Annotated in this window: 99 protein-coding genes and 3 tRNA genes (1 of these 102 running past the window's edge); 70 read left to right on the forward strand and 32 right to left on the reverse strand. The window is 73.1% G+C overall.

What is annotated here, in order from left to right; translation table 11 throughout:
- Positions 1–827, reverse strand: partial view of a hypothetical protein gene (locus tag ACGFZP_RS00255; protein WP_392926960.1) — the 5' portion only. The gene continues 58 nt to the left of window position 1, outside the view; the window shows 827 of its 885 coding nt (coding positions 1–827); the start codon lies at positions 825–827; its stop codon lies off the left edge, out of view.
- Between the two features lie 190 nt (positions 828–1,017).
- Between ACGFZP_RS00255 and ACGFZP_RS00260 the strand changes: the two genes are divergently transcribed.
- A complete protein-coding gene (locus ACGFZP_RS00260) occupies positions 1,018–3,657 on the forward strand; it encodes a valine--tRNA ligase (protein WP_392926961.1) in 2,640 nt (879 codons plus the stop codon).
- A gap of 273 nt (positions 3,658–3,930) precedes the next feature.
- The gene (locus ACGFZP_RS00265) at positions 3,931–4,458 is read left to right on the forward strand and encodes a hypothetical protein (RefSeq protein ID WP_392926962.1); all 528 of its coding nucleotides are present in this window, start codon (positions 3,931–3,933) and stop codon (positions 4,456–4,458) included.
- A 26-nt stretch (positions 4,459–4,484) separates the two neighbouring features.
- Here the strand turns inward: ACGFZP_RS00265 and ACGFZP_RS00270 are convergent, their stop codons facing one another.
- On the reverse strand, positions 4,485–6,023 hold the full coding sequence (locus ACGFZP_RS00270) for a chitinase (RefSeq protein WP_392926963.1): 1,539 nt from the start codon (positions 6,021–6,023) through the stop codon (positions 4,485–4,487).
- 382 nt (positions 6,024–6,405) lie between these two features.
- Between ACGFZP_RS00270 and ACGFZP_RS00275 the strand changes: the two genes are divergently transcribed.
- The 8 genes from ACGFZP_RS00275 (at position 6,406) to rodA (ending at position 15,217) form a co-directional block, all read left to right on the forward strand.
- Entirely contained in the window at positions 6,406–7,797 is a 1,392-nt protein-coding gene (locus ACGFZP_RS00275; protein WP_392926964.1) for a bifunctional folylpolyglutamate synthase/dihydrofolate synthase, read from the forward strand.
- A gap of 1 nt (position 7,798) precedes the next feature.
- On the forward strand, positions 7,799–8,134 hold the full coding sequence (locus ACGFZP_RS00280) for a DUF4233 domain-containing protein (protein ID WP_387939687.1): 336 nt from the start codon (positions 7,799–7,801) through the stop codon (positions 8,132–8,134).
- Positions 8,135–8,268: 134 nt separating this feature from the next.
- A complete protein-coding gene (ndk, locus tag ACGFZP_RS00285) occupies positions 8,269–8,682 on the forward strand; it encodes a nucleoside-diphosphate kinase (protein WP_387939689.1) in 414 nt (137 codons plus the stop codon).
- Positions 8,683–8,994: 312 nt separating this feature from the next.
- A complete protein-coding gene (locus ACGFZP_RS00290) occupies positions 8,995–10,020 on the forward strand; it encodes a rod shape-determining protein (protein ID WP_392928275.1) in 1,026 nt (341 codons plus the stop codon).
- A gap of 93 nt (positions 10,021–10,113) precedes the next feature.
- Entirely contained in the window at positions 10,114–11,064 is a 951-nt protein-coding gene (mreC, locus tag ACGFZP_RS00295) for a rod shape-determining protein MreC (protein WP_392926965.1), read from the forward strand.
- Between the two features lie 3 nt (positions 11,065–11,067).
- Positions 11,068–11,709, forward strand: a complete 642-nt coding sequence (mreD, locus tag ACGFZP_RS00300) for a rod shape-determining protein MreD (RefSeq protein WP_392926966.1) — start codon at positions 11,068–11,070, stop codon at positions 11,707–11,709.
- A 56-nt stretch (positions 11,710–11,765) separates the two neighbouring features.
- Positions 11,766–14,021 (forward strand): penicillin-binding protein 2, encoded by a 2,256-nt coding sequence (mrdA, locus tag ACGFZP_RS00305; protein WP_392926968.1) that lies wholly within the window; start codon positions 11,766–11,768, stop codon positions 14,019–14,021.
- Positions 14,018–15,217 (forward strand): rod shape-determining protein RodA, encoded by a 1,200-nt coding sequence (rodA, locus tag ACGFZP_RS00310; protein WP_392926969.1) that lies wholly within the window; start codon positions 14,018–14,020, stop codon positions 15,215–15,217. The genes mrdA and rodA overlap by 4 nt, the downstream gene beginning before the upstream one ends.
- A gap of 128 nt (positions 15,218–15,345) precedes the next feature.
- Here rodA and ACGFZP_RS00315 read toward each other — a convergent pair whose 3' ends face one another.
- Entirely contained in the window at positions 15,346–16,653 is a 1,308-nt protein-coding gene (locus tag ACGFZP_RS00315; protein ID WP_392926971.1) for a M14 family zinc carboxypeptidase, read from the reverse strand.
- Between the two features lie 483 nt (positions 16,654–17,136).
- Here ACGFZP_RS00315 and ACGFZP_RS00320 point away from each other — a divergent pair, with 483 nt between their 5' ends.
- The 6 genes from ACGFZP_RS00320 (at position 17,137) to obgE (ending at position 26,623) form a co-directional block, all read left to right on the forward strand.
- A complete protein-coding gene (locus tag ACGFZP_RS00320; RefSeq protein ID WP_392926972.1) occupies positions 17,137–19,098 on the forward strand; it encodes a TIGR03960 family B12-binding radical SAM protein in 1,962 nt (653 codons plus the stop codon).
- A 282-nt stretch (positions 19,099–19,380) separates the two neighbouring features.
- Positions 19,381–20,181, forward strand: coding sequence for a TIGR03936 family radical SAM-associated protein (locus tag ACGFZP_RS00325; RefSeq protein WP_392926974.1), 801 nt, complete (start codon positions 19,381–19,383; stop codon positions 20,179–20,181).
- A gap of 398 nt (positions 20,182–20,579) precedes the next feature.
- The gene (locus ACGFZP_RS00330; RefSeq protein WP_392926975.1) at positions 20,580–24,230 is read left to right on the forward strand and encodes a ribonuclease E/G; all 3,651 of its coding nucleotides are present in this window, start codon (positions 20,580–20,582) and stop codon (positions 24,228–24,230) included.
- Positions 24,231–24,460: 230 nt separating this feature from the next.
- The gene (gene rplU, locus ACGFZP_RS00335) at positions 24,461–24,778 is read left to right on the forward strand and encodes a 50S ribosomal protein L21 (protein WP_392926978.1); all 318 of its coding nucleotides are present in this window, start codon (positions 24,461–24,463) and stop codon (positions 24,776–24,778) included.
- Between the two features lie 12 nt (positions 24,779–24,790).
- Positions 24,791–25,048 (forward strand): 50S ribosomal protein L27, encoded by a 258-nt coding sequence (gene rpmA / locus ACGFZP_RS00340; RefSeq protein ID WP_327676860.1) that lies wholly within the window; start codon positions 24,791–24,793, stop codon positions 25,046–25,048.
- A 99-nt stretch (positions 25,049–25,147) separates the two neighbouring features.
- Positions 25,148–26,623, forward strand: a complete 1,476-nt coding sequence (obgE, locus tag ACGFZP_RS00345; protein WP_392926980.1) for a GTPase ObgE — start codon at positions 25,148–25,150, stop codon at positions 26,621–26,623.
- Positions 26,624–26,690: 67 nt separating this feature from the next.
- Here the strand turns inward: obgE and ACGFZP_RS00350 are convergent, their stop codons facing one another.
- Positions 26,691–27,509 (reverse strand): hypothetical protein, encoded by an 819-nt coding sequence (locus ACGFZP_RS00350; protein ID WP_392926983.1) that lies wholly within the window; start codon positions 27,507–27,509, stop codon positions 26,691–26,693.
- A 316-nt stretch (positions 27,510–27,825) separates the two neighbouring features.
- On the opposite strand from ACGFZP_RS00350, the gene proB reads away from it, so the two are divergent.
- The 5 genes from proB to ACGFZP_RS00375 all read left to right on the forward strand — a co-directional run bounded on the left by proB (position 27,826) and on the right by ACGFZP_RS00375 (position 32,949).
- Positions 27,826–28,962, forward strand: a complete 1,137-nt coding sequence (gene proB, locus ACGFZP_RS00355) for a glutamate 5-kinase (RefSeq protein ID WP_387939719.1) — start codon at positions 27,826–27,828, stop codon at positions 28,960–28,962.
- A gap of 174 nt (positions 28,963–29,136) precedes the next feature.
- Positions 29,137–29,661, forward strand: coding sequence for a hypothetical protein (locus ACGFZP_RS00360; RefSeq protein WP_392926985.1), 525 nt, complete (start codon positions 29,137–29,139; stop codon positions 29,659–29,661).
- Between the two features lie 89 nt (positions 29,662–29,750).
- Positions 29,751–31,073, forward strand: a complete 1,323-nt coding sequence (locus tag ACGFZP_RS00365; protein ID WP_392926986.1) for a glutamate-5-semialdehyde dehydrogenase — start codon at positions 29,751–29,753, stop codon at positions 31,071–31,073.
- Positions 31,074–31,162: 89 nt separating this feature from the next.
- A complete protein-coding gene (locus ACGFZP_RS00370; RefSeq protein WP_392926988.1) occupies positions 31,163–31,753 on the forward strand; it encodes a hypothetical protein in 591 nt (196 codons plus the stop codon).
- Between the two features lie 134 nt (positions 31,754–31,887).
- On the forward strand, positions 31,888–32,949 hold the full coding sequence (locus ACGFZP_RS00375) for a hypothetical protein (RefSeq protein ID WP_392926990.1): 1,062 nt from the start codon (positions 31,888–31,890) through the stop codon (positions 32,947–32,949).
- Here ACGFZP_RS00375 and ACGFZP_RS00380 read toward each other — a convergent pair.
- From ACGFZP_RS00380 to ACGFZP_RS00390, 3 genes are all read right to left on the reverse strand, one after another.
- Complete coding sequence (locus tag ACGFZP_RS00380) at positions 32,946–34,655, reverse strand: sensor histidine kinase (protein WP_392926992.1); 1,710 nt, start codon at positions 34,653–34,655, stop codon at positions 32,946–32,948. The genes ACGFZP_RS00375 and ACGFZP_RS00380 overlap by 4 nt on opposite strands.
- A complete protein-coding gene (locus tag ACGFZP_RS00385) occupies positions 34,645–35,322 on the reverse strand; it encodes a response regulator transcription factor (RefSeq protein ID WP_392926994.1) in 678 nt (225 codons plus the stop codon). The genes ACGFZP_RS00380 and ACGFZP_RS00385 overlap by 11 nt, the downstream gene beginning before the upstream one ends.
- Before the next feature lie 233 nt (positions 35,323–35,555).
- Positions 35,556–36,620, reverse strand: coding sequence for a M48 family metallopeptidase (locus tag ACGFZP_RS00390; protein WP_392926996.1), 1,065 nt, complete (start codon positions 36,618–36,620; stop codon positions 35,556–35,558).
- 412 nt (positions 36,621–37,032) lie between these two features.
- On the opposite strand from ACGFZP_RS00390, the gene ACGFZP_RS00395 reads away from it, so the two are divergent.
- The 8 genes from ACGFZP_RS00395 (at position 37,033) to ACGFZP_RS00430 (ending at position 41,591) form a co-directional block, all read left to right on the forward strand.
- Entirely contained in the window at positions 37,033–37,179 is a 147-nt protein-coding gene (locus ACGFZP_RS00395; RefSeq protein ID WP_392926998.1) for a hypothetical protein, read from the forward strand.
- Between the two features lie 143 nt (positions 37,180–37,322).
- Positions 37,323–37,481 carry a hypothetical protein gene (locus ACGFZP_RS00400; protein WP_392927000.1) on the forward strand — a complete coding sequence of 53 codons (159 nt, stop codon included), beginning with the start codon at positions 37,323–37,325 and terminating at the stop codon, positions 37,479–37,481.
- Positions 37,482–37,604: 123 nt separating this feature from the next.
- Entirely contained in the window at positions 37,605–38,237 is a 633-nt protein-coding gene (nadD, locus tag ACGFZP_RS00405) for a nicotinate-nucleotide adenylyltransferase (protein WP_392927002.1), read from the forward strand.
- A gap of 19 nt (positions 38,238–38,256) precedes the next feature.
- Positions 38,257–40,020 (forward strand): LytR C-terminal domain-containing protein, encoded by a 1,764-nt coding sequence (locus ACGFZP_RS00410; RefSeq protein WP_392927004.1) that lies wholly within the window; start codon positions 38,257–38,259, stop codon positions 40,018–40,020.
- Between the two features lie 153 nt (positions 40,021–40,173).
- Positions 40,174–40,647 (forward strand): ribosome silencing factor, encoded by a 474-nt coding sequence (rsfS, locus tag ACGFZP_RS00415; protein ID WP_392927006.1) that lies wholly within the window; start codon positions 40,174–40,176, stop codon positions 40,645–40,647.
- Entirely contained in the window at positions 40,644–41,291 is a 648-nt protein-coding gene (locus ACGFZP_RS00420) for a histidine phosphatase family protein (RefSeq protein WP_392928277.1), read from the forward strand. The genes rsfS and ACGFZP_RS00420 overlap by 4 nt, the downstream gene beginning before the upstream one ends.
- Positions 41,292–41,408: 117 nt before the next feature.
- Positions 41,409–41,481 (forward strand) — tRNA-Ala (locus ACGFZP_RS00425).
- A 37-nt stretch (positions 41,482–41,518) separates the two neighbouring features.
- Positions 41,519–41,591: transfer RNA gene (locus ACGFZP_RS00430), tRNA-Ala, on the forward strand.
- A gap of 73 nt (positions 41,592–41,664) precedes the next feature.
- Here the strand turns inward: ACGFZP_RS00430 and ACGFZP_RS00435 are convergent.
- Positions 41,665–42,582, reverse strand: a complete 918-nt coding sequence (locus tag ACGFZP_RS00435; RefSeq protein ID WP_392927008.1) for a helix-turn-helix transcriptional regulator — start codon at positions 42,580–42,582, stop codon at positions 41,665–41,667.
- A 102-nt stretch (positions 42,583–42,684) separates the two neighbouring features.
- Between ACGFZP_RS00435 and ACGFZP_RS00440 the strand changes: the two genes are divergently transcribed.
- From ACGFZP_RS00440 to ACGFZP_RS00480, 9 genes are all read left to right on the forward strand, one after another.
- Positions 42,685–44,124 carry an MFS transporter gene (locus tag ACGFZP_RS00440; protein WP_392927010.1) on the forward strand — a complete coding sequence of 480 codons (1,440 nt, stop codon included), beginning with the start codon at positions 42,685–42,687 and terminating at the stop codon, positions 44,122–44,124.
- Between the two features lie 175 nt (positions 44,125–44,299).
- A tRNA-Ala gene (locus ACGFZP_RS00445) sits at positions 44,300–44,372 on the forward strand.
- 161 nt (positions 44,373–44,533) lie between these two features.
- On the forward strand, positions 44,534–45,850 hold the full coding sequence (locus ACGFZP_RS00450; RefSeq protein WP_392927013.1) for a hypothetical protein: 1,317 nt from the start codon (positions 44,534–44,536) through the stop codon (positions 45,848–45,850).
- Between the two features lie 223 nt (positions 45,851–46,073).
- On the forward strand, positions 46,074–48,971 hold the full coding sequence (leuS, locus tag ACGFZP_RS00455) for a leucine--tRNA ligase (protein ID WP_392927016.1): 2,898 nt from the start codon (positions 46,074–46,076) through the stop codon (positions 48,969–48,971).
- 325 nt (positions 48,972–49,296) lie between these two features.
- Entirely contained in the window at positions 49,297–50,100 is an 804-nt protein-coding gene (locus ACGFZP_RS00460) for a hypothetical protein (protein WP_392927019.1), read from the forward strand.
- A 150-nt stretch (positions 50,101–50,250) separates the two neighbouring features.
- Positions 50,251–51,096 (forward strand): DegV family protein, encoded by an 846-nt coding sequence (locus ACGFZP_RS00465; protein WP_392927022.1) that lies wholly within the window; start codon positions 50,251–50,253, stop codon positions 51,094–51,096.
- 230 nt (positions 51,097–51,326) lie between these two features.
- Entirely contained in the window at positions 51,327–52,166 is an 840-nt protein-coding gene (locus tag ACGFZP_RS00470; RefSeq protein WP_392927025.1) for a helix-hairpin-helix domain-containing protein, read from the forward strand.
- A 221-nt stretch (positions 52,167–52,387) separates the two neighbouring features.
- Entirely contained in the window at positions 52,388–54,961 is a 2,574-nt protein-coding gene (locus ACGFZP_RS00475; RefSeq protein ID WP_392927028.1) for a ComEC/Rec2 family competence protein, read from the forward strand.
- Between the two features lie 142 nt (positions 54,962–55,103).
- Complete coding sequence (locus ACGFZP_RS00480) at positions 55,104–55,685, forward strand: hypothetical protein (RefSeq protein ID WP_392927031.1); 582 nt, start codon at positions 55,104–55,106, stop codon at positions 55,683–55,685.
- Positions 55,686–55,842: 157 nt separating this feature from the next.
- On the opposite strand, the gene ACGFZP_RS00485 is transcribed toward ACGFZP_RS00480, so the two are convergent.
- Positions 55,843–56,136, reverse strand: coding sequence for a hypothetical protein (locus ACGFZP_RS00485; RefSeq protein ID WP_392927033.1), 294 nt, complete (start codon positions 56,134–56,136; stop codon positions 55,843–55,845).
- A gap of 178 nt (positions 56,137–56,314) precedes the next feature.
- Here ACGFZP_RS00485 and holA point away from each other — a divergent pair, with 178 nt between their 5' ends.
- Positions 56,315–57,310 carry a DNA polymerase III subunit delta gene (gene holA / locus ACGFZP_RS00490; protein WP_392927036.1) on the forward strand — a complete coding sequence of 332 codons (996 nt, stop codon included), beginning with the start codon at positions 56,315–56,317 and terminating at the stop codon, positions 57,308–57,310.
- A gap of 79 nt (positions 57,311–57,389) precedes the next feature.
- On the opposite strand, the gene ACGFZP_RS00495 is transcribed toward holA, so the two are convergent.
- From ACGFZP_RS00495 to ACGFZP_RS00505, 3 genes are all read right to left on the reverse strand, one after another.
- On the reverse strand, positions 57,390–58,067 hold the full coding sequence (locus ACGFZP_RS00495) for a hypothetical protein (RefSeq protein WP_392927039.1): 678 nt from the start codon (positions 58,065–58,067) through the stop codon (positions 57,390–57,392).
- Positions 58,068–58,526: 459 nt separating this feature from the next.
- A complete protein-coding gene (rpsT, locus tag ACGFZP_RS00500; RefSeq protein WP_387939763.1) occupies positions 58,527–58,796 on the reverse strand; it encodes a 30S ribosomal protein S20 in 270 nt (89 codons plus the stop codon).
- Between the two features lie 146 nt (positions 58,797–58,942).
- Positions 58,943–59,248, reverse strand: a complete 306-nt coding sequence (locus tag ACGFZP_RS00505; RefSeq protein WP_392927042.1) for an antibiotic biosynthesis monooxygenase family protein — start codon at positions 59,246–59,248, stop codon at positions 58,943–58,945.
- A 257-nt stretch (positions 59,249–59,505) separates the two neighbouring features.
- On the opposite strand from ACGFZP_RS00505, the gene lepA reads away from it, so the two are divergent.
- Complete coding sequence (gene lepA, locus ACGFZP_RS00510) at positions 59,506–61,374, forward strand: translation elongation factor 4 (RefSeq protein ID WP_392927045.1); 1,869 nt, start codon at positions 59,506–59,508, stop codon at positions 61,372–61,374.
- 92 nt (positions 61,375–61,466) lie between these two features.
- On the opposite strand, the gene ACGFZP_RS00515 is transcribed toward lepA, so the two are convergent.
- The 4 genes from ACGFZP_RS00515 to ACGFZP_RS00530 all read right to left on the reverse strand — a co-directional run bounded on the left by ACGFZP_RS00515 (position 61,467) and on the right by ACGFZP_RS00530 (position 67,373).
- Positions 61,467–62,531 (reverse strand): NAD(P)/FAD-dependent oxidoreductase, encoded by a 1,065-nt coding sequence (locus ACGFZP_RS00515; protein WP_392927048.1) that lies wholly within the window; start codon positions 62,529–62,531, stop codon positions 61,467–61,469.
- A 60-nt stretch (positions 62,532–62,591) separates the two neighbouring features.
- Positions 62,592–63,539, reverse strand: coding sequence for an RNA polymerase sigma factor SigJ (sigJ, locus tag ACGFZP_RS00520; RefSeq protein ID WP_392927051.1), 948 nt, complete (start codon positions 63,537–63,539; stop codon positions 62,592–62,594).
- A gap of 100 nt (positions 63,540–63,639) precedes the next feature.
- A complete protein-coding gene (locus ACGFZP_RS00525; RefSeq protein ID WP_392928279.1) occupies positions 63,640–65,538 on the reverse strand; it encodes an ABC transporter ATP-binding protein in 1,899 nt (632 codons plus the stop codon).
- A 101-nt stretch (positions 65,539–65,639) separates the two neighbouring features.
- On the reverse strand, positions 65,640–67,373 hold the full coding sequence (locus tag ACGFZP_RS00530) for an ABC transporter ATP-binding protein (protein ID WP_392927054.1): 1,734 nt from the start codon (positions 67,371–67,373) through the stop codon (positions 65,640–65,642).
- Between the two features lie 348 nt (positions 67,374–67,721).
- Between ACGFZP_RS00530 and ACGFZP_RS00535 the strand changes: the two genes are divergently transcribed.
- Positions 67,722–69,641: an AMP-dependent synthetase/ligase gene (locus ACGFZP_RS00535; RefSeq protein ID WP_392927057.1), complete on the forward strand. Its 1,920-nt coding sequence runs from the start codon at positions 67,722–67,724 to the stop codon at positions 69,639–69,641.
- A gap of 59 nt (positions 69,642–69,700) precedes the next feature.
- Positions 69,701–70,930 (forward strand): radical SAM family heme chaperone HemW, encoded by a 1,230-nt coding sequence (hemW, locus tag ACGFZP_RS00540; RefSeq protein ID WP_392927060.1) that lies wholly within the window; start codon positions 69,701–69,703, stop codon positions 70,928–70,930.
- Positions 70,931–71,254: 324 nt separating this feature from the next.
- Here the strand turns inward: hemW and ACGFZP_RS00545 are convergent, their stop codons facing one another.
- The 3 genes from ACGFZP_RS00545 to htpX all read right to left on the reverse strand — a co-directional run bounded on the left by ACGFZP_RS00545 (position 71,255) and on the right by htpX (position 73,748).
- The gene (locus ACGFZP_RS00545) at positions 71,255–72,088 is read right to left on the reverse strand and encodes a DUF3097 domain-containing protein (protein ID WP_392927063.1); all 834 of its coding nucleotides are present in this window, start codon (positions 72,086–72,088) and stop codon (positions 71,255–71,257) included.
- A gap of 87 nt (positions 72,089–72,175) precedes the next feature.
- A complete protein-coding gene (locus ACGFZP_RS00550; protein WP_392927066.1) occupies positions 72,176–72,760 on the reverse strand; it encodes a hypothetical protein in 585 nt (194 codons plus the stop codon).
- 67 nt (positions 72,761–72,827) lie between these two features.
- A complete protein-coding gene (gene htpX, locus ACGFZP_RS00555; RefSeq protein WP_392927069.1) occupies positions 72,828–73,748 on the reverse strand; it encodes a zinc metalloprotease HtpX in 921 nt (306 codons plus the stop codon).
- 262 nt (positions 73,749–74,010) lie between these two features.
- On the opposite strand from htpX, the gene hrcA reads away from it, so the two are divergent.
- The 16 genes from hrcA to ACGFZP_RS00635 all read left to right on the forward strand — a co-directional run bounded on the left by hrcA (position 74,011) and on the right by ACGFZP_RS00635 (position 89,322).
- Positions 74,011–75,045: a heat-inducible transcriptional repressor HrcA gene (hrcA, locus tag ACGFZP_RS00560; protein WP_392927072.1), complete on the forward strand. Its 1,035-nt coding sequence runs from the start codon at positions 74,011–74,013 to the stop codon at positions 75,043–75,045.
- Positions 75,046–75,120: 75 nt separating this feature from the next.
- On the forward strand, positions 75,121–76,260 hold the full coding sequence (gene dnaJ / locus ACGFZP_RS00565; protein WP_392927075.1) for a molecular chaperone DnaJ: 1,140 nt from the start codon (positions 75,121–75,123) through the stop codon (positions 76,258–76,260).
- Between the two features lie 94 nt (positions 76,261–76,354).
- Positions 76,355–77,104, forward strand: a complete 750-nt coding sequence (locus ACGFZP_RS00570; RefSeq protein WP_392927078.1) for a 16S rRNA (uracil(1498)-N(3))-methyltransferase — start codon at positions 76,355–76,357, stop codon at positions 77,102–77,104.
- A gap of 98 nt (positions 77,105–77,202) precedes the next feature.
- Positions 77,203–80,451 (forward strand): PDZ domain-containing protein, encoded by a 3,249-nt coding sequence (locus ACGFZP_RS00575; RefSeq protein WP_392927081.1) that lies wholly within the window; start codon positions 77,203–77,205, stop codon positions 80,449–80,451.
- Between the two features lie 112 nt (positions 80,452–80,563).
- The gene (locus ACGFZP_RS00580) at positions 80,564–81,223 is read left to right on the forward strand and encodes an RDD family protein (RefSeq protein ID WP_392927083.1); all 660 of its coding nucleotides are present in this window, start codon (positions 80,564–80,566) and stop codon (positions 81,221–81,223) included.
- A 52-nt stretch (positions 81,224–81,275) separates the two neighbouring features.
- Positions 81,276–81,629 carry a histidine triad nucleotide-binding protein gene (locus ACGFZP_RS00585; RefSeq protein ID WP_392927086.1) on the forward strand — a complete coding sequence of 118 codons (354 nt, stop codon included), beginning with the start codon at positions 81,276–81,278 and terminating at the stop codon, positions 81,627–81,629.
- A gap of 5 nt (positions 81,630–81,634) precedes the next feature.
- Positions 81,635–82,552 carry a ribonuclease Z gene (locus ACGFZP_RS00590; RefSeq protein WP_392927089.1) on the forward strand — a complete coding sequence of 306 codons (918 nt, stop codon included), beginning with the start codon at positions 81,635–81,637 and terminating at the stop codon, positions 82,550–82,552.
- 196 nt (positions 82,553–82,748) lie between these two features.
- On the forward strand, positions 82,749–83,870 hold the full coding sequence (locus tag ACGFZP_RS00595) for a PhoH family protein (protein ID WP_392927092.1): 1,122 nt from the start codon (positions 82,749–82,751) through the stop codon (positions 83,868–83,870).
- A gap of 14 nt (positions 83,871–83,884) precedes the next feature.
- On the forward strand, positions 83,885–84,379 hold the full coding sequence (ybeY, locus tag ACGFZP_RS00600) for an rRNA maturation RNase YbeY (protein WP_387939802.1): 495 nt from the start codon (positions 83,885–83,887) through the stop codon (positions 84,377–84,379).
- A 19-nt stretch (positions 84,380–84,398) separates the two neighbouring features.
- Positions 84,399–85,724: a hemolysin family protein gene (locus ACGFZP_RS00605; protein WP_392927095.1), complete on the forward strand. Its 1,326-nt coding sequence runs from the start codon at positions 84,399–84,401 to the stop codon at positions 85,722–85,724.
- 32 nt (positions 85,725–85,756) lie between these two features.
- Positions 85,757–85,993, forward strand: a complete 237-nt coding sequence (locus tag ACGFZP_RS00610; RefSeq protein WP_392927098.1) for a hypothetical protein — start codon at positions 85,757–85,759, stop codon at positions 85,991–85,993.
- 75 nt (positions 85,994–86,068) lie between these two features.
- Complete coding sequence (locus ACGFZP_RS00615) at positions 86,069–86,608, forward strand: DUF4383 domain-containing protein (protein WP_387939808.1); 540 nt, start codon at positions 86,069–86,071, stop codon at positions 86,606–86,608.
- Positions 86,609–86,679: 71 nt separating this feature from the next.
- Positions 86,680–87,033 carry a cytidine deaminase gene (locus tag ACGFZP_RS00620; RefSeq protein WP_392927100.1) on the forward strand — a complete coding sequence of 118 codons (354 nt, stop codon included), beginning with the start codon at positions 86,680–86,682 and terminating at the stop codon, positions 87,031–87,033.
- 136 nt (positions 87,034–87,169) lie between these two features.
- Positions 87,170–87,331: a hypothetical protein gene (locus ACGFZP_RS00625; protein ID WP_392927102.1), complete on the forward strand. Its 162-nt coding sequence runs from the start codon at positions 87,170–87,172 to the stop codon at positions 87,329–87,331.
- 61 nt (positions 87,332–87,392) lie between these two features.
- The gene (gene era / locus ACGFZP_RS00630; protein WP_387939814.1) at positions 87,393–88,322 is read left to right on the forward strand and encodes a GTPase Era; all 930 of its coding nucleotides are present in this window, start codon (positions 87,393–87,395) and stop codon (positions 88,320–88,322) included.
- A gap of 286 nt (positions 88,323–88,608) precedes the next feature.
- Positions 88,609–89,322, forward strand: coding sequence for an alpha/beta fold hydrolase (locus ACGFZP_RS00635; RefSeq protein ID WP_392927105.1), 714 nt, complete (start codon positions 88,609–88,611; stop codon positions 89,320–89,322).
- A gap of 43 nt (positions 89,323–89,365) precedes the next feature.
- Here ACGFZP_RS00635 and ACGFZP_RS00640 read toward each other — a convergent pair whose 3' ends face one another.
- Positions 89,366–89,632, reverse strand: coding sequence for a protealysin inhibitor emfourin (locus ACGFZP_RS00640; protein ID WP_392927107.1), 267 nt, complete (start codon positions 89,630–89,632; stop codon positions 89,366–89,368).
- Between the two features lie 79 nt (positions 89,633–89,711).
- Complete coding sequence (locus ACGFZP_RS00645; protein ID WP_392927110.1) at positions 89,712–90,731, reverse strand: M4 family metallopeptidase; 1,020 nt, start codon at positions 90,729–90,731, stop codon at positions 89,712–89,714.
- A 332-nt stretch (positions 90,732–91,063) separates the two neighbouring features.
- Here ACGFZP_RS00645 and leuA point away from each other — a divergent pair, with 332 nt between their 5' ends.
- The 4 genes from leuA (at position 91,064) to ACGFZP_RS00665 (ending at position 95,656) form a co-directional block, all read left to right on the forward strand.
- On the forward strand, positions 91,064–92,860 hold the full coding sequence (gene leuA, locus ACGFZP_RS00650) for a 2-isopropylmalate synthase (RefSeq protein WP_392927113.1): 1,797 nt from the start codon (positions 91,064–91,066) through the stop codon (positions 92,858–92,860).
- Between the two features lie 415 nt (positions 92,861–93,275).
- Positions 93,276–93,773 carry a TerB family tellurite resistance protein gene (locus tag ACGFZP_RS00655; RefSeq protein WP_392927115.1) on the forward strand — a complete coding sequence of 166 codons (498 nt, stop codon included), beginning with the start codon at positions 93,276–93,278 and terminating at the stop codon, positions 93,771–93,773.
- Positions 93,774–94,065: 292 nt separating this feature from the next.
- Positions 94,066–94,812 (forward strand): DNA repair protein RecO, encoded by a 747-nt coding sequence (gene recO / locus ACGFZP_RS00660; protein ID WP_392927118.1) that lies wholly within the window; start codon positions 94,066–94,068, stop codon positions 94,810–94,812.
- 4 nt (positions 94,813–94,816) lie between these two features.
- The gene (locus ACGFZP_RS00665) at positions 94,817–95,656 is read left to right on the forward strand and encodes an isoprenyl transferase (RefSeq protein WP_392927121.1); all 840 of its coding nucleotides are present in this window, start codon (positions 94,817–94,819) and stop codon (positions 95,654–95,656) included.
- 72 nt (positions 95,657–95,728) lie between these two features.
- Here the strand turns inward: ACGFZP_RS00665 and ACGFZP_RS00670 are convergent, their stop codons facing one another.
- The 4 genes from ACGFZP_RS00670 to ACGFZP_RS00685 are packed head-to-tail and all read right to left on the reverse strand — an operon-like array spanning position 95,729 to position 98,820.
- Positions 95,729–96,139, reverse strand: coding sequence for a Fur family transcriptional regulator (locus ACGFZP_RS00670; protein WP_392927124.1), 411 nt, complete (start codon positions 96,137–96,139; stop codon positions 95,729–95,731).
- Between the two features lie 35 nt (positions 96,140–96,174).
- Positions 96,175–97,095, reverse strand: coding sequence for a metal ABC transporter permease (locus ACGFZP_RS00675; RefSeq protein ID WP_392927127.1), 921 nt, complete (start codon positions 97,093–97,095; stop codon positions 96,175–96,177).
- Complete coding sequence (locus ACGFZP_RS00680; protein WP_392927130.1) at positions 97,092–97,856, reverse strand: metal ABC transporter ATP-binding protein; 765 nt, start codon at positions 97,854–97,856, stop codon at positions 97,092–97,094. The genes ACGFZP_RS00675 and ACGFZP_RS00680 overlap by 4 nt, the downstream gene beginning before the upstream one ends.
- Before the next feature lie 16 nt (positions 97,857–97,872).
- A complete protein-coding gene (locus ACGFZP_RS00685; RefSeq protein ID WP_392927133.1) occupies positions 97,873–98,820 on the reverse strand; it encodes a metal ABC transporter substrate-binding protein in 948 nt (315 codons plus the stop codon).
- A 183-nt stretch (positions 98,821–99,003) separates the two neighbouring features.
- Here ACGFZP_RS00685 and ACGFZP_RS00690 point away from each other — a divergent pair, with 183 nt between their 5' ends.
- The gene (locus ACGFZP_RS00690; RefSeq protein ID WP_392927136.1) at positions 99,004–100,386 is read left to right on the forward strand and encodes a glycine--tRNA ligase; all 1,383 of its coding nucleotides are present in this window, start codon (positions 99,004–99,006) and stop codon (positions 100,384–100,386) included.
- 58 nt (positions 100,387–100,444) lie between these two features.
- Here ACGFZP_RS00690 and ACGFZP_RS00695 read toward each other — a convergent pair whose 3' ends face one another.
- The 4 genes from ACGFZP_RS00695 to ACGFZP_RS00710 all read right to left on the reverse strand — a co-directional run bounded on the left by ACGFZP_RS00695 (position 100,445) and on the right by ACGFZP_RS00710 (position 104,278).
- Complete coding sequence (locus tag ACGFZP_RS00695) at positions 100,445–101,782, reverse strand: hypothetical protein (protein WP_392927139.1); 1,338 nt, start codon at positions 101,780–101,782, stop codon at positions 100,445–100,447.
- A 261-nt stretch (positions 101,783–102,043) separates the two neighbouring features.
- On the reverse strand, positions 102,044–102,622 hold the full coding sequence (locus ACGFZP_RS00700) for an NADAR family protein (protein ID WP_392927142.1): 579 nt from the start codon (positions 102,620–102,622) through the stop codon (positions 102,044–102,046).
- A gap of 104 nt (positions 102,623–102,726) precedes the next feature.
- Positions 102,727–103,221 carry a hypothetical protein gene (locus ACGFZP_RS00705; RefSeq protein WP_392927144.1) on the reverse strand — a complete coding sequence of 165 codons (495 nt, stop codon included), beginning with the start codon at positions 103,219–103,221 and terminating at the stop codon, positions 102,727–102,729.
- A gap of 256 nt (positions 103,222–103,477) precedes the next feature.
- Positions 103,478–104,278: an SDR family oxidoreductase gene (locus ACGFZP_RS00710; protein ID WP_392927147.1), complete on the reverse strand. Its 801-nt coding sequence runs from the start codon at positions 104,276–104,278 to the stop codon at positions 103,478–103,480.
- Between the two features lie 93 nt (positions 104,279–104,371).
- Between ACGFZP_RS00710 and sigJ (ACGFZP_RS00715) the strand changes: the two genes are divergently transcribed.
- Positions 104,372–105,256 carry an RNA polymerase sigma factor SigJ gene (gene sigJ, locus ACGFZP_RS00715; protein WP_392927150.1) on the forward strand — a complete coding sequence of 295 codons (885 nt, stop codon included), beginning with the start codon at positions 104,372–104,374 and terminating at the stop codon, positions 105,254–105,256.
- Between the two features lie 93 nt (positions 105,257–105,349).
- Complete coding sequence (locus tag ACGFZP_RS00720) at positions 105,350–105,757, forward strand: RidA family protein (protein ID WP_392927153.1); 408 nt, start codon at positions 105,350–105,352, stop codon at positions 105,755–105,757.
- Positions 105,758–105,926: 169 nt separating this feature from the next.
- On the opposite strand, the gene ACGFZP_RS00725 is transcribed toward ACGFZP_RS00720, so the two are convergent.
- A complete protein-coding gene (locus ACGFZP_RS00725; RefSeq protein WP_392927156.1) occupies positions 105,927–107,492 on the reverse strand; it encodes an MFS transporter in 1,566 nt (521 codons plus the stop codon).
- A gap of 100 nt (positions 107,493–107,592) precedes the next feature.
- On the opposite strand from ACGFZP_RS00725, the gene ACGFZP_RS00730 reads away from it, so the two are divergent.
- Positions 107,593–108,510: a helix-turn-helix transcriptional regulator gene (locus ACGFZP_RS00730; protein WP_392927159.1), complete on the forward strand. Its 918-nt coding sequence runs from the start codon at positions 107,593–107,595 to the stop codon at positions 108,508–108,510.
- On the opposite strand, the gene ACGFZP_RS00735 is transcribed toward ACGFZP_RS00730, so the two are convergent.
- Together ACGFZP_RS00735 and ACGFZP_RS00740 are read right to left on the reverse strand one after the other, a co-directional pair.
- Positions 108,501–108,944, reverse strand: a complete 444-nt coding sequence (locus tag ACGFZP_RS00735) for a hypothetical protein (RefSeq protein ID WP_392927162.1) — start codon at positions 108,942–108,944, stop codon at positions 108,501–108,503. The two genes, ACGFZP_RS00730 and ACGFZP_RS00735, sit on opposite strands and share 10 nt — an antisense overlap.
- A complete protein-coding gene (locus ACGFZP_RS00740) occupies positions 108,941–109,489 on the reverse strand; it encodes a hypothetical protein (RefSeq protein WP_392927165.1) in 549 nt (182 codons plus the stop codon). The genes ACGFZP_RS00735 and ACGFZP_RS00740 overlap by 4 nt, the downstream gene beginning before the upstream one ends.
- 134 nt (positions 109,490–109,623) lie before the next feature.
- Here ACGFZP_RS00740 and ACGFZP_RS00745 point away from each other — a divergent pair, with 134 nt between their 5' ends.
- From ACGFZP_RS00745 to dusB, 4 genes are all read left to right on the forward strand, one after another.
- On the forward strand, positions 109,624–110,853 hold the full coding sequence (locus tag ACGFZP_RS00745; protein ID WP_392927167.1) for a sensor histidine kinase: 1,230 nt from the start codon (positions 109,624–109,626) through the stop codon (positions 110,851–110,853).
- Positions 110,841–111,485 (forward strand): response regulator, encoded by a 645-nt coding sequence (locus ACGFZP_RS00750; RefSeq protein ID WP_392927170.1) that lies wholly within the window; start codon positions 110,841–110,843, stop codon positions 111,483–111,485. The genes ACGFZP_RS00745 and ACGFZP_RS00750 overlap by 13 nt, the downstream gene beginning before the upstream one ends.
- Before the next feature lie 2 nt (positions 111,486–111,487).
- Entirely contained in the window at positions 111,488–112,285 is a 798-nt protein-coding gene (locus tag ACGFZP_RS00755; RefSeq protein WP_392927173.1) for a DUF4097 family beta strand repeat-containing protein, read from the forward strand.
- 244 nt (positions 112,286–112,529) lie between these two features.
- Entirely contained in the window at positions 112,530–113,636 is a 1,107-nt protein-coding gene (dusB, locus tag ACGFZP_RS00760; protein ID WP_392928282.1) for a tRNA dihydrouridine synthase DusB, read from the forward strand.
- The last annotated feature ends 520 nt before the right edge of the window (positions 113,637–114,156 follow it).

Genomic DNA, 114,156 nt, shown 5'->3' on the forward strand with positions numbered 1-114,156 from the left:
GGCGTGAGCGGCGCCGGTGAGGCGCCGGTGAGGCTGGACTTCTGGAACGAGACCCGGGCGGTGGTCGACTTGTCCGCCCAGACACAGACGGCGGACTGACTCTTCCCAGCGACGACGCTGAACACACCGCAGGAGAGCTTTCCCGAGGAGTTGCGGCTGTCCTGGGCGGGGAAGTCGGTCATCGGGGTGGTCCAGGTGGCGGCGCCGTCGGACTTCTTGGAGTCCTCGATGATCTTGTCCGGGTCGTTGAGCGTGCCATAGACGGCGATCACGCTGATGCTGTCCAGCACGTCCGCGCCCTTGGCGTAGCTGGCGACCAGCACGTGCAGGTCCTTGCCGAGCTTGGAGGTCTCGCTCTTGGAGGGGTCGGCCGCCTGCTCCTTGGCCGACTTCTGCGTGTAGCCGTCCGGCAGCGACTGCGGGGCGGTGACCTTGTACGTCCCGCCCTGGTCGCCGCCGAGCAGCTTGTACAGCCCGAACCCGCCGCCGCCCAGCACCAGGGCGCCGATCACCAGGCCGATCACCAGCCCGGCCTTGCCCTTCTTCGGCGGCGGCGCCATCGGGTAGCCGGGGGCGCCGTAGGGGGCCTGCGGGGGCACGCCGTACGGCTGCTGCGGGGCTCCGTACTGCGGTTGGGGGGCGCCGTACTGCGGGGCCGGCGCGCCCTGCTGCGGGTAGCCGTACTGGGGCTGCGGCGCACCGTACTGCGGAGGCTGGCCCCCGTACGGCGGCTGCGGCTGCGGGGCGCCGTACGGCGGCTGCGGCTGCGGCTGTCCCCCGTATGGCTGCGGCTGACCCTGCGGATACTGCTGACCCTGGCCGTACATCTGCCTCTGTGCTCCCCCGCCGCACCCGCGGCCTGTCGTCGTGTGGAGTTGTCCGTGCCCGAACCGGAAACCGGACGAGTGTCCGGGCACGGTACCGCACAGGGCTGACGGCCGACCCGGGCGGGCGCAAGGAGCCCCCGGACCGAAAGCGGTTCGTAACCAGCCCCCCCGGTTACGTAAACTGTGCGTCGTGACCGACACCACGAACCAGCGCCCCGCGAGCACGCCTGCCGGGGACGACGCAGCCACCCTCCCGACGACCTACGCTCCGGCGGACGTAGAGGGCGAGCTGTACGAGCGCTGGGTGGAGCGCGGTTACTTCACCGCCGACGCCAAGAGCGACAAGCCCCCGTACACCATCGTCATCCCGCCGCCGAACGTCACGGGCAGCCTCCACCTGGGCCACGCCTTCGAGCACACGCTGATCGACGCCCTCGTCCGCCGCAAGCGGATGCAGGGCTACGAGGCGCTCTGGCAGCCCGGCATGGACCACGCCGGCATCGCCACCCAGAACGTCGTCGAGCGCGAGCTCGCCAAGGAGGGCAAGTCCCGCCACGACCTGGGCCGCGAGGCGTTCGTCGACCGGGTCTGGCAGTGGAAGGCCGAGTCCGGCGGCCAGATCTCCGGCCAGATGCGCCGCCTCGGCGACGGCGTGGACTGGTCGCGCGAGCGCTTCACCATGGACGAGGGCCTCTCCCAGGCCGTCCAGACCATCTTCAAGAAGCTCTTCGACGACGAGCTGATCTACCGCGCCGAGCGCATCATCAACTGGTGCCCGCGCTGCCTCACCGCGATCTCGGACATCGAGGTGGAGTACCAGGACGACGACGGCGAGCTGGTCTCCATCCGCTACGGCGAGGGCGACGCCTCGATCGTCGTCGCCACCACCCGGGCCGAGACGATGCTCGGTGACACCGCCGTCGCCGTCCACCCGGAGGACGAGCGCTACCGCCACCTCGTCGGCACCGAGATCGAGCTGCCGCTGACCGGCCGTCGGATCCCGGTCGTCGCCGACGAGCACGTCGACCCCGAGTTCGGCACCGGCGCCGTCAAGGTGACGCCGGCCCACGACCCGAACGACTTCGAGATCGGCCAGCGCCACGGCCTGCCCTCCATCGCGGTCATGGACGAGCACGCGGTCATCACCGTGCACGGCCCCTTCCAGGGCCTGGACCGGCTGGAGGCCCGTTCCGCGATCGTCGGCGCGCTGCGCGCCGAGGGCCGGATCGTCGCGGAGAAGCGGCCCTACGTCCACTCGGTCGGCCACTGCTCGCGCTGCAAGACCACGATCGAGCCGCGGCTGTCCATGCAGTGGTGGGTCAAGGTCGGCCCGCTCGCGCAGGCCGCCGGCGACGCGGTCCGCGACGGCCGGGTCAAGATCCACCCGCAGGAGATGGAGAAGCGCTACTTCGACTGGGTCGACAACCTGCACGACTGGTGCATCTCCCGCCAGCTCTGGTGGGGCCACCGGATCCCGGTCTGGTACGGCCCGAACGGCGAGGTCGTCTGCGTCGGACCGGACGAGCAGCCGCCCACCGGCGAGGGCTGGAGCCAGGACACCGACGTCCTGGACACCTGGTTCTCCTCCGGCCTGTGGCCGTTCTCCACGCTGGGCTGGCCCGAGCAGACCGACAGCCTGGCGAAGTTCTACCCGAACTCCGTCCTGGTGACCGGCTACGACATCCTCTTCTTCTGGGTCGCCCGGATGATGATGTTCGGCCTGTACGCGATGGACGGCACCCCGCCGTTCCACACCATCGCCCTGCACGGCATGGTCCGTGACCAGAACGGCAAGAAGATGTCGAAGTCCTTCGGCAACGTCGTCAACCCGCTGGACTGGATGGACAAGTACGGCTCCGACGCGCTCCGGTTCACGCTGGCGCGCGGTGCCAACCCGGGCGTCGACGTCCCGATCGGCGAGGACTGGGTCCAGGCGGCCCGCAACTTCGCCAACAAGATCTGGAACGCCACCCGCTTCGCGCTGATGAACGGCGCCACCGTCGAGGGCCCGCTGCCCGCGCCGCAGGAGCTGACCGCGACCGACCGCTGGATCCTTTCGCGGCTCAACTCCACGGTCGCCGAGGTGGACGCCTTCTACGAGGACTACCAGTTCTCGAAGCTGTCCGAGGCCCTCTACCACTTCGCCTGGGACGAGGTCTTCGACTGGTACGTCGAGCTCTCCAAGACCACCCTGGCCGCGGGCGGCCCGCAGGCCGACGCCGTCCGCCGGGTGCTCGGCGAGGTCCTGGACGTCACCCTGCGGCTGCTCCACCCGGTCGTGCCGTTCGTCACCGAGACCCTGTGGACGACGCTCACCGGCGCCGAGTCGGTGGTCATCGCCGACTGGCCGAAGGACAGCGGCTACCGCGACGCCGAGGCCGAGGCCGAGATCGCCACGCTGCAGCAGGTCGTCACCGAGGTCCGGCGCTTCCGCTCGGACCAGGGCCTGAAGCCGGGCCAGCGCGTCCCGGCCCGACTGGACCTGGCCGGTACCGTGCTGGCCGACCACGAGGAGGCGATCCGCGCGCTGCTGCGCCTGACCCGGCCCGACGACGGCTTCGCCGCCACCGCCTCGCTCCCGGTCGCCGGTGCCACCGTGGCACTGGACCTCTCCGGCACCATCGACGTCGCGGCGGAGCGCAAGCGCCTCGCCAAGGACCTCGCGGCCGCCGAGAAGGAGAAGGCCCAGACCGCCGGGAAGCTCGGCAACGAGGCGTTCCTCGCCAAGGCGCCGGACGACGTGGTCGCCAAGATCCGCGCCCGCCAGGAGGCCGCGGAGGCCGACATCGCCCGGATCACCGCCCAGCTGGCGTCGCTGCCGCAGGCCTGACGAAGCCCGCAGCTCCCCAGGGGCCGCATCCCGCACACGCGGGGTGCGGCCCCGCCGCATTTCCCGAGGGCGTTCGACCCCGGAGGTTTTCCACCCCCGAATAGCGCAGAGGCATTGCTCTGTTCCGGCGAATATTCATCCTGGACCGGGTGAGGTCCTATTCCGCCCGAATTCATTCCGGTCTTGCCCGCGCGGGTTCGCGTACGTTCGCAGGTCGGATGTGTACGGTGTGCAGGAGTTTCGCTGAGCCGGCGACCGACGGGAGGGCATGGCGTGGTGGTGACCAAGGAGTTGGCCGACGAACTGCCTGCTGAGGCGGTCGAGGAGGCCAAAGCCAGGGCGGCGACCCTGCTGCTCGCGTTCCGGCACGGAAACCAGCTGGCGTTCGACGACACGCTGGACCGCCTTTTCGAGGAGCAGGCGGAACGCGAGGTGGCCACCCTGCTCACCTGGATCGCGGCCGAGGCGGTGCGCAAGGCGTACGCGCCCGAGGTCGGCGACCGGGTGCTGCGGTCGATGGCCCGGCGCGCGCCGGCCGACACCGGCGCGGTCGACGTGGACGAGGAGACCGCGGACGCGGCCCGGCTGATCGAGGCCGTCGCGGCCGGCCGGGTCGGCGAGGTGCGCGGCCTGGTCGCGGCCACCGCCGACACCACCTTCCTGCTCGGCGGCCTGCTGCAGGGCGTCGCCATGATGCTGCCGCTGCTGCCGGAGGGCGAGGTGGCCGAGATCGTCGCCGAGCTGCGCCGCCGGCACTGCGGCCCGTGCCCGGAGATCCCGGAGGCCCGGGCCGGGGTCTGAGCCCCGGCCCGGGCCGCCGCGGTCGCCTACGGCATCGCGTGCAGGTGCGAGCCGACGGTGCCGGCGATCCCGCCGCCGGCCTTGGCGTCCCAGTTGGTCGACCAGGTCATCGCCCCGCCGATGCCGGGCCACTTGGTGTCGGGCTTGTAGCTCCCGCAGTTGGTCCCGGCGGCCAGGCAGTCCAGCGCGTTGTTGACCACGCTCGGGCTGACGTACCCGCCGCCCGCTGCGCTGGTGGACGCGGGCACCCCGAGCCCGACCTGGTCGGGCCGCAGCCCGCCCTTGAGCTGGATGCAGGCCAGCGCGGTCAGGAAGTTGACGGTGCCCTGGGAGTAGACCTGGCCGTCACAGCCGAGCATCGCGCCGGAGTTGTAGTACTGCATGTTGACGATGGTGAGGATGTCCTTCACGTTCAGCGCCAGCTTGAAGTACTCCATCCCGGTCGACTGCATGTCGATGGTCTGCGGCGCCATGGTGAGGATGAAGCCCTTGCCGGCCTTCGCCGCCAGCGTGTGCAGGGCCTGGCCCATGTAGGTGGCGCTGACGCCGTTCTCCAGGTCGATGTCGATCCCGTCGAAGCCGTAGCCCTGCATCAGCGCCCAGGCCGTGTTGGCGAAGTTGGTGGCCGAGGCGGAGCTGTTCACCGACACGGTGCCGTTCTGGCCGCCGACCGAGAGCACCACCTTCTTGCCGGCCGCCCGCTTGGCCGCGATGTCGGCCTTGAACTGGGCGTCGGTGTAGCCGCCGAGCCTGGCCGACAGCACCGGGTCCAGGGTGAAGCCCAGCCCGCCGGGCCCGCCGGTGGCGTCCGCGAAGGAGACCGCGATGATGTCGTACGCGGCCGGGACGTCGCTGATCCGCTGCACCGTGGCGTTGTTGTCGAAGTTCTGCCAGTAGCCGGTGAGCAGGTGCTTGGGCAGGCCGGGCCGGTCCGTCGGGGTGGCCGTCGCCGTGGGCGTGACGGTGGGTGTCGCGGTGGGCGTCTGGGTCGGGGTCGCGGTGGGGGTCGCGCTCCCGGTCGGGGTGGGCTTCGGGTCGCCCGGCCCGATCAGCGAGACGTCGTCGGCGAGGTAGGAGGGCTGGCCGTACCAGCCGTGCAGGTAGACCGTGACGCTGGTGGTGGCCGCCCCGGTGGTGAAGGTGGTGGAGAGCTTGGCGTAGCCAGCCGAGTTGGTCCAGGTGCCGGGATCCGTGCCGCCGGTGCCGCGGGCCCCCAGGTAGACGTAGGAGCCCTGCACCCAGGCGCTCAGCGTGTACGTCGACGAGGGCTTCACGGTGACGGTCTGGGTGCACTCGCCGGTGTCGCCGGCGCCGGGGGTGGCGCGCAGCGCGTACGAGCCGGAGTGGACGCCGGCGGTCTCGGGGGCGGCGCCGGAGGGGCAGGTCCAGCCGCTCAGGTGGTCGGCGGCCTCGAAGCCGCCGTTGTCGATCAGGTCGACGTCGGCGGACGCGGCGCCGGAGGCGCTGGTGGTGACGACCAGGCCGCTCAGGCCCAGGACGAGGGCGCCGGCCCCGGCGAGCATGGTGTGGACGGCGCGGGGGCGCCGGTGTCGGGCAGGTGGCATGACTCCATCTCCTGTGGGGGGAGACCGTCGGCTCACGTGGGGGAGAGCCGTCCGGGTGTCGATGGTGCGGGAGCTACCGACAACTCAAGTCCCTGTCGGGGGAGGAGACTTGCCCTCACAAGGTGGAGTAGACCAATCCGGCTGTCAAGAGTGCCCGTCCGGCCGCGGCACCCCTGGGCGGTCGTGGCGCGCGGCCTCGCGCGCGGAGAGGTCGCGGTTCTGTTGATCGAAGGCGCTTCGGCGCCCGCGGGTGTGAATCGATGCCTCTTAGTGCGCGAAAACGGCGAAACCGATAGCAAATGATCGGAAAACGGAAAGTCCGGTCAAAGCGGCCGCCCGCACCCCGTGAGGAGCGCCCGCCGCCGCTCCGTAGACTGTGGTGGTGAGCGACAAGGCCGACCCGAACCCGTACACCGTCCGCCCCGCCGAAGGCGGGCCCGGCGACGCCCTGCGCGACGTCGAGCTGGAGCTGGCCAAGCGCTGGCCGGAGAACAAGCTGGAGCCCTCGCTCGACCGGATCGAGGCGCTGATGGACATCCTGGGCCAGCCCCAGCGGTCCTTCCCCTCCATCCACATCACCGGCACCAACGGCAAGACCTCCACCGCCCGGATGATCGAGCAGCTGCTCAACACCTTCGAGCTGCGCACGGGCCGCTACACCAGCCCGCACGTGGAGTCCGTCACCGAGCGGATCACCCTGGACGGCTCCCCGATCAGCCCCGAGCGCTTCGTTGAGGTCTACCGGGACATCGAGCCCTACGTGGGCATGGTCGACGAGCGCGAGCCCGTCGCGATGTCCTTCTTCGAGGTGCTGACCGGCATGGCGTACGCCGCCTTCGCCGACGCGCCGGTGGACGTGGCCGTGGTCGAGGTCGGCATGGGCGGCTCCTGGGACGCCACCAACGTGATCGACGCCGCCGTCTCGGTGATCACCCCGATCTCCCTGGACCACACCGACAAGCTGGGGGAGACCACCGGCGAGATCGCGGTCGAGAAGTCCGGGATCATCAAGTCCGGCGCGGTCGCCGTGGTCGCCCAGCAGCAGCTGGACGCCGCCCAGAACATCCTGCGGCGCGCCGTCGAGGTGGACGCCACCGTCGCCCGCGAGGGCATGGAGTTCGGCGTGCTCCGCCGCGAGGTCGCCATCGGCGGCCAGCTGGTGACGCTGCGCGGGCTCGGCGGCGAGGAGTACGAGGACGTCTTCATCCCGCTGCACGGCGCCCACCAGGCCCAGAACGCGGCGCTCGCCCTGGCGGCGGTCGAGGCGTTCTTCGGCGTCGGCGGCGCGCGCGGCGGACAGCTGGACGTGGACAAGATCCGCCAGGCGTTCTCCGGCGTCGCCTCGCCGGGCCGCCTGGAGGTCGTCCGCCGCAGCCCGACGATCATCCTGGACGCCGCGCACAACCCGGACGGCGCCCAGGCCACCGTCACCGCGATCGGCGAGTCCTTCGGCTTCACCCGGCTGGTCGGCGTGATCGGCACCAGCGGCGACAAGGACGTGGCCGGCCTGCTGGAGGCCTTCGAGCCGATCCTCGCCGAGGTCGTGGTCACCCAGAACTCCACCCACCGCGCGCTGGACGTGGACCGGCTCGCCGCGGTGGCCGTCGAGATCTTCGGCGAGGACCGCGTCCAGGTCGAGCCCCGCCTGGACGACGCGATCACCGCGGCCGTCACCCTCGCCGAGGAGGAGGGCGACCTCGGCGGCGCCGGCGTGCTGGTCACCGGTTCGGTCATCACCGTGGGCGAGGCCCGCCTGCTGCTCGGGAGGAAGTGACATGAGGACGCTCTGCTCCTCGACGCTGATCGGCGAGGCGCTGCTGGTGCTGTTCGCCGGGCTCGTCGCGATGCAGCTCTCGGACGTCCCCACGGCCACCGTCTGGACGGTCAGCGGCATCGCGATGGCACTCTGCGTGCTGCTCTGCGGAATGATCAACCGCCCCGGCGCGGTGGCGGTCGGCTGGGCGCTGCAGATCGGCCTGATCGCCAGCGGCTTCATCCTGCCGACCATGTTCGGCCTGGGCGTCGTCTTCGCCGGCCTGTGGTGGTGCTCGGTGCACTACGGCCGCAAGGTCGACGCCTTCAAGGCCGCCCGGGCCGCCGCCGAGGCCTAGCGACGGGCCGGCCGCAGGGCCGGTGTCCGGACCTCGCGTGAGCAGCCCGGGGCGGCCATCCGGGCTGCTCACGCAAGGTAACCTCTGGGGTAGTCGCATACCGCACGCCGAACCGATTCCCCAGGAGACGCACCGTGTCCCAGCGCACTCTCGTCCTGCTGAAGCCCGACGCCGTCAAGCGCGGCCTGGCCGGCGAGATCATCAGCCGCATCGAGCGCAAGGCCGGCTGGCGGCTGGCCGCCGTCGAGCTGCGGACCTTCGACCGCGCGACGCTGGAGCAGCACTACGAGGAGCACGTCGGCCGCCCGTTCTACGAGCCGCTGCTGGAGTTCATGACCTCCGGTCCGTCGATCGCCCTGATCGTCGAGGGCGAGGAGGTCGTCCCCGGCATCCGGATGCTGGCCGGTGCGACCAACCCGCTGGAGGCCGGCGCCGGCACCATCCGCGGCGACTACGCCACCATCACGCGCGAGAACCTGATCCACGCCTCCGACTCCGAGGCCTCCGCCGAGCGCGAGATCAAGATCTTCTTCCCGGCCCACGCCTGACCGGCACGCGCCTCGGGACCTTCGGGTGCCCCGGTCGGGACCATTGGCCCGGCCGGGGCATTCTTATCGTGAAATAGGGAACCAGGGACTCCGACACGGCGTCCCAATGCCCGGAGAAGCGATCACGCTCCGGACAATGGACGGTATGCCCCACGTCGACGTCCGTACTGACCGGCGTGACTACGATGGACGCGACTCAGGGCCCGGTACGGCTGATCAGCTGGTGTCCGCCCACGCGGTGGGCGCGCGTTCCTCGTCCACCCCGCAATGACTCCGAGCCCGGGAAGGCACCCACACCCCATGGCAAACAGCCTGTCGTTCATCGGCCGCGACCTGGCGATCGACCTCGGAACTGCCAACACGCTGGTGTACGTCAGGGGCAAGGGGATCGTCCTCAACGAGCCGTCGGTGGTCGCGGTCAACACCAACACCGGCGGGATCCTGGCGGTCGGCTCCGAGGCGAAGAAGATGATCGGCCGCACCCCGGGCAACATCGTCGCCATCCGCCCGCTGAAGGACGGTGTGATCGCCGACTTCGAGATCACCGAGCGGATGCTGCGCTACTTCATCCTCAAGATCCACCGCCGCCGCTACCTGGCCCGCCCCCGGGTCGTGGTCTGCGTGCCCTCGGGCATCACCGGAGTCGAGCGCCGCGCCGTGATCGAGGCCTCCTCGCAGGCCGGCGCCCGCCAGGTGCACATCATCGAGGAGCCGATGGCGGCCGCGATCGGCGCGGGCCTGCCCGTCCACGAGGCCACCGGCAACATGGTGGTCGACATCGGCGGCGGCACCACCGAGGTCGCCGTGATCTCGCTCGGCGGCATCGTCACCGCGCAGTCCATCCGGGTCGCCGGCGACGAGCTGGACAACGCGATCGTCCAGCACATCAAGAAGGAGTACTCGCTGCTCCTGGGCGAGCGCAGCGCCGAGCAGATCAAGATGAGCATCGGCTCCGCCTTCGCGCTGGAGGGCGAGAAGGACGAGCACGCCGAGATCCGCGGCCGCGACCTGGTCAGCGGTCTGCCCAAGACCGTGGTGATCTCCGCCGCCGAGGTCCGCGAGGCCATCGACGAGCCGGTCAACTCGATCATCGACGCGGTGAAGACCACCCTCGACCAGTGCCCGCCCGAGCTGGCCGGCGACGTCATGGACCGCGGCATCGTGCTCACCGGCGGCGGCGCCCTGCTGCGCGGCCTGGACGAGCGGCTGCGCCGCGAGACCGGCATGCCGATCCACATCGCCGAGAACCCGCTGGACTCGGTGGCACTCGGGTCCGGCAAGTGCGTCGAGGAGTTCGAGGCGCTCCAGCAGGTACTCGACGCCCAGCCGCGCCGTTAGCACAACCGACAGACCTGACAGTCAACTGAACGGCCCCCGCCCGGGCCCACGGCCCGGGTGGGCGGCCAGGTACGAAGGGGCAGTACCAGCACCGTGAGGGACACACGAGAGAGCCGGCTGCTGCTCATCCTGCTGGTGGCCGTCGCCTTCGCGCTGATCACCGTGGACATCAAGGGCGGTGAGAGCTCCCCGCTCGGCGGCGCCCGGCGCGTCGCCGCCGGTGTCCTCGGCCCGGTCGAGCGCGGCGCCGCCACCGCGGTCGACCCGGTGGCCGACACCGTCCGCGCCTTCCGCGACGCGGCCACCCACAGCGGCCGCACCGACCAGCTGGCCCGCGAGAACACCGAGCTGCGCCAGAAGCTCGCCTCCTCCGACATGGCGGGCGCGCGCACCAAGCAGCTGGACGACCTGCTGCGCACCGCGGGCGCCGGCGGTTACACCGTCAAGGCCGCCCAGGTGATCGCGATCGGCCCGGCCCAGGGCTTCTCCTGGACCATCACCATCGACGCGGGCAGCGACGACGGCCTCACCCGGGACATGACGGTGATCAACGGCCAGGGCCTGGTCGGGCGGATCACCACCGTCGCCCCGACCACCTGCACCGTGCTGCTCGCCTCCGACCCCGGCTTCAGCGCCGGCGCGCGGCTGGAGGGCAGCGGCGAGATCGGCTTCGCCTCGGGCGGTGGCACCAGCTCCATGAAGGTCTCGCTGCTCAACGGCAAGGCCCAGGTGAAGGAGGGCGACCGGCTGGTCACCTTCGGATCGCAGAGCGGCCGCCCGTTCGTGCCCGGCGTCCCGGTCGGCAAGGTGGTCCAGGTCGAGGCGAACCCCGGCCAGCTCACCAAGACCGTGCTGGTCGAGCCGTTCGTCCAGTTCACCCGGCTCGACCTGGTCGGCGTGGTGGTCGTGCCGCCGCGCGCGGACCCGCGCGACGCCGTCCTGCCGCCCGCGCCCGCCGCGCAGGGCCAGGCCCCGGCGGCGCCCGCCGCCCCCGTGGCCCCGGCCGCCGCGGTACCGCCCGCCAAGCCCTCCGGGGGGAACTGAGCCATGCGCCTCGCCCGCATCCCCGTCTCCGCCGTGCTGATCCTGCTCGGCCTGATCCTTCAGGTCAGCGTCTTCGGCCGGCTCCAACTCCCGGGTGCCACCCCCGACATACTGCTGCTCGTGGTGGTCGGCCTGGCCATGGTGTACGGGCCGACCGGCGGTTGCCTGGTCGGCTTCGCGGCCGGACTGCTGGCCGACCTCGCGCCGCCGTCCGACCACGCGATCGGCCGCTACGCGCTGGTGCTCTGCCTGATGGGCTACGCCGCAGGGCTGCTGCGCCCCGACCACGGCCGGCAGCGTTCGGTCTTCAGTGCGCTGCTGGTGGTCGGCGTCGCGGCGGTCGCCTCGACCCTGCTGTACGCGATGGTCGGCGCCCTGGTCGGCGACACCGCCGCCCGCCATGTGGGTCTGGGCAGCCTGGTGCTCACCGCCGTGCTGTACGACCTGCTGCTGGCGCCCTTCGTGGTGCCGGTGGTGATGCTGGTCGGGCGCCGCTTCGGGAAGGACCCGGTGGCCGCCGCCGCCGGGACCGACGAGGGCGGCCCGGGCCTGGGCACGCTGTCGCGCTACCGCACCACCCGTGAGGCCTCCTCCGGGCCGGGCTACAAGAAGCGGCGCTCGCTCGGCTTCGCCAAGCGCCCATAGGCCACCGGCCCCCTGTACATGAATTCCGGACCCCAGCACTCTGGAGCGCACGAGACGTGAGCAACATCCCCGAGACCGGCCGTACCCGGCGGGTGACGATCCGTCTGGTGGTGCTGCAGATCCTGGTGCTGTCGCTGCTCGCCACCCTGGGCGGACGGCTCTGGTACCTGCAGATCCGCAACGCCAGCGTCTACACCGCCAAGGCGACCGGCAACCACATCCGTGAGGTGGTCGAGCCCGCCGTGCGCGGCGAGATCCTGGACGCCTCGGGCCGCATCCTGGCCGGCAACGAGACCCGGCTGGTGGTCTCGGTCAGCCGGACCTCGCTGCTGCAGCAGAAGGACGGCGGCAAGGCGGTGCTCGGCCGGCTCGCCGAGGTGCTCGGCATGCCCGCCAAGGACGTCCAGGAGAAGGTCCGGCTCTGCGACGCCAAGACTCCGCAGCCCTGCTGGAACGGCTCGCCCTACCAGCCGATCCCGGTCACCAAGGAGGCGACCACCCAGCAGGCGCTGCAGATAATGGAGCGCCGCGAGGACTTCCCCGGGGTGACCGCGCAGCCCACCGCCGTCCGCCACTACACCGGCGTCGAGGGCGCCAACATGGCCCAGGTGCTCGGCTACCTCTCACCGGTGACGGACGAGGAGGTCAGCAAGACCGCCGACAAGACCGGGCTGGACCGCTACCTGCCCGCCGACCAGATCGGCCGGGCCGGCCTGGAGTCGGTGTACGACCGCGACCTGCGCGGCACCGCCGGGATCACCAAGCTGGAGGTGGACAACCTCGGGCGGGTGATCGGCAACGCCGGCATCGTCGAACCGAAGACCGGCGACAACCTGGTCACCAGCATCGACGCCCGGGTGCAGAAGGTCGTCGAGGACAACCTGGTGCAGGCGATGGCCGACGCCCGGAAGACCTTCGACAAGGTGACCAACCGCAACTACGAGGCCGACTCCGGCGCCGCCGTCGTGATGGACGTGCACACCGGGCGGATCGTGGCGATGGCCAGTGCCCCGACCTACGACCCGAACCTCTGGCAGGGTGGCATCTCCGGCAAGGACTACCAGGCGCTGACCAGCAAGGATTCCAACTTCCCGCTGCTGAACCGGGCCATACAGGGTCAGTCCGCGCCCGGCTCGACCTTCAAGGTCATCTCCACCACTGCCGCCGTGCAGGCCGGCTACTCGCTGGACGGGCGCTACCCGTGTCCGAAGAGCATGACCATCGGCGGCCGCGAGTTCAAGAACTTCGAGAGCGAGAGCTTCGGTGACATCTCGCTGGAGAAGGCGCTGGAGATCTCCTGCGACACCGTCTTCTACGGGCTGGCGTACGACCAGTGGATGAAGGACGGCGGCATCAAGCCGAAGAAGGAGACGGCGGACTGGTTCTACAAGACCGCCCACCAGTTCGGCCTCGGTGCCAAGACCGGGATCGACCTGCCGAGCGAGGTCACCGGCCGGGTGCCGGACCGGCAGTGGAAGCAGTCCTTCTACGACAACAACAAGGACGCCTGGTGCAAGCAGGCGGAGAAGGGCGGCACCACCTTCTCCGACCAGATCGCCCGGGAGAACTGCGTCGACGGCTACCAGATGCGGGCCGGTGACTCGGTCAACTTCGCGATCGGCCAGGGCGACACCCTCGTCACCCCGATCCAGATGGCCCGGATCTACTCGGCGCTGTCCAACGGCGGCACGTTCTACCGGCCCACCGTCGCCAAGGCGGTGATAAGCCCGAGCGGGGAGCTCGTCCGCGAGATCGCCCCGCACGAGGACGCGAAGTTCCCCGGTGACCAGAAGCTGCTGAGCTACATCGACCAGGCCACCGCGGGCGTCGTGACCGGTGGTACCGCCGCGTGGAAGTTCACCGGCGCGGGCTGGCCGCAGGGCAAGATCGAGCTGCACGCCAAGACCGGCACCGCCGAGGTCGAGGGCAAGCAGACCACCTCCTGGCTGACCACCTACAGTCGCGACTACGCGGTCGTGATGACGATAAGCCAGGGTGGCACCGGCTCCGGCGGCTCCGGCGACGCCGTCCGCCGGATCTACCAGGCGCTGTACGGCGTGGACGACAAGGGCAACGTGGACAACGGCAAGGCGCTGCTGGCCAAGCCGCAGGCGGAGCTGCCGAAGTTCAACCCGGACGGCACCGCGATCCTCAAGCCGGCCGCCTTCACCGAGGCCGGCGGCCCGGGGGTGGCCGGCGCCGCGCCGCGGGTCTTCCTGGACCCGGCGCAGCCGGTCGGCCCGTCGGCCCTCCACACCGCGGCGTACGCCGCGCTCGAACCCAACCGGGGCACCGGAAGGAGCCGGGTATGACCTCGTACGGCTCGTACCGCCAGCTGCGGCTCGCCCCGCAGCGCGGCGGGGTGTCCAAGTCCCTCGCCAAGGACTCGCCGCTCTGGCGGCTGGACTGGATACTGCTGCTGGCCGCGCTGATCCTGTCGCTCGGCAGCTCGCTGCTGGTCTGGTCGGCCACCCGCGGGCGGGACTCGCTCACCCACGGGGACCCGCAGTACTTCCTGTTCCGGCACCTGACCAACGTGGTGATCGGGCTGGTGCTGTGCGCGGTGGTGATAGCGATAGGGAGTCGGCGCTTCCGGACCCTGGTGCCGTTCCTGTACATCGGCGTGATCCTGCTGCTGGGCGCCACGCTGAGCCCGCTCGGCTCGACCATCAACGGCCAGCACTCCTGGATCCAGCTCGGCGGCGGCTTCTCGATCCAGCCGGCCGAGTTCGCCAAGCTGGCGATCGTGCTGGCGATGGCCGTGGTGCTCTCCGACCAGGTGGACGCGGGGGAGCGGGAATTCCCCTCGCACCGGGCGGTGTTCCGCGGGCTGGTCTGGGCGACGCTGCCGATGGCGGTCGTCATGCTGATGCCGGACGCCGGCTCGGTGATGGTGATGGCCGCGATCGTGCTGGGCATCCTGCTCGGCTCGGGCGCGGCCAACCGCTGGGTGCTCTGCCTGCTGCTGACCGGCACGGCCGGCTGTGTGGCGGTCTGGAAGCTCGGGGTGCTGAGCAAGTACCAGATCGACCGCTTCGCGGCCTTCGCCAACCCGGCGCTGGACCCGTCCGGCGTCGGCTACAACACGGCACAGGCCCGGATCGCGATCGGCTCGGGCGGGCTGACCGGCAAGGGGCTGTTCCACGGGACGCAGACCACCGGCCAGTTCGTGCCGGAGCAGCAGACCGACTTCGTGTTCACCGTGGCCGGTGAGGAGCTGGGCTTCCTCGGGGCGCTGGCGATCATCCTGCTGGTCGGGGTGGTGCTCTGGCGGGCCTGCCGGATCGCCCGGCACGCGACCGACCTGTACGGCACCATCGTGGCGGCCGGGGTGATCGCCTGGTTCTCCTTCCAGGCGTTCGAGAACATAGGGATGTGCCTGGGCATCATGCCGGTCGCGGGCATCCCGCTGCCGTTCGTGTCGTACGGCGGGTCGTCGATGTTCGCGGTCTGGCTGGCGATCGGGCTGTTGCAGGCGGTGCAGAGCCAGCGGCCGATAGCGGCCTGACGAGCCAGGCCCCCGGGGCCGGTCCGGATTCTCCGGGCCGGCCCCGCCGCTTTGCCCCGCGCCGCTCTTCGCCCCGCGCCGCTTTGTTCCGCCCCGGCCAAGCCCGCCCCGGCCTGAGCCGTCCGGCGTCAGCGGTCCGGGGCGAGGCACTCGGCGGCGGCGAACACCGCACGGGTCTGGTGGGTGATCTGGGTGTCGACCGGGACCCAGCGGGCGCCGAAGCGGTGGCGCAGCCGGTCGGAGCTCTCGGCGACGATCCGCTCGGCCCGCCGCCGGGCGGCGGCCACGGCCGGTCCGTCGGTGTCGGCCAGCAGCCGCAGCAGCATCGACGCCACCCGCAGCGGGATCCGGTCGGCGGCGATCCCCACCGCGGCGACCCGGGAGGCCGAGAGCGGCCGGGGGCACCACCGGGCCAGCCACTCGTCCGCGAGCCGCGGGCAGACCCCCAGATTGAACTCGGCGGTGCGCACCAGCGGGCCGTAGGCCGCCCTCGCGTGCGCCGGGACGTGGTCGAGCAGGGCGGTCAGCTCCTCGGCGCGGTCCCGGAGCGACCGGGCGGCGGCGCCCACCGCGCGGGCGACGTCCGGGTGCGGCCGGGTGTCGCCGACCGCCTCGACCGCCCACATCGGGACCTCCAGGACGGCCGTCACCCCGCCGTACCGCCCCGCGTACGACCAGGTGGACAGCGCCGGATCGTCCGGGAGGGCCTGGGGGAGGCCGCCCCGACCGGGCTCCGGCAGCACGTAGGTGCCGGGGGCCGGGCTCTCCCAGCCCGCCGCGTCGTACGCGTCGACGTCCAGCGGGATGCCCGCGCGCGCCACCGACCGGGCGAAGCGCTCGGCCAGGCCGGGGACGGGCCTGGTCAGCTGGACGAACGCGCCGCCGAAGTCCACGCCGTGCAGCGAGCACTGCAGGAACGGGCGGAGCTCGTCGATCAGACCGGTCAGCACCAGGCTCTCGGGCAGCGGTGCGCGGCCGGAGCCGGCCGAGGGCAGGAACTCCGGCTGCTCCTCGTAGGCGGGCCGGTAGAAGTGCTCGTAGTGCCGGCGCAGCGTGAGCGGCCCGTCCAGCCAGCCCTCGTTGAGCGCCGCGCCGTCCGGGTCCAGGCAGAGCAGGATGTGCCAGGGCACGCCCTCGCCGCCCGGCGGCACCGGGCGGCGCAGCAGCTCGCCCGCGATCCGCAGGGCGCTCGCCGGTCCGACCGGCTCGTTGGGGTGGGGGCCGCCGACCACCAGCACGCCGCCCGGGCCCTCGCCCACCGAGACCAGCACCAGCGGCCGCCCGGCACGGGAGCGGCCCACCTCGCGCACCCGGCAGCGGTCGGGGTGGAGCTGCGCGAGGCCGCGGGCGGCGGCCACCGCCTGGGCCACCGTGGGATACCGGTCCGGGCGCGGCGGCAGCGCGGCGTGGCTCAGCCGTCGACCGGTGTCGGTCATGACTCTCCTTGCCTCGGTCTCGGGCGGGCGGACCCGGGGCGCCCGGTCCTGGCGGGTCGCCGGTGGCGTCCCCGCGTCCCCTCCGGCCCGGCCGTACCACTCCGGCCCCCGCCCCGCGCCGCCGGCCTCGGCCGGGGCGGCCGGCGCGGGTTGCCGCGTGCATGGCCAACTTCCTTGCCCCGATGGCGTGCAGGACCTCCCGGCGGAGCCTTGCAAGTAGCGCACGGGCCGTCCGAGCGTGTCAATGACCGTTGTTCCCGGGATGGTGGGGCGGTGTCCACGTGGCGGGGTGCGCGCGGTCGCCGTGCGCCGGGCACGGCGCGTGGCCGACCGGTCGCGCGGACACCGGCCGCGCCGGCGGCCCGGTCGGACGACCCCGGGATTCGGCTACCCTTGAGGGTCACCCCTCCCAGCCGTCGCCGACCGTCCCGATCGGGATCGGATGCGCGCGACACCTCTCATCGTCGTAAGGGTTCCTAGTACATGACTGTCGAATCGGTCTTCCCACGCCTGGAGGCCCTCCTCCCGCACGTCCAGAAGCCGATCCAGTACGTCGGCGGCGAGCTCAACTCGACCGTCAAGGACTGGGACGCCTGCGACGTCCGCTGGGCGCTGATGTACCCCGACGCCTACGAGGTGGGCCTGCCCAACCAGGGCGTCATGATCCTCTACGAGGTGCTCAACGAGCGCGAGGGCGTACTGGCCGAGCGGACCTACAGCGTCTGGCCGGACCTCGAGGCGCTGATGCGCGAGCAGGGCGTCCCGCAGTTCACCGTGGACGCCCACCGCCCGGTGAAGGCCTTCGACGTGTTCGGGCTCTCCTTCTCCACCGAGCTCGGCTACACCAACATGCTGGCCGCCCTCGACCTGGCGGGCATCCCGCTGGAGGCCCGCGACCGGACCGACGAGGACCCGATCGTGCTGGCCGGCGGCCACGCCGCGTTCAACCCCGAGCCGATCGCGGACTTCGTGGACTGCGCGGTGGTCGGCGACGGCGAGCAGGCCGTGCTGGACATCACGGAGATCATCCGCGCCTGGAAGGCGGAGGGCCGCCCGGGCGGGCGCGAGGAGCTGCTGCTGCGCCTGGCGCGCACCGGCGGCGTCTACGTGCCGCGGTTCTACGACGTGGAGTACCTGGCCGACGGCCGGATCGCCCGCGTGGTGCCGAACGCCCCCGGCGTGCCGTGGCGGGTCTCCAAGCACACCGTCATGGACCTCGACGAGTGGCCCTACCCGAAGCAGCCGCTGGTCCCGCTCGCGGAGACCGTCCACGAGCGGATGTCCGTCGAGATCTTCCGCGGCTGCACCCGCGGCTGCCGTTTCTGCCAGGCCGGCATGATCACGCGCCCCGTGCGGGAGCGAAGCATCACCGGTATCGGCGAGATGGTCGAGCGCGGGCTGAAGGCGACCGGCTTCGAGGAGGTCGGCCTGCTGTCGCTGTCCAGTGCCGACCACACCGAGATCGCCGACGTGGCGAAGGGGCTGGCCGACCGCTACGCCGAGGAGAAGATCGGCCTGTCGCTGCCGTCCACCCGGGTCGACGCGTTCAACATCGACCTCGCCAACGAGCTGTCGCGCAACGGCCGCCGCTCGGGCCTCACCTTCGCCCCCGAGGGCGGCAGTGAGCGCATGCGCAAGGTGATCAACAAGATGGTGTCGGAGGAGGACCTGATCCGCACCGTCTCCACCGCGTACGGCAACGGCTGGCGCCAGGTGAAGCTGTACTTCATGTGCGGCCTGCCCACCGAGACCGACGAGGACGTGCTCCAGATCGGCGAGATGGCGAAGAACGTCATCCAGAAGGGCCGCGAGGTCACCGGTCAGAACGACATCCGCTGCACCGTCTCCATCGGCGGGTTCGTGCCCAAGCCGCACACCCCGTTCCAGTGGGCCCCGCAGCTGTCCGCCGAGGCCACCGACGCCCGGCTGGCCAAGCTGCGCGACTCCATCCGCGGCGACCGCAAGTACGGCAAGAACATCGGCTACCGCTACCACGACGGCAAGCCGGGCATCGTCGAGGGCCTGCTCTCGCGCGGCGACCGCCGGATCGGCGCGGTCATCCGCGCGGTCTACGACGACGGCGGCCGCTTCGACGGCTGGCGCGAGCACTTCTCCTACGACCGCTGGATGGCCTCCGCCGAGAAGGGCCTGGCCGGCACCGGCGTCGACGTGGACTGGTACACCACCCGTGAGCGCACCTACGAGGAGGTGCTGCCCTGGGACCACCTGGACAGCGGCCTCGACAAGGACTGGCTCTGGGAGGACTGGCAGGACGCCCTGGAGGAGGTCGAGGTCGACGACTGCCGCTGGACCCCGTGCTTCGACTGCGGCGTGTGCCCGCAGATGCAGACCGAGATCCAGATCGGCCCGACCGGGGTGAAGCTGCTGCCGCTGGCCGTGGTCAACTCCGGCGGTGGCGCGGGCACCGCGCACTCGCATGGGTGAGAACCCGGTCGTCGAGCGGGTCTGAGATCCCGGTCACAGCACAGGAGCCCTTCCCGGCCTGCCGGGGAGGGCTCCTCTGCGTGTCGGCGCCGTGCGCGGCCCGGGCCGTCGCGGGCAGCCCGCCGACCAGGGGCGGAGTGCGGGGGGTTCGCGGGCGCGTACCCTTTGAGATGACAGAGTCCGGACAGTGGCGGAAAAGCGCCGCGCCGGACGCGGACAACTGACTAAGGACTGAGCGACCTGGCACGCCGTACGCCCGACGGTCCGCCGCCCGCACCGACGGTGCAGCGGATCCGTCTCCGCTATACCAAGCGCGGCCGGCTCCGCTTCACCAGCCACCGCGACTTCCAGCGCGCCTTCGAGCGCGCGCTGCGCCGGTCGGCCGTGCCGATGGCCTATTCGGCAGGCTTCACGCCGCACCCGAAGGTGTCCTACGCCAACGCCGCCCCGACCGGGGTGGCCAGCGAGGCGGAGTACCTGGAGATCGGTCTCGCAGCCGTCCGTGACCCGGAGGCGCTGCGCGCACAGCTGGACGAGTCACTGCCGAACGGCCTGGACGTCATCGACGCGGTCGAGGTCCGGACGCCGAACTTCGTGGAGCGCCTCGAGGCCTCCGAGTGGCAGGTCCGGCTGGAGGGCGTCACCCCGGAGGAGGGGGCCCGCGCGGTCGCCCTGTTCCTCGCCGAGGAGCGGGTCGAGGTCGAACGCCGGACCAAGAACGGTCTGCGGGTCTTCGACGCGCGCGGCGCGGTGGCGGCGCTCGAAATCCTCCCGCCGCAGGTCGACGGCGGTACGGACACGGACGGCGGGGGGCCCCGCGATGTTCGGACGGGCCGTGCCTGTGCGATACTGCGCCTGGTAGTACGACACGCCACACCCGCCGTACGACCCGACGACGTATTGTCCGGTCTCCGTGTGACGGCCGACCTGGCGCCGCCGGTCCCCGCAGAGGTGACCAGGCTGGCGCAGGGGCCGCTCGACGAGGAGACCGGCACGGTGACCGACCCGCTGGCGCTCGACCGCGCCGCGGCCCCGGCCGGCCCAGTGGCGGCCGGCGAGCCGCGCGCAACCGCGTCCGCCTAGCGGGCGGAGGCCGGGCTCCAGTACCAAACTGGGCCCGATGGTCCTCCAGGCCCCCGCGGCTCCCCAGGGGAGCGAGCGTCGTCGAAGCACAGGCCGGCCTCTTGTGGCCCGCCGACCCGGATGGTCGGTGGGCCCGAGGACCCCGTCCGGGAGCCACCCGGGGTTGGGGGACGGCACAGCTTGGGAAAACCTCAGAAGACTGGTCAGACCAGAAGACTTTCGACACCCCGCCGCGTGCGGGGCGCCGAGCGAGACTACGAGCCCCTGTGCGGCCTCGCGTCCGCACGGCGGCACCGTGAAAGGGTCCGGCCCGAGCATCGTCCGCGATGCCGGCCGGCCGCCGGTGCCCAGCCGTGCCTGGATACGGAGCCCGGGGGCCTGACGGGAGATCCACCCGCATGCTCGATAACACCGATCCGCAGACCGCGGACCAGAACGAATCCGCCGTGACCGGTGGCGACGGCGCGTCCGCCGCGCCGCCGCGCCGCCGCCGCCGTGCGGTGTCCCGCCCGGCGGGCACCCCGCAGGGGGCTGCCACCGAGGGCGCCGAGACGGTGCTCCCGGTCGAGGCCGCGGCCGCCGAGGCGCCCGTCGAGGCCGCGCCCGCCGCCGAGCCGGTGGCGGAGAAGCCCGTCCGGGCCCGTCGCACCCGCAAGCGTGCCGAGGCCCCCGCCGGGGCGCCCGCCGAGACCGCGGCCGAGGCGCCCGTCGAGGCCGCGCCCGTCGAGGCCGCGCCCGTCGAGGCCGCGCCCGCCGCCGAGCCGGTGGCGGAGAAGCCCGTCCGGGCCCGTCGCACCCGCAAGCGTGCCGAGGCCCCCGCCGGGGCGCCCGCCGAGACCGCGGCCGAGGCCCCCGTCGAGGCGCCCGCCGCCGTCGTCGAGGCCCCCGCCGAGACCGCGCCCGCCGCCGTCGTCGAGGCCCCCGCCGAGACCGCGCCCGCCGCCGAGGAGGCCCCGGCCGCGCCGGCCCGCCGCCCGCGCCGCCGCCGTGTGGTCGAGGCCGCGCCGGTGGTCGAGGCCCCGGTCGAGGAGCCCGCCGCCGAGGAGGAGCCGGTCGAGGAGGAGCCGCAGGCCGAGGAGGCTCCCGTCGCGGAGACCGCGCCCGCCGCCCCCGCCCCGGCCGCCGTCGAGGCGCCGGCCCCCGCCGCCGAGCCGGCCCCCCGGGCCCGCCGCCGTGCGGTCCGCCCGTCCACCGCGATCTTCCAGGCCCCGGTCTTCCAGGAGCCCGCCCCGTTCGTCGCCGCGCAGCAGCCGGCCGCCCCGGCGGCCGTGGAGCCGCAGGCCCCGGCGCAGGCCCCCGTGAAGGCTTCGGCGAAGTCCTCGGCGAGGTCCTCGGCCAAGGCCCCGGTGCAGGCTCCGGCCGTGGCCGCCGGCGGGACCGAGGAGGACGAGTACGAGTACAGCGGCGTCGGCCGCCGTCGCCGCACCCGCACCCAGGTGCGGGTCCAGGCTCCGGCCCGCCGCCAGAAGCCCGCGGTGGTCGAGGCCCCGCCGGCGCCGCCCGCCCCGCCGGCCCCGGTCGAGGAGCCCGTCGTCGAGGTCGAGGCCCCCGTCGCCGGTCCCGGCCCCGAGGTCGAGGACGAGTGGGAGGACGGCCGTCCGTCCCGCCGTCGCCGCCGGGGCGGCCGTCGCCGCCGCCGTGGCGAGGCCGAGGACTTCGAGGCCGAGGCCGCCGAGACCGAGCAGCCCTCCGAGCAGCCGGCCGCCGCCGCCGTCGACGAGGAAGAGGAGGGCGACGAGGACGACGACCTGGCCTCGGGCCTGGCCTCCTCCCGCCGCCGTCGCCGCCGTCGCCGCCGCAGTGGTGAGGCCGGCGCCGCCGAGGCCGCCGAGACCACCGAGGACGGCGTCCGCACCGTGGTGAAGGTGCGCGAGCCGCGCCGCCGCTCCACCGAGCCGTCCTTCGACCCCGACGAGGTGCAGTCCATCAAGGGCTCCACCCGTCTGGAGGCCAAGAAGCAGCGCCGCCGCGAGGGCCGCGAGCTGGGCCGCCGCCGGGTGCCGATCATCACCGAGGCCGAGTTCCTGGCCCGCCGGGAGTCGGTCGAGCGCGTCATGGTGGTGCGCCAGAACGGCCAGCGCACCCAGATCGGCGTCCTCGAGGACGGCGTGCTGGTCGAGCACTACGTCAACAAGGAGCAGGCCACCTCGTACGTCGGCAACGTCTACCTGGGCAAGGTCCAGAACGTGCTGCCGTCGATGGAGGCCGCCTTCGTCGACATCGGCAAGGGCCGCAACGCGGTGCTGTACGCCGGTGAGGTCAACTTCGGCTCGCTGGGCGGCCACGGCGGCCCGCGCCGGATCGAGTCGGTGCTGAAGTCCGGCCAGTCCGTGCTGGTGCAGGTCTCCAAGGACCCGATCGGCCACAAGGGCGCCCGCCTGACCAGCCAGATCTCGCTGCCCGGCCGCTACCTGGTGTACGTGCCCGAGGGCTCGATGACCGGTATCTCCCGCAAGCTGCCGGAGAACGAGCGCGCCCGTCTGAAGCAGATCCTCAAGAAGATCGTCCCGGACGACGCGGGCGTCATCGTGCGCACCGCCGCCGAGGGCGCCTCCGAGGACGAGCTGACCCGGGACGTCCAGCGCCTCCAGCAGCAGTGGGAGGAGATCCAGAAGAAGGCCGCGACCGGCAACGCCCCCGCGCTGCTGTACGGCGAGCCGGACATGACCGTCCGGGTCGTCCGCGACATCTTCAACGAGGACTTCACCAAGGTCATCGTCTCCGGCAACGAGGCGTGGGACACCATCCACGACTACGTCTCCAACGTCGCCCCCGACCTGGCCGAGCGCCTGACGCGGTGGACCTCCGAGGTGGACGTGTTCGCCACCTACCGGATCGACGAGCAGCTGATGAAGGCGCTGGACCGCAAGGTCTGGCTGCCCAGCGGTGGTTCGCTGGTGATCGACCGCACCGAGGCGATGGTCGTCATCGACGTCAACACCGGCAAGTTCGTCGGCCAGGGCGGCAACCTCGAGGAGACCGTCACCCGGAACAACATCGAGGCGGCCGAGGAGATCGTGCGCCAGCTGCGGCTGCGCGACCTCGGCGGCATCATCGTGATCGACTTCATCGACATGGTGCTGGAGTCCAACCGGGACCTGGTGCTGCGCCGTCTGCTGGAGTGCCTGGGCCGGGACCGGACCAAGCACCAGGTGGCCGAGGTCACCTCGCTGGGCCTGGTCCAGATGACCCGCAAGCGGGTCGGCCAGGGCCTGCTGGAGTCGTTCTCGGAGCCGTGCGTGCACTGCAACGGGCGCGGCGTGATCGTGCACATGGAGCAGCCGAGCGCCCACGTCCACTCCGGTGGCGGCCAGGCCGTCGCGGCCGGCGAGGCGGGCTCGGGTGGCGGCAAGCGCCGGCGCCGGGGCAAGGGCGGTGCGGCCCAGGAGGAGCCGCAGGCCGCCGTCGAGTCCGACGTCGAGGTGCTGGAGGAGTCCGAGCGCGAGGAGATCGAGGGCCAGCTCGCGATCGAGGTGCCGGTGGCCGAGGCCCCGGCCGAGGTCGTGGCCGAGCCGGTCGTCGCCGAGCAGCCGGCCCCCGTCGAGCCGGCCCAGCCGAGCCTGGTCGAGATCCCGGCCGCCTCCGCGGCGCCCGCCGGCCGTACCCGCCGCCGTGCGGTGCGCAAGGCGACGGCTCCGGCCGGTGCGCCCGCCGAGGCCGAGATCGTGGTGCTGCAGGCCCGTGCCGACGCGGCGCTGCAGGCGGCCTTCGCGGCCGCCGAGGCGCCGGAGGAGGCCCCGGCCGAGACCGCTGCCGAGACGCCCGCAGAGGTGCCCGCAGAGGCCGTGCCGACCCCGGTCGAGGAGACCGCGGCCGTCACCGGTGCCCCCGCCGAGGAGGCCCCCGAGGCCGCCGCGGAGGAGGCCGAGGAGGCGCCCGCTCCCAAGAAGCGGGCCGCGCGCAAGACCGCCGCCAAGAAGACCGCCGCCAAGAAGACCACGGCGACGGCGGCGGCCAAGAAGACCACCGCCCGCAAGACCGCGACCAAGCGGACCAGCGCGGCGGCCAAGAAGGCCGCGGCCGCCGAGGGTGATTCGGCAGCCGAGTAGTGCCCGCGGTCCGGGGGGCGGGTGACCGCCCGCCCCCCGGCCCGTACGGTCCGGTTTGCCCCACCGGCGGCCGGTCCGTATTCTTGACCCTCGGCGTGTCTACGCCACGCTCCCGAGCACATCACCTCCCGAGCCCTTCGGTTTCCGAAGAGCGCAGGGGGAGGCCCCTGTGTCCGTACCCAGGTGGCTGGCATCGGGAGTTTCGACCGAGTTAGGAAAGTAGGTACCGCATGTACGCGATCGTTCGCGCAGGCGGCCGCCAGCACAAGGTCGCCGTCGGCGACGTGCTGGAGATCGACCGTATTGAGGCCAAGGCCGGTGACTCGGTCGAGCTCTCGACCATCCTGGTCGTCGACGGTGAGGCCGTCACCTCCGACCCGTGGGTGCTCGCCGGCGTGAAGGCTCACGCCGAGGTGGTCGACCAGACCAAGGGCGACAAGATCGTCATCCTGCGCTACAAGAACAAGACCGGTTACCGTCGCCGCCAGGGTCACCGCCAGCGCCACACCGCTGTGCGCATCACGAGCATCGACTCCGTCAGCAAGTAAGGGGATAGCGAGATGGCACACAAGAAGGGCGCAAGCTCTACCCGTAACGGCCGTGACTCGAACGCCCAGCGCCTCGGCGTGAAGCGCTTCGGCGGCCAGGTTGTCTCCGCCGGCGAGATCATCGTCCGCCAGCGCGGCACCCACTTCCACCCGGGTGCGGGCGTCGGTCGCGGTGGCGACGACACCCTGTTCGCGCTGACCGCCGGTGCGGTGCAGTTCGGCACCCGTCGCGGCCGCAAGGTCGTCAACATCGTGGCCACCGAGGCCTGAGTCTGACAAGACTCACAATGAAGGGTGGGCCGGAATGTTCCGGTCCACCCTTCATGCTTTAGAGCAGGTCAACACTTTCTTCGCACTGGAGGCACACCCATGACCACCTTCGTGGACCGCGTCGAGCTGTACGTCGCCGCGGGTAACGGGGGCCACGGCTGCGCCTCCGTGCACCGGGAGAAGTTCAAGCCGCTCGGCGGGCCCGACGGCGGCAACGGCGGTGAGGGCGGCAGTGTCATCCTCACCGTGGACGCGCAGATCACCACCCTGATCGACTACCACCACTCGCCCAAGCGCAAGGCCACCAACGGCAAGCCCGGCGCGGGCGGCAACCGCACCGGCGCGGACGGCCACGACCTGGTGCTGTCGGTGCCGGACGGCACGGTCGTGCTGGACCGGCAGGGCAACGTGCTCGCCGACCTGGTCGGCCACGGCACCAGCTTCATCGCCGCGGCCGGCGGCCGCGGCGGCCTGGGCAACGCGGCGCTGGCCTCGTCCCGCCGCAAGGCGCCCGGCTTCGCGCTGCTCGGCGAGCCCGGCGAGTTCCGCGACATCGTCATGGAGCTCAAGTCCGTCGCCGACGTCGCCCTGGTGGGCTACCCGAGCGCCGGCAAGTCCTCGCTGATCTCGGTGCTCTCCGCCGCCAAGCCGAAGATCGCGGACTACCCGTTCACCACCCTGGTCCCCAACCTCGGGGTGGTCACCGCCGGTGAGACGGTCTACACCGTCGCCGACGTGCCCGGCCTGATCCCGGGCGCCAGCCAGGGCCGCGGTCTGGGCCTGGAGTTCCTGCGGCACGTCGAGCGCTGCTCGGTGCTGGTGCACGTGCTGGACTGCGCCACCCTGGAGCCGGGCCGCGACCCGCTGACGGACCTGGAGACCATCGAGGCCGAGCTGGCCGAGTACGGCGGTCTGGAGGACCGGCCGCGCCTGGTCGCGCTCAACAAGATCGACGTGCCGGACGGCCAGGACATCGCCGACCTCACCCGGGAGTCGCTGGAGGAGCGCGGCTACCGCGTCTTCGAGGTGTCCGCCGCCTCCCGCAAGGGCCTGCGCGAGCTGAGCTTCGCGATGGCGCAGATCGTCTCCGAGGCGCGGGCCGCCAAGCCCGTCGAGGAGTCCACCCGGATCGTGCTGCGGCCCGCCGCCGTCGACGACGAGGGCTTCACCATCACCGAGGAGGATGGCGCCTTCCACATCCGCGGCATCAAGCCGGAGCGCTGGGTGCGCCAGACCGACTTCTCCAACGACGAGGCCGTCGGCTACCTGGCCGACCGGCTGGCCCGCCTCGGCGTCGAGGACAAGCTGTGGAAGGTCGGCGCCCACGAGGGCGACACCGTCATCATCGGCCCCGAGGAGAACGCCGTCGTCTTCGACTGGGAGCCGACCATGGCCGCGGGCGCCGAGATGCTCGGCCGCCGCGGTGAGGACCACCGCTTCGAGAACCCGCGCCCGGCGGTCGACCGCCGCCGTGACAAGCAGAAGGGCCGGGACGCCGCGGAGACGGAGTTCCTGGCCTTCGAGGCGCTGTCCAACAGCCGTCAGAGCGCCATCGAGGGCGACGACGACGAGTAGGCCCGTACAAAGCGGCGGCCCCCGCCACCCTTCCGGGTGGCGGGGGCCGCGGCTTTGTGGTGCGAGGTCACTTCGCCCAGGAGGCCTGGTACTTGGTCCGGTCGGTCGAGTCGGTGTAGGCGACCAGGCCGACCGCCTTGCCGGTGATGCTGACGATGTCGCAGCCCTTGGCCTCCATGCCCTTCGCGACGCCCTGGAACTTGGCGCTGGTGCACTTGGGAACCGGCTTCGCGGCGTCCTGCGAGAAGAAGCCCTGCTTGCCCTCCTGGTCGAACACCAGGAACTTGGAGTTCGGCGCGGTGAAGGAGAGCTTGGTGTCCCCGAGGTTCTTGATGGTGTAGCTGACGTACACCAGCGTGCGGCCGTCGAGGCCGGTCACGCTGTTGCCGGCGGCCTTCAGGTCCTCGATCGAGCCGATCTCGTAGCCGGTCACGGTGACTTCGAGCTTGGTGTTGATGTTCGAGGTCTTGTCGGCGAACTCGACGGTGGCCGGCTGGCCGACCTTGACCGCGTTGGCGGCCTTGGGCAGGGCGCCCGCCGCTCCGCCGGCCGCGGCGCCTCCGGCGGCCGCGCCGCCCGTCCCGGCCCCGCCCGCGGCGGCGCCGGTGGCCCCGGCCGAGGGTGCGCCGGCGGCTCCGCCGGTCGCGCTGCCGCCCGCTGCGCCGGCGGCCCCGGCCGTGGCGGCGGGGGAGCCGGCCGCTCCTCCGGTGGCGGCCGCGCCGCCCGTGGCGCCCCCGGTCGCCGGGGTGGTGGCCGCCGGAGCGCCGCCCGCGGCGCCGGCGGTGCCCCCGGCGGGGTCGGCGTTGTCCGGGCCGCAGGCGGCGAGCGAGAAGGCGGTGGCCGTCGCCAGGGCGGCGACGGTGAGCTTCATGGTGTTCGAACGCATCTGTGCGCTAACTCCTGGGCACGCGCCCGCGAACCGTTCCCGGCATGCCCGTGCGGTGGTGCCCGATCCAAAAGGGTTGGAGACATGGGTACAGCGGGCAAGAAGCCGTCCCCCGATCTGGCTTTCGGTCAGGGACCATACCAGCCATCCGGATTGTCGGCCGACCGGCGCCGACCGGCCCCGGCCGCGGCCGTCCGGTGCCCGTCCAGCGGATGAAATGCGCTGCGGGCGGGACACGCCGATCGCGTAGATTGCGCACGTAACGGCCGGGCCCGGTCCCGTCGTACCGCACCACACCGGAAGGGCGTACAGCGAGATGAGCGAGGACTCACTGCGCGAGGAGGTGCTGACCGCACGGCGGATCGTCGTCAAGGTCGGCTCCTCCTCCCTCACCACCGCGTCCGGCGGCCTGGACGCCGACCGGGTCGACGCCCTGGTGGACGCGCTCGCCAAGGTGCGCGGTCGCGCGGACGCCCCCGAGGTGGTCCTGGTCTCCTCCGGTGCCATCGCGGCGGGCCTGGCCCCGCTCGGCCTCGACCGGCGGCCCAAGGACCTCGCCCGCCAGCAGGCCGCCGCCAGCGTCGGGCAGGGCCTGCTGGTCGCCCGCTACACCGCGTCCTTCGCCCGGTACGGGATCCGGGTCGGCCAGGTGCTGCTGACCGCCGAGGACGCCAGCCGCCGCGCGCACTACCGCAACGCCTACCGCACCCTGGACCAGCTGCTGGCGATGGGGGCGATGCCGATCGTCAACGAGAACGACACCGTCGCCACCGCCGAAATCAAGTTCGGTGACAACGACCGGCTCGCCGCGCTGGTCGCCCACCTGGTCCGGGCCGACCTGCTGGTGCTGCTCTCCGACGTGGACGGCCTCTACGACGGCGACCCGAGCCGCCCCGGCACCAGCCGGATCGCCGAGGTCGGCGGCCCGCACGACCTGGACGGCATCGAGATCGGCAGCGCTGGCAAGGCCGGCGTGGGCACCGGCGGCATGGTCACCAAGGTCGAGGCCGCCCGGATCGCCACCGGCGCGGGCATCCCGGTGGTGCTCACCGCCGCCAGCCACGCGGCCGACGCCCTGGCCGGCCGGTCCACCGGCACGCTGTTCCGGCGCACCGGCAGCCGCTCCTCCGACCGGCTGCTCTGGCTGGCCCACGCGAGCAGCCCGCGCGGAGCCCTGCACCTGGACGAGGGGGCCGTCGCGGCGGTCGTCTCCGGGGGCGCCTCGTTGCTGCCCGCCGGGGTCACCAAGGTGGACGGAGAGTTCGCTGCGGGTGATCCGGTGGACCTTCTTGGCGAAAACGGCCACATCGTGGCGCGCGGACTGGTCAACTTTGATGCGAGGGAGTTGCCCCGCCTGCTCGGCCGGTCCACCCGTGACCTGGCCCAGGAGTTCGGCGCCGCGTACGAGCGCGAGGTCGTCCACCGGGACGACCTGGTCGTCCTGCGCGGCTGACCGGCCTGCACGGCCGACGGGCCGCTCCGCACGGGGCGGGGTGGGACCGGCCTCCCCGGCCCTCGGCAGGGCGGCGGCGCCGCCCCGGCCGCGGGCGAGGAGGGGCGCAGCCGTACGCGCCGGGCCGGGGTTGACGCGGACGACGACACGACATCGCCGAACAGGAGGCCGCCGGTGGAACGCAGGCGCGAGGCAGCGCTGACCGGAGGAGCGGCGGGCCGCCGGCTGACCAGCATCGACGGCGGACGCGGTGACGGCGGCCCCGCCGGACCGGCCGGTCCGCCGCGGGAGTCCGGCACGGTCCGCGGGCTCGGTCCGGAGCGGCGGGACGAGGGGGATCCGCCCACGGTGCCCGAGCAGGCCCGGCTCTGGCACGTGGTGCTGAGCGTGGCCGGCAAGGTCACCCCGCTGTCCGCGCTGCGGGCCGGGCTGGAGCGGCTGGCGCACGACCACTCGTTCTTCCTCACCGCCCGCTACGCGGCCGACCACGCCGAGATCCGCTACTGGGAGCAGGCCCGGGACCTGCACGACGCGGCGGCGATCGCGCTGCGGCTGTGGGGCGAGCACAAGGTGACCGCCGGCCTGCCGCCGTGGGAGATCGTCGGGCTGGAGGTGGTCGACCGGGCGACGTACCACAAGCGGGTCGCCGAGGGCTTCGGCGATCCGCCGCCGCACCTGGGCGGGGTCCACCCGTACTGAGGCCGGGGGCCGGGGTGCTTCGCTCGGGGCGTGTCTCACCGGGCGAAATGCCCGGCGGGCGGTGCCGGCCCAGTCGCTACCCTTGGCGCATGACCAGCGATCTCGCCACCGCCGACAGCCCCGTCCTCGCCGTAGCGCGCCGAGCCAGGGAGGCCGCCGCCGCGCTCGCCCCGCTGCCGCGCCGGGTGAAGGACGCGGCGCTGGTGGCGATCGCGGACGCCCTGGTGGCCCGCAGCGCCGAGATCACCGCGGCCAACGCCGAGGACGTCGCGCGCGCCCGCGCGGCCGGCACCGCCGAGTCCGTGGTCGACCGGCTCGCCCTCGACGACGAGCGGATCGCCGCGATCGCCTCGGACGTCCGCGACGTGGCGGGCCTGCCCGACCCGGTCGGCGAGGTGGTGCGCGGCTACACCCTGCCCAACGGCCTGGACGTGCGCCAGGTCCGGGTGCCGCTCGGTGTCGTCGGCATCATCTACGAGGCCCGGCCCAACGTCACCGCCGACGCCGCCGCGCTCTGCCTGAAGTCCGGCAACGCCGTGCTGCTGCGCGGTTCGGCCTCCGCCTACCGGTCCAACACCGCGCTGACCGAGGTGCTGCGCGACGCCGTCGCCTCGGTGGGCCTGCCCGCCGACGCCGTCCAGCTGGTCCCCGGCGAGAGCCGCGACTCGGTGACCGAGCTGATGCGCGCCCGAGGCCTGGTCGACGTGCTGATCCCGCGCGGCGGCGCCTCGCTGATCCGCGCGGTCGTCGAGGGTTCGACCGTCCCGGTGATCGAGACCGGTACCGGCAACTGCCACGTCTACGTGGACGCGCAGACCGACCTGGCGATGGCCGTCGGCATCCTGCTGAACTCCAAGGCGCAGCGGGTCAGCGTCTGCAACTCGGCGGAGACCCTGCTGGTCCACCAGGACGTGGCGGAGGCCTTCCTGCCGCTCGCGCTCGCCGCCCTGGCCGAGGCGGGGGTGACCGTGCACGGCGACGACGCGGTGCTCAAGGCCGCCGAGGGCTCGCCGGCCACCGTGGTGCCGGCCACCGAGGAGGACTGGGAGGCCGAGTACCTCTCCTACGACCTGGCGGCCGCCGTGGTGCCCTCGCTGGAGGCCGCCGTGGAGCACATCCGCCGCTGGTCCTCCGGCCACACCGAGGCGATCGTCACCACCTCGCAGGCCGCCGCCCGCCGCTTCACCCAGCTGGTCGACGCGACCACGGTGGCCGTCAACGCCTCCACCCGGTTCACCGACGGCGGTGAGTTCGGCTTCGGAGCCGAGATCGGCATCTCCACCCAGAAGCTGCACGCCCGCGGCCCGATGGGCCTGCCCGAGCTGACCAGCACCAAGTACATCGTCACTGGTGACGGGCATGTCCGGGGCGAGGCGACGCAGACCGTGGGGGGCTCGGCGGCCACCGGTTGAGCCCGGCCGGCCGGTCCGGCGTCACACGTGTGACGGACCAACTGCGAGGAGCCACAGACAAATCGCCCGCCCGGTAATACGCTGAATCCGTGGCTGAGGATGTGGGGGGCTTGCCGTACCCCGACGGCGCCGACCACGGTGGTGCGGACGACGAGTTCGCCACCGTGGTCTTCGATGAGGCCTTCGTGCGGTCCGCCGCCGTTCACGAGCCGACGGCCAAGGAGCGGCAGCTCGCCGCTGCCGAGGCCCGGTTCGAGTCGGACGCGGTGGGACCGGGCTGGGGGTATGACGTCTCCGCGGGCGACGGGCTGCCGCTGGAGCTGCGCCCGCACCCGAGCGGGCTCGACGACGACCATCTCTACCCTGATCCGTGGTCAGGGCCGGGCCGGACCTCCGGGCGCCGGTCGCGCCGCTGGGGCCGGGCGAGCGTCTACGACCCCGTCCGGGCCGGCCGCGGGCGCTATGTCGCCCAGCAGCGCTGGCACCGGCCGGTGGCCTGGGTGCTCGCCGTGATCATGGGCGTCAGCCTGGTCGCGGTGGCCGTCGCGGCGATCTACCAGGGTGTGGGCGGTACCGGGGGTGCCCCCCGGCGGCCCGAGTCCGGCAGCAGCAGTGCGGGGGTCGACCCGACGCCCCCGCCGGCCGAGCCGTCGCTCGTGGTCACCGCCCCGGCGGGCTGAGGCACTGATCCGCCCGGACCGGGCACCGACCGGCCCCGCGGCGGCGGCCTGCCGCCGCCGCGGTTACCCGGCGTTCCCGGGAATCTCGGTGAACACCCTCGTGGCGGGGCGAGGGTGCGCCTTACCCTGGTGTTATGGGTGACCCGCGAGAACCTCCGGAGGGTGCGCCCGACGGTGGTTCCGGAAACGATGACGAATACCGGTCCGTCGTCTTCGACGAGTCGTTCGTCCGGGCTGCCCGCATCCAGGAGCTGTCCGCCAGCGAGCGGCTGAGCGGCTCGTTCGGCCGTGCCACCCGCCCGCGGGTGCGGCTCGGCCCGCTGGGCACCGTGCCCAGGCAGGCGCTCGCGCTGCTGATGCTGATCCTGGTGGCCTTCGGCGCCGCCGTGTACTTCGGGGTCAGCTCGCCCAACCGGCAGGCGGCCCGCCCCGAGGGAAGCCAACTGACCGTCAGCCTGGTGGCGCTGAGCCCCGCTTCCGCCGTCCGGCCGGCCGGTGATCCGGCCAACCCGTTCGCCGGTCTGCCACCCGGCTACAGCGATGGCGCGGTCGGCCTCGGGACGCCCTCCGGGACGGCCACCGCGCACTTCAGCAGGGTCGAGGTGACCAAGGCCCTCGACACCGTGCAGCGCTACCTGGTGGCCTCCTCGCTGGCCCCCTCGACCCTGATCCAGGGGGCGACCGCCGAGGTGCGGGCCTTCGTCACCCCGGGGGAGCAGGCCCAGTTCGACGACAGCGTCACCCAGCCGGTCGACGACCGGCACCACGCGCTCACCGGCTGGCTGGTCCGCTTCGACCCGGCGCAGGTGGCGCTGGCGGCGGACAGCGTCAAGGTGGCCGGTGCGATGCGGATCGACGAGGCGGACGGCGGCACCCTGCAGATCACCACCGACCACACCTTCGTCTACGCGCTGAAGCCGGCCGGGGCCCCGAGCGGGGCGCCGGTCACCGTGGAGACCGTGCGGCGGCAGCTGACCTTCGAGTTCGACCGGGTGGACCTCGCCACCGCGCAGCTGCGCCTGGTGGACTCGGTGCTCCAGGCCGGGCCCGCGCCCTGCACCGTGTCGATGGCGGGCTTCCTCCAGCCGGTGCTGGCCGGCCCCGACGGCACCCCGCCGCCCGCCCCGCCCGCGGTCGACCCGGGCAACCACGCGCGGCCGGCCTGGCAGGTGTGCGGGGTGCTGGCGGGAGGCTAGGGCCGCTCTGCGGCGGCCGTGGCCTGTTCCGCGGCGGCCTTGCTCTCGGCCTCGGTCGGCTCGGGCCGCAGCGGCAGCCGGATGACGGCGTGGGCCCCGGTGAGCGGCGCGGGCGGATCGGTGAGGACGGCGCTGCCGCCGAGGCGGTGGGCGATCGAGCGGACCAGGGAGAGGCCGAGGCCGGCACCGCCGGCGGCGCGGTCGCGTGCCTCGTCCAGCCGGACGAAGCGGTCGAAGACCCGCTCGCGGTCGGCTGCCGGGATGCCGGGCCCGTCGTCGGTGACGGTGAGCACGGCCGAGCCCCCGTCGGCGGTGAGCGAGACCACGACCTCCGCGCGGGCGTGGGCGACGGCGTTGTCGAGCAGGTTCCGCAGCAGCCGGGCGAGCAGCAGCTCGTCCGCCGCGATCAGGGCGGGCTGCAAGGTGGCGGCGGTGCAGCGCGGCCCGTCGGGGGCGAGATGGGCGCGCTCGGCGAGCTGCTCGGCGGCCAGGTCGGCGAGGTCGGTCAGCCTGGTCGCGGGCCGGGCCCGCCGACCGTCCCCGGCGGCCTCGTCGGCGGCCTCCCCGGCGGTCTCGTTGGTGGTGGCTTCGTCGGTGGCGGCGAGCAGCAGCAGGTCGTCGGTGAGCAGTTGCAGCCGCTCGGTGTCGGCGAGCGCGCTCCGGACCACCCGCGGCCAGTCGGCGTCCGCCGGGTGGGCCAGGGTGACCTCCAGCGAGCTGCGCAGTGCCGCGATCGGGCTGCGCAGCTCGTGCGAGGCGTCGCAGACCAGTCGGCGCTGCTCCCGGAGCGCGTGCTCCAGCTGCCCGAGCGTGGTGTTGGTGGTGGTCGCGAGCCGGGAGATCTCGTCACCGGAGGGCGGGACGGGCACCCGCTCGTGGAACGCCCCGGCGCCGATCCGTGCCATCCGCCGACGGATCGTCTCGACCGGGCGCAGGGCCAGGCCGGTGACCAGCCAGGCCACCAGCGCGGTGAAGAGGGTGGCGCCGGGCACCACGTAGCGGGCGAAGATGCCGGTGATCCGGTCGGCGGCCTGGTCGGCGGTGGTGGGGTTGACGAGCAGGTAGACGGTGACCCGCTGCTCCGGCAGGCCGGCGATGCCGGTGTACTGCTCCAGGGCCTGCGAGGAGACCGGGTCGGTGACCCGCTTGATCAGGGTGACCGTCCGGCCGGCGAGGGTGGGGCCGTTCTCCTCCAGGTGCGGCAGGGCCGTCCGGTCGGGCAGCCGGACCCGGACCCGCTCGGTGTGGCCGAGTCCGACGTCCTGGGCGAAGGGCGACAGGTCGGTGAACGGCGCGGCGGGCGAGCCGGTGTACTCGTCGAGCAGGGTGCTGGCCCGGACCCAGCGCTCGTTGGGGAAGAAGACCCGGCCCTCGTCCGGGGGCCGCAGGGGGGAGGCCAGCCGGCCGTCCGCCAGGACCAGCAGGAAGGACTCCTGCATGTTCTCGCCCCAGCTCTGGGTGCCGGTGGGGATGTCGTGGGTGACCATGACGACGCTCGACTCGGCCCGTTTCCGTGCCAGCTCCGTCCACTGGCCGCGGACCTCGTCGCCGATCCAGGCGGTGGCGACGGCGAACGCGGCCAGTGAGGCCAGAGCGGCGCCGAGGGCGGCCCGCAGCCGGACGGACGGGCGGTGCCAGAGGCGGTGGAGCGGGCGCAGCGGGGGGTCGGCGGGTATCGGGCCGGGCGGGCGGGCGTCAGTGCGCATCGGGCACCAGCCGGTAGCCGGCGCCGCGCACCGTCTCGATTCCGCAGTGGGCGTCGGGGAGGTTCAACTTCCGTCGCAGTGCGGCGATGTAGACCTCGACGATGTTGGCGTCACCCCGGTGGGCGGGGTCCCAGACGGTGTCCTGGATGGCGGTCTTGGCGACCACCTGGCCGGGGTGCCGGGCCAGGCATTCGAGCACGGCGAACTCCTTTGCGGTGAGCCGGATCCGCCTCCCGCCGACGGTGCAGCGGCGGGCCGCGGGGTCGACGAGGAGGTCTCCGGTGGCGAGGAAGGCGGGTCGGGGCCCGCTGCCGCGGCGCAGCAGCGCGCGCAGCCGGGCGGTGAGCACGATGTACGAGAACGGTTTGCTCAGAAAGTCGTCGGCGCCGCAGTCGAGGGACTCGGCCTCGTCGTACTCGCCGTTCTTCGCGGTGAGCATCAGAATCGGCACGAAGTTCTCGGTGCGGCGCAGTTCGCGACAGATCGCGAAGCCGTTGAGGCCGGGCAGCATCAGGTCGAGCACGAGGGCCGAATAGGGCTCGGACTGGGCGAGTTCGAGTCCGCTTCGGCCGTCGAAGGCGAGGTCCACGGTGTAGCCCTCGGCGCTCAGGCCTTCGCTCAGGGAGTGCGCGAGGCTTTTTCCGTCCTCGACGATCAGCAGTCGCATGGCTGTTCAGCATAGGTGAATTCGCTTTTGCCGCAACGCCGTTGACCGGGTTGTCGGAGATATCCGAGCTGAAACAATCCTCAGCCTTCCCCGGTCTGCTTTCAGGTTCGCATTTCCCGGTGTTCCGCCGGGGGAATTCCGGGGCCGCCCCCGGACATGCCGACGGCCGGCGACCAGGAGGTCGCCGGCCGTCGCCAACGGGCTTTCAGGAGCCACTCGTCAGGAGCGGGGTGTCACTCCGCGTCGCGCGGGGCGTCCGGGCCGGAGCCGTTGCCGCGGGCGGCGCCCGCGAAGGTGTCGCGCAGCTTGCCGCCCACCGTGGCGGCGCCGCCGGCGACGTCGCGCAGCAGGCCCATCAGCGGGTCCTTGCTCTCCTTCACCGAGGTGCTGTAGTGGTCGGCGGCGGCCTTCCACTGCTCGCCGACCGAGGTGTCGGCGTCGTCGCCGCGGCGCGGGTAGGCGCCGGCCACGATCGAGCGGTACTCGTCGCCCTCCGCCCACTTCTTCAGCTGGGCGACCCGGACCACCGCGAACGGGTGGCTCTGCGGCAGCACCTGGAGGAGCTTCAGCACGCCGTCGCGCAGGTCCCCGGCCTTCTCGTACTCCTCGGCCTGCTCCAGGAAGGCGTCGACGTTCATCTCGGCCAGGTTGTGGCCGCCGGCGAGCTTCATCAGGGCCCGCATGGAGGCCTGGAGGTCCTGACCGGCGAGCAGTCCGGCCCGGTCGCTGGAGAGTTCGGCCTTGCGGAACCACTCCTTGAGCGCGGTGACCAGCGCCATGATCGCCAGGTTGCCGAGCGGCACCCAGGCGATCCGGGCGGCGATGTTGGTGAGGATGAGCAGCATCGTCCGGTAGACGGCGTGGCCGGACATCGCGTGGCCGACCTCGTGGCCGATGACCGAGCGCAGCTCCTCCTCGTCCAGCAGCTCGACCAGCCCGCTGGTGACCACGATGATCGGCGTGTCTATGCCGATGCAGAACGCGTTGACCGTCGGGTCCTGGCTGACGTAGAGGTCCGGGACCTTCTCCAGGTCGAGCACGTACGCGGCGTCGCGCACCATGTTGTGCAGCTCGGGGAACTGGCGCTCGGAGGTCTTGACGGCGGTGGCCAGGAACATCAGCCGGATCGAGCGCTCGGAGACCAGCCCGGCGAGCTTCTTCAGCACGTCGTCGAAGCCGGTCAGCTTGCGCAGCGCGACCAGGGCGGAGCGGTCGGCGGGGTGCTCCCAGGCCCGGGTGGAGATCTCCGGGAAGCGCTGGCGGCGCCGGCTCGGGGTCTTCTCGGTCGTGTCGGTCATCGTGTGAGTACCTCCTGGTCGAACGGCGGCCCCGGCATCGCTGGCCGGCCCCCGCTGGTCTTCGCCTGCAACGACTGTCTGTGCAACGTCCGCGGTTGCGTACTCGTCCCCGCGGGCCACCATAGGGCCTGTCCTTCGGGTCACGCCGGGTGGTCGACGCCGGAGCACGCACGCCCCAGGCCTTCGGCCGGGAGGTGCCCCCAGCGCATGGACTCCCTCCTCCGCACCGCCGATGCACGCACTCCAACGCCGCCCACTGATCCGGCGCGACCCGAAGGACAGGCCCTGAGCCGCGCCGGGCGTGGCGCAGGGGGCGGTGGGCGGCGCCGGTGTGAGACCGGTTTAGGCTGATTGCCCTGGAGAGCCGAGACCAGACCTGGCCGCGGTACCGAGCAGTCCGAGGAGTCCGCAGATGCCCACCGACGCCCTTGTCAGCCTGGCCGCCCCGATCTCGACGGAGAGCGGCCCGGGGATCTTCCTGCGGGTTGTCGTGGTCGGCTCCTTCGTGGGCGTCGGCCTGCTGGCGTGGATCCTGCTGAGGGCCGGCCGCAAGAGCTGAGCGGCCCGGCGGGGCCCCTTCACACCGGATCAGACGCGGTGGGCCGCCGAGCGGTTGCCGTGTCGGCACCCGTACGATGACAGGCGGGCCGCTGCCGGCCCGCACCCTGGTCCGTCCTCCGAGCCGAGAAGGTCCCGCCGACCATGAGCACTGCCGCCGCACTCCCCGTCCTGAACCTGCTCGCCTCCGAGGGCGAGGGGGGCAGCCACGACAGCCTCAACCCGTACCTGACCGGTGGCGGCGCGCTGTTCATCCTGCTGCTGCTGCTCTACGTCACCACCCGCTTCAACCGCGACCGCTGAGCCCCGCGGAGGCGGCCAGGGGAGCGTCCGGCGAGCGCGCCGGCCGCTCCCTTCCGTGCGTCCGAAGCAGTCGAACACCGGGCGTTCCCGCACCGTAACGGGCGTCGCGTAAGGTGTGGCGGCATGGGAGAGCAGGCCGGGAATCCCGGCGGACCGGTACCGGCGAGGAAGCGCCTCGGCGTCATGGGCGGCACCTTCGACCCGATCCACCACGGGCACCTGGTCGCCGCCAGCGAGGTGGCGAGCGCGTTCCACCTCGACGAGGTGATCTTCGTGCCGACCGGGCAGCCGTGGCAGAAGAGCGACCGCCACGTGACCCCGGCCGAGGACCGCTACCTGATGACGGTCATCGCCACCGCGGAGAACCCGCAGTTCTCGGTCAGCCGGATCGACATCGACCGCGAGGGCCCGACGTACACCGTCGACACCCTGCGCGACCTGAGCGCGCTGCACCCGGACGCGGACCTCTTCTTCATCACCGGGGCCGACGCGCTGGCCCAGATCCTCTCCTGGCGGGACTCCGAGGAGCTTTTCTCGCTCGCGCACTTCATCGGGTGCACCCGCCCGGGGCACACTCTGACGGACGCCGGGCTTCCGGTGGGCGGGGTCTCCCTGGTGGAGGTCCCGGCGCTGGCCATCTCCTCCACGGACTGCCGCAACCGGGTCGCCAAGGGTGAGCCGGTCTGGTACCTCGTCCCGGACGGCGTGGTCCGCTACATCGACAAGCGGGCGCTCTACGCGCCGCACCGGACCTGATCCCCGGAGGGGCCGACGGATGAGCGATCGCAGGGGACAGCAGGACGACTGGTCCACGGGGCAGTACGAGCAGTACCCGCCCTACGAGCAGCAGTACGACCAGTACGGGCAGCCGGTCCAGCCGGTGCAGCAGCAGCCGTACCAGCAGCAGTACGACCAGTACGGGCAGGACCAGTACGGCGGCTACCAGGAGCAGCAGTACCAGCAGCAGGCGTACCAGCAGCCCTACGAGCAGCAGCAGTACGACCAGTACGGCCAGCCCGTGCCGCAGCAGTACCAGCAGGGCGGGTACGGCTACCAGGAGCAGGGGTTCCAGCAGGCCTACGACCCGTACCAGCAGCAGCCGCAGCAGTACGCGGCCGCGCCGCAGCCGGTGGTGGCCGAGCCGGAGCCCGCCCCGGCCGCACCCGCACCGGTGCCGCCGCGTCCGCGTGCGCCCAGGCCCGCGGCCGAGGCGCCGGTCCGGCCGGAGCCGCCCTCGGAGCAGGTCGGCGGCAGCCGGTCCGCCCGGGGCGGGGCCGCCAAGGCGTCCGGGGAGGACTACCCGACGGGCGAGTTCACCTTCGTCGACGAGGAGGCGGAGGAGTCCGAGGACGTCATCGACTGGCTGAAGTTCGCCGAGTCCCGCAGCGAGGTGCGCGCCGAGCGCCGCCGCAAGCTGCGGACCAGGCTGATCGGCGCCGCCGCGGTGCTCGCCGTCGCGGCCGCCGGGGCCGGCGGCTACCTCTGGTTCACCGGTGAGAAGCAGACCGCGGCGACCGCGGCCGGTCCGCGCCAGGTCAACGTGGTCCACCTGCGCGACCTGACGGGCAAGGTCTCCAGCGCGCTGCTGGTCAACGACTCCTCCGGGCACAAGGGCTCGGTGCTGCTGCTGCCCGACACCCTGAAGCTGCCCGGCCCGAACGACCCGCCCATCACCACCCTCGGCCAGGCGATGGACGCCATCGGCCCGTCCTCCACCCGCGAGGGCCTGGCCACCGTGCTGGGCGCGCCGGTGGCCGGCACCTGGCGGCTGGACACCCCGTACCTGGAACTGCTGGTCGCCCAGCTCGGCGGGGTCCGGGTGGACACCAACGCGGAGACCCGCGAGGGCGGCAAGCCGGACGGCAAGCCGCTCTCCGCCGCGGGCAAGAACACCCTGCTCAGCGGCAAGGCCGCGGTCGCCTACGCCACCCTCCAGGCGCCCGGTGAGACCCGGGACGCCCAGCTGGCCCGGTTCGGCCAGGTGATGGACGCCGTGGTGCGCACCATGCCGGTCGAGTTCAAGGACGCCAAGGACGACGTGCACCGGATGAACGCGGTCCTCGACCCCTCGCTGCCCGAGGACGCACTGGCCGGGGTGCTCACCCAGCTCGCCCAGCAGGCCAAGGACGGGCACCTGAGCACCACCGCGCTGCCGGTGAAGCCGGACGGCACCCTGGACGACGCCACGGCGGGCAAGCAGGTCAAGGAGGTGCTCGGCGGCACCCTGAAGGCCGCCACCGCGGGCGACGCGGCGGCCAGGGTCTCGATCCAGGACGGCAGCGGCAACGACCAGGCGGCCGCCGCGGCCCAGGTCCAGGTGGTGAACGCGGGCCTCACCTTCGTCCCCGGCGGGACGAAGACGGCCGCGCAGCCGACCAGTGAGATCCGCTACACCGACGACGCCCGGCAGGCCGCGGCGAAGTCGCTGGCGATCAGCCTCAACCTGCCGGAGACGGCGGCGAAGAAGGTCACCGACCCGCAGAACGCGGACCTGCTGGTCGTCCTGGGCAAGGACTACCAGCCTCCGAAGGCGCAGTGACCCGCACCGTGCGGTGACCGGCCGGTGGCCGGTCACCCGCGGGCGGCCCCGGGAAAACGGTTCCGGGGCCGCCGCGGCGGCGTGAGATCCTGGAAGGCGATCCCCGGCCGAGCGCCGGGGGCGACCCCCAAGCCGCCGAGCCGGAAGAACATAGTGACCGCCACCGAGCACAGCCAGGAACTCATCACCGTCGCCGCCCAGGCGGCGGCCGACAAGCTGGCGCACAACATCATCGCGTTCGACGTCAGCGAGGTGCTGTCGATCACCGACGCCTTCCTGATCGCCTCCGCGAACAACGACCGCCAGGTGAAGTCGATCGCCGAGGAGATCGAGGACCAGCTGCGCGAGAAGCTGGACGTCAAGCCGGTCCGCCGCGAGGGCGAGCGCGACGGCCGCTGGATCCTGCTCGACTACCTGGACATCGTGGTGCACGTCCAGCACGCCGAGGAGCGCTCCTTCTACTCGCTGGACCGCCTCTGGAAGGACTGCCCCGAGCTGCCGCTGCCGGCCGACGCGCTGGCCACGCGCAACCGTCCCGAGGACGCGCACACCGACGCGGCCGGCAACGCCGTCGCCCCGGCCGAGGTGGCCCCGGCCGACGACTTCGGCGCCGAGGACTACAGCTGAGCCGGGACGCGCGGGGTCCGCGCATCGTCTTCTGGCGGCACGGCCAGACCTCCTGGAACCTCGAATCGCGCTTCCAGGGCAGCACCGACATCGAGCTGACCGGCCAGGGCGTCCTGCAGGCCCAGCGGGCGGCCAGGCTGCTCTCCGGCCTGCGCCCCGACCTGCTGGTGTCCTCGGACCTCAAGCGGGCCCGGCGCACCGCCGAGGAGCTGGCCCGGGTCACCGGCCTGGACGTGCAGCACCACGAGGGCCTGCGCGAGACCTACGCGGGCTCCTGGCAGGGCCTGACCAACGCCGAGATCCGCGAGCGCTTCCCCGAGGAGTACGCGGCCTGGGCGCAGGGCGAGCCGGTCCGGCGCGGCGGCGGCGAGCTGTCCACCGAGGTGGCCGACCGCTCGGTGCCGGTGGTGCTGGAGGCGGTCGGCAAGCTGCCGGAGGACGGCACCCTGGTGGTCGTCAGCCACGGCGGGACCATCCGCACCATGCTCGGCCGGCTGCTCGGCATGGAGCCGGAGCTCTGGGAGTGCTTCGGCGGCCTGTCCAACTGCTGCTGGTCGGTGCTCGGCCGGGGCGCGCGCGGCTGGCGCCTGCTGGAGCACAACGCGGGCACGCTGCCGCAGCCGGTCATCGGCGACGACACCTGAGGTGCTGAGTGGTCTGCGGGGGCGGATTTCGCAGTTCCGGGCCTGACCAGCTAGAGTCTTCCTCGTTCGCACGGAGGAAACGCGGCCCGGAAGGGAAGCGGGAAATCCGGTGAGTGCGGGGCTGTAGCTCAGTTGGTAGAGCGCTTGCATGGCATGCAAGAGGTCCGGGGTTCAATTCCCCGTAGCTCCACTCCGCACCTGCGGTCCGCGAGGGCCGTGCGTGTTGCGGGGCTGTAGCTCAGTTGGTAGAGCGCTTGCATGGCATGCAAGAGGTCCGGGGTTCAATTCCCCGTAGCTCCACAACAGACGAGAAGGCCGTCACCCACCGGGTGGCGGCCTTCTCCGCTTTCCGGCGCGGCGCCGCGCCGCCGGGTCAGCCGAGGTGGTCGCAGTCGTTGGTCCAGCCGCCGGCGGGCAGGGCGGCCAGCCGCTCGATCCGCTCGCGGTCCTCGGGACCCTCCGGGGTGTACACGACCACGTAGGTCTCGGGCACCCCCGGGATGGTCAGGTAGGACGCGTTCACCCGCAGCACCCCGACGACCGGGTGCCGGAACACCCGCAGCGAGGTGCGCGGCGGTGCCACCTCCTGCCGGGCCCACAGCTCGCGGAACTCCCCGCTGCGCGCGGCCAGCTCCTGGACGTGCTTCTCCCAGGCCGGCTCGCCGACGTGCTTGCCGTAGGCGGACCGCAGCACGGCGACCATCTGCGGCAGCGCGTCGGCCCGGTTGAGGAACGGGTTGCAGCACGGCGGGGCGGTGACCGTGCACCAGATGCTGTTGAACTGCCAGTCGCCGGCCCTCGCCCGGCTCGCGGCGAACAGCGCCTCGTACCCCGGGTTGAACGCCAGCACGTCGAAGCGGGTGTTGGAGACCGCCGCCGGCAGCGGCATGAGCGCGTCCAGGATCAGCTGGGTGGACGGGTCCAGGATCGACGGGTCCGGCTGCGCCTGCGGCCTCGCGGAGACCCCGGCGAGCCGGAACAGGTGCTCCCGCTCGGTGGCGTCCAGCCGCAGCGCCCGGGCCACCGCCGTCAGCACCTGCTCGCTCGCGTTGATCGGACGGCCCTGCTCCAGCCACGTGTACCAGGTCACCCCGACCCCGGCGAGCTGCGCCACCTCCTCGCGGCGCAGCCCGGGCGTGCGGCGGCGCAGGCCGGGCGGCAGGCCGACGTCCTCGGGTGCGACCCTGGCCCGGCAGGCCTTCAGGAACCCGGCCAGCTCGGTCCGCCGGCGGTCCGGTCGGCGCGGTCCGCGGGCGGTCGGGGCGGTCGGGGGTTCGTCCAGGACGGTCATGCCCCTCATCGTGCCGCAGGGCGCGCCGGGCAGACAGGTGCTGCCAGTACCAGGATCACCAGGCTCTAACCACCAGTACCAGCTTTGGGTGAGGCTGGATCCATGACGGACACTCAGATCCGGCCGGGCGTGGCCGGTCGTACGAAGGGCGCCGCGGCAACCCGGCCCGGCCCGCTTCTCGCGCTCATCCTCGGCGGCCAGTTCATGGCCGTGCTCGACGCCTCCATCGTCAACGTCGCCGTCCCGACCATCCGGACCGACCTGCACGCCTCCGGTGCGGCCCTCCAGCTGGTCATCGCCGGCTACACCATCGCGTACGCGGTCCTGCTGATCACCGGGGCCAGGCTCGGCGCCCGCTACGGGTACAGCAGGCTGTTCCAGCTCGGCCTGGCCGCGTTCACCGCCACCTCGCTGGCCTGCGGGCTCGCCCCGACCACCGGCTGGCTGATCGCCTTCCGGCTGCTCCAGGGCGCGGGGGCGGCCCTGATGGTGCCGCAGGTGATGAGCCTGGTGCAGCGCACCTTCACGGGCCAGGCCCGGGTGCGGGCGCTCGGCCTCTACTCGGCGGTGCTGGCGGGCGGCCTGGCGGTCGGCCAGGTGCTCGGCGGCGTGCTGGTCAGCGCGGACCTGTTCGGCACGGGCTGGCGCCCGGTGTTCCTGGTCAACGTGCCGATCGGGCTGGCCCTGCTCGCGGCGGGGTCGCGACTGCTGCCGGCCCTGCCCGGCGACCGGAGCCGCGGCTTCGACGTCCCCGGCCTCGTGGTGCTCGGCGCCGCCCTCGGCCTACTGGTGGTGCCGCTGGTGCTCGGCCGCGAGCTGGGCTGGCCCGCCTGGTGCTGGGCGGTGTTCGCGGCGGGCGGGCTGCTGGCCCTCCTGTTCCTGCTGGTCGAGCGGCGGATCGCCGGACGCGGCGGGCAGCCGCTGATCTCCGGGCGGGTGCTGGCGGCCGCCGGACTGCGCCCGGCGGCCGGCGCGCTGTTCATGATCATGGCGGCGTTCGCCGGCTTCATGTTCGCCTTCGCCCTGCACCAGCAGTCCGGACTCGGCTACAGCGCGCTGCAGGCCGGGCTGTGCTCCGCCCCGGTCGCGGTCGGCTTCGGCGTCGCCAGCCTGCACTGGCACCGGCTGCCCGGGCGGCTGCACGGCGTGCTGCCGGTCCTCGCCGGCTGCCTGCTCGCCCCCGGCTACCTGCTGCTCGGCGTGCTGCTGGGCGACGGTGCGCAGATCGGGGCCGGGGGGCTGGTGCTGACGGCCGTGCTCGGGCTGGTGGCGGGCTGCGCCTACTCCCCGCTGTTCGCCCGCGCCCTCGGCCGGGTCGCCCCGGCGGACGCGGCGGACGCCAGCGGTGTGATGGTGACGGTCATCCAGCTCGGCCAGGTCGTCGGGGTCGCGCTGCTCGGCACGGTCTTCCTCGGCGAGGTCGACCTGCCGGCGACGCCCGGCGCCTCCGGGCACGCGCTGCAGGTCACCCTCGCGGTGATCGCCGGGGCACTGGCACTGGCCGCCGCGTTCGCCGTCCGCGTCCGGCGGGTGGCGGGGTAGGTGCGCGCCCCGGCGCCGGCCCGCCGGCGGGGGTCCGAAGACGGGCCCTGGGGCCGGTCCGGGCGGCTCGCGGGCCCGGCCGGATACGGATTCGTGGAGCACCCCTTCGACCGTGTAAAGTAATCGATGTCGCCGAGGGAAACAGCAGGAAACCTTCGGAGGCACCGCAGGTCAAGGGGCTGTAGCTCAGTTGGTAGAGCGCTTGCATGGCATGCAAGAGGTCCGGGGTTCAATTCCCCGTAGCTCCACAGGAATCGAAGACCGTCTCCCATTCGGGAGGCGGTCTTCGGCGTTTCCGCGGCCCGGTTGTCCCGTGGGTGTTCTGCGCGTGTTCCGCGCGGCTCTGCGGGGTGCGCCGTTTTCCCCGGTGCGGCGGCGGCGCGGTCGGAGCGACCGCTACCGTCGTCGCATGGCCGATCTGGAGCGCAGGCGCAACGAGGAGCTGGCCCGGATACTGCACCGGCTCGGCTGGAACCCGGAGCGGCTGGCCCGCGAGGTCAACCTCACCCTGCCGCCGGGCCTCGCGATCAGCTCCACCGCCCCCTACAAGTGGCGCGACCGGGGCATGGTGCCGCGCAGCCCGCACGACCAGGCGGTCTGCGAGGTGCTCAGCCGCACCCTGGGCATCGCCGTCACCTACGAGCAGCTCTGGGGCCGGATGGGCGGCAACCGCGGCGCCAAGATCCTCTCGCCCCGGCTGCTCGGCGACCCGTGGACGGCCGACACCGCGCAGACCGCGCTGCGGGACGCGGCCTCCGACGCCGGCCCGGTCCGCCTCACCGACCTGTTCCGCGGCGCCGACCTCGACCAGGCCGCCCGCCGGCTGGTGTCCCCGCCGCCGCCCGTCGGGGGCGGGGAGGGCGCCCTGCGGATCGACCCCGCCCTGGTGGGCGAGCTCGGGCTGGCCTACCAGAGCAAGCTGCGCCTGGAGCGGGCCTGCGGCGGCGGGCTCGTCCTCGGCCCGGCCCGGGCCGAACTGGCCATGGTCGCCAAGCTGCTGGAGCTCGGCGCGTACGACGAGGCGCTCGGGCGCGAGCTGTACGGCACCGCGAGCCGGCTGGCCCGGCTGGTCGGCTGGGCCGGCTACGACCTCGGCCACGAGGCGGTGGCCCAGCGGGCGTTCGCGGCCGCGCTGCGCGCCGCGCACGTCTGCGGCGACGCCCGGCTCGGGGTCGCCGTCGCCGGGTGCCTGGTGGTGCTGGCCACCCACAGCCCCGGCGGGCGCGGACTGGACGCGATCGCCATGCTCGCCACCGCCCTGGAGGCGGCCGGACCGGCCCTGGGCGCGGCCGACCGGGCGCTGCAGCTCGGCCGGATCGCCCGCGCGCACGGCCGCCGCGGCGAGGGCGAGGAGGCCGAGGCGGCCGCCGGGCGGGCCCTCGCGGCGCTGGCCGGCGGCCCGCCGGACGCCCCGGCGGACCCGGAGGTCAGGGCCGACCTCGCGGGCATGCTGGGGGAGGGGTACCTCCACCTCGGCGAGCTCGCCCGCGCCCGCGCCCTGCTGGCCGAGGCGGTGGCCGGACTCGGCCCCGGCCGGGCCCGGGCGAGGGTGCTGCTGATGGTCCGGCTGGCCGACGCCCACCGACGGGCCGGCGACCGGGGGGAGGCCGCCAGGACCGCCGACCGGGCGCGGCTGCTGGCCGCGGGGATGCAGTCCGAGCGGGTCGCCCGGGCGCTGCGCGATTTCGACGCGGCCTCCCGGCTGGTATCGCCGGGAGAGGCCTGACCCCCTTGCGGTACCCTGAGCCCATGCGAACCGTGCGCCTGCTCCTTAGCCGGCCGCGCTGACCAGGACCGGCTGCGCCCCCAGGGCGGTGCCGGAGTCGGCGTGGCGTCCCCTCCTGCGAGGGGATTTTTTGTTTTCCGCCCGGGTTTCCCGCCCCGGCTGCCCGCCGAAGCCGGCCGAGTGCGCCGGTTCGCCAACCGACATCGATGGAGCCTGAAGGATCATGAGCGAGACGACCCCTGCCTCCGGCGCGGCCGAGGCCGCCACCGAGCCGTTCCGGTACAGCGCCACCCTGGCGGCGGAGATCGAGTCCCGCTGGCAGGACATCTGGGAGAAGGAGGGGACGTTCCACGCCCCCAACCCGGCCGGCGCCCTGGCCGACCCGGCCGCCGGTGACGTCGCCGCGAAGCCCCACAGCTTCATCATGGACATGTTCCCGTACCCCTCGGGTGCGGGCCTGCACGTCGGCCACCCGCTGGGCTACATCGCCACCGACGTCTACGCCCGCTACCAGCGGATGACCGGCCACAACGTGCTGCACACGCTGGGCTACGACGCGTTCGGCCTGCCCGCCGAGCAGTACGCGGTGCAGACCGGCACCCACCCGCGGGTCTCCACCGAGGCCAACATCGCCAACATGCGCCACCAGCTGCGCCGGCTGGGCCTGGGCCACGACCCGCGCCGCTCGATCTCCACGATCGACCCGGAGTACTACCGCTGGACCCAGTGGATCTTCCTGCAGATCTTCAACTCCTGGTACGACACCGAGGCCGGCAGGGCCCGCCCGATCGCCGAGCTGGTCGAGCGGTTCGAGTCCGGCGCGCAGCCGACCCCGGACGGCCGCGCCTGGGCGGCGCTGTCCGCCGCCGAGCGCGAGGACGTGCTGGGCGAGTACCGGCTGGCGTACTCCAAGGAGGTGCCGGTCAACTGGTGCCCCGGCCTGGGGACGGTGCTGGCCAACGAGGAGGTCACCGCGGACGGCCGCTCCGAGCGCGGCAACTTCCCGGTGTTCAAGTCGAACCTGCGCCAGTGGATGATGCGCATCACCGCCTACTCGGACCGCCTGATCTCCGACCTGGACCTGCTGGACTGGCCCGAGGCGATCAAGCTGCAGCAGCGCAACTGGATCGGCCGCAGCGAGGGCGCCCGGGTCGACTTCGCGGTCGGCGCCGACGAGAAGATCACCGTCTTCACCACCCGCCCCGACACCCTGTTCGGCGCCACCTACATGGTGCTGGCGCCCGAGCACGGCCTGGTCGACTCCATCGTCCCGGCGGCCTGGCCGGCCGGCACCCGCGAGGAGTGGACCGGCGGCGCCGCCACCCCCGCCGAGGCCGTCTCCGCGTACCGCGCGACCGCCGCCGCCAAGTCGGACGTCGAGCGCCAGGTCGAGGCCAAGGTCAAGACCGGTGTGTTCACCGGCGCGTACGCGACCAACCCGGTCAGCGGCGAGCCCGTCCCGGTGTTCGTCGCCGACTACGTGCTGATGGGCTACGGCACCGGCGCCATCATGGCCGTCCCGGCCCACGACCACCGCGACTTCGCCTTCGCCCGGGCCTTCGAGCTGCCGATGCGCTGCGTGGTCGGCCCGACCGACGGCCGCGGCGAGGACCCGCACGGCTGGGACGACGCGTTCGACACCTACGACTCCGTCATCGTCAACTCGGCGCACGACGAGGGCACCGAGAACGGCATCTCGCTGGACGGCCTGAGCGTGGTCGACGCCAAGGCCGCCGTCACCGCCTGGCTGGCCGAGCACGGCATCGGCGAGGGCACCGTCAACTACCGCCTGCGCGACTGGCTGTTCAGCCGCCAGCGGTACTGGGGCGAGCCCTTCCCGATCGTCTACGACGAGGACGGCGTGATGCACGCGCTGCCCGAGTCGATGCTGCCGGTCGAGGTCCCCGAGGTGGACGACTACTCGCCGCACACCTACGACCCGTTCGACTCCACCTCCTCGCCGAAGACCCCGCTGTCCCGCAACGAGGACTGGGTCAACGTCGAGCTGGACCTGGGCGACGGTGTCAGGACGTACCGCCGCGAGACCAACACCATGCCCAACTGGGCGGGTTCGTGCTGGTACGAGCTGCGCTACATCGACCCGGCCAACGGCGCGCGGGTGGTCGACCCGGCGAACGAGCGGTACTGGCTGGGCCCGACGGCCGAGAAGCCGGCCGGCGGCGCGGACCTGTACGTCGGCGGCGCGGAGCACGCCGTGCTGCACCTGCTGTACGCCCGCTTCTGGCACAAGGTGCTGCACGACCTGGGCCACGTCTCCTCGGTCGAGCCGTTCCACAAGCTGTTCAACCAGGGCATGATCACCGCGGACGTGTACCGCGACGAGCGCGGCTTCCCGGTGCCCGCGGCCGAGGTCGAGGAGCGCGACGGCGGCTACTTCTGGGAGGGCGAGCCGGTCAGGCGCGAGGCCGGCAAGATGGGCAAGTCCCTGAAGAACGCCGTCGCCCCGGACGAGATCGCCGACGAGTACGGCGCCGACACGCTGCGCCTGTACGAGATGTCGATGGGCCCGCTGGACGTCTCCCGTCCGTGGGACACCCGCGCGGTGGTCGGCTCGTACCGCTTCCTGCAGCGGCTGTGGCGCAACATCGTCTCGGAGTCGACCGGCGAGCTGGTCGTCGCGGACGAGCCGGCCGACGAGCCGACCCTGCGGGCGCTGCACAAGGCCATCGACGGCATCCGCGGCGACATGGCCGGGCTGCGCTTCAACACGGCCGTCGCCAAGGCGATCGAGCTGAACAACTTCCTGGTGAAGCGCGGGTCGACGCCGCGCGAGGTGGCCGATCGGCTGGTGCTGATGGTCGCCCCGCTGGCCCCGCACATCGCCGAGGAGCTGTGGCGCCGGCTGGGCCACGGCGAGTCGCTGGCGCACACCGACTACCCGGTCGCCGACCCGGCGTACGTGGTGGACGAGGCGGTGACCTGCGTCGTGCAGATCAAGGGCAAGGTCAAGGCCCGGCTGGAGGTCCCGCCGTCGATCTCCGACGCCGAGCTGGAGGCGCTGGCCATGGCCGACCCGGCCGTGGTGGCCGCGATCGGTGACGCGCCGGTGCGCAAGGTGATCGCGCGGGCGCCGAAGCTGGTGAACATCGTCACGGGCTGACGGGCGGCTGTTCGGGGGCCGGGTGGCGTCGTCGTGGCGCCGCCCGGCCCTCTGCCGTTTCGGGGGTTCCGCGGTTCGCGTGTGCTGCTGTCCGGGCTCGGACCGGGGTGGGTTGTCCGGCTGGTTGCCGCGACGGCCTTGCGGTTGTGCCCGGCCTGCCCGGGGGAGGACTCTGGGTGAGAACCCCGATCTGTCCCTGATCTCCGGTGCCGGGGCCCCTTCGGCCTGCCTCGGAGCGTGCTCGGCGGCTACCGTGGAACCCTCGGCGGGCTGGCCCGCGTTGGGCCCGGTGGGGGCCGGTTCGGCTGGTGGAAGGTGGCTCGTGATGGACGTGCTCGGCGTGATGATCGGCCTGGCCCTGCTCTTCGGGTTGGCGGCGCTGGCCCTGGCCGTGGTCGGCACGGTCAAGGCGGCGAAGGCGGTCGCGGTGAAGGTGGAGCGGCACGAGGCCAACGCCCGGCGCGCGGTGGAGAACGTCACCCTCAAGGCGAAGACGTTCACCAAGCCCGGGCCGCAGGGGCAGATCTCCGCCGTCCGGCTCGGGCTGCGGACCTCGTTGGACGGCACCCGGCAGGTGCTGGAGAGCGGGCTCGCCCAGGACGGCCAGCTCGGCGAGTCGCTGGTGCTGCTGGCCAGGCTGGACGCCCACGCGGCCGAGCTGGACGGTGAGTTGCGGATCCTGGAGCGGGAGCCCGACACCGGGCGGATCGCGGCCAAGCTGCCGGAGCTGCGGGAGCGGGCCGACCGGATCACCCACTCCGCCGAGACCATGCGGTGGGCGGCCCAGGACCGGATGCACCGGTTCGCGGACGACGAGCTGAGCCGGCTCAGCCAGGAGTGCGAGAGCGAGGCCGGCGCGCTGCGGCACTGGGACACCTCGGGGGCGGGTGCCCCTGCCGGTGGCGCAGGCGGTGCGGGTGGCGTCGGTGGTGCTGGCGGTGCCGGGGGTGCGGGCGGTGTCGGGGCTGCGGAGACCGGGACCGCGGCGCGGGAGGAGGCGGTGCGGCCCGGGCTGACCGACGGACGGGGCGGACGGCCCAGCGCCGAGGAGCTGTTGGGCCTCGCGGACCCGCTGTCCCGGCTGGCGCAGCGGCTGCGCAAGCCGAGCACGGGGTCCTCGGCCGGCTGACCGGGACGGCTCGGCCCGGCCTTCGGGGCCGGGCGTCGCCGTCGGCCGGGCCCTGGGCGTTCGGCGGATCGGCCCGGGCCCGGTGCTGCTCTCCGGTCGCTGCTCTCCGGCCGCTGTCATCCGGAGCGGACGGGGAGTAACCTCCGGCTCATGCCCGCCGACCTCGCACTTGTCACCGATTCCACGGCCTACCTGCCACAGCAGGCCGTCGACCACCACGGGATCACCGTGGTCCCGCTGAGCGTCGCGGTCGGTGACACGGTGCTTTCCGAGGGGGTGGAGATCTCCCCGAAGGACGTCGCCGAGGCGCTGCGCGGCAAGCAGCGGGTGACGACCTCCCGGCCGAACCCCGAGACCTTCGCCGCCGCCTATCGCGCCGCCGCCGAGGCGGGGGCGCGCGGCATCGTCTCGGTGCACATCTCCGGCGAGCTGTCCGGCACGGTGGAGGCGGCCCGGCTGGCGGCCGCCGAGGCGCCGGTGCCGGTGCAGGTGGTGGACAGCCGGCTGGTGGGCATGGCCCTCGGCTATGCCGTGCTGGCGGCGGCGGAGGCGGCGGCGGCCGGTGAGGAGCTTGCCGAGGTGGCCGGGGCCGCCACCCGGCGGGCATCGCTGACCAGCGGTTTCTTCTACGTCGACACCCTTGAGTACCTGCGCCGGGGTGGGCGGATCGGTGCCGCCAGGGCGCTGCTCGGGTCGGCCCTGGCGGTGAAGCCGCTGCTGCACCTGGCGGGTGGGCGGATCGAGCCGCTGGAGAAGGTGCGGACGGCGTCCCGGGCGATCGCCCGGCTGGAGGAGATCGCGGTCGAGCAGGCGGGGGAGCGCGAGGTCGACATCGCCGTTCACCACTTGGCGGCGGGGGAGCGCGCCGAGCCGCTCGCGGAGCGGTTGCGGGCTCGGGTGCCCGGGTTGCGGGAGCTGTCCGTGAGCGAGGTGGGGGCGGTGATCGGTGCGCATGTGGGGCCGGGGCTGCTGGCCGTGGTGGTCTCGCCGCGCTGACGCGGTGCCTCGTCTTGGGGGCGTTCGGTGGGCGGGGCGACGCGGGGCGGCGGGGGCGTTCGGTGGGCGGGGCGGCGGGGGCGTTTCGGCGGGTGGGGCCGTGCTTCGGGGGCAACCGGCCTCGGGTCTCCTCGCTCGTGTGAGTGACCTGACTTATCCACAACCCCCTTTTATCCACAGCTTTTTCGAGATTTCCCCGCAGCCGGTGAGCGACTTCTACCGTGCTGCGCATGACGACCACGAGCATCGGCGCGGCCAGGCGCCATGAGATCACCGAGACGGCCCGCCGACGGATGTCGACGCTGCTGCCCGAGTCCGAGGGCCCGCCCGATGTGGGCGAGCCCTCGGCCACCGGGCCGCCGTCGGACGCGGGTCCGGTGCCCGCCCCGGTGGGCGGCCCGCCGTTTCGACTGAGCCCGGCGCTGGCGCTGGACCGGCGGGCGGTCGTGGGGCTCCTCGTCCTGCTGCTGCTCGCCGTGGGCTACGCGGTGCAGCACTTCTGGCTCGCCAGGGCCCGGCCGGTCCAGGTGCCGGCGGTGGCGGTCGCCCCGCCGGTGCCGGGGGAGGCGGTGGCGGCCGCGACCGGCTCGTCCACGGTCGCCGCCGAGGCCGCCGGTCCGGGCGCAGGCCCGGGCGCCGTTGGTACGAACACCGTCGTGGTGGTGGACATCGGAGGCCGGGTGCCCTCACCCGGGGTGCACACCCTGCCCGGCGGCTCCCGGGTGGCGGACGCCCTGCGGGTGGCCGGCGGCCCGCTGCCGGAGACGGAGACCAAGAGCCTCAACCTGGCCCGGGTGCTGACGGACGGTGAGCAGATCCTGGTGGGGGAGCCGGGCACGCCCCCGGCCGGTGCCCCGCTCGCCTCGGCCGCGCCGACGCAGCCGGTCAGCCTCAACCGCGCCACCCTCCAGCAGCTCGACACCCTCCCCGGCGTCGGTCCGACGCTGGCTCAGCGCATCCTCGCGTTCCGCACCTCGCACGGGTCGTTCCGCTCCCTGGAGCAGCTCAGACAGGTCAGCGGCATCGGCGAGCGCACCTACGCGGAGATCAGACCGATGCTCACCCTCTGACCGACCACCGCCCCGCCCCCATCCCGTGTGCGCCGAAGGGAGGTGCCGCCATCCCAGGGACGGCCAAGCCCACCCGTATCTCCACCGACCCCGTCCGGACGTCCCCCGACCTCCGTCTGCTGCTGCCCGCCGTCTCGGCATGGGCGGTCACGGCCCTCGTCCTGCGGCCGGGTGCGCGCGACGGTGCAGCCCTCGCTGCGACGGCGGCCGCCGTCGCAGCCGTGTTCCTGCTGCTGTACTCCGCCCGGTGGCGACGCCGGGGCGCCGCCACCACCGTGGCCGCCGTCCTGCTTACCGGCGCGGCGGCCGCCACCGCCACCCTCCTGCACACCGCCGACCTGCACCGCGGTCCGCTGCCCGGACTGGCCCACAGCGCCTCCGCCCCCGGGGCCCCGGCCGCGGCCGGCGCGATCGTGGGCGTCGACCTGACCATCACCGGGGATCCGAGAGCGTCCACCTCCCGGTCCAGGGGCACGAGCGCCGGCCAGGCCCTTCTCACCGTGGAGGCCGTGGTGGACCGGGTCGGCGTCCCCGACGGGCTCGCACCCGACGGGCTCGCACCGGGCGGGACCGTCCGGACCAGGACCCCGGTGACCGTCCTGGTACGCGGCGAGGGGCTGGAGGCCTGGCAGCACCTGCTTCCGTCGACCAGGCTGGCCGTCGAGGCACAGGTCCGCCCGGCGGGGGAGGGGTACGACACCGAGTCCGCGGCGCTGCTGCTCACCCACGGGCCGCCCCGGCAGCTGGCGCCGCCGAGCCTGCCGCAGCGCATCGCCGGCCGACTGCGGGCCGGTCTGCGATCCGCCGTCGACGGGCTCCCACCGGATGCGCGGGGGCTGCTTCCGGCGCTCGTCGTCGGGGACGTCTCCCGGCTGCCCGACGACCTCCAGGAGGCCTTCCGCGCCACCGACATGGCGCACCTGGTCGCGGTGAGCGGGGCGAATCTCGCGATCGTCCTGGGCGTGCTGCTGGGGGCACCCGGGCGGGCCGGGAGGTCCGAGCGGCGGGGCCTGGCCGGCCTGCTCGGGTTGTCGCTGCGCACCACCGCGCTGCTCGGCACCGCCGTCACCCTGGCCTTCGTCACCATCTGCCGCCCAGAGCCGAGCGTGCTGCGGGCGGCGGGTACCGGCCTGGTCGGCCTGCTGGCCCTGGCGGCCGGCCGACCGCGCCAGGCGGTGCCGGCCCTGTCGGGCACGGTCCTGCTCCTGGTGCTTCTCGATCCCCACCTCGCGCGGTCGTTCGGGTTCCTGCTCTCCGTCCTCGCCACCACGGGTCTGCTGGTTCTCGGTCCGCACTGGGCGGACGCCCTGCGGGCGCGGGGCTGGCCGCACCACCTGGCGACCGCCGTGGCGGCGACGGCCGCGGCCCAGGCGCTCTGTGCGCCCGTCACCGTGGTGCTGTCCGCACACATCAGCCTCGTGGCCATCCCCTGCAACCTGCTGGCCGAGCCGGCGGTGGCCCCGGCGACCCTGCTGGGGTTCGCGGTCCTCGCGGTGGAGCCGGTCCTTCCGGCGGTGGCCGGCCTGCTGGCCGAGCCGGCCGGCCTCCCGGCCGGTTGGCTGGCGGCGGTGGCCAGACACGGCGCCGAACTGCCCGGGGCCCGGCTCTCCTGGCCGGGCGGGCTCCTCGGTACCGCCACCCTCGCCCTCGCCACCGTGGCGGCCTGCTGGTCGGCCCCGCTCCTCCTACCCCGCCGAGCGGTGCCCGGTGGGGTGGGAGGAGCGCCTCCTGCCGTACCGCTTCCTGCCGTACCGCCTCCGGCCGGAGCGTCACCCGCAGGCGGTAGCTCCCGGGCGGGGCGTGCCCGGCTGCGGCATATCCGGCTGCGGTACGTCCGGCTGCGGCATGTCCGGGCGGTCGTGGCGGGGCTTCTCCTCCTTGCCCTGCCGGCCGTGCTGCTGCGGCCGCCGCTGCTCACCCGGATCGCGACCGGCTGGCCGCCCCCGGGGTGGCGGCTGGCGATGTGCGACGTGGGCCAGGGCGACATGCTGGTACTGCCCGTCACCGCCCCAGGCGACGCGGCGGACCAGAGCACCGGTGACGGCGGCCCGGACAGCGCCGTGGTCGTGGACGCCGGGCCGGACCCGCAGGCGGCCGACCGCTGTCTGCGCGACCTGGGGATCACCACCGTCCCGCTGCTCCTGCTGACGCACTTTCACGCCGACCACGTCGAGGGCGTGCCGGGAGTGCTGCGCGGGCGGCGGGTCGGGGCGGTCGAGGGCACCGCGCTGGACGATCCGCCGGGTGAGGCGGCGCGGGTGCTCCGCTGGGCGTCGGCGGCCGGCGTGCCGTTGGCGCGGGCCGTGCGCGGCGAGCGCCGCACGGCCGGCCCCGGCCTCTCCTGGGAGGTGCTCTGGCCGGACGGCTCGGCGGCGGCCGACGCGCCCGGTGCCAACAACGCCAGCGTCGCCCTGCTGGTCACCCTGGGCGGCGGGCTGCGGCTGGCCCTCCTGGGGGATCTCGAACCGCCGGCCCAGTCCGCACTGCTGGCCCGTATCGGCCGCAGCGGCCGTACCCGGGTGGACGTCCTCAAGGTGGCCCACCACGGCTCCGCCCACCAGGACGCGGCCCTCGCCGCGTTCCTCCGCCCGCGGCTGGCCCTGATCTCCTGCGGTCGGGACAACCCCTACGGCCACCCCGCCGCCCGCACTGTGGACCAGCTGAGGGCCCTCGGTGCGACCGTCCTGCGGACCGACCAGTCCGGCGACATCGCCGTCACGGGCGGCACCCCGGCCGCCCTCGCTGCGGTCGTCCACCCACTCGACCACCAACCCGCGAGGGGGCGTCGCACCTGAGCGGATCGGCAGTGCGGACTTCGGCAGCGCAGGTGTCGGCGTACAGGTGAACGTGCCCAGTCCCGTACGGATGAACGTGCCCGGACGAAGCGGTGGGTGACGCTCTCGTGCCGCGGCAAGGAGGCATCGGATACTGACTGCTGTGATCACTGAGCCCTCACCTTCACCGGTCAGTGACCCGGCTGACTTCGCGTCCCGGCTGGCTGCGGCCGAGGACTGGACCGGCGCGGCTCTGGAGGCTCAGCAGGAGGGGCGGTGGGTCCTGACCGGGACGGAGCGCCGGATCCTGGCCGACATCGTGGCGGCTACCAATCCCCTGCACGGTGGCCGGCTGCCACCGCACGACGACGAGTCGCTGTACGTACGCCTCGGACGCATCGGGAACTGGGCCGGCGTGCTGCGGCTCGCCGCACGGGCCGGGAGCTTTGAACTCCGTCCTGTGGCGGGTACGGACCCTTCGTCTCAAACCCGCCCCGTCGGCATGGCCGACCTGCTTTCGGGCATCTACGCGCTCGCCGAACAGGGCGAACGGTGGCAGCGGCTGATGCTGGCAACCGTCGCCGAACTCAACGCCGCGGCCCGCAGCCGGCCTCCGCAGGAACGACAGGATCTCGACCAGGCGCTCGCCGAGCGTGAGCCACGGTTCGCGAAGGACCTGGCCGCCGCGGAGCGCTTCTTCACCGGCCCTGGTTCGCTGGAAGACCTGCCCCTCTTCCTCTGCTGACCGATAGCCCAGGGGCGGCGCCGCGCCGACGCTGAGCCCGTTCCCCTGTACCGCCATGGGCACATCGCGGAGCACCCGGACAGCCGGCACCCGGACAGTCGGAACCGGCAGGCGGCATCGGCAGGCCGGGGTGCCGGGCGGCACCCCGGGGGCGGGGTCAGCCCTCCTCGCGCCAGCCCTCGTGTTCGGTGGCGACGGCGTCCAGGGCGCGCAGGAGTCCGGGGGTCCAGCCGTCCTCGGGAGGTTCGACGACCACCAGCCACTGGGCGTCCTCGGCGTCGTCCTCGCCGGCCAGTGCGTCGCGGACGATTTCGAGTTCGCCGAGGTCGGGGTGGTCGGCGCTGAGGCCTTCGGAGGCCTCCTCGGCGGCGTCGCGGTCGGGCAGGACGAGCAGTTGCCGGGCGTGCGGGTCGAACTCGTCCAGGTCGCTGATGGTGTGGTCTTCGGTCACTGGGTCATTCTCCCCGGATCCGTCGGCCCGCCCTCAACCCGGGTCCCCGTGCGGCCCCCGCACCCGGGCCCGCGCACCCGGTCCGCGCACCCGGGCCCGCACCCGGTCCGCGCACCCGGGTCCGCGTCCCGGTCGGCCCGGGCGGGAGTGTCCGCACCCCGTGGGATGCTGGTAGGCGATGGCCAGGAAGAGTGCACCCGACGACCTGCTCGCCCCGCTGACCCTCGCGGTCGGCCAGGAGGAGCTGCTGCTCGACCGCGCGGTCGCCCAGGTGGTGGCGGCGGCGAAGGCGGCCGATCCCGACACCGATGTGCGGGACCTCCCGCCCGGGGGCCTGCAGCCGGGCAGTCTGGCCGAGCTGACCACACCCTCGCTCTTCGCCGAGCGCAAGGTCATCGTGGTCCGGGCCGCTCAGGACCTCTCCGCCGAGGCGGTGAAGGAGGTCAAGGCGTACATCGAGTCCCCGGCCGAAGAAGTGATCATCGTGCTGGTGCATGCGGGTGGCGCCAAGGGCAAGGGCCTGCTGGACGCCGGGCGCAAGGCCGGCGGCCGGGAGGTCGCCTGCGCGAAGCTGGCCAAGGCGGGGGAGCGGCTGACCTTCGTCCGGGGCGAGTTCAGGACGCTCGGCCGCTCGGCGACGCCGGAGGCCTGCCAGGCCCTGCTGGACGCGCTCGGCAGCGACCTGCGCGAGCTGGCCGCCGCCTGCAGCCAGCTCACCTCGGACGTCGAGGGCACCATCGACGAGACCGTGGTGGCCCGCTACTACAGCGGACGGGCCGAGGCGACCGGCTTCGAGGTGGCCGACCTGGCCGTCACCGGTCGGGCCGCCGAGGCGCTGGAGCGGCTGCGCTGGGCGCTGGCCGTCGGGCAGCCGCCGACCGGTATCACCTATGCGCTGGCCTCCGGCGTCCGCAGCATCGGGCGGCTGGCGACCACCGGGCGGAACATGCGCCCGGCGGACCTGGCCCGCGAGCTGGGGATGCCGCCGTGGAAGGTCGAGCGCGTCCGTCAGCAGATGCGCGGCTGGACGGGCGACGGCGTGGCCACCGCCCTGACCGCGATCGCCCAGGCGGACGCCGCCGTCAAGGGCGGGTCCGACGACCCGGCCTACGCGCTGGAGCGGGCCGTCGTCGCGGTCGCCCGCGCCGCCCGGGCAGGCACCCGCCCGTACTGACGGGCCGGCGGCGCAGGCTCCCACCCGGGCCACGCGGGCAGGCCGACTGAGGCAGGCCCTGTGGCGCCTGCGCCTGCGCCTACGGGCCGCCGATCGCCTTCAGGGCGTCCCGGCCGTCGGAGAGCAGCGACTGCCGGACGGTCTCCTTGTCGACCGGCTTGGGCCCGTCGTCGTCATAGGTCGCGGACCAGGCCAGTGAGAACGTCATACCGCCGTCCCGGACCTGCAGTTCGTAGCGGGCGGAGTGCCAGGTCCGGCTCTTGCTGGTGGTGCGCCGCTCGTCGATGTAGGCGAGATAGGCCTCGTCGCCGAGCCCGGGCACCGCGCTGATCTCGGCCTTGCGCTGCTGGAAGGCCGCCTTGGTGGCGGTGAACTCCGGCGCGGAGTCCACGGACTTGTGCAGGTTGGCGCGCATCTCGATCAGCGCGTAGTCCCAGTCCGAGGACGTGGCGCCGCGCTTCATGTCGGCGGTGCACGACATGACGTCCATGTCGGTGTGCCGGGCGCTGTAGTGGTACGGGTTGGTGTCCACCATCGTGTAGAGCGACTGGAACTTGCCCGGCTTCGCGGCCGAGCAGAGATCGTCCACGACGTGGTAGCCCCGGATCGGACGCGCCGAGCCCCCGGACTGCACCATGCCGGGCAGGGTGAAGACCGCGGCCGCCCAGCCCCCCGAGACGATCAGCGCGCCCGTGAACGCCCAGACGGCGTTGCGGCGCAGGCCCCCGCCCCGGCGGCCCCGCCGATCGGCTTCCACCGGCGGCATTCCGGGCGAGGTGGGCAGCCCGGGAGGCGGCCCGAAGCCCGGGGTACCGCCCGGCGGCGGAGTCTGGTGAGGCTGCTGGTGTTGCGGTGGCTGCTGCGGCTGGTGCACCTGCGGCGGCTGCTGCTGCGGAAAACCGCCGAACCCCGGCCCGCCCTGCGGTGGCGGTGGCGTTGCCATACGTGGCCCCCCTGAGCCCTGTGGTCCCGGGCCCGCGCCCGACGGACGCGATCCCGGTCGGTGATCGACCCTAGCGTTCGCACCGGTGAACGGAACAGGCGCCGCAGCCGCCCCGGGGAAGGGGCTTGCTGCGGCGCCTGCCGTACTGCTGTGTGCACCGCACCCGCGTGGCGAACGCAGGCCGCGTGCGGTGCGAAGTTCCTACTGCGCCTCAGGGGTCCGGGTAGAGGGCCGGTCCGACCTGGGGCGGTGGGGTCGAGGACCCCGGGGGCGTCAGGCCTGGACGGCGGTGTTGACGCGCTTGGTGATCGCCGACTTCTTGTTGGCGGCCTGGTTGGCGTGGATGATGCCCTTGCTCACGGCCTTGTCCAGCGCCTTGGAGGCGGCGCGGGCCAGCACGGCGGCCTTCTCGGTCTCACCGGCGGCAGCGGCCTCGCGGGCCTTGCGCAGAGCGGTCTTCAGCGAGGACTTGACGGCCTTGTTGCGCAGGCGCGCCTTCTCGTTGGTCTTGTTGCGCTTGATCTGGGACTTGATGTTCGCCACGAAGGAGCCTCAGTCTTGTGTGTTAACGGTTGGAACGGGCTGCACCAGGCGGCCGCCGGACAAGCTGAGAGGGCATGCCGAGGGCCAGGTGCAGCGCCCCACGCTACCAGGGGCGTACCGTTCGCCCCAAACCGGCCGGGCCCGGATCAGTCGCCGAGCACCGGCTCGCCGTAGTGCTCGACCTCGGGGAACGGCTCGTAGAAGCGGTGCAGCAGCTCCCGCCACCGCTGGTACTCGGCGGAGCGGCGGAACCCCTCCGTGTGGTCCTCCAGCGCCTCCCACTCCACCTGGAGCAGGAACCGCGAGCCGCGTCCCTCGTCCAGGCAGCGGCGCAGTTCCAGCGAGCGGAAGCCGGACTGGACCGCGATCAGCGGCCTGGCCTCCGTGAAGGCGGCGAGGAACGCCTCCTCCTGACCGGGCAGGACGTCCAGCAGCGCGCTTTCGAGGATCATGGAGCGCCATCCTGCCCCGCCGGACCGCCGCGCGAAAGCCCCGGAGCGGCGCCGCAGCCGCTGCGCAGCGGCCCCCCGGGCGCGGTCCGGGCGGCCCGGGGACGAGCTGGGGGACGAGCTGACCGGCGACGCACGTCCAGCTCGTGGGAAGATGGGAGGAACTATCTCGATCGGACGACTGTCCGGTCCCCGGGAAGCCGCGGTCAGCGATGATCCGGACACCCCCGGCCCCCGGACCAACGGAGAATCGGACCAAGGTGCCCGCGACCCCCAGCAATGTGCCAGAGCCCAGCCGTACCGACCCGGCGCTGATCCGCAACTTCTGCATCATCGCCCACATCGACCACGGCAAGTCGACGCTCGCAGACCGGATGCTGCAGATCACCGGCGTCGTCGACCCGCGGCAGATGCGCGCCCAGTACCTCGACCGGATGGACATCGAGCGCGAGCGCGGCATCACCATCAAGTCGCAGGCGGTCCGCCTTCCGTGGGCGCCGAAGACCGGACCGAACGTCGGGTCGACGCACATCCTCAACATGATCGACACCCCGGGCCACGTGGACTTCACCTATGAGGTGTCCCGTTCGCTCGCCGCCTGCGAGGGCACCATCCTCGTGGTGGACGCCGCCCAGGGCATCGAGGCGCAGACCCTCGCCAACCTGTACCTGGCGCTGGAGAACGACCTCACGATCATCCCGGTGCTCAACAAGATCGACCTGCCGGCCGCCCAGCCGGAGAAGTACGCCGCCGAGCTCGCCCACATCATCGGGTGCGACCCGGAGGACGTCCTCAAGGTCAGCGCCAAGAGCGGCCTCGGCGTGCCGGAGCTGCTCGACCACGTGGTCGAGAAGATCCCGGCGCCGGTCGGCGTCAAGGACGCCCCGGCCCGCGCGATGATCTTCGACTCGGTGTACGACTCCTACCGAGGCGTGGTCACCTACGTCCGTGTCGTCGACGGCCAGCTCACCAAGCGTGAGCGGATCGCGATGATGTCCACCGGCGCGACCCACGAGCTGCTGGAGATCGGCGTCATCTCGCCCGAGCCGAAGGTCGCCGACGGCCTGGGCGTCGGCGAGGTCGGCTACATCATCACCGGTGTGAAGGACGTCCGGCAGTCCAAGGTCGGTGACACCATCACCTCGATGCACAAGGGTGCGACCGAGCCGCTGGGCGGCTACAAGGACCCGCGCCCGATGGTGTTCTCCGGCCTCTACCCGCTGGACGGCTCGGACTACCCGCTGCTGCGCGACGCCCTCGACAAGCTGCGGCTGAACGACGCCGCGCTGGTCTACGAGCCGGAGACGTCCGTCGCACTCGGCTTCGGCTACCGCTGCGGCTTCCTGGGCCTGCTGCACCTGGAGATCATCCGGGAGCGCCTGGAGCGCGAGTTCAACCTCGACCTGATCTCCACCGCCCCGAACGTGGTCTACCGCGTGGTGATGGAGGACGGCACCGAGCACACCGTCACCAACCCGAGCGAGTTCCCGACCGGCAAGATCGCCGAGGTGCACGAGCCGGTCGTGCGCGGGACCATCCTGGCGCCGAACGAGTTCGTCGGCGCGATCATGGAGCTGTGCCAGGGCCGCCGCGGCAACCTCCAGGGCATGGACTACCTCTCCGAGGACCGCGTCGAGCTGCGCTACACCCTGCCGCTCGCGGAGATCGTCTTCGACTTCTTCGACTACCTGAAGTCCAAGACCCGCGGTTACGGCTCCTTCGACTACGAGCCGATCGGCGAGCAGACGGCCGACCTGGTGAAGGTCGACATCCTGCTGCACGGTGACGCGGTGGACGCGTTCTCCGCGATCGTGCACAAGGACAAGGCGTACAACTACGGCGTCATGATGGCCGGCAAGCTGCAGAAGCTGATCCCGCGCCAGCAGTTCGAGGTGCCGATCCAGGCGGCCATCGGCTCGCGGGTGATCGCCCGTGAGACGGTCCGCGCGATCCGCAAGGACGTGCTCGCCAAGTGCTACGGCGGTGACATCTCGCGTAAGCGCAAGCTGCTGGAGAAGCAGAAGGAAGGCAAGAAGCGGATGAAGATGGTCGGCCGCGTGGAGGTCCCGCAGGAGGCCTTCATCGCCGCGCTGTCCACCGACGCCGAGGCGCCGAAGGAAAAGAAGTAACGAGGTAGAGCGGTAGCAGCGGCCTGAGGGGCCCGGGGGTCGACACCCCCGGGCCCCTCAGCCGTTCCGCCACCCGACGCCCGCCCGCGCGCTCAGCGCAGGGTCGAGACCACGCCGCCGACGATGGCCGCCTTGGCCAGCCGCCCGACCGGCCCGGTGAACACGGTGGGCCGCATCGAGTCGTCCCCGTGGATCAGCTGCAGCAACCCGTCCCGGCGCCCGAGGCTCAGGCACTGCACGGCGTACCGGAACGCGAAGGGCTTGTCGGTGCGCCCGGCGAGCACCCGGCCGAGGTACCGGCCCATCGGCTGGGCGGTGGCGCAGCCCATCCGCAGGGTGCCGGTGCCGGGGACGGTCACCTCGGCGGCGTCGCCGATCACGTACACCCCGGGGTGCGAGACCGAGCGCAGGTGGCGGTCGACGATCGCGCGGCCGTCCGCGGCGACCGCCAGTCCGGCCTCGGCGGCCAGCGGGTGGGGGTCCATGGCGGCCGCCCAGGCCACCACGTCGGCCGGGATCCGGCCCCGCCCGGTGGTCAGCCCCTCCGGGTCGACCCCGGTGACGGCGCTCTGCTCGTGCACGTCGACCCCGAGCCGCTCCAGGACCCGCAGGACGTGGCCGCGGCCCTTCGCCGAGAACCAGCCGCCCACCTGGCCGGCGGCGACGATCCGCACCCGCCAGCCGGGGTGCGCCTCGGCGAGTTCGGCGGCCAGTTCGATGCCGGTGGCGCCGCCGCCGACCACGGCCACCGTGCCGGGCTCCCCGGTGCGCAGGCGTTCGCTCAGCTCGCCGGCCCGCTCCACCGGGTAGGCGTGCTCGGCGGCGCCGGGGACGCCGTGCCAGGCGGTCCGGCTGCCGAGGGCGTACACCAGGGTGTCGTAGCCGATGGCCTCGCCGGTGTCCAGGAAGACCTTGCGGGCGTTCGGGTCCAGCTCGGTGGCCCGGGCCCGGAGGTGGCGGACGCCGCGGCCGCGGACCAGCTCGGCCAGCGCGGGCCGGTGCTCGGGGTGGCCGGCGGCGGTCTCGTGCTGGCGGATCCGGTGCAGGAAGCGGGCCTCGGGAGCGACCAGGGTCACCCGGTGGTGCCGACCGGCCCGGGTCGCGGCGGTCAGCCCCGCGTAGCCGGCCCCCAGTACGACGATCTGCTTCTCGGTCATGTCGTCCGCCTCCTTCGCCGCGCTCTCTGCGCGCGTTCGGGAAGGGGACGACGCAGCCGGTCAGGGTGTGACGGTGACCTGTGTCACACGGGTCAGCTTCTCGGGGTTGACCACCACGAACGCCTCGGTGATCCGGCCGTCGGTGACGGTGAACGCCAGCACGGCGCCGACCGAGCCGTCGGCGTCGTGCCAGAGCAGGCCCGGCTCACCGTTGACCAGCGCGGAGGCGATGCCGATGCCGGGGGTGAACCACTTCGCGACCAGGCCGGCCACCATCCGGGAGACCTTGTCCGCGCCGACCACCGGGCGGGCGCCGGCGGTGACGATGCCGCCGCCGTCGGAGTGCCAGACCACGTCGGGATCGAGGACGGCCAGCAGGCCCTCGATGTCCCCGCGGGCGGTGGCGGCGGCGAAGGCCTGGACGGCCTGCCGGTGCTCGCCCGGATCGGCGGTGGCCCGCCGGCCGCCGTCCTTCACCCGGCGCCGGGCCCGGGAGGCCAGCTGGCGGGTGGCCTCGGGGGTGCGCTCCAGGGTGGCGGCGATCTCGTCGAAGCCGACCGCGAAGACGTCGTGCAGGACGAACGCGGCCCGTTCGGCGGGGGTGAGCTGCTCCAGGACGGCGAGCAGGGCCAGCGAGACGGACTCCCCGCGTTCGGCCAGCTCGGCGGGGGAGGCGGGGGAGTCCGCGTAGGAGACGGCCGGCTCGGGCAGCCACTCGCCCCAGTAGGACTCCCGGCGGGCCCGGGCCGAGCCCAGCTGGTCGTAGCAGAGCCGGGTGACGACGGTGGTCAGGAAGGCCCGCGGGTCGGCGACCCGGGACCGGTCGGCCGTGCGCCAGCGCAGCCACGCCTCCTGCAGCACGTCCTCGGCGTCGGTGAACGACCCCAGCAGCCGGTAGGCGACCGATCCCAGGTAGCGCCGGTTCGCCTCGAAGGCGTCGTCCGTCACCGGCCCCGCGGCCTGGTCGGGCGCTGCGTCGGTCGGCTCGGCTGAGAGGTCGTCACTCACCCGACCCACGGTAGCGGCCGGGCGCCGAAGACGAGGAGCCGGAGCGGGGGCCGGACCGAACGGCCCCCGCTCCGGCTCCGCCGGACGACTGCGCCGCCGCTCAGTCGACCTCGGCCACGGCCTCGGCGAACTGGGCCTGGTACAGCCGGGCGTACGCGCCGTCGGCGGCGATCAGCTCGTCGTGCGTGCCCTGCTCGACGATCGACCCGTTCTCCATCACCAGGATCACGTCGGCGTCCCGGATGGTGGAGAGCCGGTGGGCGATCACGAAGCTGGTCCGGCCGGTGCGCAGCCGGGCCATCGCGCGCTGGATCAGGACCTCCGTCCGGGTGTCGACCGAGCTGGTCGCCTCGTCCAGGACGAGGATCGACGGCTGGGCCAGGAAGGCCCGGGCGATGGTGATCAGCTGCTTCTCGCCCGCGCTGACGCCGGCGCCCTCGTCGTCGATCCTGGTGTCGTAGCCGTCCGGCAGGGTCCGCACGAAGCGGTCCACGTGCGCGGCCTTGGCCGCCTCGACCACCTGCTCGCGGGTGGCGCCCTCGGCGCCGTACGCGATGTTGTCGGCGATGGAGCCGCCGAACAGCCAGGTGTCCTGGAGGACCATGCCGATGCCGGAGCGCAGCTCCTCGCGGGACATCGCGGCCACGTCCACCCCGTCCAGGGTGATCCGCCCGCTGCTGACCTCGTAGAACCGCATCAGCAGGTTGACCATGGTGGTCTTGCCGGCGCCGGTCGGGCCGACGATGGCGACGGTCTGCCCGGGTTCGACCTTCAGCGAGAGGTCCTCGATCAGCGGCGTCCCCGGGTCGTAGCGGAAGGCCACGTCCTGGAAGGCGACCCGGCCGCGGATGGTGTCCGGGCGCTCGGGCATGGCCGGCTCGGGGGTCTGCTCGGGCGCGTCCAGCAGCTCGAAGACGCGCTCGGCGGAGGCGACGCCGGACTGCACCAGGTTGGCCATGCTGGCGACCTGGGTGAGCGGCTGGCTGAACTGCCGCGAGTACTGGATGAACGCCTGCACGTCGCCGATCGACAGCGCGCCGCTCGCCACCCGCAGGCCGCCGACCACGGCGATCAGCACGTACTGCAGGTTGCCGATCAGCATCATCGCGGGCTGGATGATCCCGGAGATGAACTGGGCCCGGAAGCTGGCGGTGAACAGCGCCTCGTTGTGCTCGGCGAAGACCTCCGCGGACTCCTTCTGCCGGCCGAAGACCTTCACCAGGTTGTGGCCGGTGTACATCTCCTCGATGTGGGCGTTGAGCTGGCCGGTGGACTTCCACTGCTGGACGAACTGGGGCTGCGCCCGCTTGCCGACCCTGGTCGCCACGACCACCGACAGCGGCACCGAGACCAGGGCGATCAGCGCCAGCAGCGGTGAGATCCAGAACATCATCGCGAGCACGCCGACCACGGTGAGCAGCGAGTTCACCACCTGGCCCATGGTCTGCTGCATGGACTGGCCGATGTTGTCGATGTCGTTGGTGACCCGGCTGAGCACCTCGCCGCGCGGCTGCTTGTCGAAGTAGCTGAGCGGCAGCCGGGCGAGCTTGGCCTCGACGTCCCTGCGCAGCCGGTAGCCGGCCCGCTGGATCGCCGTGGTGGCGAGCCGGCCCTGGACGATGCCGAGTACGGCGGAGGCGACGTAGATCACCAGGACCCAGAGCAGCACGGTGCCGATGGCGTTGAAGTCCATGCCCACGCCGGGGGTGAAGTCGATCGAGTTGAGCAGGTCGGCGGTGCCGCCGTCGCCGTGCGCGCGCAGCCCCTCGACGGCCTGCTGCTTGGAGGTGCCGGGCTCGAACTGGTCGCCGACCACGCCGGCGAAGATCAGGTCGGTGGCGTCGCCGAGCACCTTGGGGCCGACCACGGCGGCGCCGATGCTGAGCACGCCGAGCGCCAGCACGGCGGAGATCAGGGCGCGTTCCGGGCGCAGCAGCTTGAGCACCCGCTTGCCGGAGCCCTTGAAGTCCATCGACTTCTCGGTGCCCTGGCCGCCCATGAACCGGCCGGGGCCGGCCGGGCCGCGCCGGGCGGCGGCGGCCTGCGAGTCGCTGGGCACCTCGTCGGCCACGGCCTTCCCGGGTGCCTTCTTCGGCGTGCTCACGCCGCCTCCTGTTCGGTGAGCTGGGACAGGACGATCTCCCGGTAGGTCGGGTTGTCGGCCATCAGCTCGGTGTGGGTGCCGCTGCCGACCACCGCGCCCTCGTCCAGGACGATGATCCGGTGGGCGTCGCGGATGGTGGAGACGCGCTGGGCGACGATCAGGACGGTGGCGTCGGAGGTCTCCCGGGCGAGCGCCTTGCGCAGCCTGGCGTCGGTGGCGTAGTCGAGCGCGGAGAAGGAGTCGTCGAAGAGGTAGACACCGGGCCTGCGGACCAGTGCGCGGGCGATCGCCAGGCGCTGGCGCTGGCCGCCGGAGACGTTGCCGCCGCCCTGGGCGATGGGCGCGTCCAGGCCTTCGGGGAGGCGCTCGACGAACTCCTTGGCCTGGGCGACCTCCAGGGCGTGCCAGAGCTCCTCGTCGGTGGCCTCGGGCCGGCCGTAGCGGAGGTTGCTGGCGACCGTGCCGGAGAACAGGTAGGGCTTCTGCGGGACGAGGCCGACGGTCTCGGCGATCGTCTCGGGGGCGAGGTCGCGCACGTCCACGCCGTCCAGCAGGACCTTGCCCCCGGTGGCGTCGAACAGCCGCGGGACGAGCCCGAGCAGGGTGGACTTGCCGCTGCCGGTGGAGCCGATCACGGCGGTGGTCTCGCCGGGGCGGGCGGTGATGTCGATGCCGCGCAGCACCGGGGCCTCGGCGCCCGGGTAGCGGAACTCGACGTCGCGCAGCTCCAGGTTGCCCCGGCGCAGCACCTCGGTGACGGGCGCGGACGGCGGGACGACGCTGGAGCGGGTGTCCAGCACCTCCTGGATGCGCTCGGCGCAGACCTCGGCGCGCGGCACCATCATGAACATGAAGGTGGCCATCATGACGCTCATCAGGATCTGCATCAGGTAGGAGAGGAAGGCGGTCAGCGCGCCGATCTGCATCCCGCCGCTGTCGATCCGCTGGGCGCCGAACCAGAGCACCGCGACGCTGGAGACGTTCACCACCAGCATCACGGTGGGGAACATGAAGGCCATCAGCCGGCCGACCCGCAGCGAGACGTCGGTCAGGTCGCCGTTGGCCCCGGCGAAGCGGGCCTGCTCGTGGTCGTCCTTGACGAAGGCGCGGATGACCCGGATGCCGGTGATCTGCTCGCGCAGGACCCGGTTCACGGTGTCGATCCGCTCCTGCATGCTGCGGAAGCTCGGGCGCAGCGCCCGGACCAGCAGGGCGACGACGGTGCCCAGGACCGGGATCACGGCCAGCAGCAGGCCGGACAGCGGCACGTCCTGGTTGAGCGCCATGATGATGCCGCCGACGCACATGATCGGCGCGGCGACCATCAGGGTGAAGCTCATCAGGGCCAGCATCTGCACCTGCTGGACGTCGTTGGTGGTCCGGGTGATCAGCGAGGGGGCGCCGAACTGGCCGACCTCGCGGGCGGAGAAGCTCTGCACCCGGCCGAAGACGGCGGCCCGGACGTCCCGGCCGAACGCCATGGCGGTCCGCGCGCCGTAGTAGACGGCGCCGACCGAGCAGAGCGCCTGGACCAGGGTGACCCCGATCATCACCCCGCCCACGCGCAGGATGTAGCCGGTGTCTCCCTTGGTCACGCCGTCATCGATGATGTCGGCGTTGAGTGTGGGCAGGTAGAGCGCTGCGAGGGTGGACACGAGCTGGAGCAGTACCAGCACGGTGATCGGGCGGGAGTAGGGGCGCAGGTACGCCCTGAGCAGTCTGATCAGCACTGGCACACTCTTGTCGTCGGCGGTGGGGTTCGCACCCCGATTCTCGTTCTTTGGTGGACTCGCACAGGTGATTCCGGTGCTGCGAGCCGGATGTTTGTCCAGTCCTTTGCCCAACGCCCCGGCGGGGCGTTGCGGGGTGGTGCGGCGGGCCTGTCACATGCTGCACTGGCCCGGTGCCGCCGTGCCAGCCTGCCCGACCCCCTTACGGAATGGCCGGTTTCCCAATAGGCTGCTGAATGCCCCCTTGTTACTCACCGGTACCCAGCCGGTCGACCGGGGCCCGGCGACCGCCCCCCACGGGCGCCGAGACAACCCCTCACACGGCCACCCGCCCTCCGGAGGTCCTCGTTGAGTTCCGCGCAGTCCCTGATCGACTCCGGCAGTGCCGACATCGTCGCCGGGCGTCCCGCCTCCGTCGCCCACCTGTTCCTGGAGCGGGTCGCCGCCACTCCGGGCGGTGAGGCCTACCGCTTCCCCGTGCCGGTCGACGAGCACGCGGCGGACAGCACCCCCGGCGCCGAGCAGTGGCGCTCGGTGACCTGGGCACAGACCGCGACCCGGGTCTACGCGGTGGCCGCCGGCCTGTTGTCGCTGGGCATCCACCCGGAGGACCGCGTCGCGCTGATGTCCTCCACCCGGCTGGAGTGGATCGTCGCCGACCTCGGCAACATGTGCGCGGGGGCCGCCACCACCGCGATCTACCCCAGCACCAACGCCGACGAGACGGCGTACATCCTCTCGGACTCGGGCTCCAGAGCACTGTTCGTCGAGAACGGGACCCAGCTCGCCAAGGTGGTCGGCGAGCTGGAGCAGCTGCCCGAGCTGCGCACCGCGATCCTGTTCGACGGCGCCGCCCCGGCGGAGACCGGCGGACTGAACGTACTCACCCTGGCCGACCTGGAGCAGCTCGGTAACGAGTACCTGGAGCAGCACCCGGACGCCGTGGAGAAGGTCGTCGCCGCGCTCGACAAGGAGCAGCTGGCCACCCTGATCTACACCTCCGGCACCACCGGCCGCCCCAAGGGCGTGCGCCTGGTGCACGACTGCTGGGCGTACCAGGGCCGCTCCCAGGAGCAGAGCGGGCTGCTGCGCGCGGAGGACGTGCAGTTCATGTGGCTGCCGCTGTCGCACGTGTTCGGCAAGAGCCTGATCTGCGGCCAGATCGCCACCGGCCACGTGATGGCCGTGGACGGCCGGGTCGACCGGATCATCCACAACCTGCCGGTCGTCCGCCCGACCATGATGGCCTCCGCGCCGCGCATCTTCGAGAAGGTCTACAACGGCATCGCCGGCAAGGCCCGGGCCGAGGGCGGCGCCAAGTACAAGATCTTCATGTGGGCGGCCCGCACCGCCCGCGAGTACGCCCGGGTCACCCAGGCGAACCGGATCGCCACCGGCCGCGACAGCGCCCCGCTTGGCCTGCGGGTCCAGCACGCGATCGCCGACAAGCTGGTGTACACCAAGATCCGGGACGCCTTCGGCGGGCGGATGCGCGGTTCGGTCTCCGGGAGCGCCGCGCTGGCGCCCGAGATCGGCTACTTCTTCGCCGGCGTCGGCGTACCGGTGCTGGAGGGCTACGGCCTGACCGAGACCTCGGCCGGCATCTGCGTCAACCGGGCCGAGGACGTCCGGGTCGGCACCATCGGCAACGTGCTGCCGGGCAGCGAGGTCCGGATCGCCGAGGACGGCGAGATCCTGCTGCGCGGCCCCGGCGTGATGCGCGGCTACCACAACCTGCCGGAGAAGACCGCCGAGGTGCTGGAGCCGGACGGCTGGTTCCACACCGAGGACATCGGCGAGCTCGGCCAGGACGGCTTCCTGCGGATCACCGACCGCAAGAAGGACATGTTCAAGACCTCCGGCGGCAAGTACGTCGCGCCGAGCGAGGTGGAGGGCAAGTTCAAGGCGGTCTGCCCGTTCGTCAGCAACATCCTGGTGATCGGCAACGGCCGCAACTTCTGCACCGCGCTGATCGGCCTGGACGAGTCGGTGATCATGCCGTGGGCCGCCGAGCACGGCCTGGCCGGCAAGTCGTACGCCGAGGTCGCCGCCGCACCGCAGGTGCACGAGCTGATCGAGGGCTTCGTCAAGCGGGTCAACACCGACCTCCAGCGCTGGCAGACGATCAAGAAGTTCACCCTGCTCCCGCGCGACCTGGACATCGAGCACGGCGAGCTCACCCCGAGCCTGAAGATCAAGCGCCCGGTGGTCGAGCGGACGTACGCGGACGCCGTCACCGAGATGTACGCGGGGGCCAACGAGGCCTGACCCACCCGCTGTCCCGTACGGCCTGAAGGATCACCGCGGCCGTACGGGACAATGGGCTCATGCCCTCCGCACTCCCCGACGGCGAACCCGTGCCGTCCGACGGTTCCCTGCCCGCGCACGCCCTCACCGGGCTGGGCTCGCGGCCGTTCGGCTTCTACCTGCACGTCCCGTACTGCGCGAGCCGCTGCGGCTACTGCGACTTCAACACCTACACCGCCACCGAGCTGCGCTCCTCGGGCGCCGTCGCCTCCCAGGAGACGTACGCGGACAACGTGGTCTCCGAGATCCGCCTGGCCCGGCGGGTGCTGGGGGACGCCGAGCTGCCGGTGCAGACCGTCTTCCTCGGCGGCGGCACCCCCACCCTGCTGCCCGCCCGGGACCTGGTGAAGATGCTCGCCGCGATCCGCGAGGAGTTCGGGATCGCCCCCGGCGCCGAGGTGACCACCGAGGCCAACCCGGAGTCGGTCGGCCCGGCCTACCTCGCCGAACTGCGCGAGGGCGGCTACAACCGGGTCTCCTTCGGCATGCAGAGCGCCCGGCCGCACGTGCTGCAGCTGCTCGACCGCCACCACACCCCGGGCCGCCCCGAGGCCTGCGTGGCCGAGGCCCGCGAGGCCGGGTTCGAGCACGTCAACCTGGACCTCATCTACGGGACCCCCGGCGAGTCCGACGACGACTGGCGGGCCTCCCTGGACGCCGCGATCGGCGCGGGCCCCGACCACGTCTCGGCGTACTCGCTGATCGTCGAGGAGGGCACGAAGCTGGCCGCCCGGGTCAAGCGCGGCGAACTGCCGATGATCGACGACGACGTGCACGCCGACCGCTACCTGATCGCCGAGCAGGCGCTGAGCGCCGCCGGCTACTCCTGGTACGAGGTCTCCAACTGGTCCACCACCCCCGAGGGCCGCTGCCGGCACAACGAGCTCTACTGGACCGGCGCCGACTGGTGGGGCGCCGGGCCGGGCGCGCACAGCCACGTCGGCGGCGTCCGCTGGTGGAACGCCAAGCACCCCGCCGCGTACGCGCAGGCCCTCGCCGAGGGCCGCACCCCGGCCCAGGGCCGCGAGCTGCTCGCGGACGAGGACCGCCGCGTCGAGCGCATCCTGCTCGAACTGCGCCTCGCCGAGGGCATCCCGCTCACCCTCCTGACCGAGACCGGTCTGAAGGCCGCCGGCCGCCACCTCGCCGACGGCCTCCTCGCCCCGGAGCCGTACGGGGCGGGCCGCGCCGTCCTGACCCTCCAGGGCCGCCTGCTGGCCGACGCGGTCGTGCGTGACCTGGTGGACTGACATTCGTTGGCGTGGTGCCAGCCGTCGGAGGGGGCGTGCGATGACCGCCATCGATGACCGGATGACCGGGATCTTCGAGAACCTGGAGGTTCCGGAGGGCGTCAAGGCCGAGCTCGTCAGGGGGAAATCGGCGGGAGGATCGGCGTCCGCCTGGTCGCCGACCCGCTCGAGGGCGAGTGCCTGCTGCTCACCGAGCCGACCACCGCGACTGCGTCGGGCGTCCCCGACCACGAGGTCGGGGAGTCGTTCAAGTTCGGTGGTCCCATCGCGGTCGATGCTCTGGGAGTGACGCTGGGCACGGGTGAGTTCGGCACGCTCTGACCGTCACTCCGGCAGCGTCACGAAGTCGATCAGCTCCTCGACCCTCGCCAGCAGGGCCGGCTCCAGGTCCTTGTACGAGTCGACCTTCGAGAGGATGCGCTTCCAGGCGGCGGGGGTGTCCACCGGCCAGCCGAGGCGGCGGCAGACGCCCTCCTTCCACTCCTCCTCGTACGGCACGTCGGGCCAGCCGGGGATGCCGACACTGGACGGCTTCACGGCCTGCCAGATGTCGATGTACGGGTGGCCGACGACCAGGACGGCGTCGCCGGTCACCCGGGCGGCGATCCGGTGCTCCTTGGTGCCCGGGAGCAGGTGGTCGACCAGCACGCCGAGGCGGCGGCCCGGGCCGGGGGCGAACCCGGCGACGATCGCGGCCAGGTCGTCGATGCCCTCCAGGTACTCGACGACCACGCCCTCGATCCGCAGGTCGTCACCCCAGACCCGCTCGACCAGCTCGGCGTCGTGCCGGCCCTCGACGTAGATCCGGGACTCCCGGGCCACCCGTGCGCGGGCGCCGGGCACCGCCACCGACCCGGAGGCGGTCCGGCCGGGTGCCCGGGAGGGCACCGGTGCGGCCGCGGCGGGGCGGACCAGGGTGACCGTCCGGCCCTCCAGCAGGAAGCCGCGAGGCACCAGCGGGAACACCCGGTGCCTGCCGAAGCGGTCCTCCAGGGTGACGGTGAAGCCCTCCGCCGTCTTCTCGCAGCGCACCACCGCGCCGCAGAAGCCGCTCGCCGCCTCCTCCACCACCAGGTCCCGTTCGGCGGGCACCTCCGGGGCGGGCTGCTGCCGCTTCCACGGCGGGGTCAGATCGGGTCCGTACTGGCGGCTGCGCATTCCCCGGAGTCTAGGGTCCGCCGACCCGTCGGTCCGTCAGCCCGCCGGCCGCGCCGCCGCGGCGGGACGTCACAGCCCCGGCGGACCTCACAGCCCCGGCGCGCCCCAGACCGGGAACCAGCGGCCGAGGTCCTTCTCCAGCCGCAGGTCGTTCCCGAGCATGGCGTTCACCTGGAGCTCCAGCGGGCTGTTGCGCCGCTCCCCGCCGCCCGGCATCGGCGCGAACGGGTAGAAGGTGCCGCGCTTGTACAGGTAGACCAGCGCCAGCGACTGCCCCTCGGCGTTGCGGAAGGCGACCAGCGAGCAGAGCAGCTGCGGCCCGAAGCCGTTCGCCTCCAGCTCGCTGTTGACCGCGTGCAGGTCGTTGACCAGCTCCGGCAGCTCCTGCGGGGTGTGCCAGGCGAGCAGCCAGGAGTAGCCGTACGCGTCCTTGGAGGCCTCCACCGGGACGCCGCCGCGCTCGGTGTCGGCGTCCAGCAGCGCCCGTACCTGCCGCTCCACCTCGCCGAAGGCCCCGCCCTCGACGGCCGCGAAGCAGACCGACCCGAGACCGGTCGGCAGGAAGCCGGCGGCCGCCTCCAGGGTCAGCGCGGCCGAGGGGACCCCGAACAGCTGGTCGAGGTCGGGTCTGACCGGCTTGGTGCGGCCGAACAGGGCGTCCAGGAATCCCACGGTGGTCCCTTCCGGAGGTGTTTCGGCGGGGTCGGCGGTCGGCGGGGCGGTCGGCTCGGTGCCCGGCTCAGCGGCCGAGCTGGGCCGAGATGCCCGCCAGCTGCTCCAGCCGCTTCTCCAGCGAGGGGTGGGTGGAGAACAGCTGCGAGGCGGCCTCCCGGGCGCTCAGCGCCGGGGCGAAGTAGAAGGCGTTGTACGGCTGGGCCTGGCGCAGGTCCCTGCTCGGGATCGCGGCGATCTGGCCGGTCACCTTGGTCAGCGCCGAGGCCAGCGCGCTGGGCCGGCCGGTGAGCTGGGCGGCGGCCCGGTCGGCGGCCAGCTCCCGGTAGCGGGAGAGCAGCCTGGTCAGCAGGAAGCTGATCGCGTACACCACCACCGAGACCAGCGGGATGACCAGGGCGGCGATGGCCGCGTTGGAGTCGTTGCTGTTCCGGCCGCCGCCCATGAACCCGCCGTACATCGCGATCCGGGTCATCGCCCCGGCCAGCACGCCGAGGAAGCCGGCGATGGTCATCACCGCGACGTCCCGGTGGGCGACGTGCGACAGCTCGTGCGCCAGCACGCCCTCCAGCTCCTCCGGCTCCAGCCGCCGCAGCAGCCCGGTGGTCACGCAGACCACCGCGTTCTGCGGGTTGCGCCCGGTCGCGAAGGCGTTCGGCATGTCGTTGTCGGCGACCGCCACCCGGGGCTTGGGCATGTCGGCGAGCGCGCAGAGCCGGTCGATGGTGCCGTGCAGCTGCGGGTACTGCTCCGGGGTCACCCGGTGGGCGCCCATCGCCCGCTCGGTGATCTTGTCGCTGAACCAGAACTGGGCCACGAACAGGCCGCCCGAGAGCAGCACGATCAGTGGCCAGGCCCCGCGCAGCAGCACGATCAGCAGGCCGGTGAAACCGACGTACAACAGCCCGATCACGAACATCGTCCCGACCATCCGGCCGGTCAGACCGCGGTCCGGGGCGAAGCGGGTGTGCTGGCCCGAGCTCGACATCGCTGCTCCTCCGTTCGCCGTTCGCTATCGATGCTGCCACCCGGTCGGGCCCACGGCATCACCCGCGCGCCGGACAGTGCGGGCAGGATCACCCCCGACAGGCCGTTCCTGCCGTCGGACCCGGGCCTTACACTGGCAGGTACGGTCCTGGCACTCGTGTGTTCAGAGTGCCAGAGCCAGGGCCCTCCCAGAGCGGCTCGCAGCATGCCAAAGCGGACACATGCCACAACGGACAACGTGCGAAGACGGAGGTGCGTGCCCCATGGCCGGTGAGGTCCGACAGCTCGACGAACGCAAGCTCGCCGTGCTGCGCGCCATCGTCCAGGACTACGTGGGGACCGAGGAGCCGGTCGGCTCCAAGGCCCTGGTGGAGCGGCACAGCCTCGGGGTCTCCCCGGCCACCGTCCGCAACGACATGGCCGCGCTGGAGGAGGACGGCTACATCCACCAGCCGCACACCAGCGCCGGGCGGATCCCCACCGACAAGGGGTACCGCCTGTTCGTCGACCGGCTGGCCGAGGTCAAGCCGATGAGCGCGCCCGAGCGGCGGGCGATCCGGCACTTCCTGGACGGCGCGGTCGACCTGGACGACGTGGTCGCCCGGACGGTCCGGCTGCTCGCCCAGCTCACCAGGCAGGTCGCGGTCGTCCAGTACCCCTCGCTCTCGCGGTCGACGGTGCGGCACATCGAGCTCGTCGCCCTCGCCCCGACCAAGGTGATGCTGGTCCTGATCACCAACACCGGCCGGGTCGAGCAGCGGATGGTCGACTGCCCGGGCGCGGTCGGCGAGGTGGTCCTCGCGGACCTCCGCGCCAAGATCAACACCCGGGCCGTCGGACAGCGGCTGCCCGAGGTGCCGGGGCTGCTGGAGGAACTCCCCGCGGCCTTCGAGGCGGCCGACCGGCCGACCGTCACGATCGTCCTGGCGACGCTCTTCGAGGCGCTCGCCGAGCAGAACGAGGAGCGGATCATGCTGGCCGGCACGGCCAACCTGACCCGCTTCGGCCACGACTTCCCGCTCACCATCCAGCCGGTGCTGGAGGCCCTGGAGGAGCAGGTCATCCTGCTCCGCCTCCTGGGTGAGACCGCGGACGCGGGGGTGACGGTCCGGATCGGGCGGGAGAACGCCTACGAGGGGCTCAATTCCACCTCGGTCGTCTCCGTCGGTTACGGTTCGGGCGACGAGAGCGTGGCCAAACTGGGTGTGATCGGTCCGACCCGGATGGACTATCCGGGCACAATGGGGGCGGTGCGAGCGGTGGCACGGTACGTGGGTCAGATCCTGGCCGAGTCGTAGGAACGGCCGCCGTCGGAAATCCGGCGGTGGCACCAGTCGCAAGCACTTCTACAGGCGGAACAAGCGGAGCATTTGGTGGCCACGGACTACTACGCGGTACTCGGCGTCCGACGGGATGCGGGGCAGGACGAGATCAAGAAGGCGTTCCGGCGCCTGGCACGCGAACTGCACCCGGACGTCAACCCGGACCCGAAGACGCAGGAGCGGTTCAAGGAGATCAACGCCGCTTACGAGGTGCTCTCGGACCCGCAGAAGCGCCAGGTCTACGACCTCGGCGGCGACCCCCTGTCGCCCAACGGCGGCGGCGCGGGCGGCTTCGGCGCGGGCGCGGCGGGCTTCGGCTTCTCCGACATCATGGACGCCTTCTTCGGCGCGGCCTCCGGCCAGCGCGGCCCGCGCTCGCGGACCAGGCGCGGCCAGGACGCCATGATCCGGCTGGAGATCACCCTGGAGGAGGCCGCCTTCGGCACCACCAAGGAACTCCAGGTCGACACCGCCGTCACCTGCACCACCTGCAGCGGTGAGGGCGCCGCTCCCGGCACCTCCGCGCAGACGTGCGACATGTGCCGCGGCAAGGGCGAGGTCTCCCAGGTCACCCGGTCCTTCCTGGGCCAGGTCATGACCTCCCGCCCCTGCCCGCAGTGCCAGGGCTTCGGCACCGTCGTGCCGACCCCGTGCCCCGAGTGCGCCGGCGACGGCCGGGTCCGGGCCCGCCGCACCCTGACCGTCAAGATCCCGGCCGGTGTCGACAACGGCACCCGGATCCAGCTGGCCGGCGAGGGCGAGGTCGGCCCCGGCGGCGGCCCGGCCGGCGACCTCTACGTCGAGATCGCCGAGACCACCCACCCGACCTTCCAGCGGCGCGGGGACGACCTGCACTGCACCGTCACCATCCCGATGACGGCGGCCTCGCTCGGCACCCAGGTGCCGCTGCAGACCCTGGACGGCCTGGAGGAGGTCGACATCCGGCCCGGCACCCAGTCCGGCCAGTCGATCCCGCTGCACGCCCGCGGCATCACCCACCTGCGCGGGGGCGGCCGGGGCGACCTGATAGTGCATGTCGAGGTGCAGACGCCCACCAAGCTCGACCCCGAGCAGGAGGACCTGCTGCGCCGCCTCGCGGTGCTGCGCGGCGAGGAGCGGCCCTCAGGCCAGTTCGCGCCCGGCCAGCAGGGGCTGTTCTCCCGGCTGAAGGACGCCTTCAACGGTCGCTGACAGCGCCGGGGCACCGCCCCTGGGCCCGGCGACCCGGACGGGTCGCCGGGCGCCGTCGTTCCACCGCACCGACCTCGCACCCCCAGGGGACCTCATGACCGCGCCCGTGTTCGTCGTCGAGACCGCGCAGCTCGCCCCCGCCGCCCCGGGCGCGGTGGTCCGGCTGGACGGGCCGGAGGGGCGGCACGCCGCCGCCGTGAAGCGGCTGGAGCCCGGCGAGGCGGTGACCCTCGCCGACGGACTGGGCCTCGGCGTGGACGGCACCGTGACGGCCGTGCACGGCAAGGACGCGATCGAGGTGACGGTGGCGGCGGTGCGCCGCGAGCCCGAGCCGGGCCCGCGGATCGTGGTCGTCCAGGCGCTGCCCAAGGGCGACCGGGGCGAGCTGGCGGTCGAGACCATGACCGAGGTCGGCGTGGACGTGGTGATCCCCTGGGCCGCCTCGCGCTGCATCACCCAGTGGAAGGGCGAGCGCGGCGCCAAGGCGCTCGCCAAGTGGCGGGCCACCGCCCGGGAGGCCGGCAAGCAGGCCCGCCGGCTGCGCTTCCCCGAGGTCCGCGAGCCGGTGACCACCCGGCAGCTGGCCCCGGTGCTGGCCGGCGCCGCGCTCGCCGCCGTGCTGCACGAGGAGGGCGCCGAACCGCTGGCCGCCGCCGCGCTGCCCGCCGCCGGGGACATCGTGCTGGTGGTCGGACCGGAGGGCGGGGTCTCCCCGGAGGAGCTGGCCGCCTTCGCCGAGTCCGGCGCCAGGCCGTACCGGCTCGGCCCGTCGGTGCTGCGCACCTCCACCGCGGGCGTGGCCGCCGGCGCCCTGCTGCTGGGCCGTACCGGCCGCTGGGGCTGACCGCCGGGGCGCGCCGCCCGCCGCGGGTGTCCTCCGTAGGAGTTCGCAGTCCACGAAAACCGGGGCGCGTCGTGTGCGCACGTGCCTAGGCTGACGGCGTGAGCGAACCTCGGAGCACCTCAGCGGGCGCCTATCTGCGCCACCCTCATCTGCACGGCGACCTGATCACCTTCGCCGCCGAGAACGACGTCTGGCTCGCCCCGCTGGAGGGCGGCCGGGCCTGGCGACTGACGGCCGATCACGTCCCGGTCCGCCGGCCGCGGTTCTCGCCGGACGGGCGGCACATCGCCTTCACCTCCACCCGGGACGGCGCGCCCGAGGTGCACGTCGCCCCGGTGGACGGCGGCCCGTCCCGCCGGCTGACGTACTGGGGCAGCGCGCAGACCCAGCTGCAGGGCTGGACGGCCGACGGCCGCCCGATCGCCACCACCACCGCCGGACAGGCCACCCTGCGGCGCACCTGGGCGCACGCCGTGCCGCTGGACGGCGGCGAGCCCGTCCGGCTGCCGTACGGGCCGATCGGCGGCCTGGCGTTCGAGCCGGGCGGGGACGGCGTGCTGCTGGCCTCGGCGGGCAACCGGGAGCCCGCCTGGTGGAAGCGCTACCGGGGCGGCCAGGCCGGCAAGCTCTGGATCGGCCGGGACGAGTTCGTCCGGGTCCACGCGGACCTCGACGGGCAGCTCGACTCCCCGCTCTGGGTGGGCGGGCCGGACGCCTCCAGAATCGCCTTCCTCTCCGACCACGAGGGCGTCGGCGAGCTGTACTCCAGCCTCCCGGACGGCACCGACCTGCGCCGGCACACCACCTCCCCGGAGGGCTTCTACGCCCGCGGCGCCACCACCGACGGCACCCGGGTGATCTGGCACAGCGCCGGCGACCTCTGGCTGCTGGACGACCTCGACGGCGCCGAGCCGCGCCGCCCGGACATCCTGCTGGCCGGCCCGCGGGCCGGCCGCCGCCCCCGCCCGGTGGCGGCCGCGCACTGGCTGGAGAGCGTCGCCCCCGACCGCACCGGCCGGGCCGGCGCCGTCGTGGTGCGCGGCAGCGTGCACTGGCTGACCCACCGCGAGGGCCCGGCCCGGGTGCTGGACGAGACGCCGGGGGTGCGCGGCCGCCAGGCCCGCGTGGTGCCCGGTGAGGACGGCGCGCAGGGCGTGCTCTGGGTGACGGACGCCGAGGGCGAGGACGCGATCGAGTACGCCCCCGCCGTGCTGGGCGCCGAGCGCCGCCGGCTGGCGGTCGGCGCGCTCGGCCGGGTGCTCTCCCTGGTGGTGTCGCCGGACGGCAAGCAGGCGGCGGTCGGCTCGCACGACGGGCGGGTGCTGCTGGTCGCGCTCGCCGACGGCACCGTGCACGAGCTGGCCCGCAGCACGGACGGCGAGGTCTCCGGGCTGGCGTTCAGCCCGGACTCGGCCTGGCTGGCCTGGTCGCAGCCGGCGGCCGGCCTCGGCGCCTGGTCGCTGCGCCACATCGTGCTGGCCAACCTGGCCACCCGGACGGTCGGGGAGGTCACCCCGCAGCGGTTCATCGACACCTCGCCGGTCTTCACCGCCGACGGACGCCACCTGGCGTTCCTCTCGGTGCGCAACTTCGACCCGGTCTACGACTCGCACGTCTTCGACCTGTCGTTCCCCAACGGCTGCCGCCCCTACCTGGTCACGCTGGCCGCCGACACGCCGTCCCCGTTCGGGCCGCAGCGGGCCGGGCGCGCGGTCGGCGGGGACGAGGACGAGCCCAAGGGCCGCAAGGCGGACGGCGAGGAGGCCTCGGCCGACGCGCCGCCCGCCACCCGGGTCGACCTGGACGGCATCGCCGACCGGATCATCCCGTTCCCGGTCGAGGGCGGCCGCTTCGGGGCGCTGAAGGCCGCCAAGGACGGTGTGCTCTGGACCAGGATCCCGCTGGTCGGCGAACTCGGCGACGAGGCGGCCTCGCTGGAGGACGAGCGGCCGCGGCCCACGCTGGAGCGGTTCGACTTCCGCAAGCGCCGCGCCGAGCAGCTGGTGGACGGCCTGGACGCGTTCGCGGTCAGCGCCGACGGCTCCCGGCTGGCCGTCCTGGACGAGGGCGAGCTGCGGATCGTCCCCGCCGACCACAAGGCGGTCGGCGACGACGACGAGATCGAGGTCGACCTCTCCCGGCTCCGGGTGACGGTCGATCCGGCGGCCGAGTGGCGGCAGATGTACGCCGAGAACGGCCGTCTGATGCGCGACAACTTCTGGCGCCCGGACCTCGCCGGCGTGGACTGGACCGGCGTGCTGGACCGCTACCGGCCGCTGGTGGACCGGGTCGGCTCGCACGACGACCTGGTGGACCTGCTCTGGGAGGTGCACGGCGAGCTCGGCACCTCGCACGCCTACGTGATCCCGCACGGCGTCCACGCCGAGGCCGCCCGCCGGCAGGGCCAGCTCGGCGCCGACCTGGTCAAGGAGGGCGATGTCTGGCGGATCGCCCGCATCCTGCCCGGGGAGTCCTCCGACCCGCGGGCCCGCTCCCCGCTGGCCGCGCCGGGCGCCGCCGTCCGCCCGGGGGACGCCGTCCTCGCCGTCAACGGCCGCCCGGTGGACCCGGTCACCGGCCCGGCGCCGCTGCTGGCGGGCACCGCCGGGCAGCCGGTGGAGCTGACGGTGGCCGGCAAGGACGGCACCGACCAGCGCCACCCGGTCGTCGTCCCGCTCGCCGACGAGGAGCCGCTGCGCTACCACGACTGGGTGGTCGGGCGGCGGGCCGCCGTCCGCGAGCTGTCCGGCGGGCGGCTCGGCTACCTGCACATCCCCGACATGCAGACCACCGGCTGGGCCCAGATCCACCGCGACCTGCGGTCGGAGATGATCAAGGAGGGGGTGATCGTCGACATCCGGGAGAACCGCGGCGGCCACACCTCGCAGCTGGTGATCGAGAAGCTGGCCCGGCGGATCATCGGCTGGGACGTCGCCCGGGACATCGCCAGCCCGGTGCCCTACCCGGGTGACGCGCCGCGCGGGCCGATCGTGGCGCTGGCCAACGAGTTCTCCGGCTCGGACGGCGACATCGTCAACGCCGCCATCCAGGCGCTGAAGCTCGGACCGGTGGTCGGCACCCGGACGTGGGGCGGGGTGATCGGCATCGACAGCCGGTACAGCCTGGTCGACGGCACCCTGGTGACCCAGCCCAAGTACGCCTTCTGGCTGGAGGGTTACGGCTGGGGCGTGGAGAACCACGGCGTCGACCCGGACGTCGAGGTGCCGATCGCCCCGCACCAGTGGGGCGCGGGCGAGGACCCGCAGCTCGCCGAGGGCGTCCGGATCGCCCTGGCCGCCCTGGCCGAGACCCCGGCGAAGACCCCGCCGCCGCTCCCCTGGGAGTAGCGTCCACCCGCCGTGGGGGGAGGGCGGCCGGTCGGCCCTCCCCCCACGGGGCGTGGGTAGGATGCGGGGCTGTTCATGATCGACAGACGATCGACAGCTCACGGGGGAGCACATGGCACAGGGCTATCCGCCGCCGCAGTACGGACAGCAGCCGTACGGGCAGCAGCCGTACGGACAACAGTCGTACGGGCAGCAGCAGTACGGTCAGCAGCCGTACCCGCAGGGCCCGTACGCCCAGCAGCCGTACCCGCCGCAGGCCTACCCGCAGCAGGCCCACGGGCAGCCGTACCCGGGCCACCCCCACCCAGGCCAGCCGTACCCGCAGCAGCAGGCCGCCGCCCGGGTGCCGCGGCCCAGGGAGGCCGGCGGGATCCGGCGGTTCCTCGCCGCGACGCTGGACTGCCTGGTCGCCGTCACCGCCGGCTTCGCCTCCGCCAAGGCGGCCAGTGGCCCGGACGGCCCGGTCGGCGTCTACTTCGGGACGCTCCTGGGCGTCTTCCTCGCCGCGTCCTTCGCCAACCAGGTGCTGCTCGCCCGCCTGACCGGCTTCAGCCTGGGCAAGGGCGTCCTGGCCACCCGGGTGATCCGCAGGAAGGACGGCAGCCGCCCGCACACCTGGCGGCTCACCAAGCGCTGGCTGCTCGGCTACGTCATCGTCGTGGTCGGCCTGCTGACCGAGGATCCGGAGTCGGAGGGCACCGCCGTCGGGGTCCGGGTGGTCCGCTGGAAGCACCTGCGCGAGTACCAGCAGGCGACGGCACGGCTCGGCTAGCATGCGGCCGTACGCCCCGACCGACACCGTGCGACACCGCGAGGAGACCCCGATGGCCGGCGAGCCGCAGCCCGACTGCCTGTTCTGCAAGATCGTGGCCGGCGACATCCCGGCCACCGTGGTGCGCAAGACCGATCGCACCCTCGCCTTCCGGGACATCGCCCCGAAGGCCCCGGTCCACGTGCTGGTCATCCCGCACGTCCACTACCCGAACGCCGCCGAGCTGGCCGCCGCCGAGCCGGAGATCGCCGGCGAGCTGCTCGCCGAGGCCGGCGCGGTCGCCCGGGACGAGGGCATCGAGGACTACCGGCTGATCTTCAACACCGGCGCCGGCGCCGGCCAGACCGTCTTCCACGCCCACGTCCACGTGCTCGGCGGCGCCCCGATGACCGAGCGCATGGTCTGACCGAGGTGTCACAGCGCGAGTTCGTCGTCCTCGGCACCGCCAGCCAGGTGCCGACCCGGCACCGCAACCACAACGGCTACCTGCTGCGCTGGGACGGCGAGGGGCTGCTGTTCGACCCCGGCGAGGGCACCCAGCGCCAGATGGTGCACGCCGGGGTCTCGGCCACCCAGATCACCCGGATCGCCGTCACGCACTTCCACGGCGACCACAGCCTGGGCCTGGCCGGGGTGATCCAGCGGATCAACCTGGACCGCGTTCCGCACCCGGTCGACGTCTACTTCCCGGCGTCCGGCGAGGTGTACTTCGAACGGCTGCGGTACGCCACCGCCTACCACGAGACCGCCGTGCTGCGCCCCCGCCCGATCGAGGAGCCCGGCCCGCTGCCCGCGCCCGGCGCCCGCTTCGCGCTGGACGCCGTCCGGCTGTCGCACCCCGTGGAGTCCTTCGGCTACCGGCTCTCCGAGCCCGACGGCCGCCGGCTGGTGCCCGAGCGCCTCGCCGCCCTCGGCCTCGCCGGCCCGGACGTCGGCCGGCTCCAGCACCAGGGCGTGATCGACGCCGGCGGGCGCCGGATCACCCTGGACGAGGTCAGCGAACCCCGGCCCGGCCAGCGCTTCGCCTTCGTGATGGACACCCGGCTCTGCGAGGGCGTCCACGAACTCGCCGAGGGCGCCGACCTGCTGGTCGTCGAGGCCACCTTCACCGACGCCGACCTCCGGCTCGCCGAGGACCACGGCCACCTCACCGCGGGCCAGGCCGCCAAGGTCGCCGCCGAGGCCGGGGCCCGCACCCTGGTGCTCACCCACTTCTCCCAGCGCTACCCCGACCTCGCCCAGCACCTCGCCGACGCCCGCAAGCACTTCGAGGGCACCATCGTGCTCGCCGAGGACCTCGCCCGGGTCCCGGTCCCCCCGCGCCGGTAGTGCGGACCCCGGCGGTGCGCCCTCCGGACGGGCGGAAAACCGCTCGCGCCGGGCTCCGATCTGCCCCAGCATCAACGGAGGCGGCCCCGCCGCCCGCCGCAACGATCACGCTCGCGGCGTACCCTGGTGACCCCGGAGAGACCGAGCGGCACCACGAGACCACGGATTGGGATGAGGCAGGCCCCAGCGCCGACCTATGAGTGACACATCGCAGACCCGTACGAACGGACGCCCGCGCCCGGAACCGGCCGACGAGGGCCGCACCAGCGCCCGGATCGTCATCCCCGAGAAGCACCCGATGGTCACCCTGCTCGGCACCGCGGACTCGCTGCTGCGCGTGATCGAGCGGGGCTTCCCCGCCGCGGACATCCACGTCCGCGGCAACGAGGTGACCGCCACCGGAGAGCGCGCCGAGGTCACCCTCGTCCAGCAGCTCTTCAACGAGATGATGCTGGTGCTGCGCACCGGCCAGCCCCTGACGGAGGACTCCGTGGAGCGCTCCATCGCCATGCTCCGCAGCGCCGTGGACGACCCGGACAGCCCGGCGCCGTCCAAGGTGTTCACCGCGAACATCCTGTCCAACCGGGGCCGCACGATCCGACCCAAGACCCTCAACCAGCAGCGCTACGTCGAGGCGATCGACAAGCACACCATCGTCTTCGGCCTCGGCCCGGCCGGTACCGGCAAGACCTACCTCGCGATGGCCAAGGCCGTCCAGGCCCTCCAGGCCAAGGAGGTCAACCGGATCATCCTGACCCGTCCGGCCGTCGAGGCGGGGGAGCGGCTGGGCTTCCTGCCCGGCACCCTCTACGAGAAGATCGACCCGTACCTGCGCCCGCTGTACGACGCGCTGCACGACATGATGGACCCGGACTCCATCCCCCGGCTGATGGCCGCGGGCACCATCGAGGTCGCCCCGCTCGCCTACATGCGCGGCCGCACCCTCAACGACGCCTTCATCATCCTGGACGAGGCCCAGAACACCTCGCCCGAGCAGATGAAGATGTTCCTCACCCGCCTCGGGTTCAACTCCCGGGTGGTCGTCACCGGCGACACCAGCCAGATCGACCTCCCGGGCGGCACCCGCAGCGGCCTCAAGGTCGTCCAGGACATCCTGGTCGACGTGCCCGACATCCACTTCTCCGTCCTCACCAGCACCGACGTGGTCCGCCACAAGCTGGTCGGCCGGATCGTGGACGCGTACGAACGCTGGGACGCCCGGCAGGAGGCCGAGGAGGGCACTCCGCCGGCCGCCCGCAAGCCCACCCAGCGGCGCGGCTCGCGCGCACCCCGACAGTCCCATCGCACCGAAAGCTGAGTAACCAGCCCGTCATGTCGATCGACATCGCCAATGAGTCCGGTTGGGACGCCGACGAGGAGTCCATCCTCGACGTCGCCCGCTACGCACTGGACAAGATGCGGATCCACCCGCAGTCCGAACTGTCCGTGATCCTGGTGGACGGTGCGGCGATGGAGGAGCTGCACATCCAGTGGATGGACCTCCCGGGGCCCACCGACGTGATGTCCTTCCCGATGGACGAGCTGCGCCCCGGCAAGGAGGGCGAGGAGCTCCCGCAGGGCCTGCTCGGCGACATCGTGCTCTGCCCCGAGGTCGCCGAGCAGCAGGGCAAGGCGGCCCCGTCCAAGCACTCGATGGACGAGGAGCTGCAGCTGCTCACCGTCCACGGGGTGCTGCACGTCCTCGGCTACGACCACGAGGAGCCCGACGAGGAGGAGGAGATGTTCGCCCTCCAGAAGCGGATCCTGGACGACTGGCGGGCGGGCCGCGGCCTCGGCGGGATCTCCCCGGCCCCCACCACCCACTGAGCGCGGAGCCCGAACCCCTGTGAGTGGTGAGAGTACGAGCTTCATCCTGGGTGCCGTCCTGCTCGTCGTCCTCGGCTGGCTGGCCGCGTGCGCCGAGGCGGGCATCTCCAGGGTCTCCCGGTTCCGCGCCGAGGAGGCCGTCCGGGCCGGGCGGCGGGGGGCGACGCGACTGCTGACCCTGGCCTCCGACCCGATCCGCTACCTGAACCTGGCCACCCTGATCAGGGTGGCCAGCGAGATGGCCGCGGCCGTCCTGGTCACCGTGGTGTGCGTCCGGAACCTGGACTCCACCTGGCAGGCCGTGCTGCTGGCGTTCGGCGTGATGGTGCTGGTGTCCTTCGTCGCGGTCGGCGTCTCGCCGCGCACGATCGGCCGCCAGCACCCGCTGACCACCGTCACCGCGGCCTCCTTCGTGCTGCTGCCGCTGGCCAGCGTCCTCGGCCCGATCCCGCGCCTGCTGATCCTGCTCGGCAACGCGCTCACCCCGGGCAAGGGCTACCGCGAGGGGCCGTTCGCCTCCGAGGCCGAGCTGCGCGCCCTGGTGGACCTCGCCGAGAAGGACGACCTGATCGAGGACGAGGAGCGCCGGATGGTGCACTCCGTCTTCGAGCTCGGCGACACCATCGTGCGCGAGGTGATGGTCCCGCGCACCGACCTGGTGATGATCGAGCGGCACAAGACCGTCCGACAGTCGCTCACCCTGGCGCTGCGCTCCGGCTTCTCGCGGATCCCGGTGGTCGGCGACAACGAGGACGACGTGGTCGGCATCGTCTACCTCAAGGACCTGGTGCGCCGCACCCACATCAACCGGGACTCCGAGTCCGACGAGGTCGGCACGGTGATGCGGCCGGCCGTCTTCGTCCCGGACAGCAAGCCGGCCACCGACCTGCTGCGCGAGATGCAGCAGATGCGCTCGCACGTGGCGATCGTGATCGACGAGTACGGCGGCACCGCCGGGCTGGTCACCATCGAGGACATCCTGGAGGAGATCGTCGGCGAGATCACCGACGAGTACGACCGGGAGATCGCGCCGGTCGAGGACCTCGGGGACGGCTCGTACCGGATCACCGCCCGGCTGCTGGTCGAGGACCTGGGCGAGCTGTTCGGCATCGAGCTGGAGGACGAGGACGTCGAGACCGTCGGCGGCCTGCTCGCCAAGCACCTCGGCCGGGTGCCGATCCCGGGGTCGTCCTGCGAGATCCCGCTGCCGGAGGACGCCGCCACCGACCTGACCGCGATCCGGCTCACCGCCGAGAGCTCGGCGGGCCGCCGCAACCGGATCGGCTCGATGGTTGCCGCCCCGGTCCGGGTGGCGTCCGGGGCGGCCGCGGACACCGGCGAGTAGCGTCCGGGCCCGAGGCGATCGACCATGGGTACATGAGTCATCTACTGCGTGCGGAGTACGGCCCGCAGGGCCGGTCGGCCGGGGCGAAGTCCTGGCACGTCGTCCGGGCCGCCGACCCCGCGACGGCCCTGTGCGGCCGCACCATGGACACCGACGCCGAGAACCGGCCGGAGGAGGACTGGGGCACCGGGCTGCGCTGCTGCCAGCAGTGCGGTTCGCTGTACATGCACGAGGTGCCCCACATGCAGGGGAGCCACCCCTACAGCTGATCGGCCCGGCCGCGCTCCTCCGTGCGCGGGGCGGCGCGGGCCCAGGCCGTCCGACGTCCCATGGTGGAGGCCGCCATGAAGCTGCAAGACGAACTGCCCGTCGACCACAAGCTCGTCACGGTCTGGCGGATCGGGGCGGGACTCGGCGGGGTCTTCCTGATCGTGTTCGGGATCCTCGGACTGCTGGACCATCCGGGCTTCCTGTCCACCAGTGGCGACCACATCGCCGGGCTCTCGACCAACGGGGCGCTGAGCATCCTCTCGATCGTGGTGGGCGCCGTCCTGGTCGCCGGAGCGGTGATCGGGGGGAACGTCGCCTCCAACGTGAACATGGCGGTCGGCGCGCTCTTCGTGCTCTCCGGGTTCTACGGTCTGACGGTGCTCGGCCGGCCGGACGCCAACATCCTCAACTTCCGGATGTCCAACATCATCTTCGCGTTCGTCTTCGGCGTGGTCGTGGTGACCTTCGGCATGTACGGCCGGGTCAGCAGCCACCTGCCGCACGACAACCCGTACTGGCGGCAGCGGTCGGAGGACGAGGAGCCGATGCCCTCCGGTCCCAAGACGCTCGTCAAGGTGCTGCGGCCCGGGCCGCCGAACCCGATCGGCCACTGAGCAGGGCCGCCGGGTCGGGCTGCCGAGCCCGGCCCGGCCGGGGTTCGGGCCCCGGGCCTATGCTCCTGGGCATGAGTGACATCGTCGAACTCGACCCCGAAGACAAGAAGATCATCACCCTGGCCCGCTCCGCCCGCGCCCGCAACGGCGTCGCGGAGGGGGCCGCGGTGCGCGACGAGACCGGCCGGACGTACGTGGCCGGGACGGTCGCGCTGGAGTCGCTGCGGCTCAGCGCGCTGCAGACGGCGGTGGCGATGGCGGTGGCCAGCGGCGCGAAGTCGCTGGAGGCGGCGGCCGTGGTGAGCGAGGCCGGGGAGCCCGCCGAGGCCGACCTGGCCGCGGTGCGGGACCTCGGCGGCGCCGGGACGCCGGTCCTGCTGGCCGGGCCGGACGGCGCGCTGAAGGTGGCGGCCGAGGCCCGCTGAGCCGCGTCCGCGGGGCGCCCGGGCCGAGGGTCCGGGCGCCCCGCACCCGGTCGTGCACCCTGGGACCCCGGCCATCCACCCCCGAATACGGCAGATAATCTCACCGGGAGTGGGACGTGCTGAGGGGGCTGGGGAGATGGGGCCGTTCGCGTTCTTCGCGGGGCTGCTGCTGGGCGTGATGGGGATGGGCAAGTGGCAGGAGACCGGTTCGCCGTTCTGGCTCTGGGGCTCGCTGGCGTTCCTCCTACTCGTCCTGATCATGGGAATCGCCTCGCTCGGAGGGGGCGGGAAGGGCTGAACGGGCACGCCGTCGGCAGCCTGGTCCGTCGCGCTCCCGGTGATCAGGGAGAATGGAGCGCATGAGTGCCCCTTCCTCCTCGTACCGCTCCGGCTTCGCGTGCTTCGTCGGCCGGCCCAACGCGGGCAAGTCGACCCTGACCAACGCCCTGGTGGGGACGAAGGTCGCGATCACCTCCGACCGTCCGCAGACCACCCGGCACACCGTGCGCGGCATCGTGCACCGCCCGGACGCCCAGCTCGTCCTCGTCGACACGCCCGGCCTGCACAAGCCGCGCACCCTGCTCGGCGAGCGGCTCAACGACCTGGTCCGCAGCACCTGGGCCGAGGTCGACGTGATCGGCTTCTGCCTGCCCGCCGACCAGAAGCTCGGCCCCGGCGACAAGTTCATCGTCAAGGAACTCGCCGACATCAAGAAGACCCCCAAGGTGGCCATCGTCACCAAGACCGACCTGGTCGACTCCAAGCGGCTGGCCGAGCAGCTGATCGCCGTCCACCAGCTCGGCGCGGAGCTGGGCATCGAGTGGGCCGAGATCATCCCGGTCTCGGCGGTCGGCGACAAGCAGGTCGAACTGGTCGCCGACCTGATCACCAAGCTGCTCCCGGAGGGCATGCCGCTCTACCCGGACGGCGACCTCACCGACGAGCCCGAGCAGATCATGGTGGCCGAGCTGATCCGGGAGGCCGCACTGGAGGGCGTCCGGGACGAGCTGCCGCACTCGCTGGCCGTGGTCGTCGAGGAGATGATCCCGCGCGAGGGCCGCCCGGCGGACCGCCCGCTGCTGGACATCCACGCCAACGTCTACATCGAGCGGCAGAGCCAGAAGGCCATCGTGATCGGCGCCAAGGGCGCGCGGCTCAAGCACGTCGGCACCACCGCCCGCAAGCACATCGAGGCGCTGCTCGGCACCCCGGTCTACCTGGACCTGCACGTCAAGGTGGCCAAGGACTGGCAGCGCGACCCGAAGCAGCTGCGCAAGCTGGGCTTCTGAGCCCCCGCGCACCTTCGGCAGGACTCTGGCAAGACCTCGGCAGCACAGGGCCGGGGAGGGCCCGCCCGGACCACCGCGTCCGGGCGGGCCCTCGCGCGTCGCGGGCCCGCAGTGACGGCCCGCAGTGACGGTCGTCTCGGACGGCGGCGCTGGCCCTCGGGCCCGTCCGGGGTGTTCGCTGAGCCGTGGCCCTCGTCCACCCCCGCCCGGCAAGGGCGGACCGGCGTCGGCGCGGACAGTGACGGCGGACCAGACCGTGACGGCAGAGCAGAGAGGTTTCACCAGAATGAGGCTGAACACCCACGAGTGGGGCTCCGGCGACCGGATCGCCCTCCTGGTGCACGGCATCATGTCCGACCACCGCACCTGGCGCAGGGTCGGCCCGGCGCTCGCCGAGCGCGGTTACCGGGTGGTGGCCGTGGACCTGCGCGGGCACGGTGCGAGCCCGCGCGGAGAGGGCGCCACCCCGGTGGACCGGTACGGCCCCGAGCTGTTCGCCCAGGACCTGGTCGACACCCTGCCGGTCGGCGCGGACCTCGCCATCGGCCACTCGCTGGGCGGGCTCGCCCTGCTGGACGCCGTCGACCGGCTGAAGCCCGCCCGGGCCGTCTACTCCGACCCGGCCTGGAAGTTCGCCCAGCCCGGCCTGTTCACGCCGTCCGCCTTCACCCTGTTCAAGCGGGCCTCCCGGGAGCAGATCAAGCTGCTCAGCCCGCGCTGGGAGGAGGTCGACGTGGACGTCGAGCTGGCCACCGTCGCGGCCTGGGACGCGGACAGCGCGCTCGCCCTGGCAGGCCACCAGGAGCCGACCGGCCTGCCCGGTGCGCCCGCCGTCCCCTCGCTGGTCCAGCTGCCCGGGCGGAGCTTCCTGATCACCCCCGAGGACGCCGAGGAGCTGCGCGGCCTCGGCTACGAGGTGCGCACCGTCGAGGACAGCGGCCACACCATCCACCGGGACGACCACGAGGGCTTCATGGCCTCGCTCGACGGCTGGATCTGAGGCCGGCCGGTGGAGTGGCCCGAGCCCGGCCCCGCGGGGGCGCTCAGGCGCCCTCGCGCAGGACCAGCGAGACCAGCTCCCGCTGCGAGTCGGTCAGCTTGGGGTCGGCGCAGTGGACCGTCCGGCCGTCGACGGTGATCTCGTAGTGGAAGCCGTCCGGCACCCCGTAGGAGGGCGCGCGCAGCCCGCCCGCGACGGCCTCGCGGGCGAGTGCGTGGACGTGCGGGGCGTCGATACGCTCGGCGGTGTCGAGCGCCGCGCGGCGGACGTGTCCCGCGAGGCCGCCGGTCCGGGTCACCTGGATACGCATGGTGTCCATGGTGCTACGCAGGGATGGCGTTTGCCGACGTTTTCCCGGACCTTGACCTAAGGTTCGCCCTAAGCCCGCCTCAACCCGGGCTGATGCCGACCCGGGCCCAGGCCGCCGTGACGGTGTCGGCGACGGAGGGTTCGGGGTAGCGGTCCCGGGCGGCCGCGACGGTGGCCCGGGCGAATGCGGTGAAGTCCGCGTCCGCCGGCAGCCGCCGGCCGGTCAGCGCGTCGTACCAGATCTGCCCCGCGCACTCCCAGGCCGGGCCGCCGAGGGCGGTGGCGAGCAGGTAGAAGGCGTGGTTCGGGATGCCGGAGTTGATGTGCACGCCGCCGTTGTCCGAGGCGGTGTGCACGTAGTCGCGCAGATGGGCGGGCTGCGGGTCCTTGCCGAGCCGGGGGTCGTCGTACGCGGTGCCCGGCTCCTTCATCGACCGCAGCGCCACCCCCTGCACGCCCGGTGCGAGCAGCCCGGCGCCGATCAGCCAGTCCGCGTCGGCGGCGTCCTGCCGCAGCGCGTACTGCTTGACCAGTGAGCCGAACACGTCGGAGACGGACTCGTTGAGCGCGCCGGGCTGGCCCTGGTACTCCAGGCCGGCGGTGAACTGGGTCACGCCGTGGGAGAGTTCGTGGCCGATGACGTCCACGCAGGCGGTGAAGTCGCCGAAGATCACGCCGTCCCCGTCGCCGAAGACCATCCGCCGGCCGTCCCAGAAGGCGTTGTCGTAGTGCCGGCCGTAGTGGACGGTGGCGTCCAGCCGTAGGCCCTGGTCGTCGATCGAGCGGCGCCCGTACGCCTCGGAGAACAGGGCGAAGGTCGCACCGAGGCCGTCGTAGGCGTGGTTGACCGAGTCGTCGGTACCGGGGTTCTGGCCCTCGCGGCGCACGACGCGGCCGGGCAGCCGCTCGGCGTGCCCGGCGTCCGCGATCACCCGCTCCAGCCGGGCCGGTCCGGGCGGGGGAGGGGCGGGCGCCAGGCGGGCCGCGCGGTGCACGGCGTCCAGGGCGAGTGAGCGGGCGGCGGGGGTGTGACCGTCCTCGGCGAGGCGGTCCAGGATGAACGGCGGAACGATCGCGCAGAGCGGCAGGTCTGCTGTCATGTGGCCAAGGGTGAGGCCTCGATGACGTGTTGTCACCGGCGCGGACGGAAGTGCCCGCCGTCTCAAGGGGTGGAAATGTCGCCGGGCTCACTTCGGGGGCGCGCGAGGCTGGGTTACGCTTGTGAACATCATGCGCAACGGGCTGCTCCTTCTTAGCTGCCGCGTCGAGGGCCTGTAGTCCACCAGGGCCGGCTCCCTCGCCGCGGGGACTGTGCTGTGCGCGTAGGAAACGGGCGATCCGACGAGGGGTCGCGAGCGGCAGCAGGCCGGCCAGTCGGGTGTCCACCTCCCCCCGACCAGCCCCGCACCACAGGAAGCCGAGAGTCACCTCCATGACCGAGCAGAGCTCCGCCGCGTCCATCCCCGCCGGTCGCGCCTTCGTCGACCGCGCGACCCCGATCACCGCCGCCACCGTGCGCCAGCAGCCCTCGGGCATGCGCCACGGCCGCTACCTGCCGTTCGGCACCGTCGACCTGCCGGACCGCACCTGGCCGTCGAAGGTGATCACCAAGGCGCCGCGCTGGCTCTCGACCGACCTGCGGGACGGCAACCAGGCGCTGATCGACCCGATGTCGCCGGCCCGCAAGCGCAAGATGTTCGACCTGCTGGTCGCGATGGGCTACAAGGAGATCGAGGTCGGCTTCCCGTCCTCCGGTGCCACCGACCACGCCTTCGTTCGCTCGCTGATCGAGGAGGGGGCGATCCCCGAGGACGTCACCATCTCGGTGCTGACGCAGGCCCGCGAGGAGCTGATCGAGAAGACCGTCGAGTCGCTGGTCGGCGCCCCGCGCGCGACCGTGCACCTGTACAACGCGACCGCGCCGCTGTTCCGCCGGGTGGTGTTCCGCAACGACAAGGCCGCCACCAAGGCGATCGCCACCGACGGCACCCGGCTGGTGATGGAGTACGCAGACAAGCTGCTGGGCGACGACACCGTCTTCGGCTACCAGTACTCGCCGGAGATCTTCGTCGACACCGAGCTGGACTTCGCCCTGGAGGTCTGCGAGGCGGTCATGGACGTCTGGCAGCCCGGCGAGGGCCGCGAGATCATCCTGAACCTGCCGGCCACCATCGAGCGGGCCACCCCGAACGTCCAGGCCGACCAGTTCGAGTGGATGTCGCGCAACCTGTCGCGCCGCGAGCACGTCTGCCTGTCGGTGCACCCGCACAACGACCGCGGCACCGCCGTCGCCTCCGCCGAGCTGGCGTACCTGGCGGGCGCGGACCGCATCGAGGGCTGCCTGTTCGGGCAGGGCGAGCGGACCGGCAACGTCGACCTGGTCACCCTGGGCATGAACCTGTTCTCGCAGGGCGTCGACCCGCAGATCGACTTCTCGGACATCGACGAGGTCCGCCGCACCGCCGAGTACTGCAACCAGATGGAGGTGCACCCGCGCCACCCGTACGCCGGCGACCTGGTGTACACCTCCTTCTCCGGCTCGCACCAGGACGCCATCAAGAAGGGCTTCGACGCCCTGGAGGCGGACGCCGCGGCGGCCGGCGTGCCGGTCGGGGAGCACGTCTGGGGCGTGCCGTACCTGCCGATCGACCCGAAGGACGTCGGCCGCAGCTACGAGGCGGTCATCCGGGTCAACAGCCAGTCCGGCAAGGGCGGCGTCGCGTACGTCCTGAAGAACGACCACAAGCTGGACCTGCCGCGCCGGATGCAGATCGAGTTCTCCCGGATCATCCAGGCCAAGACCGACGCCGAGGGCGGCGAGGTCACCCCGGCCGCCATCTGGGCGGTGTTCCAGGATGAGTACCTGCCGACCATCGACAACCCGTGGGGCCGGATCGCGCTGAGCGGCTCGCGCAGCCTGACCACCGAGGACGGCCGGGACGCGCTGACCGCCGAGGCGCTGGTCGACGGCGCGCCCGTCACCCTGACCGGCTCCGGCAACGGCCCGGTGTCCGCCTTCGCCGACGCGCTGGCGCAGATCGGCGTGGACGTACGGGTGCTGGACTACGCCGAGCACGCGCTGAGCGAGGGCGGCGACGCCCAGGCCGCCGCGTACGTCGAGTGCGCCGTGGACGGCAAGGTGCTGTGGGGCGTGGGCATCGACGGCAACACCGTGCTGGCCTCGCTGAAGGCGATGATCAGCGCCGTCAACCGCTCGCAGCGCGGGTAGTTCGTACGGGTGAGTGTCGGCGGGCCGTCCCCTGGGGCGGCCCGCCGTCGTTTCCGGCGGCCAGGGGCGGGCCGCTGTGTCCTGCGCCACATTTTTTCGGATCGGAAGCCGTTGGGGGTACTGACACGTGCCGGTAACCGTGGCAACATCGATCCACCGGAAAACCGGGTCGGTGGGACGGCCGCGGAGTCCGGTCGCGTGACCTGCCCATTGTTGTGCAGGCCGCCTGCCATGTCTGGGGAGTGGCGCCGTGACAGGGTTGTGGGGTGTTCGCCCGCGGTGGCGGACTGACGTTCTCGGCGACTTCTTCTGCCCAGGCTGCGGCGGGGACCGCAACTACCGCCGGCAGCACGGCCGGCGGTGGCTGCGGCTTCTCGGTACCCCGGTCCTCCCGCTCGGCCCGGTCATCGGGAGCGTGCAGTGCACCTCCTGCCACGGCCGCTACGGCGTGGAGAGCCTGGAGCAGCCGACCTGCGTCCGCCTGGCCGGGATGCTGCGCGACGCCCAGTACACCATCGCCCTCGCGCTGCTGGCGGCCGGCGGCACCGCGCACCGGGCGGCCCGCGAGGCGGCCTGCGGCTCCGTCCGGGAGGCCGGCTTCGAGGACTGCGGCGAGGCCCAGGTGCTGGCCGCGCTCGCCGCGCTCTCCGGCCTCGGCGGGGAGCTCTACGACGCCCACGGGATGGCCGGAGGCCTGGCCGTGGAGCTGCACGCGGTGCTCGAACCGCTCGCCCCGCACCTGGCCCACCAGGGCCGGGAGCGGCTGCTGCTGCAGGGGGCCGCGATCGCCCTGGCCGACGGCCGCTACCTCCCGCAGGAGCGCGAGGCGCTGGTCGCCGTCGGGCGCTGTCTGGACCTGCCGCAGGCGCGGGTCGGGGCGCTGCTGGAGGCGGCCACCCGCGCCTCGCGCTGACCCCGCCGCCCGGCTCCCCGCCGCCCGGCTCCCCGCCGCCCGGCTCCCCGCCGCCCGGCTCCCGCCGCGCTGGTCCGATTCCGCAGACCCCCACATACCGGGCCCGACCCTCCCCCACCTCAGCCCTCGGCCGGGAGGTGCCCCCACTTGGGCCCGCCGTGACCCGCACCGACCGGTCGTCCCCCCCTCGGCCCCGGTGCGGGCACACGGCTGCCGCCGGCCACGAGGTCCGGGTCCTGGGGGACAATGGTGGGATGTCCACACTGTTCGACGCCGGCCGCGGGGCCGCGGCATGAGTCTGTTCCGGGACGACGGCGTGGTGCTCCGGGCGCAGAAGCTCGGCGAGGCCGACCGGATCATCACCCTGCTCACCCGCCAGCACGGCAAGGTGCGCGCGGTGGCGCGCGGCGTGCGCAAGACCAAGTCCAAGTTCGGCGCCCGGCTGGAGCCGTTCTCGCACGTGGACGTGCAGTTCTTCAGCCGGGGGAGTGACCTGATCGGCCGCGGGTTGCCGCTCTGCACCCAGGTGGAGACGATCGCCCCCTACGGCGGCTCGATCGTCACCGACTACGGCCGGTACACCGCCGGGACGGCCATGCTGGAGACGGCGGAACGGTTCGCCGAGAACGAGGGCGAACCCGCCGTCCAGCAGTACCTGCTGCTGGTCGGCGGCCTGCGCACGCTGGCCGCCGGGGTGCACGAGTCGCACCTCGTGCTGGACGCCTTCCTGCTGCGCTCGCTGGCCGTCAACGGCTACGGCGCGAGCTTCACCGACTGCGCCAAGTGCGGGCTGGACGGCCCGAACCGGTTCTTCTCGCTCCAGGCGGGCGGGGTGCTGTGCGGGGACTGCCGAGTACCCGGTTGTGCCGTACCCTCCCCTGAGACACTGGTACTGCTCGGCGCGCTGCTGTCAGGGGACTGGCAGACGGCCGACAGCTGCGAGCCGAGGTACTGGCGGGAGGGCAGCGGCCTGGTCGCGGCCTATCTGCAGTGGCACCTTGAGCGGGGCATCCGCTCGATGAGATACGTGGAGAAGTGAGCACATGGCAGCGCGACGGCTCTTCGGCGGCGGCAAGCAAAGGGAGTACCTCCCTCCGACCCCGCACCCCAGCGGTGCCACGCCGCCGAAGCTCCCCGGCGAGCTCGTCCCCGAGCACGTGGCGATCGTCATGGACGGCAACGGCCGCTGGGCCAAGGAGCGCGGTCTGCCGCGCACCGAGGGCCACAAGGTCGGCGAGTCCGTGGTGCTGGACGTCCTCAAGGGCGCGATCGAGCTCGGCGTGAAGAACATCTCGCTGTACGCGTTCTCCACCGAGAACTGGAAGCGCTCGCCCGACGAGGTGAAGTTCCTGATGAACTTCAACCGGGACGTCATCCGCCGCCGCCGCGACGAGATGGACGCGATGGGCGTGCGGATCCGCTGGGCCGGCCGGATGCCCAAGCTGTGGAAGAGCGTCGTCCAGGAGCTCCAGGTCGCCGAGGAGCAGACCAAGGACAACGACGCCGTCACGCTCTACATGTGCGTCAACTACGGCGGCCGGGCCGAGATCGCGGACGCCATGGCGGCGATGGCGGCCGATGTGGCGGCCGGCCGGCTGGACCCGAAGAAGGTCAACGAGAAGACCATCGCCAAGTACCTGTACCACCCGGACATGCCGGACGTGGACCTCTTCCTGCGCCCCAGCGGCGAGCAGCGCACCTCCAACTTCCTGCTCTGGCAGTCCGCGTACGCCGAGTTCGTGTTCCAGGACGTGCTCTGGCCGGACTTCGACCGCCGGGACCTGTGGCGCGCCTGCGAGCAGTACGCGATGCGCGACCGGCGCTTCGGCGGGGCGATCCCGAACGAGGTGCCGCTGGCCACCGAGCTGCCCGCCCAGCGCTGAGGCCGGTACCGCTGACACCGGTACGCCGAGGGGCCCGTGGGAGACGATCCCACGGGCCCCTCGGCGTCCGGGTCAGGCCTTGGCGGCGCACTCCGAGCAGGTGCCGAAGATCTCCAGGGTGTGCGCGATGTCGGTGAACCCGTGCTCGGCGGCGACCGAGTTGGCCCACCGCTCCACGGCCGGACCCTCGACCTCGACGGTGGCACCGCAGAGCCGGCAGACCAGGTGGTGGTGGTGTCCGCTGCTGCACCGGCGGTAGACGGCCTCGCCGTCGGCGGTGCGCAGCACGTCGACCTCGCCGGCGTCGGCGAGCGACTGCAGAGTGCGGTAGACCGTTGTCAGGCCGACCGAGTCACCCCGGTGCTTGAGCATGTCGTGGAGCTCCTGCGCGCTGCGGAAGTCCTCGATCTCGTCCAGGGCCGCCGAGACGGCGGCACGCTGCCGGGTCGAGCGGGCGCGCGGCGACGGGCCTGCGGTGGTCACCGTGGGTCCTCCTGGGGGTGTGGGCGTCTCGCACCTCATTGTGCCAGCCCCGCCCTCCGGCCCGGGTCGGTCTCGTCGGAGGTACCGGGCGCGGGCAGTTGGACGTCGCAGACCACCGGTCCGGCATCGGCCGTCCGCCGGTGCCGGCGGCGGGCCAGCGGGGCGGCGATCACGCTGAACACCGCGAACACGGCGATGGCGAGCAGCACGATGGCCGGGCCGGAGGGGACGTCCGTCTGGTAGGAGCCGGCCACGCCGGCCAGCGAGACCACCACGCCGAGCGCGATGGCGCCGACCTGGGTGGCGGCGAAGGAACGGGTGAGCTGCTGGGCGGCCACCACCGGCACCACCATCAGGGCGCTGACCAGCAGCAGTCCGACCACCCGCATGGCGACGGTGACGGTGACGGCGGCCATCACGGCGAGCAGCAGGTTGAGCAGGCGCACCGGCAGGCCGGTGACGCGGGCGAAGTCCTCGTCCTGGCAGATCGCGAAGAGCTGGCGGCGCAGGCCCACGGTGACGGCGATGACCACCGCGCCGAGCGCGGCGATGGTGGCGAGGTCCCCGGGGGAGACGGTCAGGATGGAGCCCCAGAGGTAGCTCTCCAGGGAGCCGGCGCCGGCCTGGGCGGACTTCGAGACCAGCAGCTTGCCGCAGGCCATACCGCCGTAGAAGAGCATCGCGAGGGCGATGTCGCCGCGCTGGTTGCCGCGCGAGCGGACCAGCTCCATGGTGATGGCGCCGAGCACGCAGACCAGTACGGCCATCCAGACCGGGCTGGTCTGGAAGATGAAGCCGAGGCCGACGCCGGTCATCGCGATGTGGCCCATGCCGTCGCCCATCAGCGCCTGGCGCCGCTGCACCAGGTAGATGCCGACGGCGGGCGCGGTGATGCCGACCAGCACGGCGGCGAGCAGGGCGCGCTGCATGAAGTCGTAGGAGAGCATCTCGGTCATGCGAGCAGCCTCGGCGGGGTGTGGTCGGCGTGCGGGTGGACGTGGTCGTGGCCGGGCAGGGCGTGCAGTCCGGCGCCCGGGACGGGCGGGCCGTCGTGGGCGACGCAGCCGTCGCGCAGCACCACCGCGCGGTCGATCAGCGGCTCCAGCGGCCCGAGTTCGTGCAGGACCAGCAGGACGGCGGCGCCGCGGGCCACCTCGGTGCGCAGGGTGTCGGCGAGCACCTGCTGGCTGGCGGAGTCCACGCCGGCCATCGGCTCGTCCATGATCAGCAGGTCGGGGGAGCCGACCAGGGCGCGGGCGATCAGCACCCGCTGCTGCTGTCCGCCGGAGAGGTCGGCGACGCCGTCGCCGGCCCGGTCCAGCATGCCGACGGCGGCCAGGGCCCGGTCCACCGCCGTGCGGTCCTTGCGGCGGAACGGCAGCAGTCCGTGCTGCGGCAGGCGCCCGGTGGAGACCACCTCGCGGACGGTGGCCGGGACGCCGGAGGCGGCGGTGGTGCGCTGCGGCACGTACCCGATCCGGTGCCAGGCGCGGAACCTGGCGAACGGTGTGCCGAACAGCTCCAGGCTGCCGCGCTCCAGCGGGACGGTACCGATCACGGCCTTGACGGTGGTGGACTTGCCGGAGCCGTTGGCGCCGAGCAGGGCCACCACCTCTCCGGGCTGGACGGTGAGGTCGACGCCGCGCAGCACCGGCCGGCCGCCGCGGGAGGCGACGGCGTTGCCAAGGCGGACGGCCGGGGGTATCGGAAGGGTCATCGGTGCTGTCGTCCCGTCAGCTGGTGGCGCCGAGCGCGGCCTGCAGGTTGGCCAGGTTCTGCTTCATGATCGTCAGGTAGTCGTTCCTGGCCGGCTCCTTGACGCCCTCCAGCGGGTCCAGGACGGCGGTCTTGAGGCCGAGGTCCTTCGCCACGGTGTCGGCGAGCTTGGGGCTGACCAGGGTCTCGAAGAAGACGGTGGTGGCGCCGTTCTCCTTGGCGGCCTTCTGCACCTCGGCCAGCCGGGCCGGGGTGGGCTCGGACTCCGGGTCGACGCCGTTGATGGCGACCTGGGTGAGGCCGTAGTGCTCGGCGAGGTAGCCGAAGGCGGCGTGGCTGGTGACGAAGGTCCTGGTCCTGGCGTTCTTCAGGCCGTCCCGGAACTCCTGGTCCAGGCCGGTGAGCTTGCCGACCAGCTCGTCGGTGTTCTTCCGGTAGTCGTCCGCGTGCTCCGGGTCGGCCTTGGCGAACTCGGCGCCGACGCTCCTGGCGACCGCCGCGTAGCGGGTCGGGTCGAGCCAGATGTGCGGGTCGCCGGCGGGGCCCTCGTGCTGGTGGCCGTCGCCCTCCTCGGCGCCCTCGGCGAGGTGGTGGTCGACCAGCGGGCTGGCGGCGGTGGCGTCGACCACGTGCTTGGCGCCGGAGTCGGCGACCGCCTTGTCCACGGTGGGCTGCAGGCCCTTGAGGTAGAGCACGGCGTCGGCCTTGTGGAGGCTCGCGACCTGCTTGGCGGTGAGCTCCAGGTCGTGCGGCTCGACGCCGGCGGCGGTCAGGTCGACGATCTTGACGTGCTCGCCGCCGATCTGTGAGGCGAGGTACTCCATCGGGTAGAAGGAGGCGACGACGTCCAGCTTGCCGTCCGTGCCCTGGGCGCTGCTGTCCCCGCCGCAGGCGGTGAGGAGGGCGGCGGCTGCGGCGGTCGCGGTCAGGGCTATGGCGGTGCGGGCGGGTCGTCGGATCATCATGACAACCATTCTCAGGTTAGATGGAAATGATTGTCAAATCACTCGGACGGGTGAGCGGAGGGGTGGGTGGACGGGCGAGCGATACCGATTTGAACCTCGTACCCGTCTGGCCGGTAACCTGAGGTATTCGGGTACGCGCAACCAGCCGTGCCCTGACCGTGCCGTCGTACTGAAGAGAGCACTGTGGCCGCCGACAAGATCGACACGATCGTCAGCCTGAGCAAGCGCCGTGGCTTCGTCTACCCCTGCAGCGAGATCTATGGCGGCACCCGTGCCGCCTGGGACTACGGGCCACTGGGTGTCGAGCTCAAGGAGAACATCAAGCGCCAGTGGTGGCGCGCGATGGTCCAGGCTCGGGAGGACGTCGTCGGACTCGACTCGTCGGTGATCCTGGCCCGCGAGGTCTGGGAGGCCTCCGGCCACGTCGCCACCTTCAACGACCCGCTGACCGAGTGCCTCTCCTGCCACAAGCGCCACCGGGCCGACCACCTGGAGGAGAAGTACGAGGCCAAGCACGGCTACCCGCCGGCCAACGGCCTCAAGGACGTCAACTGCCCCGACTGCGGCACCAAGGGCTCCTTCACCGAGCCCAAGGAGTTCTCGGGCATGCTGAAGACCCACCTCGGTGTCACCGAGGAGGCCGGCGGCCTGGCGTACCTGCGCCCGGAGACGGCCCAGGGCATCTTCACCAACTTCAAGGCCGTGCAGACGACCTCGCGCAAGAAGCCGCCGTTCGGCATCGCCCAGACCGGCAAGAGCTTCCGCAACGAGATCACCCCGGGCAACTTCATCTTCCGGACCCGCGAGTTCGAGCAGATGGAGATGGAGTTCTTCGTCAAGCCGGGCGAGGACGAGCAGTGGCACGACTACTGGCTCCAGCAGCGCTGGGACTGGTACGTCGACCTCGGCCTGCGGACCGAGAACATGCGCTTCTTCGAGCACCCGAAGGAGAAGCTCTCCCACTACGCCAAGCGCACCGTGGACATCGAGTACCGCTTCAACTTCGGCGGCCAGGAGTTCTCGGAGCTGGAGGGCGTCGCCAACCGCACCGACTACGACCTGACGGTGCACAGCGAGGCCTCCGGCCAGGACCTCAAGTACTTCGACCAGGAGTCCGGCGAGCGGTACTTCCCGTTCGTCATCGAGCCGGCGGCGGGCCTCAACCGCGCCATGCTGGCCTTCCTGATCGACGCCTACTTCGAGGACGAGGCCCCGAACGCCAAGGGCGTCATGGAGAAGCGCGTCGGCATGCGGCTCGACCCGCGCCTGGCCCCGGTCAAGGTCGCGGTGCTGCCGCTGTCGCGCAACGCCGACCTCTCGCCGAAGGCCCGCGGCCTCGCCGCCGACCTGCGCACCGCGTGGAACGTCGAGTTCGACGACGCCGGTGCGATCGGCAAGCGCTACCGTCGCCAGGACGAGATCGGCACGCCGTTCTGCGTCACCGTCGACTTCGACACCCTTGAGGACAACGCCGTGACGGTGCGCGACCGCGACACCATGTCGCAGGAGCGCGTCTCGCTGGACCAGGTGAAGTCCTACCTGGCGGCGCGTCTGATCGGCTGCTGACCAGTCGGCTGCCCAGGAGCCCCCGTTCGCCTTCGGGCGGGCGGGGGCTCCTGCCGTGCTAGGCCCTGTCCTGGCGGCGGCCCCAGCGGGAGCGCGCCGGGGCGGTCGGGGTGGTGGGCAGCCCGGCCGTGCGCAGGGCGGCGAGGGTGGTGCGGTGGCGGCCCTCGTCGGCGGTGAGCGCGGTCAGCAGCTCGTCGTACAGCTCCGGCCGGCCGTCCAGTGCGGCGGCGAGCCGGACCAGTTCGGCGGGCGGGCGGAGCGCCGCGAGCTCGTGCAGCAGGACGGCGGGCAGTGGCGGGGCCAGTGTGGTCGCCAGCGCGGTGAGGTCGGCGGTGGGCCGGCCCGCGGCCTGGCGCAGCAGCGTCCGGGCGTCGGCGGTCCGGCCGGCCCGCTGGAGCGCGGCGGCCAGGTCGGCGATCTCGGCGGTGGGCGCGGAGCCCCACTCCCAGAGCAGGGTGGCGCCGTCGGCGTGCTGCCCGGTGCGTTCCAGGGCGGCGAGCAGCCCGGGCAGGGCGGCGGCCGGGTAGGACCAGAGGGTGTGGAACAGTTCGGCGGCCTCCTCGGCGGACCCGGCCTGGCGCAGCTCGGCGAGGGTGGCGGCGGCCTGGTCCGGGGAGCCCTGGGCGACGGCCCGGGCCAGCTGGACGGAGGTGCCGACCGGTCCGCTCCGGGCGAGCAGTGCGGCCAGCCGGGCGGTGTCCGGCGGGGCCAGCAGAACGGCGGCCTGCTCGATCAGGGCGGTCGGCTCCCGGGTGGCGCCCTGGCGGTGCAGGGTGGTGATCCGCTCGGCGAGGGCGAGGAGTTCGGCGGGGGAGCGGCGCCGGGGCGGCTCGGGTGCGGGCGGCGGTGGCGGCGGCGCCTGCGGTGTCCGGGCTTTGGACGACCGGGCTTTGGGCGCCCCGGTGGGGGCCGGTCCGTCGGGCTCGGCGGCGGGTGGGCGCGCCGGGCCGAAGCGGGCCCCGGTGGCCGGTGCCGGTGCCGTCGGCTGCGGTGCCGGGGGAGCCGGGGAGGCTGGGGGAGCTGGAGGCGTTGAGGGGGCGTGCGCCTCACTGTACGCGCCCCCGAAGCGGGCTCCGGTGGGTTGCTGAGGGATCGCCCGGCGGGGCGCCGGCTGCCTGAGCCGGATTTCCAAGTCCTTGAGCTGCTCGCTCAGTTCGATGCAGCGCTCGCCCAGGCCCTCGCGCAGCGTCCGGGCCTGGGCGAGCTGGCGCAGCACCTCACCGTCCGGGAGCTGCTGGTCGGGCGCGGTCCGGACGGCCTCGGCGAGCCGTCGTTCGCGCTGGCCCGCGTACTGCCTGGCCCGCAGTAACTCGTCCAGCTCGGCCCTGAGTTCGAGCGCGTCCTGCTCCGTTTCCGCTGTCTGTCGCGCCGGTTGTGCTGCCTGCCTGATCCGCACGGTGATCGCCCCGCCCTGTCATCTCGACCCTGACTGCGGGACATCCTGGCGTTGCGATACGGCGACTGCGTTACGGCAGTGCGTCCAGTGGTTTGCGACTGGCGTCCTGGCGCGCACAGGCGGTGATCGCGGCGGACAGGGCGCCGGTCGCCGCGCACCCGCCCGCGCACCCGCCCGTGCACCCGCCCGTGCACCCGCCCGTGCACCCGCCCGTGCGCCGGTCCGCGTCCCCGGCGGCGTCCGGCGGCGGGGCGACCGGGCTCACCGGGCCAGCCGGGCCCGGGCCTCCATGAGCGCGAAGCCCAGCAGGTTCTCCCCGCGCCACTGCCCGGGGCGCCGCGCCCGCTCGTCGTGTGCCGCCAGGCCGATGCCCCAGACCTTGTCCAGCGGGCTGGCCTCGACCAGCACCCGGCCGCCCGTCCGCAGCAGGTACGCGCGCAGCGCCTGGTCCTGCCCGAACTTGGCCACGTTGCCCTCGACCACCAGCTCGAACCGCTTGGCCGTCCAGACCCGTTCGTCGAAGCCCTGGACCAGCCGCCCGAGCTTCTTCGCCTCGGCCGGCGTGCGCGCCGCGAGGATCCGCGGCACGATCTCGTCGTCGCCGAAGAGCCGGGCCTTCCCGGCCATCATCCAGTGCTCGGCCGTCGCGTACTCGACGCCGTCCACCGTGAACGCCCCGGGCCACCACTGGCTCAGGGTGCCGGGCCCGGGGGAGCCGTCCGGTTGCGGCCGATGGCCCCAGAACAGTAGCCACCTGGGCTCCGCGCCGGACTCCACCAGCGCCGTCAGTGCCGTTCGGTCACGGGCCTCCAGTACGGTCCCCGGCTGCATCTTCGTCATATCGTCATTCTGACCCAAAGGCGGCCGGGCGGGCCAGCGGATTTGCCCGGCCACCAGGGCGGGGTGCTCCGGGGCCGGCCGGGCCCCGGAGCGGTAAGGGGGTGTCAGTCCCCGGTGTTGGTGGCCCACAGCGGCTGGTTGTTGCCGTTGTAGACGACGACGTTGCCGTCGTCCTGGACGGCGACGTAGGCGCCCCGGTTCTGGGTGTTGGACGCCCACAGGGCGTGGTTGTTGCGGTCGTAGAGGACGAAGTTGCCGTCCTGCTGCATGACGGCGTGATCGCCGTTCGGCCAGGCGCCCGGGGCCTGCCAGGCGGCGTGGTTGTCCTTGTAGAGGACGAAGTTGCCGTCCTCCTGGACCCGCAGGATGGCGCGGCCGTTGCCCGACGTCCAGGCCTCGTTCCGGCGGATCGTGGACGTCGGGTAGAAGTGCGCGTCCGCCTGCGGCCGCATGACCGCCCGGGTGTCGGAGGCCTGGGCCGCCGACTTGGCGCCCGCGCCGGTGGGCTCGGCGTGTGCGGTGGCTCCGGCCAGGGAGCCGCCGAGGGCCAGCGCTCCCGTCACGAGCACGAGGGAGAGCTTCTTGAGGTGGTTCATCATATTTCCATTCCTGGAAGGAATTCACATGCAGGGGCGACCGTAGAACTCCCCGCTCAGGAAATTGATAAACCGTACACGAAAAGATGTGACTTCTATGATCGGATACCTGTCATTGGCCCCGAACTGCCCGTAGCAGGAGGGGAGTAGCCGTCCAGGTCCGACGTGGTGGGGCGGGATGGCCGGGGGTCTGACCCGATCCCGCGAAGGATTGGCGCCTCCGGTCGAAATCCGATTCGGGAGGCGCTTCCTTTCCCGCTCACCCGATCGGTTCGGCCGCCGAGGACGGCCGCGCGGAGGCGCCCGACCGCTCGGCGAGGAAGGCCTCCCAGGTGCGGTGGCCCACCTCGGCGCCCTGGAGCGTCAGGTTGTCGCCGGCGCGGTAGGCGCGGCCGACCTTGCCGGGAACGCGGACCGGCAGCAGCGGGCGGCGCCTGCCCTGGGACCGGAGGTAGCCGCGGACCAGTTCGCCCAGCCCGTACACCTTCGGTCCGGCGAGGTCGGGCACCAGCCCGGCCGGACGGTCGAGGGCGAGCTCCACCAGCCGGGCCGCCACGTCGCGCGAGTCGACCGGCTGCCACCGCAGTCCGCCCGGCGAGGGGACGACCGGCAGCCTGGCCATCGCGGCGGCGGTCTTCAGCGCGAGGTCGTGGAACTGGGCGGCCCGCAGGGTGGTCCACGGAATGCCGGAGTCGGCCACCGCCTGCTCGGCGCCGTGCTTGGAGCGGAAGTAGCCCAGCGGAAGCCGGTCCGCACCGATGACCGAGATGTACACCAGGTGCCGCACCCCGGCCTGCCGGGCGGCCCGCACCAGGTGCGCGGTCGCCTGGTCGTCGCCCTTGGCGCCGCCCGCGAGGTGCAGCACGGTCTCGACGCCGTCCACCGCGGCCTCGACACCCTCGTCCTTGAGCAGGTCGCCGACCACGTACCGGACACCGTCCCCGGCGGCGTGGCCGTGCCGGCTGAGCACCCGCACCTCGCGGCCGGCCGCCCGCAGCAGCGGCACGATGTGGCGGCCGAGCGTGCCGGTTCCGCCGGTTACCAGGATGGGGGAGGTCATGGTCGTCTCCGATTCGCTCGCGGGAGTTGATCTTCCGGTGGTATCCGTTGTGGTTCTGCAGCTATGACCCCGAGCGGCGAAGGAATGTGACACGTGGACGCCGAAAAGCTTCTGACCGAACGCTTCGAGGAGCACCGGCCGCACCTGCGCGCCGTCTCCTACCGGATGCTCGGCTCGCTCAGCGAGGCCGAGGACGCCGTCCAGGAGGCCTGGTTGCGCCTGGAGCGCACCGACACCAGCGACGTCGAGAACCTCGGAGGCTGGCTCACCACGGTGGTGACACGGCTGTGCCTGAACCAGCTGCGCGCGCGTGAACAGCGGCGGGAGGACCCGCTGGAGATCCGGATGCCCGATCCGGTGATCGGCCGCGAGGGCGTGGTCGACCCCGAACAGGAGGTGCTGCTGGCGGACTCGGTCGGGCTCGCGCTGCTGGTCGTGATGGAGTCGCTGAGCCCGGCCGAGCGGATCGCCTTCGTCCTGCACGACATGTTCGCGGTGCCCTTCGACGAGATCGCCCCGGTGATCGAGAAGACCACCGCCGCGACGCGTCAGCTGGCGAGCCGCGCCCGGCGACGGGTCCAGGGGCAGGCGCCGGCGCCCGACCCGGACCGGTCCCGCCAACGGGCGGCGGTCGACGCCTTCTTCGCCGCCTCGCGCGAGGGCGACTTCGAGGCGCTCGTCGCCGTGCTCGACCCCGACGTGGTGCTGCGCGCCGACGGCGCGGCCGGCCGGGCCCGCGGTTCCGTCGTGCTCAACGGCGCCCGGACGGTGGCCAGTCAGGCGGTCACCTACCGCAGCCTCGCCCCGTTCGTCCGCCCGGCGCTCGTCAACGGGGCGGCCGGCGTCGTGGTGGTCGTCGAGGGTCGGCCGGTCTCGGTCATGGCCTTCACCGTGCTGGACGGCCTGATCGTCGCCATCGACGTGCTGACCGACCCCGAGCGGCTGGCCGGGCTCGACCTGGGCGGCCTCGATGCCTGACGGCGCCCCGGTTAATCGGGCGCGCGTCCCGGGCGGCCCTTGTCAGGATGGCCACCGGATTCCCACCGACCACCCGACCCGAGGGGGACGACCATGGCCCGTGCCATCACCCTGATCCGCTCCGACGCCCTGTCCGACGTCGCCGAGTACGCCTACGCGGCCACCGCGCCCGCCGGGGCCCGGCTGATCTTCCTGGCCGGCGCCTGCCCGCTGAACGCGGACGGCTCCACCGCGGCCGTCGGCAGCTACCCCGGCCAGGCCGCCAAGGCCGTCGAGAACCTGCGCACCGCCCTCGCGGCGGCCGGCGCCGAACTGGAGGACGTCGTCAACACCCGCGTCCTGGTGGCCTCCACCCGCCGGCAGGACCTGGTGGCCGCCTGGAAGGTGGTCCGCGCGGCCTTCGGCGACCACGACGTGCCGAGCACCCTGATGGGCGTCACCGTCCTCGGCTACGACGACCAGCTGGTCGAGATCGAGGCCGTCGCCGCCGTCCTCGACTGACCGCACACCGGGCCCGGGGGGGGGGGGGGGGCCGTCCCCCCCCCCCCCCCCCCCGCCGCGTCCGCGGGGGTGCCGTCGGCTGTCGCCGCCCCCGGAAAAGGCGGACCCGCGGCCCCCACCGGTGGGTGGGGGACCGCGGGTGGCAGGCGACCCGGCGGGTTCTCCGGGGTCAGCCGATGGAGCGGGGGAGCCGGGTGGTCAGGTAGAAGATGGTGAAAGAGCCCAGCAGCTGGATGCCCAGGACGAGGGCGAGGGCGCGGTCCATGCCCAGGCCGGGGGCGAGCGCCAGGTAGAGGGTGCCCAGGGTGGCGACGCCCAGCGCGAGGCTGGCCTGCTGGCTGGTGGCGAGGACGCCGCTGCCGACGCCCGCCCGCTCGGCGGGGACCTTGGAGAGGACCACCCGGAACAGCGGGGTGCCGATCAGGCCCTGGCCGATGCCCGCGAGGGCGACGCCCGGGGCCATCCGCAGCGGGGAGAAGTGCGCCCAGTCGGCGAGCACGGTGAGGGCCAGGGTGGTCAGGCCCAGGGCCTGGACGACGGCGCCGGCGGTCAGCACCCGGCTGCCGAACCGGCCGATCAGACGGGGGCCGGACAGCGAGGCCGCGAAGTAGCCGACGGCCATCGGGACGAGCGCCCAGCCGGCCGCCACCGGTCCCAGGTGCAGGCCCTGCTGGAGGGCGACCGCCACCACGAACATGAAGCCGCCGAAGCCGCCGAAGTACGGCAGGGCGATGCCCAGTCCGCGCCGCATCTCGGGGATCCGCAGCAGGGACGGCGGCACCAGCGGGGTGTCGCCCCGGCGCTCGGCGCGGTACTCGACCACGGCGAAGGCGGTGGCGAAGACGGGGAACAGCGCCAGCAGCAGCCAGGACCAGAGCGGCCAGCCGGCGGCGCGGCCCTCCATCAGCGGGAGCAGCAGGGACAGCAGTGCGGCGGTGAGCAGGACGGTGCCGGGCACGTCGACCCGGGCGGCCTTCGGGGCGCGGCTCTCCGGCACGTACCGGACGGCGAGCACCAGGGCGAGCAGCGCGAACGGGACGTTCAGCAGGAAGACCGAGCGCCAGCCGGTGCCGAACAGGTCGGCGGCCACCAGCATCCCGCCGAGGACCTGGCCGATCACCACCGAGATGCCGCCCACCGCGCCGTAGACGCTGAGCGCGCGGCCGCGCCGGGCGCCGTGGGTGGCGGCGGTGATGGTGCCGAGCACCTGCGGGATCAGCAGGGCGGCCGAGGCGCCCTGGGCGGCCCGGGCGGCGACCAGCGACCAGGCGCCGGGGGCGAGCCCGCAGGCGAGCGAGGTCAGCGCGAAGGCGGCGGCGCCGACGACGAACAGCCGCCGCCGGCCGAAGTTGTCGCCGAGCCGGCCGCCCAGCACCAGCAGGACGGCGAACGCGATGCCGTACCCGGCGGCGACCAGCTCCAGCACGGCGGGGCCGGCGGCCAGGTCGTGGTCGATGGTCGGCAGCGCCACGTTGACGATGAAGAAGTCGAGCATCGGCAGGAACGCCCCGAGCAGGACGGTGACGAGCCCGGCGGTGCTGAGCGCGGCCGCACCGGGCGAAGCGGCGGCAGCCGAAGCAGTGTCAGTTGAAGCGGTGTCGGACGAGGCGGCACCGGCGGATACGGCACCGGGCGGGACGGGGAGCGGAGCGGCGCCAGGGGTGGCGGCGGCCGGTCCGGCAGGGCGGGGGGCCAGGGCGACGGTGGTCTTGGGGGCGGCGAGTTGTCGGGTCACGGTCCTACGATCGGGCCGTCGCTACCCGGGTACCAGAGTGTGGTTATCCAGGTATAAGAAGTACCTGGAAACAGGGTTCCGGGTGCCCCATGCTGGGGTGATGAGCCTGACCACCGCCGCCGCGGGCACCGCCCCCGTCCGCACCCCCGCCGCGAACCCCGCGGCCGCTCCCGCCGCGAACCCCGCGGTCGCCCCCGCCGAGGCCCGGCGGCACGAGCTGGCCGCCTTCCTGCGCAGCCGCCGCGAGCGGATCGCACCCGAGCAGGTCGGCCTGCCGCCGACCGGCCGCCGCCGCACCCCGGGCCTGCGCCGCGAGGAGGTGGCGCAGCTCGCCTCGGTCGGGGTCACCTGGTACACCTGGCTCGAACAGGGGCGGGGCATCCAGGTCTCCACCCAGGTACTGGACGCGGTGGCCCGCGCCCTGCTGCTCGACCCGAGCGAGCGGGCGCACCTGTTCACCCTGGCCGGCGCGGACGACCCCGCCCCGGTGGTCGAGTGCCCGACGGTCACCCCGGCGGTCCGGCTGGTGCTGGACCAGATGTCCCCGTACCCGGCCGGGGTGGTCAACACCCGCTACGACGTCCTGGCGTACAACGCGCAGTTCACCGGGATCGTCGGCGACCTGGCCGCGCTGCCGTTCGAGGACCGCAACATGATGTGGCTGGCGTTCACGCCCTCGCGGTTCCGCGAGGTGCTGGTGGACCACGAGAGCGAGCGCGACCTGATGGTGGCCAGGTTCCGTTCGGCGATGGCCGACCACAGCGCCGAACCGGCCTGGAAGACGCTGCTCGGCCGGCTGCGCAAGGCGTCGCCGGACTTCGAGGCGGCCTGGCAGCGGCACGACGTCCAGCGGCCGGGCAACGGGCTCAAGCGCTTCCACGTCCCGGGCGTCGGCGTGCTGCGCTGCAACTACACCAGCTTCTGGCTCGGCCCGCGGCAGGGCTCCCGGATGATCGCGTACACCCCGCGGGACGAGGAGACCAGGGCGCTGATGGGGCGGCTGCCCGGTCAGCTCTGAGCGGACCGGGTACCGCGGGCGAGCGCCAGGCACAGGACGGCCAGCGGGAGTTCCACACCCAGGGCCATCACCAGGGCGGCGAGCAGCGGCAGGCCGGAGCCGGCGGTGCCGATGTCGGCCAGCGCGTCGCCGGCCAGCAGCAGCGCGATCGCGGCGGCGGGGAGGTGGACGGCCGGGCTGCGGCGGCGCAGCAGCGCGTCCAGCCAGAGCAGGGCGGCCAGTTCGAACAGGTCCAGGACGACCCAGGCGGTCTCGTGGCAGACGGCCAGCACCGCCAGCCACGGCAGCAGTGCCAGCGCCGCCAGCGCCGGCACCCGCTCGGCGCGGGTGAGACGGCGGGTGAGAGCGCGGGTGAGAGGAGCAGGGGCAGCCGGCGCGAAGGCGCCCGGCCGGGCGGTCGGGCCCGGTCGGACCGCGAGGACGGCGGTGCTCACGCGGCGCCCCCCAGCACCTCGGAGGCCGACCCGACGGCCCGGCCGGACGGCCGCCGCAGCCGCCCGAGCGACTGCCGCTCACACCCGCCCGGGTACTCCACCAGGACGCCGTCGAACGGGCCCGCCGCCCAGGCCAGCCAGAACTCCCCGGCCACCGTGAGGACGTCGGCCCCGGTGACGCGGGCCGGGCGGCCCGGCCAGCGCAACCGCCCGGCGGTGAACCCCACGACGGGCGGCCGACCGTCCTGCGGCAGCCGGCCCCAGGCCAGCGCGTACGCCTGCGCCCGCCCGCCGTCGACCGCACCGCGCCGGGCGCCGCGCAGCAACTGCGGGGTCAGCCGGGCGGCGACCAGGACGTCGACCAGTTCGCCGTGCTCGTACACCTCCATCGCGGCCCGGCTGCGGCCCGCCCGCACGTTGCGCACCGACCACGGCCCGCACGGGCCGACCGGCAGCAGGTCGTCGGCGCCCGCGCTCGCGGGGAACCGCGGCGAGGCGGGCCTGCCGGGCGGCGGGGTGGCGGAGTGCGATGCGGTGCTCGTCATACCGTCAAGACTTCCGTCCGGAGCGGCCGGTGTCGGTAGTGCGCCGCACCGAGTCGGGGGTGTACCCAGCTACACCCCCGGCCTGCACACCCCTTCATGGTGGTGGTCGATCACCGCGCTCTACGCTGTCGGTCATGCCCTCCACCACGCTGCGCCGCGCGCTCGCCAGGAGCGCCGGGCGGCCGCCGTGGTCGGCCGGCGCGTGGCGCGACACCCGCTTCATAGCCGCCGGCATCCCGATGGCCCTGCCGGTCTGGACGGCCCTCGCCACCTCCAAGGCCCTCCTCCCGCTGCTCGGCCTGGTCCTGCTCGGCCTGCGCGTGCTGACGATGGCCCAGCGCGGCCGGCTGCGCGCCCTGCGCGGGGTCGAGGTGCCGCCGCTGCTGCGGTCCACCGACATCCCGGCCGGCCTGCTGACCAGGCTGCGCACGGGCGTGAACTGGCGGATGGTCGCCTACCACCTGCTGGTCGCCCCGCTGCTCGCGGCCGGCGCGGCGGTGGTGCTCTACGCCTGGGGCGCGGGCCTGGCGATGTCCACCGTGTTCGGCTGGGCCTGGACGATGCCGCACTCCAGCCCGGTGCGTGAGCTGTGGCTGGTGCTGGACATCCCGCTCACCCTCGTCGGCGCCCTGCTGCTGTTCGCCGCACCCTGGGCGGCGGCCCTGCTGGCCGGGCTGGAGGAGGGCGCGGCCCGTCGGCTGCTCGGCCCGGGCCGCACGGAGGCCCTGGAGCGCCGGGTCGAGGAGATCGCCGAGAGCCGGGCCGGCCTGGTCGACGCCGTCGACGCCGAGCGCCGCCGGATCGAACGCGACCTGCACGACGGCGCCCAGCAGCGGCTCACCTCGCTCGCGATGAACCTGGGCCTGGCCCGGCGCACCCTCAAGGACCTCCCGCCCGAGGCCCTGCAGGTGATCGTGGACGCGCACGAGGAGGCCCAGGCCGCCATCGACGAGCTGCGCGACCTGGTCCGCGGCCTGCACCCGGCCGTCCTGGAGGACCGCGGCCTGGACGCGGCGCTGTCCGGGATCGCCGCCCGCTCCCCGCTGCCGGTGCGCCTGGACGTCCATCTCGTCGAGCCGATCGCCCCGACCGTCGAGGCGGTCGCCTACTTCACCGTCTCCGAGGCGCTGACCAACGTCGCCAAGCACGCCGGGGCCTCCCGGGTCGTCCTCTCGGTGCGGACGGCCGGCGGCCGGCTGAGCCTGGTCATCAGCGACGACGGCAGGGGAGGCGCGGACCCGGCCCGGGGCACCGGGCTGACCGGCCTGCGCAAGCGCGCCGCCTCGGTCGACGGCACGCTGTCCGTTCTCAGCCCCCTCGGGGGGCCCACCACCATCACCGTGGAGTTGCCGTGCGCGCTGTGATCGCCGAGGACTCGGTCCTGCTCAGGGTAGGACTGGTCAAGGTCCTGGAGGCGGTGGGCTTCGAGGTGGTCGCCGCGGTCGGCGACGCCGAGGAGCTGCTCGCCGCCGTGGAGGAGCACCGGCCGAAGGTCGTGGTGGCGGACGTCCGGATGCCGCCCGGCTACACCGACGAGGGGGTCCGGGCCGCGCTGCTGATCCGCCGGCAGTGGCCGGAGGTGGCGGTGCTGCTGCTCTCCCAGTACGTCGAGGAGCGCTACGCCGCCGACCTGCTGGCCACCAACACCAGCGGCGTCGGCTACCTGCTCAAGCAGCGGGTGGCCAACGTGGACGACTTCGTGGACGCCCTGCAGCGGGTCGCCGAGGGCGGCACCGCGCTGGACCCGGAGGTGGTCGCCCAGTTGCTGGTCCGCCGCCACCGGGACCCGCTGGAGAAGCTGACCCCGCGCGAGCGGGACGTGCTCGGCCTGATGGCCGAAGGCCGCTCCAACGCCGCGATCGCCACCGCCCTGGTGGTCAGCGACAGCGCGGTGGCCAAGCACATCAGCTCCATCTTCACCAAGCTCGACCTGCCGCCGGCCGACGACAGCCACCGCCGGGTGCTGGCGGTGCTGCGGTTCCTGGAGGTCGGGTAGCGGTGCGGGGGGCTCGTGCGTGGCGGATCACCGGGACGCTCGCCCTGGTGGTCGCGGTGTCGTTCGGCGCCGTACAGACCTGGGCGGTGGTGGTGCAGCAGAAGGCGGTGTCCTCGCGGACGTACCACGTCGGGGTGACCAGGGTGCAGCTGGACACCGGCAGCGCGGCGGTCCGGATCAGGCCGGGCCGGGACGGGCGGGTGCTGGTCCGCCAGGACCTGGACTGGACGGTGCGCAGGCCGGTCGTCTCGACCGTGTTCGAGGGCGACGTGCTGATCGTCCGGATGCGCTGCAACCAGGTGCTGCCGGTCGCGGACTTCGGCTGCGGCGCGTCCTTCGACCTGGAGGTGCCGGCGGCGGCCTCGGTGACGGGCAAGGGCTCCTCGGGCAGCGTCGCCGTCCGGGGCCTGAGCGGTGACGTCCGGCTGGAGGCCACCTCCGGGGCGGTCGAGCTGGCCGACCTCTCCGGGCAGGTGTCGGTGCGCACCACCTCCGGAGAGGTGAGGGGCGGGGGCCTGGCCTCCTCCCGGGTGGAGGTGGGCACCACCTCGGGCGAGGTCCGGCTGACCTTCGCACAGCAGCCGAAGGCGGTGGACATCGGCGTCACCTCCGGTGCCCTGTCGCTCGTCCTTCCCGCGCAGACGAAGTACAACTTCACCGGGGCCGCCGGCTCCTTCTTCGGGAACACCGGCTCGGGCAACCGCCACATCGACACCGACCTGGTCGACCCGACCAGTGCGAACACCGTCCGGCTCTCGGCCGGCTCCGGGTCGGTGATCGTCAGCGCGGCGGACGACTGAGCGGTCGGGGGCGGAGCGGTCGCGGCAGAGCGGCCGGGGCCGGGACGGGCGGCCGGGGCCGGGCGATCGGGGCCCTGCGCCGGGTGGGGGACAATGGAGAGTCCCCAGCCCCCGTTCCCGAGGTCAGCCGCGCATGACAGCCACGCCCGCCACCACCGCGACCGGCACCGCGTCCGGCGCCGCGACCACCACCGCGTCCGCCGCCGCGACCAGCGCCGGGTTCGCGCCGCTGAACATCGGCCCGATGCAGGTGTGGCCGCCCGTCGTGCTGGCACCGATGGCCGGCATCACCAACGCGCCCTTCCGCACCCTGTGCCGCGAGCAGAGCGGCGGCAAGGGCCTGTACGTGAGCGAGATGATCACGACCCGGGCCCTGGTCGAGCGCAACGCCAAGACCATGCAGCTGATCAGGTTCGACCCGAGCGAGAAGCCCCGCTCGATCCAGCTGTACGGGGTGGACCCGGTGACCGTCGGCAAGGCCGCCCGGATGATCGCGGACGAGGGCCTGGCCGACCACATCGACCTCAACTTCGGCTGCCCCGTCCCGAAGGTGACCCGCAAGGGCGGCGGCTCGGCGCTGCCGTACAAGCGCAACCTGCTGCGCGAGATCCTGCGCGAGGCCGTGGCCAACGCGGGGGACCTCCCGGTCACCATGAAGATGCGCAAGGGCATCGACGACGACCACCTCACCTATCTGGACGCCGGCCGGATCGGCGCCGAGGAGGGCGTGTCCGCGATCGCCCTGCACGGCCGCACCGCCGCCCAGCACTACGGCGGCACCGCCGACTGGTCGGCGATCGCCCGGCTCCGCGAGTCCGTCCCGGCGCACATCCCGGTACTCGGCAACGGGGACATCTGGTCGGCGGAGGACGCCGTGCGGATGATGCGCGAGACCGGCTGCGACGGCGTGGTGGTCGGTCGCGGCTGCCTGGGCCGGCCGTGGCTGTTCAAGGACCTGGTCGCGATCTTCGAGGGCGAGGTCGACCACGCCCGCCCGAGCTTCGCCGACGTCGCCCGGGCGATGGTGCGCCACGCGCAGCTGCTCGGCGAGTGGATGGGGGACGAGGTGCGCGGCGTGGTCGACTTCCGCAAGCACGTCGCCTGGTACACCAAGGGCTTCTCGGTCGGCTCCGAGCTCCGGGTCCGGCTGGCCAACTCCTCCTCGTTGGCCGAACTGGCCGAAACCCTGTCCATGGTGGAGCAGTCCCAGCTCTGGCCGGCGGGCGCGGACGGCCCGCGCGGGCGGACCGCGGGCAACAACCGGGTGGTTCTGCCCGAGGGCTGGTTGGACGATCCGTATGACTGCGCTCTGCCGAGCTCTGACGCCGAATCGGACACCTCCGGCGGATGATCTGTCCGTAGCGGCAAAAATGCCCGCGCGGGGTCGACTGCCACCCCGTCCCAGCCCTCTTGTCCCATCTGGACAAGAGGGCTCCTTTTCGGCGCAGCGATGTCACGGAACGGGCACGTTTCTGGACGGAGTGCGACGATTGGCCGAGGCGGCCTACGTTCAGCCACTGGGATGCGCTGGTGACTCTTGCCACATACGCTGGCGACTGACACCCACTCAGAGGACGAAATGGACAGGTCGGCGCTGAATCGCTTCCCGAAGGGGATCGGTGCGGATCGGCCGGTCCGGGTGCAGGAAATCAAGCCGGGGCAACACGGCGGGCGCACGACCGCTACCCTCCGTCCCCCTTATGTGATCTTCCGGTTTCCTCGCGTTCAAGAGTTGAACACTAGCTAGCGTCATCCGGACGATTTCACCAACAGAGGTGAACGCCTTTACGTGCATTAGATCTGTCGGGTTACCGCCGGGTACGGGGGGCGTACGCCCTATTGGCGGCGCGGAAGTGCCTTCGAAATGGGTA

The sequence above is a fragment of the Kitasatospora sp. NPDC048239 genome (assembly GCF_043202015.1).
Taxonomy (GTDB): Bacteria; Actinomycetota; Actinomycetes; order Streptomycetales; family Streptomycetaceae; genus Kitasatospora.

What these genes read in the sequence shown, in the direction of transcription:
- ACGFZP_RS00270 (WP_392926963.1), bottom strand. Translation starts at nt 6,023, where the DNA reads ATGCCACCTGCCCGACACCGGCGCCCCCGCGCCGTCCACACCATGCTC.
- ACGFZP_RS00280 (WP_387939687.1), top strand. Translation starts at nt 7,799, where the DNA reads ATGAGGACGCTCTGCTCCTCGACGCTGATCGGCGAGGCGCTGCTGGTG.
- mreD (WP_392926966.1), top strand. Translation starts at nt 11,068, where the DNA reads ATGCGCCTCGCCCGCATCCCCGTCTCCGCCGTGCTGATCCTGCTCGGC.
- rodA (WP_392926969.1), top strand. Translation starts at nt 14,018, where the DNA reads ATGACCTCGTACGGCTCGTACCGCCAGCTGCGGCTCGCCCCGCAGCGC.
- ACGFZP_RS00315 (WP_392926971.1), bottom strand. Translation starts at nt 16,653, where the DNA reads ATGACCGACACCGGTCGACGGCTGAGCCACGCCGCGCTGCCGCCGCGC.
- ACGFZP_RS00320 (WP_392926972.1), top strand. Translation starts at nt 17,137, where the DNA reads ATGACTGTCGAATCGGTCTTCCCACGCCTGGAGGCCCTCCTCCCGCAC.
- ACGFZP_RS00330 (WP_392926975.1), top strand. Translation starts at nt 20,580, where the DNA reads ATGCTCGATAACACCGATCCGCAGACCGCGGACCAGAACGAATCCGCC.
- rplU (WP_392926978.1), top strand. Translation starts at nt 24,461, where the DNA reads ATGTACGCGATCGTTCGCGCAGGCGGCCGCCAGCACAAGGTCGCCGTC.
- rpmA (WP_327676860.1), top strand. Translation starts at nt 24,791, where the DNA reads ATGGCACACAAGAAGGGCGCAAGCTCTACCCGTAACGGCCGTGACTCG.
- obgE (WP_392926980.1), top strand. Translation starts at nt 25,148, where the DNA reads ATGACCACCTTCGTGGACCGCGTCGAGCTGTACGTCGCCGCGGGTAAC.
- ACGFZP_RS00350 (WP_392926983.1), bottom strand. Translation starts at nt 27,509, where the DNA reads ATGCGTTCGAACACCATGAAGCTCACCGTCGCCGCCCTGGCGACGGCC.
- proB (WP_387939719.1), top strand. Translation starts at nt 27,826, where the DNA reads ATGAGCGAGGACTCACTGCGCGAGGAGGTGCTGACCGCACGGCGGATC.
- ACGFZP_RS00365 (WP_392926986.1), top strand. Translation starts at nt 29,751, where the DNA reads ATGACCAGCGATCTCGCCACCGCCGACAGCCCCGTCCTCGCCGTAGCG.
- ACGFZP_RS00375 (WP_392926990.1), top strand. Translation starts at nt 31,888, where the DNA reads ATGGGTGACCCGCGAGAACCTCCGGAGGGTGCGCCCGACGGTGGTTCC.
- ACGFZP_RS00380 (WP_392926992.1), bottom strand. Translation starts at nt 34,655, where the DNA reads ATGCGCACTGACGCCCGCCCGCCCGGCCCGATACCCGCCGACCCCCCG.
- ACGFZP_RS00385 (WP_392926994.1), bottom strand. Translation starts at nt 35,322, where the DNA reads ATGCGACTGCTGATCGTCGAGGACGGAAAAAGCCTCGCGCACTCCCTG.
- ACGFZP_RS00390 (WP_392926996.1), bottom strand. Translation starts at nt 36,620, where the DNA reads ATGACCGACACGACCGAGAAGACCCCGAGCCGGCGCCGCCAGCGCTTC.
- ACGFZP_RS00395 (WP_392926998.1), top strand. Translation starts at nt 37,033, where the DNA reads ATGCCCACCGACGCCCTTGTCAGCCTGGCCGCCCCGATCTCGACGGAG.
- ACGFZP_RS00400 (WP_392927000.1), top strand. Translation starts at nt 37,323, where the DNA reads ATGAGCACTGCCGCCGCACTCCCCGTCCTGAACCTGCTCGCCTCCGAG.
- nadD (WP_392927002.1), top strand. Translation starts at nt 37,605, where the DNA reads ATGGGAGAGCAGGCCGGGAATCCCGGCGGACCGGTACCGGCGAGGAAG.
- ACGFZP_RS00410 (WP_392927004.1), top strand. Translation starts at nt 38,257, where the DNA reads ATGAGCGATCGCAGGGGACAGCAGGACGACTGGTCCACGGGGCAGTAC.
- ACGFZP_RS00435 (WP_392927008.1), bottom strand. Translation starts at nt 42,582, where the DNA reads ATGACCGTCCTGGACGAACCCCCGACCGCCCCGACCGCCCGCGGACCG.
- ACGFZP_RS00440 (WP_392927010.1), top strand. Translation starts at nt 42,685, where the DNA reads ATGACGGACACTCAGATCCGGCCGGGCGTGGCCGGTCGTACGAAGGGC.
- ACGFZP_RS00450 (WP_392927013.1), top strand. Translation starts at nt 44,534, where the DNA reads ATGGCCGATCTGGAGCGCAGGCGCAACGAGGAGCTGGCCCGGATACTG.
- leuS (WP_392927016.1), top strand. Translation starts at nt 46,074, where the DNA reads ATGAGCGAGACGACCCCTGCCTCCGGCGCGGCCGAGGCCGCCACCGAG.
- ACGFZP_RS00460 (WP_392927019.1), top strand. Translation starts at nt 49,297, where the DNA reads ATGGACGTGCTCGGCGTGATGATCGGCCTGGCCCTGCTCTTCGGGTTG.
- ACGFZP_RS00465 (WP_392927022.1), top strand. Translation starts at nt 50,251, where the DNA reads ATGCCCGCCGACCTCGCACTTGTCACCGATTCCACGGCCTACCTGCCA.
- ACGFZP_RS00470 (WP_392927025.1), top strand. Translation starts at nt 51,327, where the DNA reads ATGACGACCACGAGCATCGGCGCGGCCAGGCGCCATGAGATCACCGAG.
- holA (WP_392927036.1), top strand. Translation starts at nt 56,315, where the DNA reads ATGGCCAGGAAGAGTGCACCCGACGACCTGCTCGCCCCGCTGACCCTC.
- ACGFZP_RS00505 (WP_392927042.1), bottom strand. Translation starts at nt 59,248, where the DNA reads ATGATCCTCGAAAGCGCGCTGCTGGACGTCCTGCCCGGTCAGGAGGAG.
- ACGFZP_RS00515 (WP_392927048.1), bottom strand. Translation starts at nt 62,531, where the DNA reads ATGACCGAGAAGCAGATCGTCGTACTGGGGGCCGGCTACGCGGGGCTG.
- ACGFZP_RS00525 (WP_392928279.1), bottom strand. Translation starts at nt 65,538, where the DNA reads ATGGGCGGCCAGGGCACCGAGAAGTCGATGGACTTCAAGGGCTCCGGC.
- hemW (WP_392927060.1), top strand. Translation starts at nt 69,701, where the DNA reads ATGCCCTCCGCACTCCCCGACGGCGAACCCGTGCCGTCCGACGGTTCC.
- ACGFZP_RS00545 (WP_392927063.1), bottom strand. Translation starts at nt 72,088, where the DNA reads ATGCGCAGCCGCCAGTACGGACCCGATCTGACCCCGCCGTGGAAGCGG.
- htpX (WP_392927069.1), bottom strand. Translation starts at nt 73,748, where the DNA reads ATGTCGAGCTCGGGCCAGCACACCCGCTTCGCCCCGGACCGCGGTCTG.
- hrcA (WP_392927072.1), top strand. Translation starts at nt 74,011, where the DNA reads ATGGCCGGTGAGGTCCGACAGCTCGACGAACGCAAGCTCGCCGTGCTG.
- ACGFZP_RS00570 (WP_392927078.1), top strand. Translation starts at nt 76,355, where the DNA reads ATGACCGCGCCCGTGTTCGTCGTCGAGACCGCGCAGCTCGCCCCCGCC.
- ACGFZP_RS00580 (WP_392927083.1), top strand. Translation starts at nt 80,564, where the DNA reads ATGGCACAGGGCTATCCGCCGCCGCAGTACGGACAGCAGCCGTACGGG.
- ACGFZP_RS00585 (WP_392927086.1), top strand. Translation starts at nt 81,276, where the DNA reads ATGGCCGGCGAGCCGCAGCCCGACTGCCTGTTCTGCAAGATCGTGGCC.
- ACGFZP_RS00595 (WP_392927092.1), top strand. Translation starts at nt 82,749, where the DNA reads ATGAGTGACACATCGCAGACCCGTACGAACGGACGCCCGCGCCCGGAA.
- ybeY (WP_387939802.1), top strand. Translation starts at nt 83,885, where the DNA reads ATGTCGATCGACATCGCCAATGAGTCCGGTTGGGACGCCGACGAGGAG.
- ACGFZP_RS00610 (WP_392927098.1), top strand. Translation starts at nt 85,757, where the DNA reads ATGAGTCATCTACTGCGTGCGGAGTACGGCCCGCAGGGCCGGTCGGCC.
- ACGFZP_RS00615 (WP_387939808.1), top strand. Translation starts at nt 86,069, where the DNA reads ATGAAGCTGCAAGACGAACTGCCCGTCGACCACAAGCTCGTCACGGTC.
- ACGFZP_RS00620 (WP_392927100.1), top strand. Translation starts at nt 86,680, where the DNA reads ATGAGTGACATCGTCGAACTCGACCCCGAAGACAAGAAGATCATCACC.
- ACGFZP_RS00625 (WP_392927102.1), top strand. Translation starts at nt 87,170, where the DNA reads ATGGGGCCGTTCGCGTTCTTCGCGGGGCTGCTGCTGGGCGTGATGGGG.
- era (WP_387939814.1), top strand. Translation starts at nt 87,393, where the DNA reads ATGAGTGCCCCTTCCTCCTCGTACCGCTCCGGCTTCGCGTGCTTCGTC.
- ACGFZP_RS00635 (WP_392927105.1), top strand. Translation starts at nt 88,609, where the DNA reads ATGAGGCTGAACACCCACGAGTGGGGCTCCGGCGACCGGATCGCCCTC.
- ACGFZP_RS00640 (WP_392927107.1), bottom strand. Translation starts at nt 89,632, where the DNA reads ATGCGTATCCAGGTGACCCGGACCGGCGGCCTCGCGGGACACGTCCGC.
- ACGFZP_RS00645 (WP_392927110.1), bottom strand. Translation starts at nt 90,731, where the DNA reads ATGACAGCAGACCTGCCGCTCTGCGCGATCGTTCCGCCGTTCATCCTG.
- leuA (WP_392927113.1), top strand. Translation starts at nt 91,064, where the DNA reads ATGACCGAGCAGAGCTCCGCCGCGTCCATCCCCGCCGGTCGCGCCTTC.
- recO (WP_392927118.1), top strand. Translation starts at nt 94,066, where the DNA reads ATGAGTCTGTTCCGGGACGACGGCGTGGTGCTCCGGGCGCAGAAGCTC.
- ACGFZP_RS00665 (WP_392927121.1), top strand. Translation starts at nt 94,817, where the DNA reads ATGGCAGCGCGACGGCTCTTCGGCGGCGGCAAGCAAAGGGAGTACCTC.
- ACGFZP_RS00675 (WP_392927127.1), bottom strand. Translation starts at nt 97,095, where the DNA reads ATGACCGAGATGCTCTCCTACGACTTCATGCAGCGCGCCCTGCTCGCC.
- ACGFZP_RS00680 (WP_392927130.1), bottom strand. Translation starts at nt 97,856, where the DNA reads ATGACCCTTCCGATACCCCCGGCCGTCCGCCTTGGCAACGCCGTCGCC.
- ACGFZP_RS00685 (WP_392927133.1), bottom strand. Translation starts at nt 98,820, where the DNA reads ATGATGATCCGACGACCCGCCCGCACCGCCATAGCCCTGACCGCGACC.
- ACGFZP_RS00700 (WP_392927142.1), bottom strand. Translation starts at nt 102,622, where the DNA reads ATGACGAAGATGCAGCCGGGGACCGTACTGGAGGCCCGTGACCGAACG.
- ACGFZP_RS00705 (WP_392927144.1), bottom strand. Translation starts at nt 103,221, where the DNA reads ATGATGAACCACCTCAAGAAGCTCTCCCTCGTGCTCGTGACGGGAGCG.
- ACGFZP_RS00710 (WP_392927147.1), bottom strand. Translation starts at nt 104,278, where the DNA reads ATGACCTCCCCCATCCTGGTAACCGGCGGAACCGGCACGCTCGGCCGC.
- ACGFZP_RS00720 (WP_392927153.1), top strand. Translation starts at nt 105,350, where the DNA reads ATGGCCCGTGCCATCACCCTGATCCGCTCCGACGCCCTGTCCGACGTC.
- ACGFZP_RS00730 (WP_392927159.1), top strand. Translation starts at nt 107,593, where the DNA reads ATGAGCCTGACCACCGCCGCCGCGGGCACCGCCCCCGTCCGCACCCCC.
- ACGFZP_RS00740 (WP_392927165.1), bottom strand. Translation starts at nt 109,489, where the DNA reads ATGACGAGCACCGCATCGCACTCCGCCACCCCGCCGCCCGGCAGGCCC.
- ACGFZP_RS00745 (WP_392927167.1), top strand. Translation starts at nt 109,624, where the DNA reads ATGCCCTCCACCACGCTGCGCCGCGCGCTCGCCAGGAGCGCCGGGCGG.
- dusB (WP_392928282.1), top strand. Translation starts at nt 112,530, where the DNA reads ATGCAGGTGTGGCCGCCCGTCGTGCTGGCACCGATGGCCGGCATCACC.